We start from the raw sequence: 111,101 nt of genomic DNA on the forward strand, positions 1-111,101 counted from the left end.
AACGGCCAGCCGCTGCTCAACCGCGACGACAACGACGTGGAAATCGCCTACCGCTACGACGCGCTAGGCCGGGTCACCGAAGAAACCGTGGCCCCCAACGATCCGCAGTTCAGCGCCACCCGCCATTACGCCTACGTGCTCAGCGCCCGTGACGACCAGCAGGCCGAACAGACCGTCACCAACGTCAAGGGCATCAAGACCCGCACGCTAATGGACGGCGCCAACCGGGTGATCGAGGAACAGCGCCAGGGTGCCGACGAAAAACAGCCCGAGGCATACCGACACACCTACCGCGCCCGGTACGACAGCCGGGGCCTGCTGATTGAGGACACGGCGTCCGACTGGCTGCCGATGGCCGGAACCCTGCAGGAACTGCCGTTGACCACCACCTACCAATACGATGACTGGGGCGAGCAACGCAGCGTGACCGGGCCGGATGGCATCGAGCACCACAAGGTTGAAGATCCGGTCAAACGCACCACTACCGAGTGGCAGACGGGCATGGGCAAAACGGTCACCCGCAATAACCTGTTCGGCAAACCGGAGTCCATCGAGCGGCTGGATCTGAGTGGTACGCGCATCAGTCTGGAAACCAACGTTTACGATGGCCTTGGTCGCACGTTTGGGCAGGTGGACGCCCTGGGGAATTCTCGCGAGTTCGGCTACGACGGGTTTGATCGGCTCATAGCCAATCGCCTGCCCGACGACGCGCAGATCGAACGAGCCTACGTTACCCACAGTCGGGAAGATTTGCCGGTCTCCATCAGCGTCGATGGCGTGCTGTTGGGTGAGCAACGCTTTGACGGGCTGGACCGTATGATCGGCTCGACCGTTGGCGGCAGGGTGACGCGCTTTGAGTTCATCGAAGGCCGTCTGCAACCGGACAAGGTGTACACGGCGAGCGGGGAGGCCATCGAATATCTGTACCAGCCGCAACTGGGCGAACAACCCATCCAGCGCAAACTTCCGGGCAGCACCGCCGATTACACCTACGACCCGAAAAATGCGCGTCTGTTGAGCGGCAAGGAGCAGGGTGAGACGCTGGAGCGCGACTATTTTGTCAGTGGCGAACTCAAGGAGGAGCGTCGGGTGCAGGGCGGCGAGGCGTACGCCATGCGCTATCAATACAGCCTTGATGGCCTGCTGCTCAGTTATACCGATGTGATGGGCGCCACTCAGACCTGGGCCTACGACACGAGCGGTCGCCTGGAAAGAACCGGTGCCGGCACGCTGACTTCGACCTTCAGTTACAACGCCTTGGGGCAGACCGAACGTATCGAGACGGTTGACAGCGCCCAAGGTCAGAGCCTGCGTGTCACTCTGGAATACGACGACATCGGACGCGAAGTGCTGCGAAGTTTTGTTCTGCCGGGTGGAGTCGAGCAGCAACTGGCTCAAGCCTATGACGCTGCCGACCACCTGCAACAACGTACCTTGCGCGAAGGCGGCACGCTGCTGCGTGACGAGACGTTCAAGTATGACCCTCGGGGTCGGCTGGAGCTGTACACCGCAACCGGACCGCTTGCGCCGGTGGACCCCGCGGACAAACAGATCCAGAGCCAGGCATTCAAGTTTGATGCGCTGGACAACCTCACCGAGGTGACGACGGTATTCGCCGGGGGCAGCAATACCGCCCTGTACGAATACAACGGCGAGGATCCTGTGCAGCTCAGTGCCATCAGCAACAGCCATGGGGATTATCCTCCGCGCATCGAACTCGTCTACGACGAGAATGGAAATCTGACGGTCGATGAAGCAGGACGGTCGCTGGAATACGATGCGTTGGGACGCTTGCTCAGTGTCAGTGCAATGGACGACACCACTGCGGCGGATTACGGCTACGACGCTCTGGACAACTTGATCAACAGCCAAAGCCCCGATGGCCAGGAACAGCGTTTTTATCGGGACGGGCAACTCGCCAGTCAGTTACGGAGTGATGAGCAACGCAGTTTTATCAGGGCGGGTGAGCATCTGTTGGCCGAACAACAAAGCGGCGCTAATGCCAGTACGCAACTGTTGGTGACCGACGCAAAAAAGACGGTGCTGGCTGAGGTCAGCCAGGATGGTTCAAACGATCTGACTTACAACGCATACGGCCACCAAAGCTCGGCCGACCCTGCGGCCAGTGGCTCGGGCTTCAATGGCGAACTGCGCGAGTCCGCCACGGGCTGGTATCTGCTGGGGCAGGGCTATCGTGCCTACAACCCGGTACTGATGCGCTTTCACAGCCCCGACAGCTTGAGTCCGTTTGATGACGGCGGCTTGAATGCCTATGCGTATTGCGTGGGGGATCCGGTGAATTATCTGGATCCGGATGGGCATATGCCTTGGTGGGTCGGCTTGGTGGCTGGCGTTGCCGCGACTGTGTTGACGGCGGGAATTGCGGCACCTGTGACGGCAGCTTTGGGCGTCAGCGCGGCTACTGCCGGTGCGGTGGCGGCTGTTGCGACTAAAGTCTCGATCGCTGCAACTGTGATTTCCGTTGGAAGTGGGGCTGGCAGCGCTATGACAGAAGGGGGGTTAAGTGAAGGGTTGGCGTGGTTGAGTCTGGGGTCGGGGATTGTTGCAGGTGCGGCAGGTGGCGTTGCTATTGGGGCGAAGATTGGAGCACGGGTCGCGGTCGCTTCTAGTGCTCGATCTTCTCAAGGTGATTCGGCAACAACACTAGCGAGTTATAGCGCACCTGACCCTGGCTATTTACCGGTTGGGAGGGACCTTGATCCAGAGACTTCCCTTGAACTGAATCACTATCTGCATGGGCGCCGTATGGAGCGACCGTATACAGGCGGGCGCCTCGGTTTTCAGGGTGGGCCATCGGGTGAAGACACCCTCACTAGACGCATGAGAATTGACTTTGAGGACAATCACGCGAGCAGTCTTGATTACCGAAATCCAATAGCAAAAAGGCTACGCGATATGGGGGGTAGAACTCATAGGGTTACCAAAATCGAAGAGATCCCAATGGAAAGTATCCGTCGCGGTTCCTATTCGGTATAACTCGGCCCATCAGGCAGGTTATGGCTGATCAGTCGCCACATGCCCAAAAACCTCCTGCGCAAACCGCACCCGCGCTTCGGGCGTCTCAATCGTGCCATCCAGCGCCAGTTGCTCCAGCCGCGCCTCTACCGCATGGGTGCGGTGAGTCAGCCCGCAGTCATTGGCGATCTGGATATTCAGGCCGGGGCGGGCATTGAGTTCCAGGATCAGCGGGCCTTTTTCCTGGTCCAGGACCATGTCCACGCCGATATAGCCCAGGCCGCATAGCTCATAGCATTCGGCAGCGAGCTTCATGAAGCCGTCCCAGTTGGGCAACTGCACACCGTCCACCGCGTGGGTGGTGTCCGGGTGTTTGGTGATGATGTTGTTGAGCCAGGTGCCCTTGAGGGTAATGCCGGTGGCCAGATCAACGCCGACGCCGATGGCGCCTTGGTGCAGGTTGGCCTTGCCGCCGGACTGACGCGTGGGCAAACGCAACATCGCCATCACCGGATAGCCCATCAGCACGATGATGCGAATGTCCGGCACACCTTCGTAGCTGATGCTCTTGAAGATCTGATCCGGGGTGACGCGGTATTCGATCAGCGCTCTGTCCCGATGGCCGCCCAGTGAATACAGGCCGGTCAGAATGCTGGAGATCTGATGCTCGATCTCCGAATGGCTGATGATCCGGCCGGAAACCGTGCGATAGCGGTCTTCAAAGCGGTCGGCAATGACCAGGATGCCATCGCCGCCCGCGCCCTGAGCAGGCTTGACCACGAAATCACGGCGTCCGCCGATGATCTCGTCCAGCTTGTCGATTTCCTTTTCGGTGGAGATCACCCCGTACATTTCCGGCACGTGAATGCCTGCCGCAATCGCCCGTTCCTTGGTGATGATCTTGTCATCGACGACAGGGTAGAGGCTGCGCTTGTTGTACTTGAGCACGTAGTCGGCGTTACGCCGGTTGATGCCCATGATCCCCTTGGCCTCCAGCGCCTTCCAGGTTTTCCACCAGCCGATCATTTGTTGTCTTCCTTGAGGAAGGCCTTGAAGCGCACCAGCTCGGTCAGGCGATAACCGCGATAGCGACCCATGGCCAGCATGAAGCCCACCAGAATCAACAGCACGGCCGGGAAGGTGAACACGAAGTAGGTCAGCTCGGGCACGCTCATGATGATGTGGGCCAGCGACGCCGCGAACAGCGTGCCGATGGCGACTTTCATGGCGTGTCCGCCGCCGCGTTCTTCCCAGGTGATCGACAGGCGTTCGATGGTCATGGTCAGAATCACCATCGGGAACAGCGCCACGGAAAGGCCGCGTTCAAGCCCGAGCTTGTGGCTGAACAGGCTGATGGCTGCGATCAGCACCACGACGAAGGTCAGCACCACCGACAGCCTCGGCAGCATTTGCAGCTTCAGGTGTTCCAGGTACGAACGCAGGGACAACCCGAGCGCTGTGATGACCGTAAACAGGATGATGCCAAACCCCAGCTGGGTTTCCCGGAACGCGAGGGCGATCAGCACCGGGGTAAAGGTACCCAGGGTTTGCAGGCCGATCAGGTTGCGCAGGATCAGGATCACCAGCACACCGATGGGGATCATCACCATGATCATGAACGTTTGCTGGGTTTGCAGGGGCAAGCCATACAGCGAGTATTCAAGGAAGTCGGCGTCGGTGTTGGCGTCGGTCAGCTTGGCCAGGCGGATGGCGTTCATTTCACTGTTATTGAGGCTGAAGCTGACGGTGGCCTTCTTGCCACCGTCGACGGTGATCAGGTTTTCTTCACCGGTCCACCACTGCAGGCGGTCCTCCGGCAAGCCTTGCTCGCCGGTGTCCGGGTTGAAATACAGCCAGTCCTTGCCGTTGAAACTGCGCAGCCACAGTTCAGGGCTTTGTGGCTGATCGGCCACCAGGCGAATGGTATGGACCTTTTCCAGTGGCACGTGAGCGATGGACAACAGTAACTCGGTCACCCGCGCCTTGTTGGCGCTTGAAGTGTCGCCCGCCAGCAGCAACTTGACGTTATCGTCGGCCAGGTTGTTGACCCGTTTGATCGCTTCGGTAATGAACGTCTCGACATCCGCCGAGTGCTGGCGGATAGGGGCGAGCAAGGCTTCGGCTGCGATTTTTTCCGGGCCTTCGACAACAATGCTGTCGCGGAAGATGGGCCCTTTGACCTTGGCCTTTTCGGTGCCGTAGCGTTTGGTCAGCACCAGCCGGTAGTAAAGCGTCTGGTTGCCGGACACGCGCCGGGCCGACCAGGTGACTTTGCGATTGCCGTCGACGCGGTTGACGCTCACCCCGTAATTATTGGAAATGAAACTCTCATTGAGGCTGATGTAGTCCCGGGCCAGAGGCGGCACGAACATCTGGATCTTGACCGGCTCCTTGGCGTTGGCAACGAACTCCACCTTGGCGTCGATATTCCACAGGTCGTCGGTTTCGTCCTCGGTCACTGGAATACCCAGCACCAGAATCTGATAGGCCGTAATCGCTATGCCCAGGGTGACGAGGATACCGATCAGGATTTTCAGATGGAGTGTAAGAGAGCGCATTGAGTTACTCGGTGATTTGAGCGGTTATTGCACAGGCGGGGCGGCCTGCTGCGTATTTAAGACTGGGATCGACCAGCGCATCGAAGCGCTTCAATGCCTCGGAGCCAATCAAAAGTGGATATTGGAAAGCACTTCGGTCGGTCAAGTTCACTTCTATGCTGCGTAAAGCTGCGCCCATGCACACATCCAGGCTGATCACCGGGCGGGCGGTGTACTTTTGTTCGTCGTCAGGATCAAGATCGTCGGCGCGACGCTTGATCTTGCTGACCCTGGCCAACGGCCTTTCGATGGGGTGCGCGTGGGCAGCATCGATGGCCAGATAAAAACGGACCCAGCTTTCGCCATTACGCTTGAAGTGCTTGATGTCCCGTGCACTCAGGGAGGCGGTCTTGGCGCCGGTGTCGAGTTTGGCGGCGACTTGCAGGTCGATGCCGGTGAGCTCGGCATATTCGTTCAAACCGTAGACCGTTTTGTCGCCAGCGACAACGGAACCGGCGAACAGGCACAGGCAGAGGGTAAGAAAAGGCTTGGAATTCATAAATCCTGGTGCGTTGGGAGCGATCCTCGGAGCCGTGCCTGCACAAAGGATGCAGGCAGGATCGTCAATCTGGGGAGGAAAATTCGCTGGCATCGTGCCACTAACGGCCATCAGGCGCGGGCGGCATTCTAGCACGAAGGGTTTTAGCCTTAGCGTCCGGATTGGAATCCAATTGCGCTGAAGCGAGTGGGCGGCGTTCCGACTTGCCCGCGAGTGGTTGTGCCAGACGACCGCTTTTCCCTTGGGCTGGAGCGTTGGCGGGCCAGCGTCGCTCCCACCGTCCTGGCAGGGTTTAAAAAATACGGCGTATTAGACGATTGTCGACAATTGACGTTTTTTGTTTGACCTGCTCGCCATATCTGGCTAGTTTTGGCGTCAGTTACTCTTTAGGTGTCGACAATATGTTGGACTCTGCTGGCCTGACCTCTCCTGCTACGGACGATTCGGAAACCCTGTCCGAAAACGTTTTTCGCCGCATTCAGGCGGCGATCGTCAAAGGCGAGATTGCGCCTGGCAGCAAGATTTCCGAGCCGGAGCTGGCGCGTACGTACGGCATCAGTCGTGGTCCGCTGCGTGAGGCTATCCATCGTCTGGAAGGGCAGCGGCTCCTGGTGCGTATTCCCCATGTGGGTGCGCGGGTGGTTTCCCTGAGCCATGCCGAGCTGATCGAACTCTATGAGATCCGTGAATCCCTGGAAGGCATGGCCTGTCGCCTGGCGGCCGAGCGCATGACGGCTCAGGAAATTGATGAGCTGCGGCGGGTGCTGGATACCCACGAATGCGACGCGGCGTTTCAGGCGGGTGTCGGCTATTACCAGCAGGAAGGCGATTTCGACTTTCATTATCGAATCATCCAGGGCAGCGGCAACCGCACGTTGACCCAGATGCTCTGCGGCGATCTTTATCAGCTGGTGCGTATGTACCGTATTCAGTTTTCCGCAACGCCCAACCGTCCGCGTCAGGCCTTTGCCGAACACCATCGCATTCTCGACGCCATTGCCGAGCGTGATGGCGAGCTGGCCGAACTGCTGATGCGCCGTCATATCGGCGCGTCCAAACGCAATATCGAGCGTCATATGCTTGAACAGACAGCCCAAGAGCAGGGCGCCGTCCAATCCCCCATCCGAGGTGAAAAATGAACTCCGACAAGCGCACTCCCGGTCAGCGTTTTCGTGACGCTGTGGCCAGTGAACATCCATTGCAGGTGGTGGGCGCGATCAACGCCAATCATGCCTTGCTGGCCAAACGGGCGGGTTTCAAGGCGATCTACCTGTCGGGCGGCGGCGTGGCGGCCGGCTCCCTGGGTGTGCCTGACTTAGGTATCACCGGGCTGGATGACGTACTGACCGATGTGCGACGTATCACGGATGTTTGCGATCTGCCGCTGCTGGTGGATGTGGATACAGGCTTCGGCTCGTCGGCTTTCAACGTGGCGCGCACCGTGCGCTCGATGATCAAGTTCGGCGCGGCGGCGATCCATATCGAAGATCAGGTGGGCGCCAAGCGCTGCGGCCATCGCCCGAACAAGGAAATCGTTTCCCAACAGGAGATGGTCGATCGCATCAAGGCCGCCGTTGATGCGCGTACCGATGACAGCTTTGTGATCATGGCGCGCACTGACGCACTGGCGGTGGAAGGGCTGGAATCGGCGCTGGAACGGGCGGCCGCTTGTATCGAAGCCGGCGCCGACATGGTGTTCCCGGAAGCCATCACCGAACTGGACATGTACAAGTTGTTTGCTGCGCGGGTGAAAGCGCCGATCCTGGCCAACATCACCGAATTCGGCGCAACCCCTCTGTTTACGGTCGATGAGCTGCGCGGCGCCGATGTTTCCCTGGTGCTCTATCCTTTGTCTGCATTCCGCGCCATGAACAAGGCGGCGCAGAACGTCTACGGCGCGATCCGTCGCGACGGCACCCAGAAAAACGTGGTCGACACCATGCAGACACGCATGGAGCTGTACGACGCCATTGATTACCACGTCTTCGAGCAGAAGCTGGACGCGTTGTTTGCGCAGAAGAAAGGCTGATTGTTGGCGCGAGCGGGCAGCGTTCCGACTTGCCCGCGAAAGGGCCTGTCAGATCGCGGAGTGGCCTTGAATCCATTGGGTTCTTCGCGGGCAAGCCTTGCTTCGACGAACACACCGACTGAATTGCCCATTCCCGAACAAATTCAAAATTGGAGAAAGCAATGGCTGAAGCAAAAGTATTGAGCGGCGCTGGCCTGCGTGGTCAGGTTGCCGGACAGACGGCCCTGTCTACTGTCGGTCAGGCCGGGGCCGGTTTGACGTACCGGGGTTACGATGTCCGTGAACTGGCCGCCGAGGCGCAGTTCGAAGAAGTCGCTTACCTGCTGCTGTATGGCGAGCTGCCAACCCAGGCCCAGCTGGACGGCTATCTGGCGAAGCTGAAAAAACTGCGGGACTTGCCCCAGGCGTTGAAGGAAGTGCTGGAGCGCATTCCAGCCGACACCCATCCGATGGATGTGATGCGCACCGGCGCGTCGATGCTCGGCACCCTTGAGCCTGAATTGAGTTTCGATCAGCAACACGATGCCACGGATCGCCTGCTGGCCGCGTTTCCCGCGATCATGTGCTACTGGTATCGCTTCAGTCATGAAGGCGAGCGCATCGACTGTGTCACGGACCAACCTTCCCTGGGCGCTCACTTCCTGCAGTTGCTGCTGGGCAAGTCACCCAGTGAGCTGCACGTCAAGGTGATGAACGTTTCCCTGATCCTCTACGCCGAGCACGAATTCAACGCGTCGACGTTTACCGCCCGGGTGTGTGCTTCTACGTTGTCGGATCTGTATTCCTGCGTCACAGCCGCCATCGGCACCTTGCGCGGCCCTTTGCATGGCGGCGCCAATGAGGCGGCCATGGCCATGATCGAGCGCTTTGCCTCGGCTGAAGACGCCGTCAGCGGCACACTGGCCATGCTTGAGCGCAAGGACAAGATCATGGGGTTTGGCCATGCCATCTATAAAGAGTCGGATCCGCGCAATGAAGTGATCAAGGGCTGGGCGAAAAAACTGGCCGATGAAGCTGGGGACACTGTGCTGTATGCGGTTTCCGAAGCCATCGACAAGACCATGTGGGAACAGAAGAAGCTCTTTCCCAACGCCGATTTCTACCACGCCTCGGCGTACCACTTCATGAGCATCCCCACCCAGCTGTTCACCCCGATTTTTGTCTGTTCGCGTCTGACCGGTTGGGCTGCGCATGTGTTCGAGCAGCGCGCCAACAACCGGATTATCCGACCCAGCGCCGAGTACACCGGCGTGGAGCAGCGCACTTTCGTGCCCATCGAGCAGCGCTGAAAGGGCTGCAATGACTGGGACAGGGGCGCCGCCGATGAGCGCTCCATCCCATCCTTAGAACCCCGTGATCGAGTCCCCCGCATGAACACTGAATACCGCAAGTCGCTGCCCGGCACCTCTCTGGATTACTTCGACGCCCGTGCGGCGGTCGACGCGATCAAGCCCGGTGCTTACGACACACTGCCGTATACCTCTCGGGTATTTGCCGAAAATCTGGTGCGCCGTTGTGATCCGGCAACGCTGACGGCGTCGCTGACCCAGTTGATCGAACGTCGTCGCGACCTGGATTTTCCGTGGTTCCCGGCGCGGGTGGTCTGTCACGATATTCTCGGCCAGACCGCGCTGGTGGACCTTGCCGGCCTGCGCGACGCCATTGCCTTGCAAGGCGGTGATCCGGCACTGGTCAACCCCGTGGTGCCCACTCAGCTGATCGTCGATCACTCTTTGGCGGTGGAACATGGCGGTTTTGAAAAAGATGCCTTCGAGCTTAACCGGGCTATCGAAGACCGTCGCAATGAAGACCGTTTTCACTTCATCAACTGGACCAAAAAGGCGTTCAAGAACGTTGATGTGATCCCGCCCGGCAACGGCATCATGCACCAGATCAATCTGGAGCGGATGTCACCGGTGGTGCATGCGCTCAATGGTGTGGCCTTCCCGGACACACTGGTCGGCACCGACAGCCATACGCCACACGTGGATGCGCTGGGTGTCATCGCCATCGGCGTCGGCGGCCTGGAAGCCGAAAGCGTGATGCTGGGCCGTGCGTCCTGGATGCGCCTTCCGGATATCATCGGCGTCGAACTGGTGGGCAAGCGTCAACCGGGCATCACGGCCACTGACATTGTGCTGGCCGTAACCGAATTCTTGCGCAGCGAAAAAGTGGTCTCGTCGTATCTGGAGTTCTTCGGTGAAGGTGCCAACGCCCTGACCTTGGGGGATCGGGCGACCATCTCCAACATGACCCCGGAGTTTGGCGCGACGGCGGCGATGTTCTACATCGACCAACAAACCCTGGACTACCTGACCCTGACGGGCCGAGAGCCCGAGCAGGTCAAACTGGTGGAGCGTTATGCCAGACAGACTGGCCTGTGGGCTGACAGCCTGAAGACCGCGCAATACGAGCGGGTGCTGACGTTCGACCTGTCCAGTGTGGTGCGCAACATCGCCGGGCCGTCCAACCCTCATCGCCGGGTGCCGACCTCGGAGTTGGCGTCCCGTGGGATTTCCGGCGTCGTCGAGAACGAGCCGGGCCTGATGCCGGATGGCGCAGTCATCATTGCCGCCATTACCAGTTGCACCAACACCAGCAACCCGCGCAACGTGATCGCCGCCGCTTTGCTCGCCCGCAACGCCAATGCGGCCGGTCTGATGCGCAAGCCATGGGTCAAGACGTCATTGGCGCCGGGCTCCAAGGCAGTTCAACTGTATCTGGAAGAAGCCAATCTGTTGCCCGAGCTTGAAAAACTCGGTTTCGGGATAGTCGGCTTTGCCTGCACCACCTGTAACGGCATGAGTGGCGCACTGGACCCGAAAATCCAGCAGGAAGTCATCGACCGCGATTTGTATGCCACGGCCGTGTTGTCGGGTAACCGTAACTTCGACGGGCGCATTCACCCTTACGCCAAGCAGGCATTCCTGGCCTCGCCGCCGTTGGTGGTCGCCTATGCCATTGCCGGTACCATCCGTTTTGATATCGAGAAGGACGTACTGGGCACTGACCTCAACGGCAATCCGCTCACCCTGAAAGACATCTGGCCGAGCGACGAGGAAATCGATGCCGTGGTCAAGGCCAGCGTCAAGCCTGACCAGTTTCGCAAGGTCTACATTCCGATGTTCGAGATCAAGGCCGATGACGGCGAAAAGGTCTCGCCGCTCTACGACTGGCGCGCGCAAAGCACCTACATCCGACGTCCGCCGTACTGGGAAGGCGCGCTGGCCGGGGCTCGACCGCTCAAGGGGATGCGCCCTCTGGCTGTGCTGGGCGACAACATCACCACCGACCACTTGTCGCCTTCCAACGCCATCATGCTCGACAGCGCGGCAGGGGAGTACCTGGCGAAAATGGGCTTGCCGGAAGAGGACTTCAACTCCTATGCCACCCACCGCGGCGATCACCTGACGGCTCAGCGCGCGACCTTTGCCAACCCGAAACTGCTCAACGAAATGGTCCAGGTGGACGGCAAGGTCAAGCAAGGTTCACTGGCGCGTATTGAACCCGAAGGCAAAGTCACCCGTATGTGGGAAGCTATCGAAACCTACATGGAGCGCAAACAGCCGCTGATTATCATTGCCGGCGCCGATTACGGTCAGGGTTCGTCCCGTGACTGGGCCGCCAAAGGTGTACGCCTGGCCGGCGTCGAAGCCATTGCCGCCGAAGGTTTCGAGCGGATTCACCGCACCAATCTGGTGGGCATGGGCGTGTTACCGCTGGAGTTCAAACCCGGGGTTGATCGTCATACGCTCGCTATTGATGGGAGCGAAACCTTTGATGTGATCGGCGAACGTATTCCGCTGAGCACCCTGACACTGGTCATTCACCGCCAAAGTGGCGAGCGTGTAGACGTGCCGGTGACGTGCCGACTGGACACCGCCGAAGAAGTCTCGATCTACGAGGCGGGCGGGGTGCTGCAGCGCTTTGCCCAGGACTTCCTGGCTTCGACTTCAGCAGTCTGATCCGGGTCGCACATTGGCTGTGTTGCTCTGTAGGAGCGAGCTTGCTCGCGATAGCGTCAGTTCATCAGCGCGCAGGTCGCCGGAGAAATTGAATCGCGAGCAAGCTCGCTCCTACAGGTTTTCGTTCATATAAGTCACATCGTCCAGACGCAGCCGGCTTCCGACTCTTTGTTACTGATTCGGGGTTCACATTGGCTGTGGTGTTGCTCTGTAGGAGCGAGCTTGCTCGCGATAGCGTCAGTTCATCAGCGCGCAGGTCGCCGGAGAAATTGAATCGCGAGCAAGCTCGCTCTACAGGTTTTGTTTCATATAAGTCACATCGTCCAGACGTACCCGGCTTCCGATTCTTTGTTACAAGGACACTGATCCGATGACTCACTCAGCGCAGATCAAAATTCCCGCCACCTACATGCGTGGCGGCACCAGCAAGGGTGTTTTCTTTCAACTGCAGGATTTACCCCTCAATGCGCAGGTTCCGGGTGCGGTCCGTGACGCTTTGCTGCTGCGGGTGATTGGCAGCCCCGATCCTTACCAGAAGCAGATCGACGGCATGGGCGGCGCAACGTCCAGTACCAGCAAAACGGTGATCGTGTCCAAAAGCACCAAGGCTGATCACGATGTGGACTACCTGTTCGGTCAGGTCTCCATCGACAAACCGTTCGTGGACTGGAGCGGTAATTGCGGCAACTTGTCGGCAGCGGTTGGCCCATTTGCCATCAGCAGCGGCCTGATGGATGCCGCCCGTGTTCCTCACAACGGTGTCGCCGTGGTGCGCATCTGGCAGGCCAATATCGGCAAGACCATCATTGCCCATGTGCCCATTACTGAGGGCGCTGTGCAGGAAACCGGTGATTTCGAGCTGGACGGCGTGACGTTCCCGGCCGCCGAAGTCCAGCTGGAGTTCCTCGACCCGGCAGCAGACGAGGAGGGCGCGGGTGGCTCGATGTTCCCCACCGGCAATCTGGTGGACGATCTCGAGGTGCCGGGCGTCGGCACGTTCAAGGCGACCATGATCAACGCCGGAATTGCGACCATCTTTGTCAATGCCAGCGACCTCGGCTACACCGGCAGCGAATTACAGGACGACATCAACGGCGACCCCAAGGCACTGGCGATGTTCGAGACGATCCGTGCCTACGGCGCTTTGCGCATGGGGTTGATCCAGCATCTGGACGAAGCCGCCCAACGTCAGCACACGCCCAAGGTGGCCTTTGTTGCGCCACCTGCCGGCTACGTGGCTTCCAGCGGTAAACCGGTGGCCGCCGACAGTATTGATCTGCGGGTACGCGCCTTGTCGATGGGCAAACTGCACCACGCCATGATGGGCACGGCCGCCGTCGCTGTCGGCACCGCTGCGGCCATCCCCGGCACGCTGGTGAACCTGGCGGCCGGTGGCGTGAACCGGGACGCGGTTCGTTTCGGTCATCCCTCCGGCACCTTGCGGGTGGGTGCCGAAGCGGTGCAGAGCGGCGGTGAATGGAAAGTCACCAAGGCCATCATGAGTCGCAGTGCGCGGGTGTTGATGGAAGGTTGGGTGCGGGTTCCGGGAACCTGATGAACCATGGCAGGTGCGGCGGCGCCAACCCTACTTGAAACGCCGCTCCACGCCTTTTTCGACCAGTACCTTGGCCGAGATTTCCTCCACCGAAAAGTGCGTGGAATTGATGTTCGGGATGTTTTCGCGGCGAAACAGGTTCTCCACTTCCCGGACTTCGAATTCGCACTGTGCGTAGCTGGCGTAGCGGCTGTTGGGTTTGCGTTCGTGACGAATCGCGGTTAAACGATCTGGGTCAATGGTCAGGCCGAATAACTTGTTACGGTGTTCCTTGAGCGCCGTAGGCAGTTGCAGGCGCTCCATGTCGTCTTCGGTGAGCGGGTAGTTGGCCGCGCGGATGCCAAATTGCATGGCCATGTACAGGCAGGTGGGCGTTTTGCCGCAGCGGGAAACGCCGACCAGGATGATATCGGCCTTGTCGTAGTAGTGCGTGCGCGCCCCGTCGTCGTTGTCCAGGGCGAAGTTGACGGCCTCGATGCGCTCCATGTAGTTGGAGTTGTGCCCGATAGAGTGGGATTTGCCCACCGAATAGGAAGAGTGTGAACTAAGCTCTTGTTCCAGAGGTGCGAGAAAGGTCGAGAAAATGTCGATCATGAATCCGTTGGACGTCGCCAGGATCTCACGGATTTCCTGGTTGACGATGGTATCGAAGATGATCGGGCGTACATCGTCTCTTTCGGCGGCGTTGTTGATTTGTTGTACCATCGCCCGCGCTTTCTCGACGCTGTCGATGTACGGCCTCGTGAACTTGTTGAACGTAATGGTCTCAAATTGGGCGAGCAGGCTCTGGCCAAGTGTTTCGGCCGTGATGCCGGTGCCGTCGGAGATAAAGAAAGCAGATCGTTTCATTTGCGCCTTGGGCCTTAAGCTGGTGACGATTCTTGGATATCATAGGCGCGCTTGCGGGCCTGGGTGGTCCGCATTCTCACTTATTTTAATGCCCCAGGCCACAAACGCCCGCCAGCGCACTACAGGCTCCGGGTGCATGAGCTTTTCCCAACAACAAACACAGTTAGTGGAGAGATCACCTTGGTAGAGTACGTAGTTTCCCTCGATAAGCTCGGCGTCCATGATGTGGAGCATGTGGGAGGCAAGAACGCATCCCTCGGCGAAATGATCAGCAACCTCGCAGGTGCTGGCGTTTCGGTGCCCGGTGGCTTCGCCACTACGGCTCAGGCCTACCGTGATTTCCTTGAGCTCAGTGGTCTGAACGATCAGATCCACGCAGCCCTGGACGCTCTTGATGTCGACGACGTCAACGCCCTGGCCAAGACCGGCGCGCAGATTCGTCAGTGGATCATGGAAGCCGAGTTTCCCGAGAAGCTCAATGCCGAAATTCGCACTGCCTTCGCGACGCTGTCGGCGGGCAATCCGAATCTGGCTGTAGCCGTGCGTTCTTCCGCCACTGCCGAAGACCTTCCCGACGCGTCTTTCGCTGGCCAGCAAGAAACCTTCCTGAACATCCGCGGCGTCGAGAATGTCATCCGTGCGGCCAAGGAAGTGTTCGCTTCGCTGTTCAACGACCGCGCCATTTCCTACCGCGTTCACCAAGGGTTCGACCACAAGCTGGTGGCGCTCTCCGCGGGCGTGCAACGCATGGTTCGTTCCGAAACCGGCACGGCGGGCGTGATGTTTACGCTGGACACCGAATCAGGTTTCCGTGACGTCGTGTTCATCACCGGTGCCTATGGCCTGGGCGAAACCGTGGTGCAAGGCGCCGTCAACCCCGACGAGTTCTATGTTCACAAGGGCACCCTTGAAGCCGGTCGTCCTGCGATCCTGCGCCGCAATCTGGGCAGCAAAGCGATCAAGATGATCTACGGCGACGAAGCCAAGGCCGGGAAATCGGTCAAGGTCATCGATGTCGAGCCTGCCGACCGCATGCGTTTCTGCCTGACCGACGCGGAAGTGTCCGAGTTGGCCAAGCAGGCGATGATCATCGAGAAGCATTACAAGTGCCCGATGGACATCGAGTGGGCCAAGGACGGCGACGACGGCAAGCTGTACATCGTTCAGGCGCGCCCTGAAACCGTGAAGAGCCGCTCCCAGGCTAATGTCATGGAGCGTTATCTGCTCAAGGAAACCGGCACTGTGCTGGTAGAGGGTCGGGCCATTGGCCAGCGCATCGGCGCTGGCAAGGTGCGGATCATCAAGGACGTGTCCGAGATGGACAAAGTCCAGGCCGGCGACGTGCTGGTCTCCGACATGACCGACCCGGACTGGGAACCGGTCATGAAGCGCGCCAGTGCCATCGTCACCAACCGTGGCGGCCGTACCTGCCACGCGGCAATCATTGCCCGTGAACTGGGCATTCCGGCAGTCGTGGGCTGCGGCAACGCGACCCAGGTCCTGCAGGATGGCCAGGGCGTGACCGTGTCCTGTGCCGAAGGCGACACCGGTTACATTTTCGAAGGTGAGTTGGGTTTCGATATCAAGACCAACTCGGTCGACGCCATGCCGGATCTGCCGTTCAAGATCATGATGAACGTTGGCAACCCGGATCGGGCGTTCGACTTCGCCCAGTTGCCCAATGCCGGTGTCGGCCTGGCGCGTCTGGAATTCATCATTAACCGCATGATCGGCGTGCACCCCAAGGCGCTGCTCAACTACGACGGTCTGCCTGCGGACATCAAGGACAGCGTCGACAAGCGTATTGCCGGTTACAGCGATCCGGTTGGCTTCTACGTCGAGAAGCTGGTGGAAGGCATCAGCACCCTGGCTGCGGCCTTCACCCCGAAAAAGGTCATCGTGCGCCTGTCGGACTTCAAGTCCAACGAGTACGCCAACCTGATCGGCGGCAAGATGTACGAGCCGGAAGAAGAAAACCCGATGCTGGGTTTCCGTGGCGCCTCCCGCTACATCAGCGAGAATTTCCGCGATTGCTTCGAACTCGAATGCCGGGCGCTCAAGCGTGTGCGCAACGAAATGGGCCTGACCAACGTTGAAATCATGGTGCCGTTCGTGCGCACTCTGGGCGAAGCGAGCCAGGTCATTGACCTGCTGGCGGAAAACGGTCTGAAGCGCGGTGAGAACGGTCTGCGCGTCATCATGATGTGCGAACTGCCGTCCAACGCGATTCTGGCGGATGAGTTCCTTGAGTACTTCGACGGCTTCTCCATTGGCTCCAACGACCTTACCCAGCTGACCCTGGGCCTGGATCGTGACTCCGGGGTTATCGCGCATCTGTTCGATGAGCGTAATCCGGCGGTCAAGAAGCTGCTGTCCAACGCGATCCAGGCCTGTAACAAAGCCGGCAAATACATCGGTATCTGCGGTCAGGGCCCTTCGGACCACCCGGATCTGGCGCGCTGGTTGATGGATCAAGGCATTGAAAGCGTCTCGTTGAACCCCGATTCGGTACTGGAAACCTGGTTCTTCCTGGCCGAGGCTCAGGCTCCGGTCTGATCCCACTGAGTTAAGCCCCGATTCGCTGACGCGGCTCGGGGCTTTTTTATGTCAATCAGGTCGTGCGTGCAAAAGACGGCCTTTTCTTGTTCAGAGCAATATGCAAAGCAGCAGCACTCTTTTTCCTGTGGCCTTGATCAGCGCTGAACGACGCGGTGACTTGATCGAGGACGTTTATCGCCTGAAACCCGCCAACAGTCCCGACGCCAGCGTCGAAATCGCAGTGACCCGCCTGGGTCTGGTGACCCAGCCCGATGTCCGCGGCGTGCCGGTGATTCTGTTGCACGGTAGCTTTTCCAATCGCCGTTTCTGGTACTCGCCCAAGGGCATTGGCCTCGGGGCGTATCTGGCGCGGGCGGGATTCGATGTCTGGATTCCGGAAATGCGCGGTCATGGTTTATCGGCCCGCAATCAGACTTATCGCTACAACCGGGTTGCCGATTACGCGCGGTATGATTTACCCGCCATCGCGGCCTTTGTGACCGAGCAGAGCGGGCAGGCGGCTCACTGGATTGGCCACTCACTGGGCGGCACAACGCTCGCGGCCGCCTTGGGCGGTCAGTCCCTGGGGCCGGACAGCGTCGCATCGGTGGCGCTGTTCGGTAGTCAGGTCAGCCGAACGTACTGGCCGCTGAAGTTTCCTCCTGTGGAATGGTCCAGTCGCCTGTTGCTCAAGTCCTTCGATCACATTTCCGGTACGCGATTCAAGCGCGGACCCGAAGATGAACCTGTGGGGCTGGCGCTGGAGAGCTTACGCTGGCACGGTCTGTTCGGGCGTTTCGGTGACAAGGACAGCCACTGGTGGGCGGGCTTGAGGGACGTGACGGTGCCGGTACTGGTCGTGGCCGGGGCGGGCGATCATCAGGATCCGGTCTGGGCGTGCCGCAAGCTTTATGACCAGATCGGCTCGCAGCAGCGTAAATTCATCTGCCTGGGCCGAGAGCAGGGCTTCGCCGAGAACTTCGGCCATGTGCAGATGCTGGTCAGCAAGCCTGCGCAGCACGAGGTCTGGCCGCTGGTGAAAGATTGGCTGCACGAGCGCTGCGCGCCTGTACAGGAGCTGTCCGATTTGCCGATTGGTGCAATGCAGTAACCCAGATCATTTCGTTGTCGCCCTGTTGCGGCTAAGCTACGACGCAGCAGGCTCATTTGCCCTTGATGAATCATCACTGACAGGAGTTACCTCATGCATTACCTCACGCCCGACTTGTGCGACGCCTATCCGGAGCTGGTCCAGGTTGTAGAGCCGATGTTCAGTAATTTTGGCGGTCGTGATTCCTTCGGTGGTCAAATCGTTACGATCAAGTGCTTCGAAGACAATTCCCTGGTACGCGAACAGGTCGATCAGGACGGCAAGGGCAAGGTATTGGTCATTGATGGCGGCGGTTCCCTGCGTCGTGCCCTGCTGGGTGACATGCTGGCCGAAAAAGCGGCCAGAAGCGGCTGGGAAGGCATGGTGATCTACGGTTGTATCCGCGACGTGGACGTCATTGCCCAGACCGATCTGGGTGTCCAGGCGCTGGCCAGCCATCCGATGAAGACCGACAAGCGTGGCATCGGTGACCTCAACGTGGCAGTCACCTTCGCGGGCGTGACCTTTCGTCCGGGCGAATATGTGTATGCCGACAATAATGGCGTGATTGTTTCTCCTTCTCCTTTGAAAATGCCGGAATAAGCGAAGTACGAATGTTCGATGAGCAAAACGCGCAGTGGGGGCTGGTGCATGCCCTGGTACTGGATGGTTGTGGCGGGGCGCGTTTCATCGCTCGGACCGAGCTGGAGGGGCTTGAGCTGCAGCCCCACGAGAGTGTCTGGCTGCACTGGGACCGCAGTCATCCGCAAACCCAGGCCTGGTTGCGAACGGCCAGTGGCTTGAGTCAGTTTGCCTGCGATCTGCTGCTGGAGGAGAACACCCGGCCACGTTTGTTGCCGCTGCCCGACAACAACCTGTTGCTGTTTCTGCGGGGCGTCAATCTTAATCCGGGCGCGGAACCGGAAGACATGGTTTCGGTGCGCATCTTCGCAGCCGCCCAGCAAGTCATCTCCCTGCGCCTGCGTCCGTTGCGGGCGACCGAGGAGCTGATCGAGGAATTGAATGAGGGCAGGGGGCCCAAAACGGCTTCCGAACTCATGCTGTATCTGGCGCAACACCTCACCGATAAAGTCCAGGCACTGGTCAGCGACCTGACGGAATCGGTCGATGAAGAGGAAGAAAAAATAGATGCCGACGAGCGGTACACGCCTGACCATGGAACGCTGTTGCATATTCGCCGGCGAGCCGCCGGGCTGCGTCGTTTTCTCGGTCCGCAGAGAGACATCTACGCGCAGTTGACCCGCAGCAAGTTGCCCTGGTTTGTCGAAGACGACGCCGACTACTGGAATGAGCTGAATAACAGCCTTACCCGTTATCTGGAAGAGCTGGAATTGACCCGTGAACGCGTGGGGCTGGTACTCGAGTCCGAAGATCGACGCCTGAGAGAGCGGATGAACAGGACCATGTACCGTTTCGGGATTATCACCGGGATCTTCCTGCCCATGAGCTTTCTCACGGGTCTGTTAGGGATCAACGTTGGCGGAATTCCAGGCTCCGCCAGCCCTTATGGTTTTCTGGTGGCCTGCGCGTTGATATTTGCGGTCGCGGTGGGCCAATGGTGGCTGTATAGACGCCTGCGCTGGGTATAAAAAGGGTGTTTTTTTGTCAAAATCCGATCGCGCGGTTGTGACTCATGCAAATCGGGTTGCGTCTTTTAGTGACGTTACGCGAGGTGCCTGATGCACGATCCGTTTGAAGAATCGTTACGCGACATGCTCAATTCATCTTCCCCGAGTCGGGATGACGATGCGTGCCTGGGGCGAGTGTTGAAAACCGCCAACCGTCAGGTGGGCGCAGGTGTGCTGTTCGGTTTGTTGGGGCGTTGGTCGCAGGCCCTGATGATTGCCTTGAATAACGGTTCGGCCCACGTTTCACCGGTGTCGCGCCGCTCCACCATTAAAGTTAACGCTCGCGCCGTCGATAAGGCTGATTGAACATGGAATTGAACCCCTGGACCCAAAGCCTGCTGGCCGCAATGACTGCATTGTGGACTAAAGTTGCAAATTTCATCCCTAATCTGTTCGGTGCTCTGTTTGTTGTTTTGCTGGGGTTTGTCGTCGCAAAGCTGTTGGATACGCTGCTTTCCAAACTGTTGGCCAAGTTGGGTCTGGATCGCCTGATGGGTGGTACCGGTTTGACCAAACTGATCAGCCGTGCGGGTGTTCAGGTGCCGATTTCCACCCTGATCGGCAAGATCGTTTACTGGTTCGTGTTGTTGATTTTTCTGGTATCGGCCGCAGAGTCGCTGGGCCTGGGGCGGATTTCTGCCACGCTGGACATGCTTGCTCTCTACCTGCCGAAGGTTTTCGGCGCAGCATTGGTGTTGCTCGTGGGGGTACTGTTGGCACAATTGGTCAACGGGCTGGTACGCGGAGCCGCCGAAGGCGTCGGGCTGGATTACTCGGCTGGCCTGGGAAGAATTGCCCAGGGCCTGGTTATCATTATCAGTATTTCGGTTGCAATCAGTCAGTTGGAGGTCAAGACTGACCTGCTCAACCACGTCATTGTGATCGGTTTGATTACCGTTGGTCTGGCAGTTGCGCTGGCCATGGGGCTTGGAAGTCGCGAAATTGCAGGCCAGATACTGGCAGGAATTTATGTGCGGGAGTTGTATCAGGTAGGGCAACAAGTGCGTGTGGGCGAGGTCGAAGGCCAGATTGAAGAAATTGGCACGGTGAAAACAATCCTGCTGACCGATGAGGGGGAGTTGATTTCACTGTCCAACCGAAACCTCCTTGATCAGCAAGTGAGCAGCCGTTAGGCCGCTAACCTGCTAATGTATGCCGCCACGAATCGCCGGAATCCGGACAGTGGCGGACATTGACCTGACTGTCGGCACGACTTGTTTTGAATAAACCCCAACCGCTATTGATGCGCTACGACCCCCGCGAGCTCTCTGATGAGGAGTTGGTCGCGCACGCGCACGTCGAGCTGTTTAACGTGACGCGGGCGTACGAAGAGTTGATGCGGCGCTACCAGCGGACACTTTTTAACGTCTGTGCACGTTATTTGGGGAACGATCGGGATGCTGATGATGTCTGTCAGGAAGTGATGCTCAAGGTGCTGTACGGCCTGAAGAATTTCGAGGGAAAATCGAAATTCAAGACCTGGCTCTACAGCATCACTTACAACGAATGTATTACGCAGTACAGAAAGGAACGGCGTAAGCGTCGCTTGATGGACGCTTTGAGTCTGGACCCACTTGAGGAAGCGTGCGAAGAAAAGGCGCCTAAACCTGAAGAACGGGGTGGACTTGATCGCTGGCTGGTGCATGTGAACCCGATTGACCGGGAAATTCTGGTGCTTCGATTTGTCGCAGAACTTGAATTTCAGGAGATCGCTGACATCATGCACATGGGCTTGAGCGCAACGAAAATGCGCTACAAGCGGGCGCTTGATAAATTACGTGAGAAATTTGCAGGCGTTACCGAAACTTAACTCGGTGCAAATATCTCTAACGAGCAGGCAAGTTCTGATACACTTGCCGACGAGTTGTCCCTTACATGGGGGACTGCTTTACAATCACCAGATGGGGATTTAACGGATGAAACTGAAAAACACCTTGGGCTTGGCCATTGGTACTATTGTTGCCGCTGCATCGTTCGGCGCTCTGGCACAAGGCCAAGGCGCAGTCGAAATCGAAGGCTTCGCCAAGAAAGAAATGTACGACAGCGCCCGCGATTTCAAAAACAACGGCAATCTGTTCGGCGGCTCTGTTGGCTACTTCCTGACTGACGATGTTGAATTGCGTCTGGGCTACGACGAAGTGCACAACGTTCGTAGCGATGACGGCAAGAACATCAAAGGCGCTGATACCGCTCTTGACGCTCTGTACCACTTCAACAACCCGGGCGACATGCTGCGCCCATACGTCTCGGCTGGTTTCTCCGATCAGAGCATCGGTCAGAACGGCCGCAGCGGTCGTAACGGTTCCACTTTCGCCAACGTTGGCGGCGGTGCGAAGCTTTACTTCACTGAAAACTTCTATGCCCGTGCAGGCGTTGAAGCTCAATACAACATCGACCAAGGTGACACCGAGTGGGCGCCTAGCGTCGGTATCGGCGTAAACTTCGGCGGCGGCTCGAAGAAAGTTGAAGCAGCACCAGCTCCAGTAGCTGAAGTGTGCTCCGACAGCGACAACGACGGCGTGTGCGACAACGTCGACAAGTGCCCGGACACCCCAGCCAACGTAACTGTTGACGCTGATGGCTGCCCAGCAGTTGCCGAAGTGGTTCGTGTTGAGCTGGACGTGAAGTTCGATTTCGACAAATCCGTAGTCAAGCCTAACAGCTACGGCGACATCAAGAACCTCGCTGACTTCATGCAGCAGTACCCATCTACCACCACTACTGTTGAAGGTCACACTGACTCCGTCGGTCCTGACGCTTACAACCAAAAACTGTCCGAGCGTCGTGCAAACGCCGTTAAACAGGTTCTGGTTAACCAGTACGGTGTTGGCGCTAACCGCGTAAATTCGGTTGGTTATGGCGAATCCCGTCCAGTTGCTGACAACGCAACTGACGCTGGCCGCGCTGTAAACCGTCGCGTAGAAGCTGAAGTTGAAGCCCAAGCTAAGTAATTAGCCCGCTTTAACTCGCTTCAATAGAAAAGCCCGGCTTAGGCCGGGCTTTTCTTTGCCTGCGATTTGGTCAGTCTGCTTCAGGCTTCAGGCTCCAGTCGCTGTGGTGGGCGCCAGCTCACGTTTTTAGAATGGCAGGCATTGGGTTGGTGCAGAGTCAGGGCATTCGCGGCATGGGATACCGGTCAGCCGACGCGGGTGTTTGCTCCGAGCCAGCCTGTTATTTCGGCGGAATCCGCGGCGGCCACTGCGCCAATCACCAGGATGGCCGGGCTTTTCAATTCAAATCTTGCTGCGTCTCGCTGCATGTCGGCCAGTGAGCTGCGGCATTCGCGCTGTTGGGGTAGCGAAGCGTTTTCGATCATTGCCACCGGCGTCTGCGCGGCAAGGCCGCCTGCAAGCAGGCTTTCGCGTATTTCGGACAGCTTCGCCACGCCCATGTACACCACCAATGTGGTACCCGTCTGGGCGAGCGCCCGCCAGTTCAGACTGCTGTCATCCTGAGTGTGAGCGGTGACCAGAGTCACGCCACGGCTGATGCCACGCAGTGTCAGCGATATACCGCATTGAGTGGCCCCGGCCAGTCCCGCAGTGATGCCATTGACCAGTTCGACGTCAACATCACGCGCGCGTAACCAGTCGGCTTCTTCGCCGCCGCGCCCGAAGATGCACGGGTCGCCACCCTTGAGACGAACCACGCATTTGCCTTGGCGCACATAGCGCAGCATCAAACGATGGATGAACGCCTGAGGGGTCGAGCGACAACCGCCACGTTTGCCTACCGGGATGACACGTGCCTCAGGGCAATGCTCAAGGACAGCGGTATTGACCAGATCGTCGATCAGTACCACGTCGGCTTCACGCAACGCTCGCACGGCCTTGAGGGTAAGCAATTCCGGGTCACCGGGCCCTGCGCCCACCAGCCAGACTTTTGCACTCATGTCGCTCACCTCTTAGTTGATCGCGGCTGCCGTCAGCAGTCTTTTGATTTCTGGCACGCAGGAGCCGCACATGCTGCCGCAACCCAGTTGTGTTTTCAGTTGAGCCAGATCCATGCCCTGAGCAATGCCTGCATGGATTGCGCCTTCACTGACGTTCATGCAGTTGCACAAGGTTCTGGTCGTGCAGGAGGGGGTGGAGCCTGAGCCCGGTGGCGCGCTCAGTGGTGCCAGTAACCAGCGCCGAAGGGATTCATGGGTGCTCCCTTCGACCCATTGTTGCTGCAACCAGTGGCGAGCGAGGGTTTCTCCCGCCAATCGTACGGCGGTAATCCGACCCCCTTCGAAGCGTATCCGCTTGCCGATGGCGCGTGTGGGATCGTCATAGGCCATGACCGGTCCGTCGTTGAGGCCCAGAATGTGATCAATCCGCGCCAGCAGATCGGCGCTCGGTGCCTCGGCGTTGGCCGCATTGATCACCAGTCCAGGGCGTTCGCGACCGGCAAGGCCGAGACTGACGTAGCTCAACGCCTCGCACAGCGGGCGTAATGCTGTCAGTAGCGTCTGCACATCGCCCTCCACCAGCACAAAGAGCCGCCAGGGCAGGTGAATCTTGTCGACGCGCACCCCGGAGTGCTTCAGCTCCGGTTGTTTGGACAGCGGATCGTAGGCGGGCTGGGTCAGCAGATTGACCCCGCCTTTGAGAAAGCGATCTCCCCAATGCATGGGCAAAAATGCCTGGCCTGCGCGCAGGTTGTCGTCGCTGCCAACCGGCACAACAAGGGTACCGCGCCGACTGGTGACGCTGACCAGATCGCCGGGCTGCAACCGATGCCGCTCCAGTTCTTCGGGGTGCAACCCCAAAATGGCTTCGCTGACATGGCCGAAGAGCCGGGCGGCCGTACCGGTACGGCTCATGCCGTGCCATTGATCGCGCAGTCGTCCGGTATTCAGGGTCAGTGGATAGCGCGCATCCCGCAGTTCTCTGGGGGCGCAATAGGCATCGGCAACGAATCGGGCGCGGCCGGAAGGCGCGGGGAATATGCCGTCTGCGTAAAGTCTCGCCGTGCCCGCTGTCGCCCCTTGGGGGAACGGCCATTGCTGTGGGCCTTGTTGATCGAGGATGGCGTAGCTGATGCCGGACAAGTCCAGATCGCGGCCTTGGGTCAGCACTTTGTATTCGTCAAACAGCGCTTGCGGACGGGCAAAGTCAAACAGCGCAGGTGCTGTTGGTTTCAGCCGGGCTTGCAGGCGCTGGGCAAAATCCACCGTGATCGCCCAATCGGCCCGTGCTTCACCGGGTGCAGGTACAGCCCGGCGAACATGGGAAATTCGCCGTTCGGAGTTGGTGACCGTGCCTTCCTTTTCGCCCCAACTGGCGGCTGGCAGCAGGAGGTCGGCAAAACGAGCCGTTTCGGTGGTGCGAAATGCTTCCTGCAAGACCACGAACGGGCAGGTGGTCAATGCTTGCTGAACCTTGTGCTGATCCGGCAAGGATTGCGCGGGGTTGGTGCAGGCGATCCACAAGGCTTTGATTTTTCCGGCTTGCACTTGCTCAAACAGCTCAATGGCTGACAGCCCCGGTGTTTCCGGCAGGCGATCGACGCCCCAGTACTCGGCGATTTCCGCGCGGTGCTCAGGATCGGCAGCTTCCCGGTGGCCGGGCAACAGGTTAGAAAGGCTGCCGGTTTCCCGGCCGCCCATGGCATTAGGCTGGCCGGTCAACGAGAAAGGTCCGGCACCGGGGCGGCCTATTTGCCCGGTCGCCAAATGCAGATTGATCAGGGCGCTGTTTTTTGCGCTTCCGCTGGTGGATTGATTCAAACCCATGCACCACAGCGACAGAAAGCTCGGTGCCTGGCCGATCCACTGGGCGCAGTTCTGCAATTGCTCCACTGAGATTCCGCAAATCTCGGCAACCCGCTGGGGGGGATAGTCGTGCACCAGGGTTTTGAGTTCGGCGTAGCCTTCGGTGTGGTCGTCGATGAAGTTGTGGTCAATCCAGCCTTCCCAAAGCAGCAGGTGCAGGATGCCGTGAAACAAAGCGACATCGGTGCCTGACTGGATCGGCAAATGCAGATCAGCCAGCTCGCAGGTATCGGTGCGACGGGGATCGATGACAACTATTTTCATGTCCGGACGACGGCTTTTTGCTGCTTCAAGCCGACGAAACAGGATCGGGTGCGCGTAGGCCATGTTGCTGCCGACGATCATCACGCAATCGCTGAGTTCGATGTCTTCGTAACTGCATGGCGGTGAATCCGCACCCAGGCTGCGCTTGTAGCCCACCACGGCCGAGGACATGCACAGCCGCGAATTACTGTCGATGTTGTGGGTGCCGATCAGGGCGCGGGCCAGTTTGTTGAAGGCGTAATAATCTTCGGTCAGCAGTTGCCCGGACAGGTAGAAGGCGACGCTGTCCGGGCCATGTTCGGCAATGGTGCTGGCGAATACGGTGGCGGCGTGGTCCAGGGCGGTGTCCCAGTCGGTCACGCTGCGGGCCAGGGATTTGCCCAGGCGCAGTTCTGGATACAGGGCCCTGGCGCTGAGGTCGCCCGTCAGATGAAGGCTTGAACCCTTGCTGCACAGTTTGCCGAAATTGGCCGGGTGTTGCGGATCGCCGCTGACACCGAGGATGGTGTCTTCGTCATGTTCAATCAGCACGCCGCAGCCCACGCCGCAATAGCAGCAGGTGGAGGCGGTGACCTGCGTCGTGTTGTCGTTCAGGCGCATAGGGCGGTACCGGTTTCGCTCAGGCTGTTTTCACCGAACATCAGGTGATCGCGGCTGTTGCCGATTTTTCGGTGCTCGCGAATCTGCTGCAAGTACCAGCCGCCGTCCGTTGTGTCGCCGTACAGGCAGGCCCCCACGAGCACGTCATTCTTGATCACCAGTTTCTTGTAGCTGCCGTTGATAGGGTCGCGCAGGGTAATGCTTTCAGTGCCTTCGCCGCCCATGAAGTCCCCGGCGGAGAACAGGTCTATGCCAGTGACTTTCAGTTTGGTCGAGGTCACGGTGCCCTTGTAGCTGGCAAAGCCCAGTTGCGCGAGATGGTTGGCGCAGACCTTGGCTTGTTCGAACAGGGGAGCGACCAGTCCGTAGGCCGTGCCTCGGTGACTGGCGCATTCGCCAATGGCGTAGATTCGCGGGTCGTAGGTCTGCAACGTGTCGTTGACCAGGATCCCTCGGCCGCACGCAATCCCGGCCTGTTCCGCCAACTCGATAGCGGGGCGAACCCCGGCAGCCATCACCACCAGATCGGCAGGAATAACGTCGCCGTTGGAAAACTGCACCGCATTGACTCGCCCTTGGCCGTTGTCGAGCAATGCCTTGGTTTGCTCGCCCAGCCGGAATATCAGGCCGCGTGCTTGCAGCGCCTGTTGCAGCAGGTGTGCTGAAGCCTGGTCCAGCTGGCGCTCCAGCAGCCATTGGCCGATGTGCACCACCGTCACCTCCATGCCCCGCAGTCTCAGGCCGTTGGCGGCTTCAAGCCCCAGCAGTCCGCCGCCGATGACCACGGCATGTGTGTGGGTGCGTGCGGTGTGAATCATGACTTGGGTATCGGCGATGTCGCGATAGCCGATCACGCCTTCCAGTGTGTTACCGGGAATCGGCGGGATGAACGGTTTAGAGCCGGTGGCGATCAGCAGGCGGTCGTAATGAGCCTGCGTGCCATCGTCTGCGGTGACGATTCTGTTCGTGCGGTCGATTTTCACCACGCTGCGATTAAGCAGCAGTTTGATGTTATTGCTCAGGTACCAGTCCAGATCGTTAAGCACGATCTCGTCGAATTTCTGCTCGCCCGCCAGCACCGGCGACAGCAGGATGCGATTGTAGTTGGGGTGCGGCTCGGCCCCGAAAACCGTGATGTCGTACAGTTCGTCGCTCAGCTTGAGCAGTTCTTCAAGGGTACGGACCCCAGCCATGCCATTGCCGATCATCACCAGTTTGAGTTTTTTCATGCTGCCTCCGAGTCCACCATGGGCGCGCTCGACAAAATCTGTGCAAACAAAAAAGGCGTCCCGCTAGTTACCTAGCGAGGACGCCTTTGTCCGGTCCCGTTCTCTCGGGATGCCCCGTCCTTCGTCGTTGAAGGCTGAAGCTATATGTAAATTGTATAAGAGGGGTATGCATGGGTTGTGCCAGCGGACATGAAACAAGGCAGTTGCGGAGCGGGCCCGGACGCAAACCGCTGTCGGCGGGCGGCTTGCCCGGGAAACGCTTTGCCGGCCGCCGCCTTTCTTCAGACTGAGCCGCCGCTTTCTCGGGCAAGCCTGGCTCCAGCAGTGTGGTGTGCAACGGCAACGTGTCGGTTCAGGTTCCCGCTTTGGTGCGCGTTGCACCGAAGCAGGGCGGTTGCTCAGTGGCGCAGCAGCCAGATGATCATCACCAGATTGATCAGTAGCGAGACCATCGCCAGGGTGCGCCAGACCTTCAAAGGCTCTCTTTCCAGCAGGGGGCGTGGCTGTTGCACCAGGGGCCGGTATTCGGCTTGTTCCAGTTGCAGCAACCACTGCTCCGCCGTTTCATAGCGCGAAGCAGGTTCCGCATGAAGTGCCTGTTGCAGGCTGTGGTCCAGCCAGTCCGGCACATCCGGGCGATAACGGCTGGCCGGAATTGGCACGCCGAACCGTCGATGTTGAAACGCCTCTATTTCGCCGTAGGGATAGTGCCCCGTCAGCAGGTAATAGAGGGTGACACCGGCGGCGTACAAATCTTGTTGGGGAGCGGGTTCAGTACCGTCGAACGCTTCGGGGGCAATGAAGCTTGGCGTGCCGGGCAGCTCTTCAGTCACCGCGGACAGGCCGGGGCAATAGGCCAGACCGAAATCCAGTAACCGCAATTCACCGTCGTCGTCCAGTAGCAGGTTTTCCGGTTTGATGTCGCGATGAATGATATTGCGCCGGTGCAGCAAACCCACTGCGCGCAACAGACGTGTTGCCAGGTCCTGCCACTGCGCCACGGAGACAGGCCCCGTGAGATCGAATACTTGGGCCAGCGTCCGACCGGGGTATTCGCGCATCAGGTAATACAGATGCTGGCGTTCCGGGGCAGGGTGGAGCTCGGGAAAATAGCGTCCAGCGACACGTCGCAGAAACCATTCTTCCAGCAACAGGCTCTGACCGGCGTGAGCCTCGTCCTGTCGGTTGGCGGGCAGTGTCTTCAACAGCCAGCACTGGGCCTGTTGATCGCGGACGCGATATAGCAATGACTGGCGCGACTGCGCTAGCAAATTGACTATTTCGAAGCCCTCGAACCGTTGACCCGGTTTAAGTGCTGGCGGCAGTGGCCATTGTTGAAGCTGAAGCAGCGCATCTCCCAGATCGTCCTGACCCAGCGTGTCGACATTGATCAGCAGCGCGCTGGCATTGTCCTGACTGCCCGCCAGATGCGCGGCATTGACCAGTGTCTGCACGGCACTGTCGAGGTCGTCCTGTTCGGCCAGAATCGAGTGGATGCTGGCGTCGCCCAAGGTGACCCAGATCCCGTCGCTGACCAGCAGCAGCCGTTCGCCTTCGCGCAGCTCGCCGTCCAGATAATCCATGACCACGTATTGATCCAGCCCCAGCGCACGTTTGAGCACATGTTGCATGTCCGGTTGTTCCCAGACGTGATCCTCGCTGATGCGCTGCAATTGGCCCTGATGCCAGCGATAGACCCGGCAATCGCCCACATGGGCCAGCGTAAACCGACGGCCGCGCAGGACCACCACGCTCAAGGTCGTCATCAGGCCATTGGCTAACAACCAGCGGTTCTGCGCCAGCAGCAGGCGATCCAGCGACTGGGCGATCCCCCAGGTTTCCGGCGTCGAGTAGTAATCCAGCGCCAGTGCCTGCAACGTGGATTGCGCAGCCAGCGCTCCATCGGCGCACTGGCTGACGCCATCGGCCAAGGCAAACAGATAGCCCTTGCTGGCAGCAAGGGCCGGGGCCGGAGTGACCAGACGCAGGGCGTCCTGGTTTTCCGGTCGCGGCCCACTGGCGCTGCACTGGGCGAAACTCAGTTGCAGACTCATCGACGACCTCAGACGCGGGCAGCCGTAACCGCTGCCGAGCCCCAGGTGGTTCTCCAGCGACGCTTGACGTTCAGCAAGCCGAACCAGGCCAGCACGCCCAGGAAGGCGAACAGCCACAGGCCGAGCTGATAATCACCGGTGTGCTGCTTGATCGAGCCCAGGCCCGCTGCCAGCAGGAATCCACCGATGCCACCGGCCATGCCGATCAGCCCGGTCATGACACCGATTTCCTTGCGAAAGCGTTGGGGGACCAGTTGGAATACCGCGCCGTTACCTGCGCCCAGGCCGAGCATGGCGGCCACAAACAGCGCCAGTGCGGCCCACGAACTGGGCAGGTTGAAGCCCACGGCCGCGATGCAGATGGCAGCCACGGCGTACATGCCGGACAGGGTGCGGATCCCGCCGAATCGATCGGCAAGGGCGCCGCCCAGCGGACGCATCAGGCTGCCCCCGAAGACGCAGGCCGCTGTGTAATAACCGGCGGTGACAGGGCTCAGGCCATATTGGTCGTTAAAGTAACCCGGCAAGGCACTGGCCAGGCCGATGAAACCGCCAAAGGTGACGCTGTAGAAAAACATGAACCACCAGCTGTCACGATCACCCAGGGCCTTGAGGTAATCCGCCATGGACTTGGGCTTGGCGCGTTCCGGTGCGTTGCGGGCCATCAGGCAGAAGGCAATCAGCGTCAGGACCAAGGGGATTAGGGCGAAGCCGAACACATTGCTCCAACCGAACGCCACCGCCAGGACCGGCGCAATCAATGCCGCCAGAACCGTACCGGAGTTGCCCGCACCGGCAATGCCCATGGCCTTGCCTTGATGTTCGGCGGGATACCATTGCGAAGCCAGCGGCAAGGCGACGGCGAATGACGCGCCGGCCATGCCGAGGAACAGCCCCAGAATCAAGGCTTGCTCATAGGTATGGATGCCCAGTTTCCAGGCCCCGAACAACGCGCAAATGACGATCACTTGCCCGATGATGCCCGCGGTTTTGGGTGACAGTTGGTCAGCCAGCAGGCCCATTACAAAGCGCAGCACGGCGCCGGCCAGAATCGGCGTGGCCACCATCAGCCCGCGTTCTTGAGTGGTCAGGTGCAGATCGGCAGCAATTTGTACGGCCATGGGGCCAAGCAGGTACCAGACCATGAAGCTCAGGTCGAAATACAGGAAGGCAGCAAACAGAGTCGGTTTGTGGCCGGCTTTCCAGAAACTTGTATTCATTGAACACCTCATCTGCAAAAGGAAGTCTGTCGGTTCATGAACCGCAGCGGGCGAAGACCAGCAGGTGGAGCATCCATAACCTCGGCGGCTCCACCGGCCCCGTTCACTGGGGCCAAAACGCAAAAAACGCCGCAACCTGATTCGCGTTGGCGAAGAAGGTGTGCGACGTCTTTGTCGTAAGTGGGGCAACCGCCGTTGGCTACCTGTGTGATTACCTAAGCAAAAGCCGGGCCAGAGACGCGAAGAACGGCTTTTCGTTGGAGCGAACGGGGTGGCGATCCACCTTGCCCGCAGAGGCGTCAACTCAGCGAGTCATGATGCCAGCCCGGAAGTCGATTCGCGGGCAAGCCTCGCTCCAACAGGCCCAGCATCGCTCTCCTCACCCCAGCATCTCGCTCATGGCAATGATTTGCTCGGCCACCTGGATCAGCTTCTGTTGTCTGCTCATGGCCTGGCGTCGCATCAGGGTATAGGCCTCTTCTTCCTTGCAATCCTTCATTTTCATCAGCAGTCCCTTGGCCAGTTCAATGCGTTTGCGCTCGGCCAATTGCTGGTCGCGTGCCTGAAGTTGGGCACGCAGGGCCTGATCGCTCTCAAATCGTGCCATGGCGACATCAAGGATGGGTTGCAGGCGCTGGGCATGAATGCCTTCAACGATATAGGCGCTTACGCCGGATTTGATGGCCTGGCGCATGACGCCGGGGTCATGTTCATCGGTGAACATCACGATCGGGCGCGGCTGATCACGGCTGACCAGCACCACTTGCTCCATGACGTCCCGGCCCGGAGATTCGGTATCGATCAGGATCACATCGGGGCGAATCGCTTCAACCCGTGCGGGCAGGTCGATGATCAGCCCGGACTCATCGATGACGTCGAAGCCCGCTTCGCTGAGCGCCGCTTTCAGGCGCCCGACTTTTTTCGGCGTGTCGTTGATTAACAGGATACGTAGCATGATGGCGGCCTCAGCGACTGACAGCGGCGAGGGGGGCGTCAGCCAGTGCATGCAGTTTGAAACTGCGCGCGTAACCTGCGGGATTGCTGCCGTCCCAGACCTTGCCGTCGATCAGTTGACTGCTGCGCATGGCAGAAGCGGGCACCTTGATGCCCAGCGCTTCGGCAGCCTGACGATACAGCTTCAGTTGCTGAACGCTGTTGGCCACCTCAAGGTAGTCCGGGTCTTCGCGCAGCAACCCCCAGCGCCGAAATTGAGTCATGAACCACATGCCGTCGGACAGGTACGGCAGGTTCACCTCACCACCGCCATGAAAGCGCAGGGCGTGATGATCCTGCCATTCGTTGCCCAGCCCATCGCTGTATTCGCCCAGCAGGCGTGGTTCGATGCAGGTGGCGGGGGCGTCGAGGTACTCTTTGCCACTGAGCAACTGCGCGGTGCTGCGGCGGTTTTCCTGGTTTTGCTCGATGAAACGGCTGGCCTCCAGAACGGCCATCATCAGTGCGCGCGCCGTGTTGGGGTTTTGCTCGACGAACTCGCGGGTGCAGCCCAGGACTTTCTCCGGATGGTCCGGCCAGATCGCCTGCGTGGTGGCAAGGGTAAAGCCCAGCTGTTGCTGCACGGCGCTGGCCCCCCAGGGTTCGCCCACGCAGAACCCGTCGATGCGTCCGGCCTGCAGGTGCGCAACCATCTGGGGCGGCGGCACAACAACGCTGGTGACGTCGTGCAGTGGGTGAATGCCCTGGCTGGCGAGCCAGTAATACAGCCACATCGCATGATTACCGGTGGGGAAGGTCTGGGCGAAGGTCAGCTTTGAGCCGCTTTGGTGCGCGCGGCGGTCCAGTGCTTCAGGAGTGCTCACGCCGGCGTCCTGAAGGGAGCGGGACAGATTAATGCTCTGGCCATTCTGGTTCAGGCCCATCAGCACCGCCATGTCAGTGGTGGGGCCGCCGCCGATGCCCAGTTGCACGGCATAAATCAGGCCGTAGAGGCTGTGAGCCGCATGGAGTTCGCCACTGACCAGTTTGTCCCGCAGGCTGGCCCAGGAAGGCTGGCGTTTGAGATTGAGGGAAAGGCCGTAAGGCTGCGCAAAACCCTGAGTCGCGGCGACCACCAATGACGCGCTGTCAGACAACGCCATGAAGCCCAGGTCCAGGCTGTTCATCTCTGGCGCATCGCTGCCGGCCACCCAGGCGAGCGGGTCGTTCATTGAGTCATTCATAAGCGTTTTCGTCCTTTGCGGGAAATGCCGCTTCCGGCGCTAATACGCGGCGCTTAAAGGGAATAATCCAAAAAAAAGCGTCGTTCAGGTCGTTGCGTAAGCAAAGACGAAAACGACGCCATTGTCTGTGACCCGATCCGCCGTTGGAGCGGGCGCTGATGCCGTTTCCAAGCAAGCGATATGCCAGCGTGACCGCCCGCGATGATACCGACCTTTTAAAAGCTGTTCGCATGCCTCGCGCGCGGCGGTCCAGACGTCTATAATCGCGGACCTGAATTCAGCTTCGCACGAGTCGCGCCCGCCCATGTATAACCTGGCCCGCCAGTTACTGTTCAAACTTTCCCCGGAAACCTCTCACGACCTCTCGCTGGACCTGATTGGTGCCGGCGGACGGTTGGGCCTCAACAGTCTGCTCTGCAAGGCACCTGCGCGTTTGTCGATGACGGTCATGGGGCTGGAGTTTCCCAACCCGGTCGGCCTGGCAGCGGGGCTGGACAAGAACGGCGCGGCTATCGACGGTTTCGCTCAGTTGGGGTTCGGTTTTGTCGAAATCGGTACGGTGACGCCTCGCGCGCAACCGGGCAACCCCAAGCCGCGGATTTTCCGCCTGCCCCAGGCCGAGGCGATCATCAATCGCATGGGCTTCAACAATCTGGGCGTCGATCATCTGGTCAGCCGGGTTCAGGCTGCCAAGTACACCGGCATTCTGGGCATCAACATCGGCAAGAATTTCGATACACCGGTCGAGCGTGCCGTGGACGATTACCTGATCTGCCTGGACAAGGTTTATGCCCATGCCAGCTACGTCACGGTCAACGTCAGTTCGCCCAACACACCAGGGCTGCGCAGCCTGCAGTTTGGCGATTCGTTAAAGCAACTGCTGGAAGCCTTGAGCCTCCGGCAACAGGCGCTGACCCAGCTGCATGGCCGACGCGTGCCGTTAGCGATCAAGATCGCGCCGGACATGACCGATGAAGAAACCGTTCTGGTGGCGACCGCTCTTATGGAGTCCGGCATGGATGCGGTCATCGCCACCAACACCACGCTCAGTCGCCAGGGCGTCGAAGGTCTGCCTTACGGGGACGAGGCGGGCGGGCTGTCAGGTTCGCCAGTGCGCGAGAAGAGCACCCATACCGTCAAGGTTCTGGCCGGTGAGCTGGCGGGTCGTATGCCGATCATTGCTGCCGGGGGCATCACCGAGGGCAGGCACGCCGCCGAGAAAATCGCTGCGGGCGCCAGTCTGGTGCAGATCTATTCCGGCTTCATTTACAAAGGTCCGGCGCTGATTCGCCAGTCGGTGGATGCCATCGCTGCGATGCCCGGTACCTGGGGGTAAAAAAAGGGGCTCCTGAGGAGCCCCTGGGCTTTTGCCCCGCGCCCGGATGGGACGCGCCTGGTTAGGTCATTTTTTCAAAGATTTTCTGGACTGGTCGGAAGTTACCTGATTACCCGACCGCGTGAAGTTCGTTGAGTCTGTGGATTCCCGCAGTGCCGGTCATACCGTCCCAGTTGTCGCCGCGTCCTTCTCGCCAACCATTGATCCATGCCTGGCGTACTGACGGTAGAGTAAAAGGGCAAAGCTCACGGGATTTTCCATGAACGCCAAATTGATATCCGCGTAAAAATGCTCTTTCCAACGGATCACGCTTAAGTCTTCTCATAGGGTGTTGCCCTCGTTTGTTGACTGTAATGTCCCTGGGACCTCGAGATGAGGTCGGGCAGAAATTTTCTGCCGTTGGTACCCGCTGCCGGCGTCGCGGGCTTGGTGCTGTCTCCGTTGCGGTGACAACCTGAGATGAGTTCTAACCAATGGATTGGGCGCTGTGAATGATCGTTTTGTCATAAGCACGTCACATTTGTGCTAACGAAAACATAAGCGCTGACGTGTTTCAAAGTTGATACTTTGTAGAAGCCCGCAATGTCGAGGCTTTCAGCGCAAAACGAGACAGGTTCGCAAGCGCGGGTGATGGCTGAATGCATTCAAGGGCTTTTCGACGAAGGGTCGCGATGTGACTTTTTATTGCGACGTTTGTCGTGCTGAATGAGCTCCTTTTCATGAACCCTGTCCTTTTGCCCAAGGGTTCAAGGATCAACTGCCGCATTGATGTCATTAACTCATGCGGCGGACCGGCACAATGTGTGTGCCACGCAGGTGTTCTCCACGAAAGACGCCTGTTTTAAATCTGGTAGGGCAATGCGTTGCCTACCGCTTATGGCTACGGCCCTGGAAGATTCATGTCCGAACGTTACGAACTTTTCCTCACTTGCCCCAAAGGCCTTGAAGGTCTGCTTTCCGAGGAAGCCACCGCGCTTGGCCTTGAGGAGACCCGGGAACACACCTCGGCCATCCGTGGTATGGCCAGCATGGAAACCGCCTACCGGCTTTGCCTGTGGTCGCGCCTGGCCAACCGTGTCCTTCTGGTGCTCAAGCGCTTCCCGATGAAAGACGCCGAAGACCTTTACCACGGCGTGCTGGACATCGACTGGCAGGATCATCTTGAAGCCGATGGCTCGCTGGCGGTGGAATTCAGTGGTAATGGTTCGGGCATTGATAACACCCATTTCGGCGCCCTGAAGGTCAAGGACGCCATTGTCGACAAACTGCGGACCCCCGATGGTTCGCGGCCTTCGGTCGACAAGCTTAATCCTGATCTGCGGGTGCACCTGCGTCTGGACCGGGGTGAAGCGATTCTGTCTCTGGATTTGTCCGGTCATAGCCTGCACCAGCGCGGCTACCGTTTGCAGCAGGGCGCTGCGCCCCTCAAGGAAAACCTGGCGGCCGCCATCCTGGTTCGTGCCGGCTGGCCACGCATTGCGGCGCAAGGCGGCGCACTGGCCGACCCGATGTGCGGTGTGGGCACTTTTCTGGTGGAGGCAGCCATGATGGCTGCGGACATCGCGCCTAACCTCAAACGTGAACGCTGGGGTTTCTCGGCGTGGCTGGGCCACGTCCCGGCGCTGTGGAACAAGCTGCATGATGAGGCCGTGGCCCGTGCCCAGGCAGGCCTGGCCAAGCCGCCACTGTGGATTCGCGGTTATGAAGCGGACCCGCGCCTGATTCAGCCGGGTCGTAACAACATCGAGCGTGCCGGCTTGAGTGACTGGATCAAGGTCTATCAAGGCGAAGTCGCGACCTTCGAGCCGCGCCCGGATCAGAACCAGAAAGGTCTGGTGATCTGCAACCCGCCTTACGGCGAGCGTCTGGGTGATGAAGCGAGCCTGCTGTATCTCTATCAAAACCTCGGCGAACGTCTGCGTCAGGCCTGTCTGAACTGGGAGGCTGCGGTGTTTACCGGTGCCCCGGATCTGGGCAAGCGCATGGGCATTCGCAGTCACAAGCAGTACGCATTCTGGAACGGCGCGTTGCCGTGCAAGCTGCTGTTGATCAACGTCGTTCCCGATCAGTTCGTCACCGGTGAGCGGCGCACGGCCGAACAGCGCCAGATCGAACGCGAACAGGTCGACACCGAGGATTCCGGTGCGCTGGAAGCGCCCGGCAAGTACGAGAAGTACAACAAGAACGGCAATCCGATCAAGCCCGTGCCGGTGGTTGTCGAGCAGCCGCGCCTGAGCGAAGGCGGGCAGATGTTCGCCAACCGCTTGCAGAAGAACCTCAAGCTGCTGGGTAAATGGGTACGCCGCGAAGGGATTGACTGCTATCGAGTCTATGATGCCGACATGCCGGAATATTCCCTGGCCATCGACCTGTATCACGACTGGGTTCACGTTCAGGAATACGCCGCGCCCAAATCCATCGATCCGGAGAAAGCCTCGGCGCGTCTGTTCGATGCGCTGGCGGCGATTCCTCAGGCGCTGAACATTGACAAGAGTCGCGTGGTGATCAAACGCCGCGAGCGTCAAAGCGGCACCAAACAGTACGAGCGCCAGAGTGCCCAAGGGCAGTTCCGGGAGGTCAGCGAAGGCGGCGTCAAGCTGCTGGTGAACCTGACCGATTACCTGGACACCGGCCTGTTCCTGGATCATCGCCCGATGCGCATGCGTATCCAGCGCGAAGCGGCGGGCAAGCGTTTCCTTAACCTGTACGCTTACACCGCCACTGCCAGCGTGCATGCGGCCAAGGGCGGCGCGCGCAGCACCACCAGCGTCGATTTATCCAAGACCTACCTGGACTGGGCGCGGCGCAACCTGTCGCTGAACGGTTTTTCTGACAAGAACCGTCTGGAGCAGGGCGATGTCATGGCCTGGCTGGAAGCGTGCCGTGAGGAATACGACTTGATCTTCATTGATCCGCCGACGTTCTCCAACTCCAAGCGCATGGAAGGCATCTTCGACGTGCAGCGTGATCAGGTGCAATTGATCGACCTGGCCATGGCCCGTCTTGCGCCTGGCGGTGTGCTGTATTTCTCCAACAACTTCCGCAAGTTTGTGCTCGATGAGAACCTCGGCGAGCGTTACGCGGTGGAGGAAATTACCGCACAGACCATCGATCCGGACTTTGCTCGCAACAGCAAGATCCATCGTGCCTGGAAAATCATGGCTCGCTGATTGCTCTTCATGTGCATTGCGTAACGAGGTCATCGTGCGCAATCGCACATCACCCAGAACAGATGGGCGATGTGAGAGCTGCGTCGGCAGGCATTATGGCTGGCGCATCCGGTGCTTGAATTGTTACATCGTGTTGCTATAGGATCTTGTCAGGAGATGGCATTCCTCCTTGAACCGCCTTGTGCTGATGATGCCTACGTGAACCCTGGACAGGGTGCGTAGGTTCGTCTGCGCCCTGTCCCTAACCCAGGACAGGATCATGATTTTACTTCCCCCATCGCCCCCTTCTCGTTGTGCTTGCCTGCAGTCGCTCTGGCCACACAGGTCTGACGAGGTGCGAACGCCGTGCTGAAATCACTCTTGGTTATCGCCATTGGCGCGTCCCTAGGTGCCTGGCTGCGCTGGCTTCTGGGTATGAAGCTGAATGCACTGTTCCCGACAATTCCCCCAGGCACCGTGGTCGCGAACATGGTGGGGGGCTACATCATTGGCTTTGCTATCGCATTTCTGGCCGCATCCCCCAACCTTAGCCCTGAATGGCGCCTGCTGATCATCACGGGGTTCTGTGGAGGGCTTACCACCTTTTCGACGTTCTCGGCCGAAACGGTCGTCCTGATCCAGGAGGGCAGGCTGCTCTGGGCCCTCGGCTCGGTTTCGTTGCATGTCCTGGGTTCGCTGGCAATGACCGCTGCCGGGCTTCTGTCCTACCAAATGATCGGCACCCGCTGAGGAGATAGAGATGAAAGGTGTTTTAGTGGTGTTCTTTACTCAACAAAACCGCCGCTATCAGGGAAAGATGCTGGGCGACTGGATCGTCGATTTAGCCAAAGAGATGGGGTTGCGTGGCGCGACGCTGTGTACCGGCATCGAGGGCTTCGGGCACACCGGGCAATTGCACTCGGCGCACTTTTTCGAGCTGGCGGATCAGCCGACGGAGATACGTCTGGCCATCACGGAGGAGGAATCAGAACGGTTGTTCGAGCGGCTGGAGACAGAGGACATCTCCGTGTTTTTCACCAAGACCCCAATCGAAATGGGCACCCTGGGCAAAAATACCGGGGGCGCAAGCGCTTGAGGCGTTGAAAGTCCGGACCGCAAACAGTGTGTACCACTGATGAGCAAACAACAGGGGCCTGCTAGTCACAGGCCCCGCGCTGTCCAAGGGGCTAGGGCTGCTGGATGGAAACCGTGTTGTTGATCAGTTTTGGTTGGCGGTACAGATCCACCAGCACCTGATCAAGCACAGACGATGCACCCCATGGGCGCGGGTCATTGAGAATCGCGACAACGGCCCACGTATTGCCATTGCTGTCTCGGCTGAAGCCGGCAATGGCCCGAACAGTGTTCAACGTCCCGGTCTTGATATGCGCTTCGCCAAGCAGTGGCGTGCGCTTGAGGCGCTTGCGCATGGTGCCATCCATGCCGGCCAGCGGCATCGAGCTCATGAACTCTGCGGCATAAGGACTCCGCCATGCGGCTTGCAGAATGATCGCCATCTCGCGAGCGCTGATGCGCTCGGCACGAGACAAACCTGAACCGTTCTCCATCACCAGATGCGGCGCCGTAATGCCTTTTTTCGCCAGCCATTGGCGGATTACCCGTTGCGCAGCCTTGCCGTCGTCGCCATCGGCGTCGTTGCGATACTCAGCACCAAGGCTGAGGAACAATTGCTGCGCCATGGTGTTGTTGCTGAATTTATTGATATCCCGAATGATTTCCGTAAGGTCTGGCGAGAACGCCTTGGCCAACAGTTTTGCATTGCTCGGCACCACATCGACTCGATCCTTGCCCTGGATGGTACCGCCCAGTTCCTGCCAGATAGCGCGCACAGCCCCCGCTGCATAGGTGGGGTGATCAAGCAGTGACAGATACGTCTGGGAATTGCAGCCATCCCCCAGTTGTCCGCTGACGGTGACTACAACCGAGCCGTCGGCCTGCGGCGCCGGGTTGTAACGTACGTCCCCGGTGCACTGTTTCGAGGCAACGGCTTTGACCTGGTTGTCCACGTGAATGCTGGCAATAGGGGGTTCAACCGACACCAGAATCTTGCCGCCATCGTTGCGTGTGACGAAGCGCAGGGCCTTGAGGTTGATCATCAACGAGTCGGGTTTGACCAGGAACGGTTTGTTCCTGTCATTGCCGTCGTCATCGAACACCGGCAGGCGCGGTTGCACGAAATGACTGCGGTCCAGCACCAGATCACCGGTGACCTGCTGCACACCGTTGGCACGCAAGTCGCGCATCAACAGCCAGAGTTTTTCCATGTTGAGCTTTGGGTCGCCGCCGCCTTTGAGGTACAGATTGCCGCGCAGTACGCCATTGCTCAGGGTGCCGTCGGTAAAAAATTCGGTTTTCCACTGATGGGTAGGGCCAAGCATTTCCAACGCGGCGTAAGTGGTGATCAGTTTCATGGTCGACGCAGGGTTGACCGAAACATCGGCGTTGAAAACGGTCGGTGTGCCGGGGCCGTTAAGCGGCAGCATCACCAGCGACAGTGCATCGTCGCCCAGCTTGCTGGCCTTGAGGGCTTGTTCGACCTTGGGCGGCAACGTGGTGTTGATGGGCGCGGCCTGGGCCGGCAGCCCCAGCGGCAGCAGAACTGCGAAAAAAAACAGGGGACGCAGAGACTTGATCATTCAATAAAACCCTACCGCAAAGAGGGGAAAAAAGAGGGCATGGATGAATTCCCTCGAGAAAATAAGTAGCGGGCGCGGACGGTCGTATGAAAAGGCCGTCTCGCGGTCGAATAGACCGCATTATGCCCCAACCCGCAGTGACTTGCGCTCAGGTACAGGCGTCTCGCACGGTATTTTTTATCAGAAGGCTGACGGGGGCGGTTGGGCCTTTTTATCGGCAATACCCGAACGGGGGCGCGTTAGTGAGGCAATTGGTTGCCCAAACTGATAAAGTGCCGCCCGATATTACTTATGAGGATTGTTCAATGGCCACTAACCGTTCCCGCCGTCTGCGCAAAAAACTCTGCGTGGATGAATTCCAGGAGCTGGGTTTTGAGCTGAACCTTGACTTCAAACCCGAGTTGGATGACCAGGCAATCGATGCTTTCCTCGACGCGTTCCTCAAGGACGCCATGGAAGCCAATGGTCTGGGTTACGTCGGCGGCGATGACTTCGGTCTGGTTTGTCTCAGCAAGCGTGGCTCGGTCAGCGAAGAGCAGCGCGCTGCTGTGGAAGCGTGGCTTAAAGGCCGCAGCGAACTGACTGAAATGTCTGTCAGCCCGCTGATCGACGTTTGGTACCCGGAAAAAGAAATCAATCCGGTCGCCTGATGTATCCAGGAAGCAGGCCTTGCGCCTGCTTCCTCGTTCTGCCCCGCCGTATTCTGGCGACTCCGCTCTTCGTTTAACCTCCCGTTTCCCCATTGCGATTGTCCGCCTCGTCTGTCTGATGAAGGGCGATGCGCAAGGCCGCCTCCAGCGTGCTCATGGCGGTTCCAAGGGTTATCTGACACGCCTCGATAATCTCCACGGGTTCTGCTTCGCTGCAGGCATCCTCCAGCGCTTCGCACCTGTCGATGACCTGGGTTGCCCGAATGATCCGTGCTGCGCCCTTGATCTTGTGCGCCATTAGACGCATATCGGCCTGACCGGTCGATGCCGAAAGCCCCGTGAGTTCTTCTCTATCCTGCTCGCAGCTCTCCAACAGTTGCGCCAGCAATCGCTGGACCATTTCGGGGCGGTTGCCGGTCAGCTGGCCGACGCTCCCCATGTCGAACACCTCGCAGGCCGATATCGCCGGGTGTTGACGGATTCGAGGAACGATCTTATCGAGCTGCTCGTTCAGGGTCTTGAGGCTGATGGGTTTGAACAGGCATTCGTCCATCCCTGCATCGCGGCAGCGCTGTTTCTCCTCAGGCTGGGCATTGGCGGTGAAGCCCCAGATCGTGCAGCGCTGACGTTTTTCGTCCATCTCATGATTGCGGATGGATCGGGTCAGATCGTAGCCGTTCATCACGGGCATGTTGCAGTCGGCGATGACCAGGTCGAATTGCCCCTGCAACCATTGCTCAAGCCCCTCGGCACCCTGTTCTGCGGTTGAGCAGTGATGGCCGAGAAACTCGAGTTGCTGACACAGCAGCATGCAGTTGGCCGGATGATCGTCAACGATCAGGATATCCAGCGCCGCACTTTCCCGAGGTTCTTCTTCCTTTGGAGACAAGGCGATTTCCAATGGCTCAAGCGTCGTGAGATCAAACGTCATGTGGATTTGCGTGCCGTTTCCGGGCTCGCTGCTGAGCGCCAGTGTTCCGCCCATCATTTCGCACAGGCTGCGGCAGATCACCAGTCCCAGACCCGCGCCGGTGCGCGCCAGTTGGCCGGTGTTGTCGGCTTGTGCAAACGGCGCGAACAACCGTTGTTGATCTGCCTGACTGATGCCGATGCCGCTGTCCTGGATGAGAACGTGCAGACGCAATTGCTGTGGAGCCGGGCTTGCGTCGGTTTGCAGGCTGATCCTGACCTGGCCCTGCTCGGTGAATTTGATTGCGTTGCTGATCAGATTGGAAAGGATCTGCTTGAAGCGCAACGGGTCGATCAGCACATCGGTATTGACCCTGGGGTCCAGATCCAGCACCAGCCCTAAACTTTTTTGCCGAGCCAACCCATCGAAGACGCGAATCACCGACTCGACCAGTTGCCGCAGGTTTGCTCGCTCGGGGCTGAGGGTCAGGCGCCCTGACTCGATGCGTGCGATGTCCAGGATGTCACCAATCAGCTCAAGCAGATCCTTGGCGGAGCTGTAGGCCACTTCGATGGCCGGCCGGTCGAGCTGGCCCTGGTCGGCTTTGCGCAGGGCCAGTTCCAGCATGCCGATCACCGCGTTCATGGGGGTGCGTATTTCATGGCTCATGGTGGCCAGAAAGGTGCTCTTGGCCCGGTTGGCATCATCGGCCTGATCCTTGGCGGCGCGAAGTTCTTCAATCAACTGGCGACGCTCGCTGATGTCGATCCAGCCGCCGATGATGCCCTGAACTTCTCCCAGCGAATCACGGAAGGGCAGGATCCAGTGGTAGATCGTCAAGTCGCGGTCACCGATGTGCAGCGTGCGATCGAGAATGAGCGGGGTGCTATTGGCCATTACCCGCTGATAGTCCGCCGCATACTCCCGCGCTTCACCCACGTTGCTCAATACGCCCTCTGTGACGGTTCTATTGATGATGTCTTCGCGCTGCGCCGAGAATGCTTTCAGATAGCTGTCGTTGCACATCCGCAACAGTCCTTCGCGATCGCGCACATAGATCGGATGCGGGGTGCCGTTGACAAGGGCGCTCATGAATTCGAATTGGTCGCTCAAGGCGCGCTCGGCGCGTTCGCGCTGTTTGATCTGGCGCCGCATGTTGGCGTTCCAGGCCAGTGAGCCCAGCAGCAAAAGGCCGGCCCCGATGAGGATCTGGTAAATCTGGCGCTGGTAATCGTGCCAGTTGGCCCCGGCAGGGGTGTAGGAGCGCCAGCGGTTATTGATCACCGCCAGGTCCTGCGGGGCGATACTGGACAGTGCCTTGTCCAGAATGGCGCTCAGTTCAGTGGCTTTGCGGGAGGTGGCCATGGAGATGAGCGCCGGTTCATTGCCAACCGTGGCCGTCATTTGCAGACGGTCTTCGAAGGTGCCCGAAGAGATGTAGTAGTTGGCGAGTAACAGGGACGTGATGGCGCCTTCAACCCGGCCTTGGGCAAGCATGTCCATCGCCTGCAGCGGGGTGTCCACTTCGATCGGCACGATGTCCGGGAAGTTTTCACGCAGGTAGGGCATGAGCGGGCTTCCGAGATTGATCGCCACGCGCTTGCCTTTGAGTTGCTCCAGGCGTTGAGGGTTTTCCGGCCATTTACGCGTCACCAGAACAAACGAATTGGCGATGTAGGGACGGCTGAAACTGAATTGGTCTTCACGTTCCTCGCTGGGGATCAGCGCGCCGATCATGTCGGCCTGGCCCTGAATGACCCGGTTCTGCATGTCGACCAGGCTTTGTGCCCGGGTCACTTCGAAGCGAAGCCCTGTACGCAGGCGTACCAGCTCCAGCAGATCCGCGGTGATGCCTCGAAAGTTGCCGTTGGCATCAAAGAAGGTCAGCGGTGCATAAGATTCATTAATGACAAGCCGAACGACCGGGTGTTGCGCGATCCAGCGTTCTTCACGCGGGGTCAATTGCAGCTTCTGATCGGTCAGCATCAGGTCGTCGGCTCCCCAGCGTCGGGAAATTCCCACGCGCTCGTCGATACTGATGGCCTTCAGCGTCTGGTTGAGAATAGGCAGCAAGGGTGTGTCGTCATCCCGGACGGCAAATCCGAAACCATAGGCTTCGTGCTTGCCGAAATTGGCCATTTGCACGTTGTTGAGATAGCCCTTGTTGATCAGGTACTGGGTGGAAATGGTATCGCCCAGGAATACATCGGCCTGGTTGAAGGCGACGGCGTTGATTGCGCTCTGAAACGAGGGGTAGGTCGTTATCGAGGCGCCTGGATAGAGCGCCTTGACGCTGGCCTTGGGCAGGTAGTGGTAGACCATGCTCAGTTTCATGCCGTTCAGGCCTTCGTCAAGTGCGCGCGTCTCGCCGACGCGCGTCACCAGTACCGGCTGGTCCACGGCATAAGGTGCCGACAGCTTGAGGCTGGCATCCACCGCCTCAAAGCCGTTGGCGCTGCCCAGCATGTCGATCCGTCCCTCCTTGAGGGCGGAAATGGCGGCGGCTCTTGATTCGAAGCGCTGGACCTTGACCGGCAGGTCCAGCGCCTTGGAAATGATGCCGGCGTAGTCGGCGGTGAACCCTTCATACTCTCGACCTGACAGCGTCAGGTCGAAAGGGGGATAGTCGGGTGCCGACGTGCCCAGGATCAATTCGCGTTTGTCATGTATCCACTGCCATTGCGCCTTGTCCAGCTTCACGTCCATGTGGCCGGGATTGGAGCGACTCAGGAGGCTGTAATATTCGCCTGCATCCGGGGCCGCCAGGGTACTCCAACTTACGCAGGCGCAAGTTGCCAGTATCAAATAGTGTCTAATGCGCTTGGACATCCGGTCCCTCATACGAGCGCGTTGCGTTTTGCCATCTCGATAAGTTCTACCAGGGACTTGACCCTGAGCTTTTGCATCAGCCGTGTTTTGTAAGTGCTGACGGTTTTATTGCTGAGAAACATACCTTTGGCGATTTCTTTATTCGTTCGGCCTTGAGCGAACAGTTGCAATACCATCAATTCGCGATCATTCACCAGTTTGAACAGTTCGATTTCGCTGGGTTGACCATTGATGCCGCTCGGCGTAGTCAATGCCTGACTTGGAAAGTAATTGTAGCCGGATAATACCGCTTTTACCGAACTGAGCAGTTCGCTGAGGTCTTCCTGCTTGCAGACATAACCGGCGGCACCCGATTGCATGCACCGGATGGCGAACAGGCTGGGGGTCTGCGAGGTCAGGACCAGGATTTTCGAATGCAGGCCCATGGCGTTGAAGCGGGCCAGTACCTCCAGGCCATCGAGCTTGGGGATGCTGATGTCGAGGATGATCAGGTCCGGCATGCATTCGCGGACCATTTGCATCGCATCCACGCCGTTATCGGTTTCGCCCACCACTTGGTAGTTTTCGTTTTCCAGAAGCATTCGAACGGCAAGACGAATAACCGGGTGATCGTCGATGATAAAAACTGAGTTCATGATTTAATCCATACGAGCTGCGAAGAAAGCGCGCACCTTAGCTCAGATGTTCAAGCAGGCACATGAACAGACCCTGCCATAGGGTGTATATAGGAAAAGTCCTACAATAATTAGAGTATCGGAGTACGTAAATGGCCATTTTTCGTGGGGTGAGCGTTTAAATTATCAACACTGTAAGTCCGAAAATTTGGCGATTACAAACCCGTCTGTTTATTTCGTTTAGGAATTTTCCTTCATCTAAAAAGGGCATCTTTCCTGTTGCGCGGTATTTAATTGTAACCATTTAGGCGGCATCTAATGCGCAGTGTTACACATAAAGCATTTGTCGGCTGGCGGCTTCAGTAGTCGTCAGGTGTCAGGTGGCGAGGACTGGAGCATGCGGCTTAGATCCGGCCCATGCAGCGGTTTGCTCAGGCAGCCCAGCAGGGGGAGGCCGCGTTTGAGGGCTGTTTGTTCAAGCGCCTGTAGTTGCGCAGTTCCCAGGCCGCTCAGAAGAATGGCGCGGCGGACGTAGCCCCGCTTGTAGGCCAGTTCGATCAGGTCGAAACCTTGTACGTCCGGCAGGCATTGATCGCACAGCAGCAGGTCGTAAGGCTCCGGGGTGCGTGTCATGGCCTCCAGCGCCTCGGCGGCGTTGAGCACGGGGGTGAGTAGAAAATACCCCTGATTGTTCAGCAGGATCTGTGTGGCGATCAGTTGAAACGGATGATCCTCCACCAGCAGGATGCGTAAGTTGTGTTTAAACATTAGGGTCTTCCAGCGAAGTTCTGGTGCAGGGTGGGGCGCTGTTCGTGGCGAATCCGCAGCCGTCGAATGGCGCCGACGGTGGCCAGTGGGCAAATAGAAGATGTGCCGGTCGCGGCAATCAAAGTGGCGGGATTATTGGGGAGGGCTTGCACTCAGGCGATAGGACGTTTCTTTGATCTTTGTAGGGAAAATCCGAAGTTTCGATGCGTATCCATCTCATCCCGGCTCGGAAAGGACTGAAGTTGATGCCATCCCAATGCCTGCCGAAGGCGTGGGATGGCCGTTCCGGCGCCTACATGTGGCTTGAGCGTCCGGTCATCTCCCTCGCCATTTCGCTGGCATAGCTGTCGGTCATCCCGGCGATGAAGTCGATCATGCGCAGGAACGATGCATGCAGCGGCGCATGCGGGTCGGGGGCGCTGTTGCCCAGCAGGTCCAGGATGCGTCGATGCTTGAACGAAGGTGTGCGCCCGCCGAACTGTTCGAGCGCTGCGCCGCAGAACGCGTTGAGGAGAATCTCCAGGGTGGTGTATGCGCCGATCTCATGCAGGGTCTTGCGCTTGTCCTGAAATATTTTCTTGCGCGCCATGTCCTTGGCGCTGAGGACGCAGCGCTTGGCCGGGCCGTGCATGTGTTCGACCAGATCGCCCGTGAGCGTGCCTGCCAGCAAGGCATCCTGTTGCTCGACAAATGCCCGCGCTGCAGCGTTGGTGAGGTGTTCGATGGCCTTGCCGCGCAGGATGGCCAGTTTACGTCGCCTTGAGTCATCCGGGCCTAGCTGCCGATAGGTGTCGGGCAGGTCATCACCCACCAGCCCCAGCAGCAATGCCTCGACTTCGGCGTAGTCCAGCAGGTCCATTTCCAGCCCGTCCTCCAGGTCGATGAGGGCGTAGCAAATGTCGTCGGCGGCCTCCATCAGGTACACCAGTGGATGGCGTGCCCAACGTTGTTCCTCGAGCTGTGGCAACCCGAGCTTGTGTGCGATTTGCTCCAGAATCGGCAGTTCGCTCTGGTAGCAGCCGAATTTGTGTTTCTTGTAGCCCAGGGAGTCCGCGTGACGCGCGGTCCACGGGTATTTCAGGTAGGTGCCCAGCGTTGCAAAGGTCAGGCGTGTGCCGCCGTCGAACTGGTGATATTCCAATTGCGTCAGGACCCGAAAACCCTGCGCGTTACCCTCGAAGTTGAGAAAGTCATCACGCTCAACCTCGCTCATTGCATCGAGCCAGCCGCGACCTGCGGCCTGATTGAACCAGTTGCGAATCGCGTCTTCGCCAGAATGACCAAACGGCGGGTTGCCAATGTCGTGGGCCAGACAAGCCGACTGGATGACCATCCCCAGGTCGCCCGGGTCGCACCAGTCGGGCAGGGCGCTGCGCAGGGTTTCACCGACCCGCATGCCCAGGGATCGTCCCACGCAACTGACTTCCAGTGAATGGGTCAGGCGGGTATGAATGTGATCGTTGCTGGACACGGGATGCACCTGGGTCTTGCGTCCCAGGCGACGAAATGCGCCGGAGAAGATGATCCGGTCGTGATCCTTGTGAAAAGGGCTACGGCCCAGTTCTTCGGGGCTGTGCAGGGTTTTGCCAAGTCGCTCGCGGTTGAGCAGGGTTTGCCAGTCCAAGGCGTTCACTCCGTCGATTAAGTGCGTCTAGCTTCCCGTGTCAGCTGCCTGACGGCAAGGGCTGCAAGCATATCCGGGCTACATTCCTGCGGCGTCCACATCAATGAGCAGCAATCGCTGACCATTGTCGAAAAATTGCCCCGCGGTCAGGCAATACTGATTGCTGGTGGCGTCGCGATAGGTGTTGGACAGGCTCAGGCGTCGCTCATGCCAGCCTTCAGCCAGCAAGTGGTAGAAGTAGGGGCGCCATGACCAGTTATGCCCCAGGTATCTGGCGTCGGAGTGCCAGGCTCCGTTGCGCCATTCCAGATTGGGCGTGAGTTGGGTGCCATGCCGATCGCATTGATAGAAACGCAGCAGCCATGGGTAATCATGCAGTCGCGGTAGATCACTGATGGGGCTCTTGTTTTCGTCCCAGCGCTGCAAGGTCGCCATCAGTTTGGTCAACTGCTGGCGCAGGGTCATGAGTCTTGCGCGTTCGGCAACTTTGCGCAGGACGTAGCGATCACGCAGCTCGGCGAACTGGGCGACAAACGCATCTGTCGGGAAAAAATCCAGTTGGCCCTGGGCAAAGAGAAAGCCTTGTACGTAGCGCGAACCGCATTCCAGTGCAAAATGCAGTTCAGCTTCAGTCTCGACGCCTTCGGCAATGATCCAGCAACCGGTTTTCTCCGCCATTTGCGCCAGCGCTTTGACCACATCGCTGCTGGGGCCGCCCCGGGCGGCAGCCTGGAAGAGGCGCATATCAAGCTTGAGGATGTCCGGCTGCAAAGCCAGTACGCGATCGAGTTGTGAATAGCCCGCGCCGAAATCATCAATCGCAATCCTGGCCCCTGCGTCACGATAGCGGTTGACGACTTCCCCGAGGCGTTGAGTGTTGCCACCCAATTCGGTGATTTCGAACACGATTCTCTGCGGCGCGATGCCATGGTTTTTCAACTGTTTGAGGCTGGGCAGTGGCTGGTCAGGACGTAGACGGCTGATCCACCGGGGTGAAATGTTCAGGCTGAGAAACCAGTCATCCGGAGCTTCATGGAGTCGGCTCAAGGCATTGTCGCGGATGATCCTGTCCAGCCGTCGCAGTGCGGCGCCGGGCACCTTGGGGTCGGCAAACAAGGGGCCGACAGACTTCAATTGATTGTCGTGCTGACGCAGACGACCCAATGCTTCAACACCCGCAATACGGCCAGTAGCGGTATCGATGAACGGTTGAAAGCAGGCAAGTGGTTGCCCATCGATCACATGGCCTCCTAAGTAGAACTGAAATGGATGAATTTGTGCCGGACACGCGAAAGCGTCCACTCAAGGCAGGGCCTGAAGTGGACGCTTTATTTGCTACTGCAAGAATGCAGCCAAAGAGTTGCGCGATTGCACTCGAATGACCGCTTCAGCGCTTGCGAGGAGGGCCCTGCAACGCCAGACGAATAACCGGGAGAAGGCTGACGCCCAGTTTCAGGATACGACCGAAACCGCCGCTACCACCGCTTCTGGCACCTTTGCCGCTGAGAAAACCCAGCAGCGTAACGACACCCATACCCCAGAGAGGCGCGTGCTTGATGCCCAAGGCACCTTGCCAGTTCTGGCTCATGCCGCGCATGCGATACAGCGGTTGCATCAACTGGCTCGATTCCTGACGAATCTCCTGGCGATGCATTTCCATGCGCAAGCGGATTAACGCTTTGCGCAAGTCACGACGATTTTGCTTCTGGTGAGATTCGGGCACGCTCATGGCATCAGTCGCTCACGGTCATTGGCCAGTTCTTCGAGCGTCGCATTGAAGGGCGACGATTCGTCGAATATGGCGGCTTTCAAACGCATCGCACAAAACAACGCGGCCAGCGTGTAGAACACGCACAAGCCGATGATGCCGGCCAGACGATAACTGTCCCACAACACGATCAACAGCAGTGCCGAGAGCCCGGTCAATAGCAACAGCGCGAAAACCAGTGCAAGCCCGGCGAACAACAGCAGACTCAGGGTGCGTGCTTTTTGCTCCTGAAGTTCGATGCCAAACAGCTCGACGTGGCTGTGCAGCAAACCCAGGAATGCGGCGCCCAACCGCCGTGGCGATGAGCCTTGGTCCTGTCCAGGACCGGATTCCGTTCCCAAAGCCATAGCCGTTAGCGCCTTGTGGCCAGCAGGCCGATCAGGAAACCGACGCCGGCAGCGATGCCGACCGATTGCCATGGATTGGTCTGGACGTAATCTTCGGTTGCCACTACGGCAGCTTTACTGCGCTCACGCAAAGATTCTTCCGTGACTTTCAGCGTCTCGCGAGCCCGTGACAGGCTTTCCTGAATCTGCCCTCGCAACTCATCTGCCTGTTCGCCAGCCAAAGAGGCGGTATGGCTGAGCAGTTTTTCCGTGTCTGCGACCAGTACCTGAAAATCGGCCATCAAAATTTCCTGGGCATTCTGTGCTGTTTGGCGGGACATGGTGTTCTCCGTTTAGTGGCGTATGGATGTTTCGAGTCTGGCGGATTGCTGAAGGTTCATTTCAATTGCGGCGCAGCCTGCACGATGCGATAAGTGCTGATTTTGCTCATCAATGGTGCGTCATTTGAGCTATTGCGCCAATGATGAGCGTTGCAGGCGTGAAGATGCCCGAAATACGCGCTTTATGCTCCGAAATCCCCCGGCGGTCTCCCTAAGTTGCGTACCCGATGTGGCCATCATGCGCCAAAGCAGGTCGCAAAACCGCCGGACTTACGGTGCCATTGACGCGAGTCAACGGGTGATCGGGTCGACCGCGCCGTTTTGGTGCTCTGGCGGTTTTTTGCTGGGCAACACTTTTACAGGTCATGTGATCCCCCACAGCGCGCCTTCTTCGACCCGCGACGCCAGCCAAAGGTATAGCCGAACGTGCGTATTCCGCTTCGCAGTCATGGGGAGCCGGTGACCGTTTCCTTCTGAAGCGATTTTCCATGATTTCGCCCGCGCTGTCGTGGTTTGTGCCATCACCCGCCTACTGCATACGCAATCCGCTTCCGGGTCACCGGGTGACAGCCGACTCGTTGTACCCGAGTCCACGCCATCTGCGGGTGTATGCGTAAGGCTCGACGCTGATAATCGCCCGGGCCTAAAATGGCGGCCCGTCTATCCCTGACCGAGGGTATTGCAATGCCTCCAGAATGCCGATTGTTCGGTACGTTGGGTTGTCATCTCTGCGAAGTCGCCGAAGCTGAATTATTACCGCTGGTGGAGCACGGTCTGCTGGTGGAGCTTGTCGATATAGGTGATGAAGCTGGGCTGATCGAGGAATACGGCCTGCGCATTCCCGTGTTGCGGCGGGTCGATACCGGGGCCGAGCTGGACTGGCCGTTCGACGTCGAGCAGATTGTCGCGTTTCTTCGCAAATAAGCGCTCCTTGCCAAGGTCCTGGCTCTCGTCCCGAGGGCAAATGCTGTCCATCACGCTCGGTCATGGCCATGTAGTGGCGCGAAGTCGACGACACACCTACGGGCACATTTTTAATGTTGCAAGACGTTGTCATTGGACGTTCAGGCTTTGACCTGGTGGTCGCGCTTCCCTAGGCTTCGAGGACTTTTGACGGGTGAGCGCAGGAAGAACCAGGAAGCGCTTTTCATCCCGGAGGCAAAACGCCTGGCGTTTTTTCTGCCTTCCACACGTCTCGAACGAACTGGAGAACCGATGAAATCTTATCTTTGGCTTGGCCTGCTCGGCGCTGCTTCCCTTAACAGCGCTTTTGCCGATACCCGATCGGTGCCCATGAACCTGGTCAGCGCAGACAATGCGCCGGTGCCTATTGGCGAGATCATCGTCAGTGAGACGCCTTATGGCCTGTTACTGACCCCCAATCTGAAATCCCTGCCTGCCGGGGTCCATGGTTTTCACGTCCATGCCAACGCCAGTTGCGACGCCGCCATGAAAGACGGCGTCAAGGTGGCTGCCGAGGCGGCCGGAGGCCATTTTGACCCCGACAAGACCGGCAAGCATCTGGGCCCCTACGCAGAAGGTCATCTCGGGGATCTGCCTGCCATTTACGTCAGCGCCGATGGCATGGCGACTTATCCGGTGCTGGCGCCTCGTTTGAAGAAGATTTCCCAGATCAAAGACCACGCACTCATGATCCACGCAGGGGCTGATAACCATTCGGATGTGCCCAAACCCTTGGGCGGCGGTGACGCGAGGGTGGCTTGCGGCGTTATCTGACGAGCGCTGCTTACTTTTCCCACAGTTTCGATGTTGACACTCGCCTGTGATCCCGATTGAACAGAACCCGGGATCAAGAAGAGGCTCAACGCCATTGGTTAATGTCGAACAACTCAAATCCACGGTGAACCAGTTACCCGTGGAACAGGTGCAGGAGGCAGCGCTGGAGCTGCGCATGGACGGGCTGGTGCTGGAGGGGCGTACGCCGTTTAATCGGCTGCATTTCAATACCTGTTTCGCCGAAATCGAAGCGCTGTTCCAGCGGGCCGGTTACCACCGTCAACTGGACGTTGTCGGGTACCAGGGCGCGCTGTATGCGCTGTACGACCCGGGGCGCTGGGACGCGGTGGAAGTGTTGCACTGTCTGAAACGGCTGGTGGATGCGCAGCGCTGTCCGGCTTGAGTGCAGCCGCACGCTGGGTTCTGCCTCCGCGTTGGGGGATAATGCCGCGCTCGCCCACCCAAGAAGCACCTGTATGTCCGATTCCGATTTTTCTGCCGCCAACAGTCAAGCCAGCACGCTCTATCTGCCTCCCGGTCCATGGTTGACCGTGCTGGATTGCCTGTGTGCGCACTTCAGTGCTATCAGTCGCGAGCAGTGGCTGGACCGCATGGCGCGCGGCCGGGTACTGGATGCCCGGGGCGCACCCATTGGTCCCGACCTTGCCTACCGTGAAGGGCTGCGGGTGCATTACTTTCGTGAAGTCCCCAACGAAACACCCATCCCGGTGGTGGAATCGATTCTGTACGCCGACGAGCATCTGGTGGTCGCGGACAAACCGCATTTTCTGCCTGTGACCCCGGCGGGCGAATACGTGGAGCAAACACTGCTGCGACGCTTGATCCGGCGTCTTGATAACCCGGATCTTGTACCTTTGCACCGTATCGACCGGCATACGGCCGGGCTGGTGCTGTTTTCTGCCGACAAGCTGACGCGTTCGGCTTATCAGTCGCTGTTCCCCACACGTCAGATCGACAAGCGCTATGAGGCCATCGCGGCGGCATTGCCGGGCCTGGATTTCCCTCGGGTGCACAAGACTCGACTGGTGGATGGCGAACCGTTTTTTCGCATGCAGGAAGGGCCGGGCACCCCCAATACCGAAACCCGTATCGAAGTCTGCGAACGCAACGGTGATCTGTGGCGTTACGGGCTTTACCCGGTGACCGGCAAGAAGCATCAGTTGCGTGTCCACATGGCGGCGCTGGGGGCGGGTATTTGCAACGATCCGTTTTATCCCGACGTCATCAAGGATGCCGTGGATGATTACACGCAGCCCCTCAAACTCTTGGCGCAAAGCCTGCGTTTCGTTGATCCACTGAGCGGTGAACCACGATCATTCGAAAGTGAAATCAAGCTGCACTGGTAAGCAACCTGATTTTCAGGCAACAAAAAACCCGCACCAGGCGGGTTTTTCTGCAACCGAGTCACAACGCCATCAAAGGTCTTTGACGGTACGGACCTGATCCTTGTTGACGCGGGTCTCTTTACCATCCAGTTGCTTGAATTCGTAGAAGCCCGAATCTTCGTCATATTTAGGGGTATCGACAGCCTGGATTTCTCGGCCATCCGTCAAGGTGATCACAGTGGGCGAGGCGCAGCCAGCGAGGGAGGCGAGGCTCAGTGCGAGCAGAAAGGCAGCGGGAAGGGTCCGTTGTTTCATTACTGTGTCTCCGAAAGATTCTTTTTGATTAACTGACGTTCAGACGTACGTGTCGCCAGCAAGTTCCATGAAATTAGCCCTTGCGAGCCGTGTGGGATCAAACGATGACCTGGGTCAACAGATCCGGGGTGTTGAGGTTTGCCAGGCGAGGATCGCCCGTCACGCACTGCAGGGCAACCGGTTCAAGCGCTGCCATCGCACGGCGCGGGCTGCGCTCGCCTGCCTGCCAGGCCGCCTCGAGGGCTGCGGCATGGCGGGTGGGAATAATACACAGCAACGGTTGCCAATGCTCTCCCTCGCGGACCATGACCGGCTGATTGGGGTGCGCGGATGAGGTTTTACGCAGATCCTGCAGCAACTCGCCATCGATCATCGGGACATCGCAGGGCAGTACCAACAGAAAGTCGTGGTGCGCCACGGGCAACGCCGCCCGAATACCGGCCAGGGGGCCACTGAATTCGCTATTGCCGTCCTGCACCAGTTGGTCTGCGTAACGGGCGTACTCGTGGGCGTTGCGGTTGCACGAAATGATCAGGTCATCCGTCAACGGCCGCGTCAGGCGCTGGAGGTGTTGGATCAAGGGTTCGCCGCGCCACGGGATCAGGCCTTTGTCGCGCCCGCCCATGCGCTGACCCTGGCCGCCGGCCAGAAGCAGAATCGAGCAAGGCGGGAGAGGAGTGGAACCGGGCATTGGCGGACTCGACGAAGCAGTGAAAAGGAGTGCTGTGATATAACACCGGCCTGTTTTCTCTACAACTGGATTGAGCCTATGAAAGCCAAGGCTGATACACCTTTCGTGCCCTTGAATATTGCTGTCCTGACCGTCAGCGACACGCGTACCCGCGAGACTGATACCTCTGGCCAGATGTTTGTCGACCGCCTTGTGGAAGCGGGTCATAGCCTGATCGAGCGTGTTTTGCTCAAGGACGATCTCTACAAGATCCGTGCGCAGGTGGCGACCTGGATCGCCGACGATGAAGTTCAGGTGGTGTTGATCACCGGCGGCACCGGTTTTACCGGGCGTGACAGCACTCCGGAAGCCGTGGGCTGCCTGTTGGATAAACAGGTTGACGGTTTTGGTGAGCTGTTTCGGCAGATATCCGTTCCCGATATTGGCACGTCGACGATCCAGTCCCGGGCCTTGGCGGGGCTGGCCAATGGTACGTTGGTGTGTTGCCTGCCAGGTTCGACCAATGCCGTGCGCACCGGTTGGGACGGCATTCTCGCCCAGCAGCTGGATTCGCGTTTTCGTCCGTGCAATTTCGTGCCGCACCTCAAGCAGGCCGCGCCCTGCGCCACGCGTGGGTAACGGCTCATGAACAAACCCTTGATGCCGGTCGAAGACGCGCTGGCGCGCTTGCTGGAAATGGCTGCGGCTTCGCCTATTGTCGAGCGTGAGCGCGTGGCCCTGGCGCACGCTGAAGGTCGTGTGCTGGCCGTTGACCTTGTGTCGACGCTGGATCTGCCGCCATGGCCCAACAGCGCCATGGACGGCTATGCGTTGCGCATCGCTGACTGGACCGGGGAACCCTTGCCGGTCAGCCAGCGAATATTCGCGGGGCAGGCCCCCGAGCCGCTAGCCCCCGGCACCTGCGCGCGAATCTTCACCGGCGCTCCGGTTCCCGAGGGTGCCGATTGTGTGGAAATGCAGGAAAACGCCGTGGTGCAGGCCGATGAGCGCGTGGCGTTTATCGAACCCGTTCACGCCGGGCAGAATATCCGTCCCCAAGGCCAGGAAACCCGCATCGGTGACAAGGTGCTGGCGGCCGGAACCCGTCTGGGGCCTATTGAGCTGGCGCTGGCGGCGTCACTGGGCCATCCGTCGCTGGACGTGGTGCGTCGGGTGCGCGTCGCCGTGTTGTCCACTGGAGACGAGTTGGTCGAGCCGGGTCAGCCATTGGAGGCAGGGCAGATCTACAACAGCAATCGCGTGCTGCTGTGCAGCTGGCTCAAGCGCCTGGCGTGCGAAGTCATTGATGCCGGTATCCTGCCGGATAATCTGGAAAAGACCCGAACCGCCCTGGCGGCACTCAATGATGTGGACCTGATTCTCTCCACGGGCGGGGTGTCTGTGGGCGAAGCTGATTTTCTCGGGCATGCGTTGCGAGAAGAAGGGCAGCTTGCCCTCTGGAAGCTCGCGATCAAGCCGGGTAAACCCTTGACGTTCGGCCACTTTCGGGGCGTACCGGTGATCGGCCTGCCGGGCAACCCCGCTTCGACGCTGGTCACCTTCGCCTTGCTCGCCCGGCCCTATCTGCTGCGCCGTCAGGGTGTACAGGACGTCACCCCGTTGCAATTTCCAGTGCCTGCCGGTTTCTCCTGGACGCGCCCCGGTAACCGCCGCGAATACCTGCGTGGGCGTCTGGAGCAAGGCCGCGCCGTGTTCTACAAAAACCAGAGTTCCGGGGTTTTGCGCAGCGCGGCCTGGGCCGATGGGCTGATTGAAGTCCGCGAAGGCCGCACGCTGGTTGAAGGCGAATGGGTCAACTTCATTCCATTGAGTGAAGTGTTGGGCTGAGATTCACCGGGTAGCGGTTCTCCAGCCTCGTCGGCCATGGATGAGCCGACTGCTTCGCCGCAAGCGGTGTGCTGGCGGCGAAGTGTTCTCAGTCCTTGATTGACTCTTCTTCCCTTCGGTCCGCATCGAATAGCTGTTCAAGTTCCTTTCTCGCTTCCCGGGCCGTTTGCAGTACCTTGGCTTCGTCGTCATACACAAGGTGCTGGGCGGCAAGTACCTGTTCGTCATGGCGTTTGAAGCGACTGATGCGTGCGTCGGCCTGTGCCTGACTCAGGCCCAGACCGAGCAGGGTCTGGCGACTCATTTCCAGGCTGGAATAAAAGGTTTCCCGCACGGCATGGGCGCCGACGTCAATAAGCCGGTGCACGTGCTGACGGTTGCGGGCCCTGGCGATGATTTTCATGTTGGGGTACAGCTTGCGCACCAGTTCTGCGGTCTTGATGTTGGTGTCTGGATCGTCAGTGGCGATGATAAAAAACTCAGCCTGTCCGACCTTGGCCGCTCGCAGGATTTCCGGGCGCAGCGGGTCGCCGTAGAACACCGGTACATTGCCGAAGCTGCGGGAAAACTCGATTGACTCCACGGCGGTGTCCAGCGCCACAAACGGGATGTTCTGCGCCCGCAGGATACGCGCCACGATCTGGCCCATGCGGCCCATGCCGGCGATCACCACGCGAGGCGAATCTGTATTGATCGCCCGATACTCGTCCGGCACCTCGACCGCGACTTCCTTGGGTTTGAGCCAGCGGGAGATGGCCAACAGCAGCAAGGGCGCCGTGGCCATGGACAGGGTAATGGTCAACACCAGAATGTCGTAAAGCTGGGCATCGAACAGGCCTTGATCGCTGCCGATCTTGAACACCACGAAAGCGAACTCCCCGCCACCGGCCAGGACGATGCCCAGGCGCAAAGCGCTCTGTCGGCCCAGCCCGCCTGCCAGGCGACCAATCAGGAACAGCAGCGGCAACTTGATGAGGATCAGGAGCAAGGTCAACCCAAGGACAATCACGGGATCGCTCAACAACAGGCTGAGGTTGGCGCCCATGCCGACGCTCATGAAGAACAGACCCAGCAGCAGCCCCTTGAAGGGTTCTATCTGGGACTCCAGTTCGTGGCGGTATTCGGAATCGGCCAGCAGCAGACCTGCGAGGAACGCGCCCAGAGCCATGGACACACCGACCTGATCCATCAGCCAGGCGGTGCCCATGACCACCAGCAGTGCGGTGGCCGTGGACACTTCCTGGATCTTGGCCTTGGCGACGATGCGGAAGACCGGACGCAGCAGGTAGCGCCCGCCGATCACCACAATCGCGATACTGCCCAGTACGCGCAAGCCATGATTGAAACCTTCGATGGCGCTGAGGTCGTGATCAACCCCCGCCAGGAACGGCACCATGGCGATCAGGGGAATGGCCGCGATGTCCTGAAACAGCAGGATTGCGAAGGCCAGTCGGCCATGGGGCTGGTTGAGTTCCTTGCGTTCGGCCAGGCTTTGCAGCCCGAAGGCGGTGGACGACAGCGCCAGACCAAGACCGAGCACCACGGCGGTATTGAGCGATTGGCCGAACGCCAGCAAGGCAACGCCGCCAATGATAAGACCGCTCAACAGCACCTGGGCCATGCCCACGCCGAACACCGACTTGCGCATCACCCACAAGCGTCTGGGCGAAAGCTCGAGACCAATGATGAACAGCAGCAGCACCACGCCCAGTTCGGAGATATGGCTGACACTTTCCGGGTTGGCGATCAGGCCCAGCACCGAAGGGCCGATGAGGACACCTGCGAACAGATAACCAAGTACAGCGCCCAGTTGCAGCCGTTTTGCCAGTGGAACGGTCAAAACAGCGGCGAGCAAAAACACGACTGCGGCCTGTAGCAGGCTGCCTTCATGGGGCATGGTGGACTCCTCGGTAACGTGCGGGCAGGTCAGATGGTCGACCTTGATTAGTCCGCCATTAAACCATGGGCAGACTACCGTTCGTTGTCTGCATGTGCTCTGACATCCATCAAGGAAGGGCCTGCGGCGTGCATCAAAGCATTGGATGCAAGGAGGGGACGATGCCACGCCGCGCTCATGGGCGTAATATGGGCGCGCATTTGGCGACGAATGCTGTCCATGAAGAATTCAGGAAGTCCGTAATGACCAATAAACAGCGTTTGATGTACTCGATTCTGGTCGCATTGGCCGTGCTGGCCATCATGCTTGGCCTGTCGCATTTACAGAACATCGGTGTGATTACCGAAAAGACCTTTCAGTACATTGCCATCACCGTCGCCATTCTGGTGGTGATTATCAATGGCATCATGCGGCGCAAGGTCAAACGCTGACAACGTGTCGTGCCGGGCACACCGCTTATCTGGCGGAGTTGCCCGGCTCGCTCAACCATTGCCTGGCGCGGGGATGCAGGCTGTAGCTTTTGTCCGGGTTGAGGTTGATGACGCCTTCGTCACTGAGGCGTTTGAGCACTTCCCGCACACTCAGAAAAGATAACGGAATATCCAGCTTGAGCAGTTGACTGTGAACGCCTCGCACCCCCAGCGATTGTCCTTCACTTGCTGCGGTCAGCAAGGCATCCAGAACTTTCAGGCGAACCAGGCTGGTGCGCAGGCCGAAGCTTTTGAGTAGCTGACGGATCGGCTCATTCACCGGCCGCTCGGCTTGGGACCCTGGTGACGATGCCTGGGCAGCGATGGCCGATTGGCGAAGCATCGTTCGGGTGGTGGCTGCTTGACGATTGAACATGCACAAATTCCTCCGCAGGCTTTTCTTCTGATCTCTCTCAGTTAACAAGACGAATGAGCCTCGGAAATCCTCAGCCAAAAATGCAAAAAACCTCTTCAATACCGAGGACGTCGCGTTTGGCTCGACGCGGTCCCGTCTAACTTTTTCGGGGTGGCTTCGTTTAATGGAGGCGACAAGCGGCGGCTGCGCTTAGGCGTTTTCCGCCAGGCACTGGGGTGTATCGTCGTTCACGGAGCAACAGATTTCGCAGGCCCCTGAATATCAAGGGCACGCCATCAACGAAGACCTGTGGTAGAGCACCTAGAGGGCGGATCGGGTGTTGATGACCGGGTTGCCTTGCTGATTCCGGGTCAGGAACACCGGCAACACCTTGGGCAGGGAAACTAACAGGTTGGCCATGTCACGGGTGTTGTAACTGCCGCCCAGACGGATCGTGCCGGTGGTGCTGTCTGCCAGCAGGATAGGCTTGGGCAGATAGCGATTGATCAGCGGCAGGGCTTGATTCAGCGGCAGGTTATTGATTACCAGCTTGCCGCTGCGCCAGGCCAGGCTGGTGTCGTTGTCATAGGGTTCGCTGATCAGCGGCTGGAAGTCGCCCGCTTTGTAGCTGGCCTGCATGCCAGGCTCAAGAGGCAGAGCGTTGCCCGGTGGTGAGGCACTGCTGGCAACGTGAACGGACCCGTCAACCAGCATCACTTTCACCTGATCCTGGTACATCCACACGTTGAAGCGCGTACCGGTCACCGTCACGCTGCCAGTGCCTGCCTTCACCACGAACGGGTGTTGCGGGTCATGACTGACCTCGAAGAACGCCTCGCCCTTGTCCAGCGTCACGCTGCGGCGGTCCCTGTAATTGGCGAAGCTGAGCGCTGTGCCCAGGTTCAGTTCCACACGACTGCCGTCGGCCAGGGTGATCAAGCGAGTCGAGTCTTTCGCCTCATACGTGTCAAAGGCATTGGGCAACCAGCCTTGGTTCCAGCCGATATAGCCTGCCGCTGGCAGCGCCAGCAGAGCGACGGCTGCTGCTATGGCATAAGCGCGCCAGCGAGGAGTCGTGTGTTGTTTCGAAACGCTTGAAGTGTCGGGCGAGGGCGCGGAGTTGATCGGCGTGATGTGTTCTGAAACGTCCCAGATTTCCAGTACGGCCTCATACTCGATGGCATGCAGCGGATGGGCATTGAGCCATTGCTCGAACGCCTGGCGTTCCCGGGCGGTGCAGTCACGGGCGTGCAGACGCATGCACCAGTGCGCGGCAGCATCGGTGACAGCATCGTATTCGGCTTCGCTAAAAATGGGATCGCTCATTGGCACTCCGGTAGTGCCTGCATTCTACCTCTGCGCAGGAGTCGACGAGAACAGGCATGGCGTTTGAGTATCAATGTCCTGGGGTGTTTTCCAACAACAGGTTACGATTTTTATTCGTGAGAAGTTCTGTTTACTCCGGCTGCGGAGCCGCCTAGGCTGCTGTCGTCAGCTTTTTTGAAGGAGCAACCGATGAACGTGCGTATCGACACCACTGAAAGCCCCACTGAACAGGAAATCCTGGCCATTCTCACGCCGCTGCGTGCCTATAACGTTTCCAAGGCCGGAGATGCCGGTGCCGAGAAATTCGCGCTATTGGTGCGCGATGACGTCAGCGGTGAAGTGCTCGGCGGGCTTAGCGGCAAACTGCTTTATCGGTGGATGTTCATCGAGCTGCTGGCTGTGCCGGAGCAGGCCCGGGGGCAGGGCCTGGGTTCGCGTCTGATGAACATGGCCGAGGAACTGGCGCTGGAGAAAAACTGCGTGGGGATCTGGCTCGATACCTTCGACTTCCAGGCGCCGGACTTCTATCGCGGTCATGGTTTCACCGAGTTTGGGAAGCTGTCCGACTACCCACCCGGCCATCAGCGGTATTTCTTTCAGAAGCGTCTCGATCAAGGCGCAGAGCCCGACGTGCTGGCCTGAAAGCAAACACCAGCGCTACTCTGAACGTCACCTCTCTACCGCTCGCTCAGCCGACCCTAACAACGGAGCTTCAGATGCCCGCACCCAGCGACAGGACCGCCCTGCAAAACGTCACGTTTACTGAACTGGCGCAGGTGCTGCGTCAGATTTTTTTGCGTCACGGCACATCGCCGGAAGTGGCCCAGGTGTTGTCGCAGAACTGCGCGAGCGCACAGCGCGATGGCTCCCACAGCCACGGGATATTCCGCATTCCTGGCTATCTGTCTTCCCTGGGCAGTGGCTGGGTGGATGGCAAGGCAATCCCCGTGGTCGAGGACGTCGGCGCTGCGTTCATTCGTGTGGACGCGGCCAATGGGTTTGCCCAGCCTGCGTTGGCAGCGGCACAACCCTTGTTGATCGAAAAAGCCCGAAGCGCCGGTATTGCGGTTCTTGCCATTCGCAGCTCTCACCATTTCGCCGCGCTGTGGCCCGATGTCGAGCCGTTCGCCCGGGAAGGTCTGGTGGCGTTGAGCGTGGTTAACAGCATGACGTGCGTTGTGCCTCATGGCGCACGGAAACCTCTGTTCGGTACCAACCCGATTGCATTTGCCGCGCCTCGCGCTGGCGGTGATCCCATTGTGTTCGACCTGGCAACCAGCGCCATCGCCAACGGAGACGTGCAAATCGCTGCAAGAGAAGGGCGTCAGTTACCGGCAGGCATGGGGGTCGATCGCGCCGGCCAGCCGACACAAGACCCCAAGGCAATACTCGATGGCGGTGCACTGCTGCCGTTCGGCGGTTACAAAGGGTCGGCGTTGTCGATGATGGTTGAATTGCTGGCCGCTGCGCTCACCGGAGGGAATTTTTCGTTCGAGTTCGATTGGTCCGGGCATCCTGGTGCTCAGACACCCTGGACGGGCCAGCTATTTATCGTCATTGATCCCGATAAGGGCAGCGGTCGACATTTCGCCGAACGCAGCGAGGAACTGGTCAGGCAGATGCATGAAGTGGGTCAAGAGCGGATGCCCGGTGATCGTCGCTACGCAGAGCGCGCTAAATCCCTGGCCCATGGGATAAAAATACCCTGCGCGGAATGGGCGAAGCTCGAGCAACTCGCCACAGCCTAGACCGTTCTCGGGGCCTGCCCGTCAGGTCAGAACCGTGTGCAGACGCATCGACTGGATAGCGCCAGGGATCGGTTGGTCCCGTTGGTGGCTTTGTCCGCACGGCATCGCCAGAGCGCTTGCGCTCAAGGCGGCGATCAGCAGCGCGACAAAGTAAGTCATCGTGGTTTTCATAAGCGTTACTCCACCCGGGGGCCTTAAGCGGAATCTCAGCTTAAAAGCCCCACGGGTGGGGCGTTAGCTGATTGCTGCCGGGTGATTGCCTGATCCTGCCAAGCGGCGTGTTGGTATTTTCCTTGGATGAAAACCCCGTCAAAAACCCCCACGGGAAACGTTGACCATCGACGTAATACCACCCCTATTTATATTGTTCACCGTTAGGTTCACCTTCTTTATTCGCAAAAGGCTGGACAGGTCACGTGGAGCCTCGCGCTTTAGCATTGCCTGCCAGCCATACCTCCGAAAGCATGACGTGCTGGGTGAGCGGAGCAATCGACGGTCAGTGGCGGCGTTATAAAAGCAGAGGAGGGCAATCTTCCTACGGGGGCGATGGTCAGGGAGATGACCGTTTGTCGTGAGCAGGCTTGCGTTCTGACTCTGTCGCAACTACTGTATATTCAAACAGTATATTGAGAAGAAGAGGTTCGCCATGTCCCTGGAGCAATCTGAAAATATCACGACCGATCATTCCGCTGGATGGACAACTCTCCATGAAATGCAGCGCGAAGATTTCCTTGCCCTGGCCACCGCGTTACGTCAATTCAACGCCTGTCAGTCGCCCGTATCGATGGTTATTGCGAATGCTCAGTATGGGGGCGAGCGTCATGCAAGTCTGGCGATCGAGTAGCCGATGCTGCCGTCGCTGAAGGGGCTTGGGCCTGCGGGTCAACGTCGTCGCGGCGTTCGTGATGACCTCTTTTGCCACTGCGTATCAACTGAAGCGCCAGCAAGGTGCCGAAGATAGAAACAACGCACCAGCCCAGCAAAAAAGTCATCACGATAAAGTCTCCGCCTACATCTGAACGTTGTAGCAAGTGGCGCATTGTACGCCGTACTGATCCAAGGTGATCAGGTTCTGCAATCGATATATCGCCTGACGCCGAATCATCTTGAACTTATACCCACTTGGTGGGACCGGACCCTTTATTAAGGCAATGGCCATTGCCGATGGAGAGTATGGTAATGGATGACATTCCGCTCAAGGTGACCCCAAATGAATAACCTCGGCGCCCGATTGAAAGAGGAGCGGAAGTCTCTTGGGCTTTCGCAACAGCAGTTTGCAGCGATCGGTGGCGTGGAGGCCAACGCCCAGGGAAAGTACGAAAGTGGGGAGCGAGCGCCGCGCTCGGACTATCTTGCCGCCTTGGGTAACAAAGGCGTGGACGTTCTCTATGTGCTTTCCGGCCGGCGTACGCCGTTAAGCACAGAATCGCTCAATGATGCCGAGCGAGAGGTCATTGTTCACTACCGTACTCTGACACTTATGGACCAGGATGCCATTGGTCAATTGGCGCTCTCTCTCTCCGAATGTTTGCCTGTTTCCGATTAGTCCCGCGTCGCCTCCCGTGTTGCCCTCGTATATACGAAACGTATATGCTTCGTATATTCAATCTGAGGTGAATCATGGGTCTCGTCAAAATTTCGGAGCAAATGCACGCCAACATCCGGTCGGCCAGTGCTGCATTAAGCCGTTCCATCAACGCCCAGGCAGAGCACTGGATGCGCGTCGGTATGTTGGCTGAGCTGCATCCAGCGCTTGATTACAGCCAGATCTGCCAAATGCTGATTCGTGCCGAAAACTCGGGTGGCACCGTACTCAATGTTCACGCATTCGATATCGCTGATATGGCCGAACACGCAAAGGTGGCATCGCGATGAGTGGCGCGATCAGCATCAAAACCGAAGACGATCTGGTTCATCTGCGTATTGCCGGAAGGCTGGCTGCGGACGTGCTGGCGATGATCGGCTCTTACGTCAAGGCGGGTGTCAGTACCGAGGCGCTTGATGACATCTGCAATGAGTACATCGTCAAAGAGTTGAAAGTCATTCCGGCCAACGTGGGCTATCACGGTTTCACAAAAACCACCTGCATTTCGCCCAATGCCGTGGTGTGCCACGGCATTCCGTCTGCCTCGGATATTCTGAAGGACGGTGACATCGTCAATATCGACGTTGCGGTTATCAAGGACGGCTGGTTCGGCGACACCAGCCGGATGTACCTGGTGGGTGAGGTCAGCCCGCTTGCGAAGCGACTTGTGGAGACCACCTACGAAGCGACACGTGCCGGTATTCATGCGGTTCGCCCCGGTGCCACGCTGGGCGACATCGGCAATGCCATTCAAACTGTTGCGCACCGTGAGGGTTTTAGCGTTGTTCGGGAATATTGCGGCCACGGTATCGGTCGCAAGTATCACGAAGATCCACAAGTCCTGCACTATGGGGCGCAAGGTAAAGGCATGAAGCTCAAGCCGGGCATGGTCTTCACCATCGAGCCCATGATCAATGCGGGTAAGCCGGGCACCCAGGTGCTGCCCGATGGCTGGACAGTCATGACCCGGGATTTGTCCCTGTCAGCCCAGTGGGAGCACATGGTCGCGGTGACTGACACGGGCTTTGAGTTATTGACCCCATGGCCTGATGGCACGGGCGATTACCCCGCTATTTAATCCCGTAAAAAAAGCCCGGCCTGTAAACAGGTCGGGCTTTTTAGTGAGTCAGATCAGGCCTCCTGGCTCTTGGCGGCGGCCACACCTGCTGAACTGAGCTTGATCGGATAATTGAGGTTGCGTCCGGACTTGCCGACCGCATCCACACTGCCGTCATGGATCAAGCCCGTTTGCTGGAGGTACTCCAGGGTATCCGCAACGGCGTTTTCCCCCCTGTAGTTGTCCAGAATTTCCTTGCCCAAACCGTTTGGGTGAGCGTGCAGTAGGCGGGTCAATACTTCTTTTTCAAGGTCTTTATCAATGGTCATGCTTACCTCGCGTTGCTGGTTTGATGAGCGCTGCTTGGTAATTGGGACCATGCTGAAGACGTTTTGTTTAGGTGGGTGTGCTCGATAACGTTTTTTTCCAGTGCACCGCCGTTACCCCGACGCCTTCGGCCTGAAGAATAGCTAGCCTGATCGGCCCCGCAGCGATGTTGTCGCTGACGGTCCAGACACCGGCGTGCAGTGTTGCGAAATGCAAGGCTTCGCTCTCGCACAGGTGGAATGCCTGGTGGTTGAAATGGCGCGGCTCACCGCGGAACCGGTAATGAATTTCAAAATCCGTCTGGTCAGTCATTGACTCGTCCGCCTGTGGATGTAGTGGCTACATAATCTTAAAAAAATGGGTACTTCCTTTGTACTCGCCACCTTAGAACCGCTGTTGCGTTCTAAATGTGGCCATTTCATTTCAAGATCGATACAGGCTTGCAATAGACTTCAAGCGGCCATGAATCGTACTGCGGAGCGGTCTCCTGACTTCGTAATTCGGGTAGCCCCGAAGGTGAAAACTACACGGATTTTTATGGCTTTGAAGGGTGCTCCGATAAGCGGCAATAGGCCACATCTATGGTCAATACGCTTGGATGGACAACGCCGGGTTAAGCGTTTCAGCTTCTATTCGTTTGGGGTGGCCGCATTCAGGTAACGGTGTGCGTGACCGCAGGTGATACAGTGCTGCTTCAATTTTCACGAGGTCCACGACATGTCATTGCTTGATGATGAACAGGATATTTGGGATATGTTTGCTGCGTCGGCGCTGACCGGGTTGATCACTCGGGGTGAGATTGCACCCGCCGATGCGGCGCAGTCGGCTGCTGACTACGCAACAGAGCTGATGAATCAGCGCGCATTGCGTATCCAGGCGGAAGAGGATGCTGCAGACGGCGCCTGACCGACGCTGCTGCAATGAAAAGGCCCGTCACTGTGCAGTGACGGGCCTTTTTCTGTTTCAGGGTCGGTCGGTGTTCAACCGCAACGTTTGAGGTCCACTTTGCCGACGAACTCATTGCCATGCCCCATGACGCAGGCAACGCGCTGATTACGTTGTTGTTCCCAGCCTTCGACCGGGTAGGTTTTGTTCCACGCCTGGTAAAGCTGCCGGTCCTGACGCGACAGCCGTAGGTTGTAGTGTTTGCTCATGTAAAAATATGTGCGTGCAATCATCCCGCGAATCGCGGGGCGGGGCATGACCTTCTTCGCTTTGAAATCCACTTGGGTCAGGCAAGAACCATACTGCCCGGTTTTAGCGGGCAACCAGCCAAAACTGAAGTTGCTCCGGTCACCGTTGACCTCGCCAATACTCGGCACCAGGTTGTGCAGGTCCGCCTCGGCTTTCTGGTAGATGTCATCGTTTTTTGTGCAGTTCTTGCGTCCACCGTGTTGCCAGCACTGACGCAAATGGCCTATCTGCCAAGCCGGAACGATGTGTTCCCATTCAATGCGCCTGGCGCGCGTGGCGTTCTTGCGCGGCACATAGCCACAGCCAGCGATATCCACTTTATTGCCGGTGTATTTACACCCGCAGTAGAACTCGGTGGATTGAGGGGCGTAGATTCCCCAGGCTATTTTCTTTGCCTGGCTGAACGTGTGCGGTGCTTCGGCGTACGTATTTAAGGGGGCGGTGAGGAGCAGGGTGGTACACAGCAGGGTTAATAGTCGAACCATCATGCCGTCAGTCTTCCTTCGGCACTGTCCAGAATATGTGTACGCCGCCATCGTCCCGCCACGCCAGGGTGACGTTGTCGTTCTCGGCTATTTCTTCCAGCATTTGGTTCCACTCGTCCTCGAGTTCATCAGGCTGGCGAAATACAAGGGCGGCTTTGGCTTTTTGCGCTGTAGGTGAATTGATGATCTTTTGAACCCGCACACCCAGGCGTTCATAGGTGCTGGGGGTCGAAGGTTTTGCTGCGGATGGTTTAGCCACGAAATGGATTCCTGGGTTGCTGTACGGGCATACAGTATTTCAGTGTCGGTTATTTCGCAACCTTATCGTAGGATCAAGCGCTTGAAGACGTATGCCTGCTCGGCAGGGTGCGTCGGAAAGCCGCGAAGAGATGATTGCCTTGGGCTTTCGAACCATCCTTCGTCGGATTAATCTGATGCCCTGGGCAAACGAACGTGTATTGCTCAGTACTAAAAAAATCGAGGAGTGAGCATGAATATCAGGTTATGGGTTTTGCCCGCAGTGATGGCAGGTTGTGTTGTGTTGACCGGCTGTTCGTCACCCACCGTCGTTACGCTCCAGAACGGGACGCAATACATCACCAAGGACGCTCCGAAAACCAAAACCAAAGACGGATTTTATGAGTTCGAAGACATCTCTGGAAAAACGATCAGGGTGCGCGCCGATGAGGTTGCCACGGTCAAGCCAAAAGATTGAGGGCGACGCCAGCGGATTAGCCCGGTGCAGAGCGGGGCTTGATCTCTGCCAGGCGATTGGGGGGTACAGTATTCGACGAGTTGGCCGATGTATCTGACAGAAATTCAGCCTTCAGGAAAGATCATGTCAAGTTCGATCGGTTTTCCAGCATCTTCTCTGTTAATCAATGGCAAGGCCGTCACCGCTCTGGCCTCCTCGGCGGAAGTTGCCCAGACGCCCGCTCAGTCTGACGACGACAGCGATAAGAAGGACGGTACCAGCGTCGACGTGAATGAGGTCGGCGCTTCAGGTGGCAGCTCTTCAAGCGTCAATGCAGCGACCGCAAACCTGCTCAAGCGTCTGGCAGAACTGCAGGAGCAATTGGAGAAAGTTCAGGAGCAAATGCAGGCCGCCGAGAACGCGAGTTATCCAACCCCGGAAGCCAAGACCACTGTGGTAATGGGTTTCCAGAGCCAGGTCTCAACCATCACCGGAGCGATCCAGGCTGTGTCCGCTCAGTTGCTGAAGGAAATGTCCAAATCCGGCGGCCTCAACACTACCGCGTAAAGTAGCCAACCCGTCTTTCATGGAGGTGCGGTCGCTGTTGTTCAGGCGACCCTGCTTTCAGGGTTGACAAACGTAAAGCCGATTCTCATAGTTCGTTTCTCGCAAACGTTTGCGCGGTGGTGTATCCATCCCTTCGCAGCGCTGCCCGACACAATAACCATAAGATCGGAGAAACCCCATGAAGCTGCCATTCGCTGGACGCCTTCTCGCCGTTGCAATGCTGACCGCCGTCACAGCTGTCATGCCTCTTTCTGCAGTCACCGCCCAAGCCGCTGATAACTCCACCGACAAACCCAAAGTCGCGTTGGTCATGAAGTCATTGGCCAACGAATTTTTCCTGACCATGGAAGACGGGGCCAAGGCTTACCAGAAAGAACACGCCAATGAATTCGACCTGGTGTCCAACGGCATCAAGGACGAGTCCGACACCACCAATCAGATTCGTATCGTCGAGCAAATGATTGTCTCGAAGGTCAACGCACTGGTTATCGCCCCTGCCGATTCCAAGGCGTTGGTGCCGGTGATCAAGAAGGCGATGGACGCCGGGATTACCGTGATCAACATCGACAATCAACTCGATCCCGATGTGCTGAAAAGCAAAGGCATTACGGTGCCGTTTGTAGGGCCGGACAATCGCAAAGGCGCACGTCTGGTGGGTGAATACCTCGCCAAACAACTCACCCCTGGGGACGAAGTCGGCATCATCGAAGGCGTGTCGACCACCACCAATGCGCAGCAGCGCACCGCAGGTTTCAAAGACGCCATGGACGCTGCGCAAATGAAGGTGGTTTCCACGCAGTCCGGCAATTGGGAAATCGACAAGGGGAACGCTGTCGCCGCTGCGATGCTCAATGAATACCCGAATCTGAAAGCCTTGCTGGCCGGTAACGACAGCATGGCGTTGGGCGCTGTTTCTGCGGTTCGTGCAGCGGGCAAGGCGGGCAAGGTCAAAGTGGTGGGTTACGACAATATCAACGCCATCAAGCCCATGCTCAAGGACGGTCGAATCCTGGCGACCGCCGACCAGTTCGCTGCCAGGCAAGCCGTGTTTGGTATCGAGACCGCATTGAAGATGCTCAAGGGTGAAAAAATCGACAGCACCCATGGCGTTATCGAAACCCCGGTCGAGTTGGTAACCAAGCCGTAATTTCCTGCCGAACAACTGCACCTGTCCGGCCAGGGCGGGTGCATGGAGAGCATTATGTCGGCATCCCCTCAAGCCGCCGTTCTATCTGTCACGGGCATCGGTAAAACCTACGCCCAGCCTGTCCTTGGCGACATCGACCTGACGCTCATGCGTGGGGAGGTGCTGGCCCTGACCGGCGAAAACGGCGCGGGCAAAAGTACCCTGTCAAAAATCATCGGCGGTCTGGAAATCCCTACCACCGGACACATGCAGTTTCAGGGCCGACCCTATCAACCCATGAGCCGTGCCCAGGCGGAAAAACTTGGCATCCGCATGGTGATGCAAGAGTTGAATCTGCTGCCGACGCTGTCTGTCGCCGAGAACCTGTTTCTCGACAATCTGCCGCGGCGCGCGGGCTGGATCAATCGCAAGCGCTTGCGCGAAGACGCGCTCAAGGCCATGGCGCAAGTGGGGCTCGACGCCATTGATCCGGACACGCTGGTCAGTGAGTTAGGTATCGGCCATCAGCAGATGGTCGAGATTGCCCGCAACCTGATCGGCGACTGTCATGTGCTGATTCTGGATGAACCCACGGCCATGCTCACGGCGCGGGAAGTCGAAATGCTGTTCGAGCAGATCCTTCGCTTGCAGGCCAGGGGCGTATCGATCATTTACATCTCGCATCGTCTTGAGGAATTGGCCAGGGTTGCCCAGCGCATCGCTGTGCTGCGCGATGGCAAGCTGGTCTGCGTCGAGTCCATGTCCAGCTACAACAGCGAACAGCTGGTAACGCTGATGGTGGGGCGCGAACTGGGCGAGCAGATTGATCTGGGGCCGCGACAGATTGGCGATGTGGCCTTGAATGTCAAAGGGCTAAGCCGTGCCGGCAAGGTCCACGATGTCTCGTTTCAGGTTCGAAGTGGCGAGATTTTCGGTATCTCCGGGCTGATCGGTGCCGGTCGTACCGAGCTTTTGCGATTGATTTACGGCGCCGACCCGGCCGATAGCGGCAGCATCGAGCTTGGCAGTCCGCCCCGGCCTGTGATCATTCGTTCGCCGGTCGACGCGGTCAGGCAAGGGATTGCTCTGATTACCGAAGACCGTAAAGGCGAAGGGCTGCTGCTCCCACAATCCATCAGTGCCAACATTGCCCTGGGAAATATGGGCTCGATCTCTCGCGGCGGACTGGTTAATGGGCGCGACGAAACGAACCTCGCCCAACGTCAGATCGACGCCATGCGTATTCGCAGTTCAAGCCCAACGCAGTTGGTCTCGCAGCTGTCTGGCGGCAACCAGCAGAAGGTGGTCATCGGCCGCTGGCTGGAGCGCGATTGCAGCGTGATGTTATTTGATGAGCCCACCCGTGGCATCGATGTGGGTGCCAAGTTCGATATTTACGCCCTGTTGGGCGAGCTGACACGCCAGGGCAGGGCGCTGGTGGTGGTCTCCAGCGATCTGCGCGAGCTGATGCTGATTTGCGATCGCATCGGCGTCATGTCTGCCGGTCGCTTGATCGACACCTTCGACCGTGATGCCTGGACCCAGGATGAACTGCTCGCTGCCGCCTTTGCCGGCTATCAAAAACGTGATGCGCTGCTCACCGAAGCCGCGCCCAGGAACGACTCATGAAAACTTCGACCCCTTCCCAGGCTTTGCCATCGCCCGGCAAGCGCCGCGGCAATTTTTTCGGTTTGGGTGCTTACCTCGGCCTGGCTGGCGCGCTGCTGGCGATGATTGTTTTGTTTTCAATGCTCAGTGATCACTTCTTGTCGTACAGCACCTTCAGCACTCTGGCCAACCAGATTCCGGACTTGATGGTGCTGGCCGTCGGGATGACCTTCATCCTGATCATCGGCGGCATTGACCTGTCCGTCGGCTCGGTACTGGCGCTGGCGGCGTCGGCAGTCAGCGTCGCGATATTGGGCTGGGGCTGGAGCGTGGTCCCTGCCGCCTTGCTGGGCATGGCGTGCGCGACCCTGGCGGGGACGATCACCGGTTCGATCACGGTCGCCTGGCGCATTCCGTCCTTTATCGTGTCGCTGGGTGTGCTGGAGATGGCGCGGGGCGCGGCGTATCAGATGACCAATTCGCGCACCGCTTACATCGGTGACTCGTTCGCCTGGCTGTCCGACCCCATCGCGTTTGGCATTTCGCCATCGTTTATTATTGCCCTGCTGGTGATCTTCGTCGCCCAGGCCGTGCTCACCCGCACAGTCTTTGGTCGATACCTGATCGGGATCGGCACCAATGAAGAGGCGGTACGCCTGGCCGGGATCAATCCCAAGCCCTATAAGATTTTGGTGTTTTCCCTGATGGGGCTGCTGGCCGGCGTTGCCGCGCTGTTTCAGATATCTCGACTGGAAGCGGCTGACCCCAACGCAGGCTCCGGTCTGGAGTTGCAGGTCATTGCTGCGGTGGTGATTGGCGGCACCAGCCTGATGGGTGGCCGCGGCTCGGTCATCAGCACGTTTTTTGGCGTGCTGATCATTTCGGTGCTGGCCGCCGGGCTGGCTCAGATCGGCGCAACCGAACCGACCAAGCGCATTATCACGGGTGCAGTGATCGTGATTGCTGTGGTCCTGGACACTTATCGCAGCAACCGCGCACGGCGGCAGATCTGAAATGGCAACCATCAAGGATGTAGCGGCACTGGCGGGGATTTCCTACACAACGGTTTCCCATGTGCTGAACAAAACCCGGCCCGTCAGCGAGCAAGTGCGGATCAAGGTCGAGGCTGCAATCGCTCAGTTGGATTACGTGCCCAGCGCGGTGGCCCGGTCGCTGAAAGCGAAAACCACCTCGACCATCGGCCTGTTGATACCCAATGGAATAAACCCTTACTTCGCCGAGCTGGCCCGGGGTATCGAGGATTACTGCGAACGCAATGGTTTTTGCGTGATCCTGTGCAACTCCGACGACAACCCGGAAAAGCAGCGGGGCTACCTGCGTGTGCTGTTGGAGAAGCGTGTCGATGGCCTGATCGTCTCGTCGGTCGGTGGTGACACCGGACTGGCTGGAGGCCTTGCCGAAGTCCGTACGCCCATGGTGATCGTGGACCGCGAGCTGGAGAGTATCGTGGCTGATCTGGTGCGTATCGACCATGAGTTGGGCGCGTATCTGGCGACCCGGCATTTGCTCGACCTGGGGCATCGCCATATCGCCTGTATTCGCGGCCCTGGGCAAACCAGTGTGGCTCGACTGCGCCTGGCCGGTTATCAGCGCGCGATGCACGAAGCCGGCATCGAAGTCGCCGGGCATTGGGTCGTTGAAAGCGACTTCACCAGCCCGGGCGGGTATCAGGCCGCGGTGGATTTGCTCGCCCACGATCCGCCCAGCGCGATCTTTGCGGGAAACGACATGATTGGCATCGGCGTACTGCGCGCCGCCGCCGAGCGCAATATTCGCGTACCGAGAGATCTTTCGGTGGTCGGCTTCGATGATATTCAGATGAGCCAGTTCGTCTATCCGGCCCTGACGACCGTGGGGCAGTCGATCCGGCAACTGGGTGAGACGGCCGCTCAACTGCTGTTGCAGCGCATTACCGAGCCTGGCGGCGGCGCAGCACAACAGGTCATCGTGACGCCGAGCATCGTCGTGCGTGAATCCACGGCGCCACCCACGAACGTATTTAATGAATTGCGCTGAATCAGCGTAACAAACGGAAATAAGAGTGCAGACGTCATGTCGGGAAAAGTAGTGGTAGTGGGCAGCTTGAACATGGATCTGGTCACCCGCGCTCACCGATTGCCCAAAGCCGGTGAAACCCTGGCGGGTGAATCGTTTGCAACGGTGCCGGGCGGGAAGGGGGCTAATCAAGCCGTGGCCGCAGCCCGCCTCGGCGCACGCGTGGCGATGATCGGCTGTGTCGGTGATGACGCTTACGGCGAGCAACTGTGTGCCGCGCTGATTGCCGAGCAGATCGACTGTCAGGGTGTGACAAAAGTGGCGGGTGTATCGACCGGGATTGCCTCGATTGTCGTCGACGCCAACAGCCAGAACGCAATCATCATCGTGGCGGGCGGTAACGGGCATCTGACGCCAGAGGTGGTGACTCGATTCGATGCGTTACTGGTTGATGCTGACGTGGTGGTATGCCAGCTCGAAGTGCCGACGCAAACCGTTTTCCACACGCTCAGGCGCGCCCGGGAACTGGGCAAGACGGTTGTTCTCAATCCAGCTCCGGCTTTGGCCGCGTTGCCGGCGCAGTGGTACTCGCTGATCGATTACCTGATCCCCAACGAAAGCGAGGCCACGGCGCTGACCGGTATCGCCGTGGACTCGCTTGCGGGTGCCGAAAGTGCAGCCCGCGCGTTGCTCGCCGCGGGGGCCGCGAAGGTCATTATCACCCTGGGCGAGCAGGGTTCGCTTTTTGCCAGCCTTGAGGGCGTGCGGCATTATCCAGCGCCTCGGGTTGTCCCCGTGGACACCACGGCGGCCGGGGACACTTTTGTGGGCGGCTTCGCTGCGGCGCTGGCCCAGGGCCAAAGTGAAGACAACGCCATGCAGTTCGGTCAAACGGCGGCCGCGCTGTCCGTGACTCGTGCCGGGGCACAACCCTCGATACCCACATTTCTCGACGTTCAGGGGTTCAAGCCCGCATGAAAAAGACCCCATTACTCAATATCGCGCTGTCCCGAGTGATCGCTTCTCTGGGGCACGGCGACATCCTCATGATCGTCGACGCGGGCATGCCGGTGCCTGCAGGCGTTGAGTTGATTGATCTTGCCCTGACTCGGGGTGTTCCTGATTTCGTCAGCGTGCTCGACACGGTGCTTTCGGAGATGCACATAGAAAGTCATGTGCTGGCTGAAGAAATGCTGCACGTGCAACCTCCGGCGTTGTGCGTCATCGAAGGGTTGAGCCTTGATGGCGAGCTGGGCGAGCAGCGGTTGATGAGTCATGACGCGTTGAAAGCGTTAAGCCAGACCGCCCGGGCAATCGTGCGTACCGGTGAGTGTCAGCCTTATAGCAATATCGCATTGGTCGCCGGTGTGGTTTTTTGATCGGCGGCGTCGTTGGAAATCTCGATAAAACGGGAACAGGGAGTTTCTCATGCAGCATCTGCAACGTGTTAAACAGCTGGTTCGGAGTCTTTTGATTGTGTCGTTCCTCAGCGCAACCGCCGTCCAGGCAGCCGAAAAGCGTGATCTGATCATTGATACCGATCCGGGTGCCGATGATGTGGTGGCCTTGTTATTGGCACTGGCATCGCCCGAAGAGTTGAATGTGCTGGCGATCACCACAGTGGCGGGCAATGTCCGTCTGGACAAAACCTCACGCAACGCCCGACTGGCCCGAGAATGGGCGGGGCGCGAAGACGTACCGGTTTATGCCGGCGCGTCCAAGCCCTTGGTACGCACGCCGATCTACGCCGAGAACATCCACGGCCAGGAAGGTTTGCCCGGCGTTCCGGTGCACGAGCCAAAACAGGGATTAGCCAAGGGCAACGCGGTCCAGTACCTGATTGATACCCTGAGCACTGCCAAGCCTCACAGCATCACCGTGGCGATGCTTGGGCCGCAGACCAATCTGGCTCTGGCGTTGGTCCAGGTGCCGGAAATCACCCAAGGCATCAAGGAAGTCGTGGTCATGGGCGGGGCGCATTTCAATGGCGGTAATATCACGCCTGTCGCTGAGTTCAATCTGTTCGCCGATCCCCATGCAGCGCAGGTCGTACTCGCCAGCGGCGTGAAACTGACTTACGTGCCATTGGACGTCACGCACAAGATCCTCACCAGTGAACAGCGCCTGGCGCAAATCGATGCGTTGAATAATCAGGCCGGCAAACTGGTGAGCGGGATTCTCAATGAATACGTCAAGGCGGACATGGTGCATTACGGACTCCCAGGCGGGCCGGTGCATGATGCCAGCGTGATTGCCTGGTTGCTCAAGCCGGAACTGTTCACCGGCAAACAGATCAATGTCGCCGTGGACAGTCGTGAGGGCATCGGTTTCGGTCAGACGGTCGCCGACTGGTATGACACGCTTGGGCATGACAAGAATGTGTTCTGGATCGAAAGCGGCGACGCGCAGGGCTTTTTCGATCTGTTGACCAGTCGGCTATCCCGATTGAAATAAAGGGGCACTGTGCGGCCGGCTAGGGCTGATCCGGATAGCGGGCCAGCACCTGGCCAACGAAAGACTGGGCAGCCTGGTTGCCCAGTTCCTTGACCAGCAAATCAATGGCAATGATTGCCAGTTCTTCCGGGCTGCCTGGGCTGTGTGAACATTGTCCTTGCGGCCATTTGGCCTTGATACATGCATCAATGGAAACGACTGCCATTACTGTCTCACCTTCCTGGAAATTTAGAACGGGAGCGCCGCTCCTCGTCAGCTGTCCCCCACAAGCGTGAGCGCAGTTAACCATTCCCGGTGTTTTTTGGCACTGCTACTTAGGCATGAGGTCAGTGCCGTGGCAAACTCCGGGCAAATAGCCAAGGACATATGCCGTGCCAATCAATCTATCCGATCCCGCCAGCTTCACCCTTGATGCTGTGCGTCAGATGATCGCTTCGGGCGACGACAAGGTGCACAACCAATTGCGCGTAACCAAAGACGGCACTGCCTGGCTTTCGACCGATGCTGTCGGCGGGGTGAGCGTTGAGGGATTGCTGTTTCGACTTGAAACCTGGTCCGCAGGCTCTGGCTGTGTAGGGCCTGTGGCGGCCAGTGATGGCGTCTGGGTCATGCAGATCTATAACGCCCTGAAGGACAACTGGGCAGACCCACGTCTGGATTACATCGACGTCTACTAACGTTTTGTGACGATTTGGCTGCGCCTGCCCCACGAGGCTCGGGCACACTTCGTTTTTTGAGCCATCAGGCCCGTGCCGCGTGCTATCTGACGATGCAACCATCGGGTAGCGATGCTGTCGCAAGGGTTCTGTCTTATGTTTTTTGTCAAAGGAGGCTGTATGCCGTGGAAGTCCGTATCACTGGGTTTGGTTGTCGCAGCATCATTGCTGGCAGGTTGCAGCAGCAATCCTGAATCAAGCTCCACTGAACCAAGTGCTTCCGCGCCGGTTGCCGAGGCGGGTCATACGCGCTGTGATGCCGCTGCGGCTCAATTCGCCGTTGGCCAGCCAGCCTCGGCTGCGTTGCTGGCGCAGGCCAAAAGCAAGGCGGGTGCGCAAGAGGCACGTTTCATTGGCCCTAACGACATGGTCACACTGGAATACCGATCTGACCGGGTGAATCTCAACACCGATGCAGGCGGTAAAGTCACTCGCGTCAACTGCGGCTGATCCTGGTACGCACGCATAAAAAAACCCGTCTATAAAGACGGGTTTTTTTTAGATCAGATGAATCAAGCCACCTGAACTTCTTCTGCTTGCATGCCTTTCTGGCCTTTAGCAGCTACAAAAGTCACGGTCTGGCCTTCTTTCAGGCTTTTGAAACCGTCGCTCTGGATAGCTTTGAAGTGTACGAACAGGTCGTCACCGCCACCCTGTGGAGTGATAAAGCCGAAGCCTTTTTCATCGTTGAACCATTTTACGGTGCCGGTTTGGCGATTAGACATGGTGTATCTCCAAGAACATAATTTTTCAGTAGCGTGCTGCTCAGGCCAACTGGGCACACCGGGCTATCATAGTCGAAATGTAGGAAGGTAGAGTCATTTCGGTAAGAAGATTGAGTGTCAGTGGCAAATATTCATGACCTCAAGCATTCATGGTGTCCATGAAATGCGCCTTTCCAGATGCCTGAATCGTGTTCAAACCAGGCTTGAAGGCCACGGCCCGTGGGCCTTCAAGTGAATCTGAGGTCGTTGAAGACCCAGGCCGTGGTTTGCGCGCTGAGTCTGTAAAAAAAATTTTAATTTTTTGCCTGCACGCAGTGTTCGGCCACGACTTTTTGCAGTCGGGCAGTCAGTTCAGGGTTCGGGGCAGCGCTGGTGTTTTTCAACTGAGCGATCTCAGCGTTGCTGAAGTTTTTGTCGACTTGATCGGCGCCACATTCGCAATGAGCCTTGGCCGACTTGGCATCCAGCTTCTGTCCAGCTGTCGAGGTGCACTCTTTAATGAAAGTGGTGCGCGTGGCCTGATCCATGGCCGCATGGGCGCTGAGGGGGAAAACCAAAGCGGCAGGGATGAGCAGGGCAAAAATACGTAACAGCTTCATGACGTTCTCCTATTAAAGGGCAGCAGAGACTTATGAGGACTCTGCGAGTATCTGACGGTGATCAGGGCCGCCAGTTCAGCGCGGCATCGAAATGCGTCAACGGGCACGTTATTTAATAATTCATTTCGGCGTTCCTGCATCCCATTCTGTCGGGCTGTGTTAGGATGCGCGTCCCGTATCCTAAGGCCGCCGTTGGCAATCAACAATTGCCCGGCTGAGCAGGTGCGTTTTCAACGTTCAATCCAGTCATCTGGTTCAGTTCAAGGTTGCCCGACAGGCTCCTGCCACTGTGAGGCAGGCACACCACTGAATCACTTACTGGCTCATCCCAACCCACGTGACCTTTGGTAGGGGTCACCACTAGGAGAGGAGGCGCCATGCCCACCATTACTCTTCCCGATGGCAGTCAGCGTTCTTTTGATCACCCTGTTTCCGTAGCCGAAGTTGCGCTTTCAATTGGCGCAGGTCTTGCCAAGGCGACCGTCGCCGGCAAGGTTGACGGTCTGCTGGTCGACGCCTGCGATCTGATCGAAAAAGATGCGACGCTGCAAATCATCACGCCCAAGGATCAGGAAGGCCTGGAAATCATCCGCCATTCCTGCGCTCACCTTGTAGGTCATGCAGTCAAGCAACTGTATCCGACTGCCAAAATGGTGATCGGCCCCGTGATTGATGACGGCTTCTATTACGATATCGCCTATGAGCGCCCGTTCACGCCTGACGATATGGCGGCGATCGAGCAGCGCATGCAGCAATTGATCGAAAAAGACTACGACGTTATCAAGAAAGTCACGCCGCGCGCCGAAGTGATCGAGGTGTTCACCTCCCGTCACGAAGATTACAAGCTGCGTTTGGTCGAAGACATGCCCGAGCAACAGACCATGGGCCTGTACTACCACGAAGAATACGTCGACATGTGCCGCGGTCCGCATGTGCCTAACACCCGTTTCCTCAAATCGTTCAAGCTGACGAAGCTGTCGGGTGCCTACTGGCGCGGCGATGCGAAGAACGAGCAGTTGCAGCGTGTCTATGGCACTGCCTGGGCTGACAAGAAGCAATTGGCTGCCTACATCCAGCGGATCGAGGAAGCCGAGAAGCGCGATCACCGCAAGATAGGCAAGCGACTGGGCTTGTTCCACACCCAGGAAGAAGCGCCCGGCATGGTGTTCTGGCATCCTCAGGGCTGGACGTTGTACCAGGTCCTCGAGCAGTACATGCGCAAGGTGCAGCGCGAAAACGGCTATCTGGAGATCAAGACTCCGCAAGTGGTTGACCGCTCGCTGTGGGAGAAATCCGGGCACTGGGCCAACTATGCCGAGAACATGTTCACCACCGAGTCCGAGAATCGCGACTACGCCATCAAGCCGATGAACTGCCCTTGCCATGTGCAAGTGTTCAATCAGGGCCTGAAGAGCTACCGCGAGCTGCCGATGCGTCTGGCCGAGTTCGGTGCCTGTCACCGTAACGAGCCGTCCGGTGCCTTGCACGGGATCATGCGCGTGCGTGCCTTCACCCAGGACGATGCACATATCTTCTGTACTGAAGAGCAAATGCAGGCGGAGTCGGCAGCATTCATCAAGCTGACGCTGGACGTCTACGCGGACTTCGGCTTCAAGGACATTGAGCTCAAGCTCTCGACCCGCCCTGAAAAGCGTGTGGGTTCCGATGATCTTTGGGACCGTGCCGAAAGTGCTCTGGCCGCAGCGTTGGACAGCGCAGGCTTGCCGTACGATTTGCAGCCGGGCGAGGGTGCGTTCTACGGTCCGAAGATCGAGTTTTCGCTGAAAGATTGTCTCGGTCGCGTGTGGCAATGCGGTACATTGCAGCTCGATTTCAATCTGCCCATCCGGTTGAGCGCCGAGTACGTCTCGGAAGACAACAATCGCAAGCATCCGGTGATGTTGCACCGTGCAATTCTCGGTTCCTTCGAGCGTTTCATCGGAATTCTGATCGAGCATTACGAAGGTGCGTTTCCGGCCTGGCTGGCTCCTACTCAAGCAGTGATCATGAATATCACTGATAAACAGGCCGATTTTGCCCTTGAAGTAGAAAAAACTCTGTCTGAAAGCGGGTTTCGTGCCAAGTCCGACTTGAGAAATGAAAAGATCGGCTTTAAAATCCGTGAGCATACTTTGCTCAAGGTTCCCTATCTCTTGGTTATCGGAGATCGGGAAGTGGAAATGCAAACTGTCGCTGTGCGTACACGTGAAGGTGCTGACCTTGGCTCGATGCCGGTCGCCCAATTCGCTGAGTTCCTCGCACAAGCGGTTTCCCGGCGTGGTCGCCATGATTCGGAGTAATTACTATTAAGCGTGAAATGAGACAAGATAAACGAGCTGCACCGAAGGCCCCGATCAACGAGAATATCTCGGCACGTGAGGTTCGTTTAATTGGGGCTGAGGGTGAGCAGCTTGGGATTGTGTCAATTGAAGACGCGCTTCTTAAGGCTGAAGAGGCCAAGCTGGATCTGGTGGAGATTTCCGCCGATGCAGTACCCCCTGTCTGCAAGCTGATGGACTACGGCAAATCGATCTTCGAGAAGAAGAAACAGGTTGCCGCTGCCAAGAAAAACCAGAAGCAGATCCAGGTTAAAGAAATCAAGTTTCGTCCAGGGACGGAGGAAGGGGATTACCAGGTAAAACTGCGCAACCTGGTACGTTTCCTGAGTGACGGGGACAGGGCCAAGGTATCGTTGAGATTCCGCGGTCGTGAGATGGCCCACCAGGAGCTGGGCATGGAGCTGTTGAAGCGGGTTGAGGCTGACCTGCTCGAATACGGCGCCGTTGAACAGCATCCTAAGATGGAAGGACGCCAGCTGATCATGGTCATCGCCCCGAAAAAGAAGAAATAACCACCAGGGCACGGCAGGCCTTGCGGTTATGTTTATCAACTGAATGCGGAGTATCCGAACATGCCAAAGATGAAGACTAAAAGTGGTGCAGCTAAGCGGTTTTTGAAAACTGCTAACGGCATCAAGCACAAACACGCTTTCAAGAGCCACATTCTGACCAAAATGTCGACCAAGCGTAAGCGTCAACTGCGCGGTAGCAGCTTGCTGCATCCGTCTGACGTGGCAAAAGTCGAGCGCATGCTGCGCCTTCGTTAATTTTGATCAAGAATAGAGGAAGTAACTCATGGCTCGTGTAAAGCGTGGCGTCATTGCCCGTAAGCGTCACAAAAAAATTCTGAAACTTGCTAAAGGCTACTACGGCGCGCGTTCACGCGTATTCCGTGTTGCCAAGCAAGCGGTAATCAAGGCAGGCCAGTACGCCTACCGTGACCGTCGTCAGAAAAAACGTCAGTTCCGCGCTTTGTGGATCGCTCGTATCAACGCTGGTGCTCGTATCAACGGTCTGTCCTACAGCCGTTTCATCGCCGGCCTGAAAAAAGCGTCCATCGAGATCGACCGTAAGGTTCTGGCTGATCTGGCAGTGAACGAAAAAGCGGCGTTTGCTGCGATTGTCGAGAAAGCTAAAGCCACCTTGGCCTAAGTCCCCGACAATCACCGGGCCCCAGCTTCTGGGGTTCGGTGTTAAACGTCATAAATAGGGGAAGAGCCTTTTAAGCTCTTCCCCTATTTCGTATCTGGAGTCTGTACATGGAAAACCTGGACGCGCTGGTCTCTCAAGCACTTGAGGCTGTGCATAGCGCCGAAGATATCAATGCCCTGGAGCAAATCCGGGTTCATTACCTTGGCAAAAAAGGTGAATTGACTCAGGTGATGAAGACCCTGGGAAGTCTGCCTGCAGAAGAACGTCCACAAGTGGGCGCGCTGATCAACGTTGCCAAGGAGCGTGTCACAGAGGTCCTCAATGCCCGCAAGGCGTCGTTCGAGGAGGCGGATCTCACTGCCAGACTCGCCGCCGAGTCCATTGACGTGACCCTGCCTGGCCGAGGACAGACCTCCGGTGGTCTGCATCCTGTTACTCGCACTCTGGAACGTATCGAACAATTCTTCACCCACATTGGCTACGGCATTGCCGAAGGCCCTGAGGTGGAAGACGATTACCATAACTTCGAAGCGCTCAATATCCCGGGCCATCACCCGGCGCGCTCGATGCATGACACCTTCTACTTCAATGCGAACATGCTGTTGCGCACCCATACCTCGCCGGTACAGGTCCGCACCATGGAGTCGCAGCAGCCGCCCATCCGCATCGTCTGCCCGGGTCGTGTGTACCGTAGCGACTCGGATATTACCCACTCGCCGATGTTCCATCAGGTGGAAGGCCTGCTGGTTGATCGCGATATCAATTTCGCTGACCTGAAAGGCACTATCGAAGAGTTCCTGCGCGTGTTCTTCGAAAAAGAACTGGCAGTGCGCTTCCGTCCTTCGTACTTTCCGTTCACCGAGCCTTCCGCTGAAGTCGATATGGAATGCGTGATGTGCAGCGGTAAAGGCTGCCGTGTCTGCAAACAGACCGGCTGGCTGGAAGTCATGGGTTGCGGCATGGTTCACCCGAACGTGCTGCGTATGTCCGGCATCGACCCGGAAGAGTTTTCAGGCTTTGCCTTTGGCATGGGCGTTGAGCGTCTGGCCATGCTGCGTTACGGCGTGAACGACTTGCGTCTGTTCTTCGATAACGACTTGCGGTTCCTCGCGCAATTTCGCTAGTCGTAACGAATCTTTAGGAGAGCAGGATGAAATTCAGTGAACAATGGCTGCGTGGCTGGGTAAGCCCGCAAGTTTCCCGTGACGAGCTGGTTGCTCGTCTGTCGATGGCCGGCCTTGAAGTTGACAGCGTCACCCCGGCTGCAGGTGTATTCAGCGGCGTGATCGTCGGCGAAGTGCTGAGCACCGAGCAACACCCCGACGCTGACAAGCTGCGCGTCTGCCAGGTCAGTAACGGCTCGGAAACCTTCCAGGTTGTCTGCGGCGCGCCAAACGTGCGTCCGGGCCTGAAAATTCCTTTTGCCATGATCGGCGCCGAGTTGCCCGGCGACTTCAAGATCAAGAAGGCCAAGCTGCGCGGCGTTGAATCCAACGGCATGCTTTGCTCCCAGTCCGAGCTGCAAGTGGGCGAGGGCAATGATGGCTTGATGGAGCTGCCTGCCGATGCGCCGGTCGGTGAAGATTTCCGAGTCTACCTTGAGCTGGACGATGCCAGTATTGAGGTCGACCTGACCCCCAACCGCGGCGACTGCCTGTCGGTGGCCGGTCTGGCCCGTGAGGTCGGTGCGCTCTACGCCGTTGAAGTGGTGGTTCCTCAAATCGCTCCTGTTGCAGTAGTGCACGACGAAGTGCGTCCGGTGCAGGTGCTGGCAACGGCTGCGTGTCCACGTTATCTGGGGCGAGTGATTCGTAACGTCGATCTGTCGCGTCCGACCCCTTTGTGGATGGTCGAGCGCCTGCGTCGTTCGGATATCCGTAGCATTGATGCCGCAGTGGACGTTACCAACTACGTCATGCTGGAACTCGGCCAACCACTGCATGCGTTCGATCTTGCCGAGATCAATGGCGGCATCCGTGTTCGTATGGCGGAGGAGGGTGAGAAGCTTGTTCTGCTGGACGGCCAGGAAGTCAGCCTTCGTGCAGATACCCTGGTTATTGCCGACCATCAGCGCGCTTTGGCTATCGCCGGAGTAATGGGCGGTGAACACAGCGGTGTTTCCACCAAGACTCGCGACATCTTCCTGGAAAGCGCCTTCTTCGATCAGATCGCTGTCGCTGGCAAAGCGCGTTCCTACGGTCTGCACACCGACGCCTCCCACCGCTACGAGCGCGGTGTGGACTGGCAATTGGCACGCACCGCCATGGAGCGTGCCACTGGCTTGCTGCTGGAAATCACGGGGGGTGAAGCTGGCCCGGTGATCGAAGTTGTCAGCGAGAAAGAACTGCCATCCATTGCTCCTGTGGTGCTGCGCGCTGAGCGCATCGAGCAAATGCTCGGCATGAAGATGGATGATGCGCAAGTAGAGCGCCTGCTGACTGCACTGGGTCTGCAAATCTCTTCTGATGTCGCTGGGCAGTGGCAGGTTGAAGTGCCGAGCCATCGCTTTGACATCTCGCTTGAAGTGGACCTGATTGAAGAGCTTGCGCGTCTTTACGGTTACAACCGGCTGCCGGTTCGTTATCCGCAGGCACGTCTGGCGCCCCAGGCCAAGGCCGAGGCACGCAGCGCGTTGCCTGAGTTGCGTCGCCTGTTGGTGGCGCGTGGTTATCAGGAAGCGATCACTTACAGCTTTATCGATCCGAAACAGTTTGAGCTGTTCAGTCCTGGCGTTGAGCCGCTGTTACTGGCCAATCCGATCTCCAATGACATGGCCGCCATGCGTGCTTCGCTTTGGCCGGGGCTGGTCAAAGCCTTGCAGCACAACCTCAATCGACAGCAGGATCGCGTTCGCTTGTTCGAAAGTGGCCTGCGTTTTGTCGGTCAGCTCGAAGGCCTGAAGCAAGAGCCGATGCTGGCCGGTGTCGTTTGCGGTAGCCGCCTGCCGGAAGGCTGGGCTCAAGGCCGTGAGGTCGTCGATTTCTTTGACGTTAAAGCTGATGTAGAAGCGGTTCTCGGCTTCTCTGGTGCACTGCAAGCGTTCACATTCGTACCGTCCAAACACCCCGCGCTGCATCCGGGGCAAACGGCGAGCATCGAGCGCGATGGCCGCCAGGTTGGCTATGTCGGCGCGATCCATCCGGAACTGTCGAAAACCCTGGGCCTTGATCGTCCGGTCTTCGTTTTCGAGCTCGTTCTGGCTGAAGTTGCCCAAGGAAAAATGCCGAAATTCCAGGAGTTATCGCGCTTTCCTGAAGTGCGGCGTGACCTTGCGTTGATCGCTGACGAGGGGGTTGCAGCCAGCGCAGTGCTTGACGTTATTCGTGAAAATGCAGGCGAATGGCTCACAGACCTCAGGTTATTTGACGTTTACCAAGGTAAAGGCATTGATCCGCATAGAAAAAGCCTTGCAGTCGGCTTGACCTGGCAGCATCCATCGCGCACTCTTAATGACGATGAGGTGAATGCGGCGACGCAAAAAATCCTCAGCTCTCTTGAGGAACGGTTAAACGCCACGTTAAGGAAGTAGCGTATGGGGGCTCTGACGAAAGCTGAGATGGCCGAACGTCTGTACGAAGAGCTGGGCCTGAATAAACGAGAAGCCAAGGAATTGGTCGAGCTGTTCTTTGAGGAGATCAGGCACGCTCTGGAAGATAACGAGCAGGTTAAATTGTCCGGATTCGGCAATTTCGATCTGCGCGATAAACGCCAGCGGCCTGGTCGTAACCCAAAGACCGGGGAAGAAATTCCGATTACGGCTCGCCGTGTGGTTACCTTCCGTCCAGGGCAGAAGTTGAAGGCCCGAGTTGAGGCTTATGCTGGAACCAAGTCATAACGATGAGCTACCGCCCATTCCAGGCAAACGCTACTTCACCATCGGTGAGGTGAGCGAGCTCTGCGCGGTAAAACCGCACGTTTTGCGCTATTGGGAGCAGGAATTCCCTCAACTCAACCCGGTCAAGCGCCGCGGAAACCGCCGTTATTATCAGCGCGAAGATGTGCTGATGATCCGGCAGATCCGCGGACTGCTCTACGAGCAAGGCTTCACCATCGGAGGAGCCCGTCTTCGGATGTCCAACGGTGACACGGAAGACGATGCCCAACAGTACAAGCAGTTGCTTAGGCAGATGATCACTGAGTTGGAAGACGTGCTAGGAGTGCTGGGCAACTAGATTCTTCTGGATACTTCCAAAATTCAAAAGCTTAGGGTATATTTCTCAAAGTTTTCGCAGCATGGGAAACTGATACACGCCTAGTCGGGGCGTAGCGCAGCCCGGTAGCGCACTTGCATGGGGTGCAAGGGGTCGAGTGTTCGAATCACTCCGTCCCGACCATTTAATTCAATGACTTAGCCCAACTTTCGCGAGTTGGGCTTTTTCATGTGCGGGAGATTTTCGGGGCTTCTCGATTTTTCATCCTCTCCTCCGCTTCAAAATTGTCAGCACCGGACCTCTCGGGTCGGTAGCAGAGTGACGGAGCTGCTTCAAAGCGGGCCGCCTGCCGGCAATGCCACAACGCGATCCGCCCCCTGCGCACAGGTCCATTGAACGTTGATTTGACTCAAGCTGATTCGGCCGGGCATGCAAGTCTCACGCCCCTAGATGATTTGAACCAATCGAAGTGCCACCGCGGACGCCTGTTCGGCAGTGGCGATGTTCGTGAAGCCAAGAATCACGCCATACCTGGGCCTGGCTTCGAGGTACCACTGTGACAGCGGTTCGACGGCTATACCCATGTCCCGGGCACGCCTGGCGAACGCCATATCATCACCATCACGCAGGTCTGCGACCAGGTGCATGCCGCCGGCCTGAAGATTGATCAGCAGACGGTCGCCGAATTGTTGGTGCAGCGCATCGACCAGCCATTGGCGGCGGCGTGCGTAGAGGCTTCGCATTTTCTTCAAATGCCGCGCAAAGTGACCTTCGTTGAGGAAAGCGGTGACGGTCGCCTGAAGGATCTGTGGACAATAATTGTGCAGACGATCCGCCTGGCGGGCGAAGGCGTTGCTCTGTTCCGCCGGAACAATGAGATAGGCCAGGCGCAGTCCTGGAAATAGCACCTTGCTGAAGGTCCCGGTGTAGAGCACGCGGCCCTGCTGGTCGAGGCTCTTGAGGGCTGGCAAGGGCTTGCCCTGATAACGGTATTCGCTGTCGTAGTCGTCCTCGATGATCCAGCTACCTCGACGGTTGGCCCAGTCCAGTAGCGCCAGCCGACGCGGCAGTGACAGAGACACGCCCAGCGGGCTCTGGTGGGTCGGCGTCACCACTGCAAAGCGGGCATCCGGCGCGCGGGCAATGCCTTGCTCGACGTCCATACCCTGGTCATCCACCGGAACCGGCACCAATGTCGCGCCAGCCTCTGACAGGGCGTTCCTGGCCATGAAATAGCCGGGTTCCTCCAGCCAGCACGTATCGCCTGGGTGCATCAGCGTGTGGCAAATCAGGTCCAGGCACGCGCGATAGCCGGCGCACACGAAAACCTGCTCCGGGTGACAGGTGATGCCCCGCGAAATCCCCAGATAGGTCGCAATGGCCGTGCGCAAGGGCGCATGGCCTCGCGGGTCCGGGTAGACGAGCCCTTCGAAGCCAGCCTGCCGCAGTTGGCGGCCTGCCAATCTTGTCCAGAGCTTGCGGGGAAAGGCGTCCAGGGCGGGCAGGCCCATCTGCAGCTCTAGCGGTAGCGTCCCGGAATGGGTGGTCTGGTGCGCCGTAGAAGTCACTGGAGCGCGAAGTATGGGCAAGGAAACGGGCACCAGTTGCGGCGTGACAACCGTCCCGGCTGCCCCGCGAGCAGTCAAGTAGCCTTCGCCAATCAGTAACTGGTAGGCCGCCTCCACTGTGCCGCGCGCCAGGTTCAGCTCCGCCGCCAGCGCGCGAACTGCAGGTACCCGGTCTCCCGGCTGCAGGCGACCGTCCGCAATGGATTCACGAAATCGGTGATAGAGCTGACGGTAGATGGGCGCTTTTTGGCTGCGGTCCAGTTGGAAGGGCAGGATCATGGCCTAGTCATTCATGCATTTTTTGGCTCTGTAGCATAAGTCATTGCGGTCTTAAGGTGAGCTATCTCTCTACAGCGAACGACGGACATGACCTACACCCTTCAACACCTGGAAGACAGGGAGGCTTTTCAGGCCAGTTTCGACCTGATGCGCGTCTTGCGGCCGCATGTCGTCAACCCGGCCACTTATGTGGCGCAACTGGTTCGCCAGACTGAGCACGGCTACCGTCTGCTGGCCGCGTGCAGCGGTGAACACATGGTGGCCCTGGCCGGATATCGTGAGTTGGAAAACCTGCTCTATGGGCGTTTTATCTACGTCGATGATCTGGTGGTCAGGCCCGACCTTCAGCGAAGCGGCCTGGGAGGGCGGCTGTTGACCGCTGTTCGAGAAGAGGCTGTGCAGCGCTGTTGCGATCACTTCGTGCTGGATACCGGCCTGCATATGCCGTTGGCCCAGCGCTTCTATTTTCGCCAGGGGCTGCTGGCCCGTGGCATGCACTTCACGCAGAGCCTTTGTGCAGGAGGGCTGGCATGAACACTGTTCTTTTGATCAATGCCAGCCCGCACGGGCAGGTTTCCCATGCGAACCGGTTGGCGCTGGAGTTAGTGGCATGCTTGCGGCATCGGCATCCGGGGCTCGAACTGGTGGAGCGCGACCTAGGCACGGATCCGTTGCCACCGCTCAATATGGACTATGCCCGTGCCCTCACCACTGCCACGCCATTCGACTCGCCCGCGTTTGAGGTCTCCGAAGCGCTCATCGGCGAGCTGGAACACAGCGATATCCTGCTCATTGCCACCCCGATGCACAACTTTTCACTTCCGGCCGCGCTCAAGCTCTGGATCGACTACGTCCTGCGCATTCATCGGACATTCAGCTCAAGCCCCGAGGGCAAGGCCGGTCTCCTGAATGACCGCCCCGTTTATGTATTGGTCGGTTCCGGTGGCTTTCACCGGGGCGAGCGGGCACGGCAACCGGACTTTCTAACGTCTTACCTGCGCCACGCGCTCAACACCGTCGGACTGTTCAACCTGCATTTCACCTACTTGCAAGGCTTGGTGCGCGGTGAAGAGGCTGTCCGTGCAACGGTCGAAGACAGCCGTAACCGACTGTCACTGGAACCGCTGTTCGACAACCTCGTTTGTGCCTGATTCTTTTCCAGATAGGAGTTTCACCATGAGCCAACTCAGACTGCCGTTTCCTTCCCTGTCGCCTGCGGCCTATCAAGGCCTGCTTGCCACCAACACGGCGCTGGCTGCGAGCCCGCTAGGTCTGCCACTGCTTGAACTGGTGTATTTGCGTACTTCGCAGATCAACGGCTGTGCATTCTGCCTGGGCAAGCATTCGCAGACCTTGCGTGAGTGTGAGGTGCCGCAAGAGAAGCTGGACTGCCTGGCAGGCTGGCGAATCAGCGAACTGTTTAATGAGCGCGAGCGCGCGGCCCTGGCTTGGGTCGAGGCGCTGACCTACATCAGTGAGAAGGGCGCGCCGGACGAGTTATATGATCCTTTGAAAGCGTACTTTTCCGATGCCGAAATTTCCGATCTGACTTTGGCAGCGGCCTTGATGAATGCCTTTAACCGACTGGCGGTGGGTATGAAGCTCTAAGCGCGAAGTGACCATGGGCGGCGTAGCGATTACTGCGGTTGCCTCTGGCAGCAAGGGCCTATCTGCGGAGCATGGTTACTGGTCGTGTTGTTGAGGTTCGGTGGAGTCGGGAAATGGCTGGCTTCTCGGGTGGCGCTGTCGTTACGCCACTCGAGAAGCATTGAGGCATCTTCCAGGGTTGCGTTTCTCAGGATCAGGTCAATGCATCAGGTCGCTTCTCGCGTTGCCTCCGGTGTCCTTGAGTCAATCGGCTCATCCTTTTTGATGTCATCGGCAAACTTACGCATAAGCCGCACCAGATCCGTAACGTCTTGTTCGTCCCAGGTGGCAAAAATGGATCGGCCGATCCTCTCCCGTCCCTCATCGACACGGTCCGTCATCGCTTTGCCACGCTCGGTCACGACGGCCTCGCGGACTCGACGATCCGCTGCGCTTTCCTTGCGGTCAACCAGTCCAAGCCCCTCCAGTTTCGCAACTTGACGACTGACCGTGGTGTAGTCGCGGCCTACACGGTCCGCCAGCTCGACAACGCCGATAGGGCCAAGACGCTCCACCAGAACCAGTAACGGGAACAAGGCCCGGTCCAGCGAGATTCCAGCCTCGCGCACCATGGCTTCGTCGCGCTGAGGGCGGTTCATCACGCCGACGATTTCCAGCAGCGCGCCGTGAAGCTCACGAATCTGAGTGCCTATATGTGTATTTTGCACTCTTTTTGTTGACATAAATTCTCCCTCATTCAAATATGTGCATATTGCACTTATTTGGGATCGTTATGAAACAGCAATCAGCTTTTGAGGTTTTGATTTGTGGCGCAGGGGCTGCGGGGTTAACGCTGGCGATTGATCTGGCAAGAAGGGGCATCTCCTTCCGCCTGATCGAGAAAGCCGAATCCGCCTTCCACGGATCCCGAGGCAAAGGTATTCAGCCTAGAACGCAGGAAGTATTCGAGGACCTTGGCATCCTTGATCGCATTGTTGCGGCGGGAGGCGTTTATCCGCCTGAGCGGCGTTATCACGCCGACGGCAGCTACAGCGGGGCTGATGCATCGGAGCAACAGCCCCCGACGCCAGCCGAGCCTTATCGGCAGGCGTTGATGGTGCCGCAGTTTCTGACCGAACGAGTGATGCGCGAACGCTTGCTCGAGTTGGGTCACAAACCGCATTTTGCGTGCGAACTGGTGGATTTCGAGCAGGACGAGGAGGGCGTAACGGTCCGGATGGCGGGTAGGGGCGGTGAAGAAAAGCTCCGCGTTAACTGGCTTGTGGGCGCTGATGGTGGCCGTAGTTTTGTGCGTCGTACGCTTGGTATCGAATTTCCAGGCAAGACTTTGGGTGTCCGTGCCTTGGTGGCGGATGCCGTGATACCGGGGTTGTCACGTGATTATTGGCACCGTTTCAACGATGGGGACATGACGCGGCAGATCTCACTCTGCCCGTTGGCCGGGACTGACCTGTTTCAGATTCAGGGCCCCGTCCCCCTGGACGGCGACATTGATCTATCGGCCGACGGGCTGACCCGTCTAGTGGCTGAACGCACGGGCCGTACCGATATCCACATCCAGTCCGTGTCCTGGTCGTCGGCCTACGCCATGAATGCTCGACTGGCCGATCAGTATCGCGTTGAACGAGTCTTTCTGGTGGGGGATGCTGCGCACATTCATCCGCCCACCGGTGGCCAAGGGCTCAATACCAGCGTTCAGGATGCCTATAACCTTGGCTGGAAACTGGCTGCGGTCATCGACAGTGCGCCCAGGACGCTGCTCGACAGTTATGAACAAGAGCGCCGGCCCATCGCCGCCTCGATGCTCGGTCTGGCGACCAGGCTTCTTGAGGCCCTCAAACAAGGCGATATGCGACGTGGCCGGGAAGTGCATCAACTCGATATCGGTTATCGCGACTCCACGTTGACCTTCGAACAACCGGGCCGAAGCGGTATGTTGTCAGCGGGCGACCGAGCGCCTGATGCGCCAATCCGCGGGGCCGCTGGCCAGGCTTCACGACTGTTCAGCGTGTATCAAGGAGCCCATTGGACGTTGTTGGGCTATGGATTGGAGCGCAGCGTTCTGCAGCCAAGACCGGGGCTGCACATCCATACCTTCGGCCTGCAAGGCGACCTCCATGATGATCGCGGACATTTTCTTGAGGCTTATGGCCCTGCTGTTGGCGAGTGGGTGTTGGTGCGCCCTGATGGCTACGTCGCAGCGATCGTCTCCAATAATGATGTCCAGGCCCTGGAAGATTATCTCGTGCGGGTCGGGATGGGTGCTTCCGACAACTGCGACGGATAACGCGTCCGGCGTTCCTGCAACTGGCGCGGCGGGCTCTGGGCGCTTTTCATTCACTGGGAAAAAAAGCCTGCTGTTGCGTTATCTGCAAGGCCGCTTTTTCCAGGCGCAATAAAAACTCTTTCCTGGGCTTTCCTCCGCCATAGCCCGCAAGGCCGCCATCGGCTGCCACCACTCGGTGGCAGGGAACGACAATCGACAGTCGATTACGCCCATTGGCCATGCCAACGGCCTGGCTCGCACCGGGCTTGCCTATTTGCAGAGCGATGGCTCCATAGGTTGAGGTCTTTCCGTATTCGATTTTCAGTAGCTCGTTCCAGACAAGCGTTTCAAATGCGCTGCCAGGCCTATGCAACGGTACCGAGAATGCGGTGAGTTTTGCTTCAAAGTACAACGTGAGCTGTTCTTCGATGCGCTCAAGGTGCGGATGCTCGCCTGGGGCAATCGAGTACCCGTAACGCGAGCGAAGTTCGTTCAATTCGGCAGTGAGCGCCGGGCGGTCGAGAAACTCAAGGAGCACCAGGCCACGTTCTTCGGCCATCGCAATCATGGGCCCCAGCGGTGTGGTCAGATGCCGGTAGAGCAGGAGTGACGTATCGCTGGCCTGACCTGGGGTTATCTGAAATGTCTTTTTGAACGCCTCTCTGAACCCGCTCAGGGACTCGTACCCAGAGTCAAACGCGGTGTTGTCCAGCGTTTCGCCCACAACAATACGACCCAAAGCCAGCCCCAGCCGGCGAGCACGAAGCCACCCATGAAAGGTCATGCCAAAATGCTGTTTGAACCATCTCCGTAAGCGCAGGGGTTCGATGCCTTGCTTCATGAGCTCCGCATCACTCCACCGGGCATCGGGCGAAACAGCCACCGAGGCCAACAACCCTTTTACCCAGTCCGGCGCAGAGGCCGCCAGATCAAGGGGTTTGCATCGCCTGCAGGGTCGGTAGCCTGCCGCCATCGCTTCGTCCACCAGAGAAAAGAACTCGACGTTTTCGGGCTTGGGTTTACGCGCGCCACACGTAGGGCGGCAGAAAATACCCGTGGTTTTGACGGCGGTAAAAAAAACGCCCTCATACGCACTGTCGCTGTCGAGCATCGCTCTGACCATTTCGGATCTGGGCGGAAGAGGGTTGTTGTAGATACTCATACACATTGAGCCTTGCGCTGCACGGATATCACCCATTCAAAACGTTCTGACGCATCGTTTATCGGTTTCTCTGCCGGTCAATCGAGTTTCCAACCCTGAGGCGCAATGACGACTCAGGCACGCAGAAGGCCGACGGAGTCATCTTAGGCGGCCCGGTAGGGAGGCTCCACCGAGAAATCGACAGTGATGTGCCGGCCAGGGCAGTTTGTAGTCTGCGGGCAATGCACCTTCTTGATACCGTCGTTTGAGGCGATGTTGTGCACCCTGCAGAAAGGGTTTTCGGGCTCATAGAAATGGACGGGAGGACAGTTCGAAACCAAGCACCATCAAGAAGAGTAAAAAGCACTGACGAAATCGCACGGGGCTTATCCGCATCCGCACGCGTTGACCCGCCCACATTCCGATAAGCGCAGGAACGATGGCGATCATGGACGTGCCGAGTTGCGCGACGTGTAACGCATCATGTGTAAACAGCCCTATCGCGAGCGCTACCGTGGAAAGGGTGAAAGACAAGCCCAGGGCTTGCACCCGTTCATCCCGGTTCATAGTCAGCGATGCCAGATAGGGAACTGCTGGCATCACGAATACACCGGTAGCGCCAGTAACAACACCAGTGATCAGCCCCACAACCGGAGACAACCATCGCTCCAGGCGAGTGGGAACGGAAAACGCTGGAGCGAGAAGCGCATACCCGGCGTAAACAATCAGAGCAACACCGAGGCCAAGCCCGGACCAAACGGGATCCACGTGTACCAATAATGCGGAACCTCCGACGGTGCCCACGAGGATGCACAGCATCATTGGCCAGAGTCGGCGTATCAATTGCGCTACCGATGGCCCTGAAAACAGCTGCCAGACATTAGTGACGAAGGAGGGCAGGACAAGAAGGGCCGCAGCACCAGCCGGTGGCATTATTGTGCCAAGTAAACCCATGGCAACGGTAGGCAGCCCCATTCCGGTGACGCCTTTCACCACCCCGGCGGCCAGGAAAGTGCCAATCAGGAGCAGCAGATACGAGATGGATTCGGGCATGGAAGGCTCACATTGCGGAACGACCGGGACCCAAATTGAAGCGGTAGGCATTGCCCGGCACAATGTGGAATGATCAGCTTACCCTTCGGACAGTCCGAAGGGCGGTGCGAGGAATTTCCATGCGGTTCGATCTGGCGGATCTTCATCTGTTTCTCTGTATCGTCGATGCGGGCAGCATTACCGCAGGGGCCAATCGTGCCAATCTGGCTTTGGCGTCAGCCAGCGAGCGGCTTCGAAACATGGAGAGTGCCGCTGGCGTAGTTCTGTTGGAGCGGCGTCCCAGGGGGATTTTGACTACCGAAGCCGGAGAGGCGTTGGCACATCACGCGCGCGTGATCCTTCGGCAACAGGAAATGCTGAAAGGTGAGTTACAGGATTTCGCTGTGGGTGTCCGGGGCACTCTTCATCTGTACACCAACACCGCTGCGCTAACAGAGTTTCTCCCGGGCAGGCTTGCTTCCTGGTTAGCGGATCGTCCGCGATTGCGAATTGAACTCAAGGAGCGCACCAGCGCCGATATCGTTCGGGCTATTGCATCCGGGCTGGCAGAGGCTGGCGTCGTTTCCGACGCCGTTGAGACAGAAGGGCTACAGCTGCAACCCGTCGCTAAAGATCATCTGGCGTTAATCGTGCCTCGGACACATGCCTTGGCCCAGTGCGATAAAGTCTGTCTTGCCCAGGTACTGGATCAGCCGTTCATAGGGCTTTCCCAGGGCAGTGCACTTCAGGATCACATCGACGCCCACGCACGGTCTGCCGGCGGGCTGTTTGATATCCGCATTCGCATGAAGACCTTCGAAGGGGTGTGCGAGATGGTCGCTCATGGGGTAGGCGTTGGCATCGTACCCTTGAGTGTTGCCAGGCGTTGCCGGCGACGGTACCCCTTCCAGACGCTTCTGATGGCCGACGATTGGGCGCGTCGGCAGCTATGTCTGTGCTTCGGCGACTGGAAGCAGCTATCTGCGCCCATGCGAAGCCTGCTGTCCCATCTGGGGGCGAATACCGATGGGTTTTGAATCGTTAGCTTCGGCTTTGCCTGCTGACCCATTCAGGGCGTGAGCGCCGGAATCACCCTGCCCGAAAACCTGCGCAGTAGCCCTATGCCGAGGGGATTCGAGGCGCTGCCGCATAACGCTTGAGCTATTTGACGGCATATACCTTGCGCACATAGCGGGTGCTTTTCCATGCGCAGTGAGCACCCAATGGCACGAACACGCTGTCCCCGGCATTGACGGTTACGCTTGAGCCATCGGACGCGAGCAAGGTCACGCTGCCTTCGATCAGGTGCATCAACTCATTGAGTGGGTGCGCTCGCCCTTGGCGTTCGTAAGGCGTCGAATCCCAAATGCCGACGCGCAGATCGGTGGCCGGGTCTTCGAACGCATTACCTGAGCGGCATTGCGGCGTATGGCCGATCAGTAGTTGGGCGGCGGGCGCCGCGGATGGGGACAATGTCGCCAGCGGATCGAGGAAGGTCAGGCCTGGAGTTGGCGTACCCGTGGCCATGGCACAGAACGCCCATCGCGTGCCAGCACGAGCCTCGATTCTCAGCGACGTCCCGCGACCGATCACGGCGCTGGCGCCGACACCCAGTTCCAGAGTTTGCTCTTGGGTTTTGAGCTGTACATGGCCGGTATGGACGACGATCACTTCGGTGTGCGGGAAGTCGTTGATATCAACTGTTTCGCCCGCATCGACGAGACCGGCCGACACGCCATCAACCCCGGACCACGCGACGTGGCGGCAGTCCCCAAAGGGATCGGCAGCGTTCAATGGTTGAGTGTTTAAAGGCGTGTCAATGCCACTGCCATCGGCGCGAGCCAACAGCATGACGGTAGGTTGGGACATATGGATAACGCTCCTTACGAAGAAAGCGGTTGGGTCGCGATGCTGCCAAGGCTCAGCCGACGGCTTGGGTCGCCAGTGCAAATTGCTGTACGCCATTAGCGGCTTGTGGCGGCGTACCACGGGCCATCTGCGCCACGGTGTCGATTTGCTTGAGGCCGGCCGCTTCCAGCCAGTCGCCCAACCCGGAGTTCGTCGGAGTGTCGATGCGCACAAAGGCATCCGGCACCTGGCCCAGCAACACGGCAATGAGGTGTTGGGCTTGTTCAAGGCTTTCGGCGACCACCGGACCGATGCAACGACCCCGGCCGAAAGGACGCAGCAGCGCGAACGCGCGCAACTCCCCGTCACGGACAATGCCCACCGAATGCTCGACCACCGGGAGCAGATCATTAAGCACGGCGCGCCGGTCCATTCCGCTGCCGGCATTGGCCAGCTCCAGCACTGGAGCCTGATCCTCTGCACGCAACGGACGACATTCTTCACTGTCGGCCAGGGGTGAAGGCACCGGTGCCAGGGCGTGACCCTGATGCTGCTGAATCCGGCCGAACTCGACAAAACCCTGGCTGGCATAAAGCGGTGCCCCGGCCAGGGTTGCGTTCAACATGGGCGTTCGCGCCTGGCAGGCACCCAGGGCGTGTTCCATCAGCTTGCGACCGATGCCCTTGCCTTGGTAATCGTCGCTGACAATCACCAGGCCAATGGTGGCGAAATCGCCTTGTGGGCAAGCGAAGGCTGTACCGATCAGACGCTCGCCATCAAGCACCACAAAGCCGTCGCTGACCCGTTGCAACATCGCCCAGTCTTCGAGCCGGTGGGGCCACTTCAACTGCACGGACAAGGCATGCGCTGCCGGCAGATCGTCGGTGGTCATTGGGCGATAAAGATAAGCAGATGAGTGCGGGGCGGACATGGCGAGTCTCCGATAAACAGTGTGCACGAGTGGCCGGTTTTCCAGCGCAAGGGTGCTTGTATCCCATCTGCATGAAGGGCTGACAAGGGGGCATCGCACATTCGGCAGATTCCATGAGCAAGAGGCACCAGGACCACACTTACTACTTATTTACCCGGCAAGGTCGGCAGCAAATGCTAGGGCTTTTTTTCTACGATGGAGGCCTGAGTCAACGATCCGCCAGCCTTTATATAAGTGCTCCATGGATAGCGTCGACGCTGTGCGCAGCGCTCACTTTACCGACAGCCTTCAGTAACGTGGGTGCCCGGCATCGGTGGCGAGGGATCAGACACTCAGGCCACACATCTTCGACCTGCGACAGGTCATGATCACACCCGGTCGGGCGCTTCCTCAGGGAGGCGCCCGTTTTCATTCAGGCGGGCGCATTTTCTGCGGCCAATGGCGCCGCAAGCGCTTGGCGCAGCGCGATGGAGGTCCATAAAAGCGCACAAATACGGGGTTTGCCCAACGCTGGAGCGGGCCGCAAAGTCTGCTGAGGGGGGCGGCTAAAACGGTGGTTTGTATCGAGTAGAGGTCGCTTTTAACGCCATCTGCTGATTTCACGGTGTTGTAATGAAGGTGTGCTGCAGCGTTGCATCAGCGCTTCAGAACCCAAGCGAACGCTTGTCGCGCCATGACCTCAACGAACTTCAGGACCGCACTCAATGAGCTTTATTCGCCCCAAATTTATTACGTTCGACTGCTACGGCACGCTGACCAATTTCCACATGGGCACGATGACCCGCGAGATTTTCGCTGATCGCGTCCCGGCTGAGCAGATGGATCAGTTCGTCAAGGATTTCTCGGCTTACCGACTCGATCAGGTCATGGGTGACTGGATGCCTTACGACGAAATCCTCAAGACCGCCCTGGCGCGGACCTGCAAGCGTTGGGGCATCGAGTACCGGGACGAAGGCCAGCTGTATTACGACGCCGTACCGACCTGGGGTCCGCACCCGGACGTACCGGCCGGCCTGTCGAAAATCGCCGACAAGATCCCTCTGGTAATTTTCTCCAACGCCAGTGACAGCCAGATCATGTCCAACGTCGACAAGCTCGGCGCGCCGTTTCACAAGGTGTTCACCGCCGAACAGGCCCAGGCCTACAAACCGCGTCTGGCCGCGTTCGAGTACATGCTCGACAACCTCAACTGCGGCCCGGAAGACATCTTGCATGTGTCCTCCAGCTTCCGTTACGACCTGATGCCCGCCCATGACATGAAGATCAAAAACAAGGCCTTCGTTGCCCGTGGTCACGAAGTTCCGGGCAACGCGTTTTACGGCTACCAGCAGATCACCGATATCGGTGGCCTGGCTGCGCTGGTCGGTCTGTAACGGCACTTTTTCTCGCATAGGCGGATAGACAATGGGCAGTGAATCCTACTGGCTCGATACTGCACCGGCTTTCACCGGTGTGCAGCTCGGCGCGTTGCCCGCGCAGGTCGACGTGGCCATCGTAGGGGGTGGTTTCACCGGTCTGGCGGCGGCTCGGGCGTTGGCCTTGAAGGGCGCAAGTGTAGTGGTGCTCGAAGCCGGGCGGGTGATCGGCGAAGCCTCGGGGCGCAATGGTGGCCAATGCAACACCGGGGTGGCTCAGGATTACGCCGGTCTTAGCGCCAGCCTGGGTGCCGACAAGGCGCGGGCCTATTACCTGGCTTATGAAAGCGCGGTGCAGAGCGTGGTATCGCTGGTGGAGCAGGAGCACATTGCCTGTGACCTCGTGCGCAACGGCAAGCTCAAGCTGGCTGCCAAACCGATGCATTACGAAGGGCTGGCGCGGACCTGCGAACTGATTCGCAAGGAAGTCGATGCCGATGTCGAGTTGCTGTCTGCCGAAGAAACCCGCGCCGAAGTGAATTCGGCGCACTTTCACGGTGGTTTGCTGCAGCGCAACGGCGTGCAGATGCATGTCGGACGCTTCGGCGTCGGGTTGGCCGAAGCGGCGGTGCGTCATGGCGCGTTGATCCATCAAGGCACGTCGGTGCTGGACTGGAAAGCCCGGGCGGGCGGCTATCAGGTCAACACCAGCAACGGTTCGCTGCACGCCGGGCAAGTGCTGCTCGCGACCGGCGCCTGTCAGCATGGCGGATTGGCCTGGTATCGGCGGCGGATCGTGCCGGTGGGCAGTTTTGTCATCGCCACCGAAGTGCTCCCGAAACAGTTGATCGATCAACTGCTGCCGGCGCGGCGCGCCTATGTCACCAGCCGCATGATCGGCAACTACTTCCGCCTGACACCGGACAACCGCTTGTTGTTTGGCGGCCGTGCGCGATTTGCGATGTCCGACACCGTGAACGACGCCAAGAGCGGCAAGGTGCTGCAAGCGGCGATGGTGCAGATGTTCCCGCAGTTGGCCAACGTGAAAATCGATTACTGCTGGGGCGGATTGGTCGACATGACCTCCGACCGACTGCCTCGGGCCGGTCAGCACGGCGGGGTTTATCACTCCATGGGTTACAGCGGTCACGGGGTACAGATGTCGGTCCACATGGGGCAGGTCATGGCCGAGGTGATGGCCGGCAAGGTCGAGGCCAACCCCTGGCGCGAACTCGAGTGGCCGGCGATCCCGGGGCACTTCGGCAAACCGTGGTTCCTGCCGTTGGTGGGTGCTTACTACCGCTTTCAGGACTATTTGCATTGAGTTGATGTTGTGGCGTCACCGTCGTTTGCGTTTCAACGGCCCGGATAACCGGAGTCTTTTCCTTTTCGACAGGTACAACTGATATGACTGACAAAAAAATCGACTCCCAACTGATCTCCGGCCAGGAAAGCCTGCGCGTGTTCGAAGGCCTCAATCGCGGCATGTCGCGCCGCAGTGCGCTGCAAATGCTCGGCGTCGCCGGCGTGGCCGCAGCCGGTGCCGGGAGCCTGTTCGGCACCGCGGGCAAGCTGTTCGCCGAAGAAGCAGCGGCACCGGGCAAAGGCAAACCGGGCGGGCGGATTCGCGTCGCGGGCATGTCCAGCTCCACGGCCGACACCCTGGACCCGGCCAGAGGCGCGCTGTCCACCGACTATGTGCGGCACTTCATGTTCTACAACGGGCTGACCCGTTTCGACAAGCACCTGGTGCCGCAACTGGAACTGGCCGAGCGCATCGATAACACCGACGCGACGCTGTGGACCATCACGTTGCGCAAGGACGTGACCTTCCACAATGGCAAGACCCTGAGCGCCGCCGACGTGGTGTTCTCGCTGTTGCGTCACAAGGATCCGCTGACAGGTTCCAAAGTCATGCCACTGATGGAACAGTTCGCCGAGATCAAGGCCACCGGCCCCAACGAAGTGCAGATTCGTCTGAGTGCGCCCAACGCCGAGCTGCCGTCGATCCTGGCGGTATCCCACCTGCTGATCGTTCCTGAAGGCACCACTGACTTCAACCTGGGCATTGGCACCGGACCGTTCAAGGTCAAGGAATTCAAACCGGGCGTACGCTCGATTGCTGCGCGCAACACCGGCTACTGGAAACCGGGCCTGCCGTACCTTGACGAGATCGAGTTTATTGCGATTGCCGATGAGCCGTCCCGGGTCAATGCGTTGCTTTCCGGCGACGTGCATATCATCAACGAAGTCAACCCGCGTTCCACCACACGTATTCAAGCCAGCACCACGCACCGGGTCGTTGATGCGCCGTCGGGCAATTACACGGACTTGATCATCCGCCAGGATCAGATGCCGGGCAAAAGCGCGGAATTCACCCAGGCCATGAAGCACCTGCTGGACCGCGAACAGATCAAGTCCGCCGTGTTCCGTGGCTTTGCCGTGGTCGGTAACGACCACCCGATTGCCCCCGGTTCGCGCTACTACAACGCCGACCTGCCGCAAACCGTCTACGACCCGGAAAAAGCCAGATTCCTGCTCAAGAAAGCCGGTATGGAGAGCATCAGCATGCCGCTGGTGGCGTCACCCGCCGCAACCGGTTCGGTGGACATTGCGGTGCTGCTGCAACAATCGGCGAAACAGGCCGGGCTCAAGCTGGACGTCAAACGCCTGCCGAGCGACGGCTACTGGTCCAACCACTGGATGAAGCACCCGCTGAGCTTCGGCAACATCAACCCGCGACCGAACGCCGACGTGATGTTCTCGCAGTTCTTTCAATCCAAGGCACCCTGGAATGAATCCGGTTGGCAGAACGACCAGTTCGACCAGTTGCTGATGCTTGCCCGTGGTGAAACCGACGACGCCAAGCGCAGCAAGATGTACGCGGACATGCAGACCCTCGTGCATGGTCACTGCGGCATCGGCGTGCCGGTGTTCATCAGCAACGTCGACGGCGTTGACCAGCGTATCAAGGGCTATAGCAGCAACCCGCTGGGTGGGTTCATGGGCTACATGTTCGCCGAGCAGGTCTGGCTGGACGCTTGAGGGTGGGGCGGGTTGTACGTCAGGGACAGTGCAGGAGGGCAGGCGATGTATAGCAACACACTGTGGTTGATCGGTCGGCGCATGGGCGCCGCGATCGTGACTTTGTTGATTGTGTCCATGGTCGTGTTTGCGATCACGGCGGTCTTGCCGGGGGACGCGGCGCAACAATCGCTCGGGCAGTTCGCCACGCCGGAACAAGTGGCGGCGCTGCGCCTGAAACTGGGGCTCGACCAGCCCGGTGTGCTGCGCTACCTGCACTGGTTGATGAACCTGCTCAGTGGCGATATGGGGTTGTCAGTGTCCAACGCGATGCCGGTCAGCGAGTTGATGGCCGGTCGCGTGCCGAACACCCTGATGCTGGCGGCTGCCACGGCGCTGGTGTCGGTGCCAGTGGCGTTGATTCTGGGCATCGGTTCGGCCATGGGCCGGGGTGGGCGCATCGACAACCTTCTGAGCTTTTTCACCCTGGCCATGGTCGCCGTGCCTGAGTTTCTGGTGGCGACCCTGGCGGTGTTGATTTTCGCGGTGAACCTGGGCTGGTTATCGGCGCTTTCCTATGCCAGCGATATCACCTCACCGTGGCAATTCATTCGTACTTACGCCTTGCCGGTGATGACGCTGTGCTGCGTCATCGTTGCGCAAATGGCGCGCATGACCCGCGCCGCCGTCATCGATCAACTTGACAGCCCTTACGTGGAAATGGCCAGGCTTAAAGGCGTCAGCCCGATACGAATCGTGCTGCGCCATGCCTTGCCCAACGCGATTGGCCCGATCGCCAACGCCGTCGCGCTGAGCCTGTCGTACCTGCTGGGCGGGGTGGTGATTGTCGAGACGATTTTCAATTACCCCGGCATCGCCAGTTTGATGGTCGATGGCGTGACCAACCGTGACATGGCGCTGGTCCAGGCCTGCACGATGCTGTTTTGCGCGGCGTACCTGGGGTTGGTGCTGATTGCCGACCTGTGCGCGATTCTGTCCAACCCAAGGCTGAGAAACCAATGAACAATCTCATTGTGAAATCGACGCCCGCGCCCCCTGACTTGACGGTTGTTATCGACAGGCTGTCGTCCCGACGTCGCCGTTGCACCGGGGGGCATTGAAATGAGTGAATTGATTCGAGTCCAGGACCTGCGTGTCGTCGCCTGCGGCGAGCGCGGTGAAACGGAAATCGTCAAAGGCGTGAGCTTCACCCTGGAAAAAGGTGAAGTGCTGGCGCTGATCGGCGAGTCCGGCTCTGGCAAGACCACCATCGCCCTGGCGCTGCTGGGATATGCAAGACGCGGGTGCCGGTTGTCCGGCGGCGTGGTGCAGATCGGTGAGCACAACATGCTGGCGCTGAGCGAAAAGGAACTGCAAGGGCTGCGCGGCAACCGGGTGTCTTACATTGCCCAAAGTGCTGCAGCGGCGTTTAACCCGGCCAAAAAACTCATCGACCAAGTGGTGGAAGGCGCATTGATTCATGGCCTCGGCACCCGTGCCGTGCTTGAAGCCAAGGCCATTGAGTTGTTTCGCGACCTGTCGCTGCCGGCCCCGGATCACATTGGCCAGCGCTACCCGCATCAAGTGTCGGGTGGGCAATTGCAGCGGGTGATGGCGGCCATGGCGCTGATCAGCGATCCCATCCTGGTGGTGCTCGATGAACCGACTACGGCCCTCGACGTGACCACCCAGATCGACGTGCTCCGCGCCTTCAAACGAGTGGTCCGGGAACGGGGGGCGACAGCGGTTTACGTTTCCCATGACCTGGCGGTTGTCGCGCAAATGGCCGATCAGATCGTCGTGCTCAACAACGGCCAGATCTTCGAACAGAGCGCCACCGCGCCCCTGCTCAAGGCCCCTGCCCACGAATACACCCGCAGCCTGCTGGCCGCCGCGCGGCCGGACACAACGATTCGCCCCCCTTGCGGCATTGCCGAAGACGAACCGCTGCTGACCATTACGGGGCTGACTGCCGGTTACGGCAACAAGAACCTGCAAGGCATGCCGTCGATCCGCGTGCTGGAAGACATCGACCTGACCGTGCGTCGAGGTCAGGCCATCGGCGTGATCGGTGAGTCGGGTTCGGGCAAGTCCACCCTGGCGCGTGTGGTGGCGGGTTTACTGACCCCCGCGCTTGGCGGGCTGACCTTCGACGGTCAGCCCTTGGGCGGCAGCCTCTGCGAACGTACCGACGAGCAGTTCCGCCGTATCCAGATGGTTTTCCAGAACGCCGACACCGCACTCAACCCGATGCACACCGTCAGCACCATTCTGAGCCGGCCGCTCAAAATGTATTTCGGCCTCAAGGGCGCGGCGTTGCGCGAGCGTATCGGCGAGTTGCTGGACCTGGTGCGTCTGCCCAGGATCCTGGCCGAGCGGCGGCCGAATCAGTTGTCCGGCGGACAAAAGCAACGGGTCAACCTGGCCCGGGCATTGGCGGCCAAACCGGACCTGATCCTGTGCGATGAAGTGACCTCGGCGCTGGATACCGTGGTCGGTGCGGCGATTCTCGAACTGCTGCGCGACCTGCGTCAGGAACTGGGGGTTTCCTACCTGTTTATCAGCCACGACATCTCCACGGTGCGGGCGCTGTGCGATGACATTGTGGTGATGTACAGCGGCCACAAAATCCAGGCGGGCACCCGGCAATCCTTTGCCCAGGCACCGTTTCACCCGTACACCGATCTGTTGATCCATTCGGTGCCGGAACTGCGCCAGGGCTGGCTGGAAAACTGCGGCACCACCTGCGGCCCGTTGCCGCCCATTGGTGCCACGTCCAACGTACCGGAACTGTGCACCTTTCTCAGTCGTTGCCCGGTGCGAATCGACGGGCTGTGCAATCGCACGGCGCCGAACCGGCGGACGATCGACGGCGGCAGTGAAATCCTCTGCCACCGCAGCAGCGCCGAGCTGCTGAAAACCCAACAGGATTTGATCACCATGACTCAGGGAGTCTATGCATGAACGGCCGTTTTGTGAGGCTGGCCGAGCAAGGCCGGCCGACCGTCAGTTTGACAGTGGACGGCGCACCCATCGAGGCGTTGCAGGGCGATACGTTGATGGTTGCCGTGCTGACCCAGGGCAAGGCGTTGCGCCAGTCGGAGTTTGATGCTGGTCGCCGTGCCGGTTTTTGCCTGATGGGCGCCTGCCAGGATTGCTGGGTCTGGACCCGCAGTGGCGAACGTCTGCGCGCCTGTTCCAACGAAGTCCGCGAAGGGCTGGATATCGTTACCACACAACCGGAGGCGACATGGCCACTGCACGGATAGTCATTGTCGGCGCCGGGCCGGCCGGTGTTCGCTGTGCCGAAACCCTCACGCAAGCAGGTTTCACACCGATTCTGATCGATGAAAATCGCCGGGATGGCGGGCAGATCTACCGCCGACAGCCCGACGGTTTTACCCGTGATTACGCCACGCTATACGGCACCGAAGCCGACAAGGCCCGGCACCTGCACCAGAGTTTCGACCGCCTGCACGGGCTGATCGACTATCGTCCGGACACACTGGTGTGGAACCTGACGCCGAAGCAGTTGTGGTGCGTCAGCCGGGGTCAGCACTCCACGGTGGATTACGACGCGTTGATCCTGTGTACCGGCGCCACCGACCGCTTGATGCCCATCGACGGCTGGCAGCTGGCCGGCACCTACAGCCTCGGCGGGGCGCAAATTGCGCTCAAGTCCCAGGCGGTTTCCATTGGTCGCAGCGTGGTGTTCATGGGCAGCGGGCCGTTGCTGTATCTGGTCGCGAGCCAGTACGTAAAGGCCGGCGCAACGGTGGCGGCGGTGCTCGACACATCGCCGATGAGCAAGCGCATCCGAGCCTTGCCAAAACTGCTGGCTCGCCCCGGGTTGCTGTTCACCGGCATGAAACTGTTGGCGCAGTTGTATCGGGCGAAGATCCCGGTGCACCTGAGGATCAAGCCTTTGCAAGTGCGCGGCGATGCCCTCAGCGGTGTCAGCGGCGTGCGGGTGCTGACGGCCCGTGGCGAGGACCTGACCGTTGATTGCGATGCCGTGGCCCTGGGTTATCACCTGCGCCCGGAAACCCAACTGGCTGATCTGGCCGGTTGCCAGATGCGCTTCGACGAGGCGTCCGGGCAATGGTGGCTGGCGGTGGATGAAGAAGGCCGGACCTCGGTCAGCGGTGTGTACGCTGCCGGTGACGGTTCGAAGATTCGCGGCGCCGACGCCGCTGAGCACGCCGGACGGCTGGTGGGCATGGCGGTTCTGGAAGACCTGCAACGTCCGGTGAACGCCGGGTTGCGCGATGAGCAACGCCAAGCCCTGGCGGTGATGGACCAGTTTCGCCTCGGCCTGGCCGAGGCGTTTCCCTGGCCTGCTGAACAAGCCAAAACCTTGCCCGACACTGCCATTGTTTGCCGTTGCGAGATGATCAGCGCCGGTGAGCTGCGCCGCACCGTCAGTGAAAAGGGCGCCTGCGAGGTCAACCGGGCCAAGGCGTTCAGCCGGGTCGGCATGGGGCGTTGTCAGGGCCGTTATTGCTCCCAGGCCGGGGCCGAGGTGATCGCGGCCGCAGCAGGCGTCAGCGTGCAACAGGTGGGTCGCCAGCGCGGCCAGGCACCGGTCAAACCCCTTTCGATGCACACCGAGGAGGTGTCGCCATGACGGTACAAAAAGCCGACGTCGTGATCGTCGGCGGCGGCCTGATGGGCTCGGCGGCGGCGTTTTTCCTGCGTCGGCGCGGCCAGTCGGTGATTCTGCTGGAGCGCGATCAGATCGGTCAGTACGCCAGTGGCGTGAACTTCGGCAACGTCCGGCGGCAGGGGCGTTATCTGGGCCAGCTTGAACTGGCCAATCGTTCCTGGGCGTTGTGGAAACGCCTGCCGGAATTGATCGACGATGATCTGGAGTTCATCGCCAGCGGGCACATGCGCGTGTGCTATCGCGAAGACGAAATTGCCGAGCTGGAGGCGTACGCCGCCGCCCCCGAAGCGCAGCAACTGGATCTGAAAATTTATCGTGGTGCGCAATTGCACCAGCGGTTTCCGTTTCTCGGTCCGGAGGTGAAGGGTGGCTCCTACGCGCCTCACGATGGACACGCGAACCCTCGTCTGGCGGCCCCGGCATTTGCCCGGGCGGCAAGGCGTCTGGGGGTACGCATCGAAGAGCAGACGGAAGTGGCCGAGGTGCAGAAAACAGGTGGTGAATTTAGCGTCACCACCACCGACGGCCGTCGGTTCAGCGCCGCCCAATTGTTGATTACCGCCGGGGCCTGGGGTCAGAAGCTGTCCCGGCAATTCGGCGAAGAGGTGCCGCTGGACACCCACGGCCCGCAAATGGCCGTGACTGAACCGGTGCCCTACGCCTTGCCGACGGTGATTGGTGTGTACACCAAAATCCCCGAGGAAGTGATCTACTTCCGGCAGATTCCCCGAGGCAACATTGTCATCGGCGGCGGTTATCGCAGCAAACCGGACATGCTCAATCGCCGGGCTTACGTCGAGCCGCGTAGCCTCCTCAACCAGCTCGGCCAAATGCGACGCCTGCTGCCCGGGGTCGACAACCTGAACATCATCCGGGTCTGGAGCGGTATCGAAGGTTATCTGCCGGACGCTTTGCCGGTGATGGGCCCCAGTGGCACCGTGGATGGTCTGTTCTACGCGTTCGGCTTCTGCGGTCACGGCTTTCAGCTCGGCCCTGGCGTCGGCGACGTCATGGCCGAATTGATCAGCACCGGCAGCACCAGCACGTCGATTGAACCGTTCTCCATTCGCCGGTTCGCCCCTTCAGACGCGCAACGGAGCATGGCCTCATGAAACCCCGTGTACTGGATATCCTCAAACGCCTGATGGCCTTCGACACCGTCTCTTGCGAGTCGAACATGGCCCTGATCGAGTACGTGCGCGATCTGTTGCTCAGCAAAGGCATCAAGTCGCTGATCGTCAAGGATGAAACCGGAAAGAAAGCCAACCTGTTTGCCAGCACCGGCCCTGAGCAAATGCCGGGGATTCTGTTGTCCGGGCACACCGATGTGGTACCGGCGGCGGGGCAGGCCTGGACCTTTCCGGCGTTTCAGGCAACGGTGCAGGACGGCAGGATTTACGGCCGCGGCAGTTGCGATATGAAAGGCTTCATTGCCCTGTCGATTGACGCGATGCTCGATGCCGCGGATCACTCCCTGAGCCGGCCATTGCAATTGGCGTTATCCCATGACGAGGAAATCGGTTGCGTGGGCGTAAGGCGCTTGCTCGATGTATTGCACCTGGCGCCGGTACGGCCGTTCTTGTGCCTGATCGGTGAACCCACCCACATGCAGTTCGTGCTCGGGCACAAGGGCAAGGGGTCGTATCGCACCTATTGCCGGGGCCTGGAAGCGCATTCCTCGCTGGCGCCGCGCTCGGTCAATGCGATTCACGTGGCCTGCGATTTCATCGCCGCGTTGCGTCAGAGCCAGCAGCAACTGCAGGAGCAGGGCGCACAGGACACCGATTACGACGTGCCTTACACCACCGTGCATGTCGGCCAGATCAACGGTGGCCGGGCGCTGAACATTGTGCCGAACCTGTGCACCCTGGATTTCGAAGTGCGCAACTTGCCGGCGGATGATCTGGACCAGTTCCTGGAACAGATGCAGGAGCACGCCGAAGCGATCGTGCGCGAGGCTAAAAAACTCTCCAGCGTCGCGGCCATCGAGATCGAAACCCTCAACGTGTACCCCGGCCTTGATACTCACCCCAGCGTTGAAGCCGTGCGGTTTGTGCAGCGCTTTGCCGCGCCGGGTGCCGGTACGGCAAAGGTGTCCTTTGGCACCGAGGGCGGGTTGTTCAAGCAACGCCTGGATGTGCCCGTGGTGGTGTGCGGTCCGGGTTCGATCGAGCAGGCGCACAAGCCGGACGAGTTTATCGAGATCAGCCAGATGGAAGCGGGAGAGCGGTTTCTGGACGGCCTGCTCGGCTCACTGAAGGTGTAAGACCGGTGTCCAATGGCGCGCCTGATCGGGAAGGAATCTGCCGTTTGGCAGGCTGAAAACAGTTGATCCGGGTTTCTCTGACGCCAACTTCGGCGTAGTCCGTTTTGCGCAAGCCTTAACCTGAACACCATCGCAACCACCTGCCGGTTGCCGGACTCACGATGGGAAATGCCATGAATATCAAAGTCGAAAAAACCCCTCACTTGCTCCGTCAGCGCGAGCAATTCGTGCCGCGAGGTCTGGTGACCGCTCACCCGTTGGTGATTGATCGCGCCCAGGGGGCCGAGTTGTGGGACGTGGACGGCAAGCGTTACCTGGATTTTGTCGGTGGCATCGGTGTGCTGAACATCGGCCACAATCACCCCCAAGTGGTCGCGGCGGTGCAGGCGCAACTGCACAAGGTTTCTCACGCCTGCTTTCAGGTGGTGGCTTATCAACCGTACCTGGATCTGGCCCAGCGCCTGTGTGAAATGATCGGCGGCAAAGAGGCCTATAAGGCGGCGTTCTTCACCTCCGGTGCCGAGGCGGTGGAAAATGCGGTGAAGATCGCCCGGGCCCATACCAATCGTTCGGCGGTGATAGCCTTTCGCGGGGGCTTTCACGGTCGCACCTTGCTGGGCACCACACTCACCGGCATGAGCCAGCCGTACAAACAGAACTTCGGGCCGTTCGCGCCGGAGGTGTTCCATACGCCGTATCCCAATGCCTATCGCGGTGTCACCAGCGACATGGCGCTCAAGGCGCTGGATGAATTGCTCGCCACCCAGGTAGCGCCTGAGCGGGTTGCCGCGATCATCATCGAACCGGTGCAGGGCGACGGCGGTTTCCTCTCGGCACCGGTGGAGTTCCTTCAGGGGTTGCGCGCGTTGACCGAGAAGCACGGCATCGTGCTGATTCTCGATGAAATCCAGACCGGTTTCGGCCGCACCGGCAAGTGGTTCGGCTTCCAGCACGCCGGCATTCAGCCGGACCTGGTGACCGTCGCCAAGAGCCTGGCCGGTGGTTTACCGCTGTCGGGTGTGGTCGGCAAGGCGGCGATCATGGACGCGCCGCTGCCCGGTGGTTTGGGCGGTACCTACGGCGGTAATGCGCTGTCCTGTGCGGCGGCGCTGGCGGTGCTTGATGCCTTCGAGCAAGAACAGTTGTTGGCGCGCAGTGAGGTATTAGGCGAGCGCCTTCGCCAGGGATTGCTGAGCTTGCAGGCACGTCACGCGCAAATCGGTGACGTACGCGGGACCGGGTTCATGCTGGCCATCGAACTCATCAAGAACGACGAGGCCCGCACCCCGGACGCCGACCTCAACCAGCGCCTCATTGATGAAGCCTGTAAGGGTGGCTTGCTGGTCATCAAGTGCGGCGTGTACCGCAACGTGCTGCGCTTTCTCGCGCCGCTGGTGGCCACCGAAGCACAGATCGATGAAGCATTGCAGATTCTGGAAGGCGCCTTGGCGCGTGTCTTGAACTGAGCGCGGTGCGCTGGGCGGCGCTGCAACGGCCCGGCGTCAGCTCGCTGAGCACCAGTCAGCGATCAAGACCCTGACGGTGCCGCTCTCTCGCTTCCAGCAGTTCGACAAAGGCGCGTACCTTTTCAGGGCGAAAGCGTGCAGCGGGGAAGACCGCATGGATGCCGCCTGAAGGTAAGCGCCATTGCGGCAGTACGGGGATAAGACGCCCGGTGGCCAGGTCGTCGGCAATGGCGTAGTCCGGGAGTACTGACAGGCCTGCACCTTCGCGTACGGCCTCGCGCACAGCGAGTGTGGCATCGAGAAAGATGGATGCCTGCAGGTTCACGGTCTGGCGTTCGTTCTCGCTTGACGTGAAAGTCCAGCGAAGGTGTTCCCGCAACGCCGTGTTGGCCACGAAGGGCAGCCTGGCAATTTCGTCCGGGCGCTGAAGCCCTGCCACGTGTTTTGCCAGGCTTGGCGGGGCAACGAGGATCTGCTGGAACGAACCGATCTTTCGCGCCTGTAGCCCCGTTTCGGCCAGCCAGCCCACGCGGATCGCCAGTTCGATATTGCTCGACATCAGGTCCAGCGTCTGGTCGCTCAGCACAGCATCGACCTTGCAGTCGGGGTAGCGTTGCGTGAAGGCCGCGATGGCGGGCACCACCACGCCGACGCCATAATCGAATGGCGCGGTGAGGCGCAGCGTACCGGAAGGCGTCGCGGCGGCCTCGGCCAACTGGTCAAAGGCTTCCTCGGCATCCGCCAGGATCAACGCACAACGCAAATAGAACGCCTGGCCTGCCTCGGTGGTTTTGACGCTACGGGTGGTGCGTACCAGCAGCGATGTCTTGAATTCCCGCTCCAGCCGGGCGACCTGCTGGCTGACCACGGCTTTGGTGATGCCCAGGCGCTCGGCGGCGGCCGTGAAAGAGCCTGTCTCCACCACGGAAACAAAATAGGTGAGCCGCCTGAGGTTGCTGAAACTGCCCAGCCCGGTTTCATGTGGATTGTATGTCTTGTGCATACACTGCATATATCTTGTACGTGTTTAAGAGTCAATGAAGAAAGCCTAGCCTAGGCGCTCGCTAACAAAGGAACGCCCCATGAGTCAGACCCTGACCTACCTCTATGACCCTCTGTGCGGCTGGTGCTATGGCGCGATGCCCGCACTTTCAGCGCTGTTTGCTGTGGGGGACGTAAAGATTGAGCTGATGCCGACCGGTCTGTTTGCCGACCAGGGCGCACGGCCGATGGATGACGACTTCGCCGCATTCGCCTGGGCCAATGACCAGCGTATCGAGGGGATGACCGGCCAACCGTTCACCGAAGCTTATCGCCAAAGCGTACTCGCCGACCGGCAACAGCGCTTTGACAGTGGGCCAGCGACATTGGCGCTCACCGCTGTGGTCGCCACAACCTCCGCCCAAGAGTACACAGCGCTCAAAGCCATCCAGCACGCCCGCTATGTGCAGGGCAGAGACGTGACCTCACCGCGCGTACTCGCCGACCTGTTGCATTCCCTCGGCCTCACTGAGGCGGCCACCTTGGTGAGGCAACCCAGTGACGATATCGCCGCTGTTAACCAGGCACGTATCACCCGTGCCCAAAGCTTGATGCGGGAGTTTGGCGCGCGTGGCGTGCCGACGCTGGTGCTTGAGTCCGGACGCACGCGCTCATTGTTGGTTGCTAACACCGTCTTTTCCGACCCTCATGACCTGATCAATCAGGTCGCCGCAGCGGCAGCGTCTTAAGTCCCGGTCAGCCCTGACCGAGTATGACAACCCTCTAAAAGGAAGATTTTCATGGCTACACGACGTACCGTTATCAAGGCTTTCGCGGCAGCCAGTGCGGCAACGGCCCTGCTAGGCAAAAGCGCTTGGGGCGCGAACAGCGCATTGACATGGCAGGCTTTTCCGGCGGATGAACACGGCTTCTTCCGTGCGCCTGTGCTGATCTCGGGAGCACGAGAGGCGGTGCTGATCGACGGTGGTTTTACGCTGTCCGATGGCCGGGCCGTTGCCGAAGCCATCAAGGCCAGTGGTAAACAACTGACCACGGTTTATATCAGCCAAAGCGACCCTGACTATTACTTCGGCCTTGGCCCGGTCAGGGCGATGTTTCCAGACGCTCAAGTGATCGCCGCGACGGCCACAGTGGAGGCTATCAAGGCCAACGTCGAAAAGAAGCTGGCCACCTGGGGGCCACAGTTAAAAGACAACGGTCCTCAAGCCCTGGCGGACATCGTGATGCCCAAAGCCTTTGACGGTCGCGTCTTGACACTTGAGGGCCATGCCATCGAGATCGTTGATGCCGCTGGCCTGGCTAATCGTCGTTACCTCTGGGTGCCATCGCTGAATGCGGTCATGGGCGGCGTATTGGTTTTTGCCGGTGTGCATGTGTGGACCGCCGATACATCCGGGGCCGAGGGGCGTGTCGCCTGGGTGCGAAACCTTGACGCGATCATTGCCCGTAAACCGTCAGTCGTCGTGCCCGGTCATATGGCGACATCCGAACGTACCGACGTCTCCGCCGTTCAATACACGCGCGACTACCTTCTGGCGTTCGAGCACGAGCTTGGCAGGGCGTCAGATAGCGCCGCCCTGATTGCGGCCATGACTGCACGGTATCCGGACGCAGGCATGGGGATCGCCCTGCAAATTGGTGCCAAAGTGGCAAAAAACGAAATGAAGTGGGGGTGAGCGCCATGACGACTCATCTGGATGTCATCCGCCGCACTTACGAGGGCGCTTCAGAGGAAAACGGCAAGCACCTGCTCAAGGCTCTTGCGCCGGACGCCAAATGGACTGAAGCCGCAGGCTTTCCTTATGCAGGCACCTACATCGGGCCGCAGGACATTATCGTCAACGTCTTCCAGCGTTTGGCGACGGAGTGGCAAGACTACACAGCCACGGTCCATACCTATCTGGCTGACGGCGACCGTGTCGCGGCATTCGGGGTGTACACCGGGATTTACCGCAAGACCGGAAAGGCGATGAGCGCCACCTTCGCCCACCTTTATCAGCTCAAGGACGGCAAGATCGTCAGCATGGAGCAGTACGTGGACAGCGCCCCGGTGCAGGCGGCCATGGTGCAAGCGTAGCCGGGCTTTATGTTCATCCCTGAACATAAAGACTGATGAACATT

Annotated in this window: 110 protein-coding genes, 1 tRNA gene, 1 pseudogene and 1 riboswitch; of the genes and pseudogenes, 71 read left to right on the forward strand and 41 right to left on the reverse strand. The window is 58.9% G+C overall.

Annotation, left to right across the window (positions count from 1 at the left end):
- On the forward strand, positions 1-2,997 hold a 2,997-nt coding region (locus ACP7B0_RS00005), incomplete at its 5' end, for an RHS repeat domain-containing protein (protein ID WP_426138845.1).
- A gap of 18 nt (positions 2,998-3,015) precedes the next feature.
- On the opposite strand, the gene ACP7B0_RS00010 is transcribed toward ACP7B0_RS00005, so the two are convergent.
- Genes ACP7B0_RS00010 through ACP7B0_RS00020 form a run of 3 tightly spaced genes read right to left on the reverse strand, consistent with a single transcriptional unit; the run spans position 3,016 to position 6,072 of the window.
- Positions 3,016-4,002: an alpha-L-glutamate ligase-like protein gene (locus tag ACP7B0_RS00010; RefSeq protein WP_426138846.1), complete on the reverse strand. Its 987-nt coding sequence runs from the start codon at positions 4,000-4,002 to the stop codon at positions 3,016-3,018.
- Positions 3,999-5,534 (reverse strand): inactive transglutaminase family protein, encoded by a 1,536-nt coding sequence (locus ACP7B0_RS00015; protein ID WP_426138847.1) that lies wholly within the window; start codon positions 5,532-5,534, stop codon positions 3,999-4,001. The genes ACP7B0_RS00010 and ACP7B0_RS00015 overlap by 4 nt, the downstream gene beginning before the upstream one ends.
- Before the next feature lie 4 nt (positions 5,535-5,538).
- Positions 5,539-6,072 carry an ATP-dependent zinc protease gene (locus ACP7B0_RS00020; RefSeq protein ID WP_426138848.1) on the reverse strand — a complete coding sequence of 178 codons (534 nt, stop codon included), beginning with the start codon at positions 6,070-6,072 and terminating at the stop codon, positions 5,539-5,541.
- Positions 6,073-6,473: 401 nt separating this feature from the next.
- On the opposite strand from ACP7B0_RS00020, the gene ACP7B0_RS00025 reads away from it, so the two are divergent.
- The 5 genes from ACP7B0_RS00025 (at position 6,474) to prpF (ending at position 13,621) form a co-directional block, all read left to right on the forward strand.
- Positions 6,474-7,211 carry a GntR family transcriptional regulator gene (locus ACP7B0_RS00025; RefSeq protein WP_426138849.1) on the forward strand — a complete coding sequence of 246 codons (738 nt, stop codon included), beginning with the start codon at positions 6,474-6,476 and terminating at the stop codon, positions 7,209-7,211.
- Entirely contained in the window at positions 7,208-8,101 is an 894-nt protein-coding gene (gene prpB / locus ACP7B0_RS00030) for a methylisocitrate lyase (protein WP_426138850.1), read from the forward strand. Before ACP7B0_RS00025 ends, prpB begins: the two co-directional genes overlap by 4 nt.
- 161 nt (positions 8,102-8,262) lie before the next feature.
- On the forward strand, positions 8,263-9,390 hold the full coding sequence (gene prpC, locus ACP7B0_RS00035) for a bifunctional 2-methylcitrate synthase/citrate synthase (RefSeq protein WP_426138851.1): 1,128 nt from the start codon (positions 8,263-8,265) through the stop codon (positions 9,388-9,390).
- 81 nt (positions 9,391-9,471) lie between these two features.
- On the forward strand, positions 9,472-12,066 hold the full coding sequence (gene acnD, locus ACP7B0_RS00040) for a Fe/S-dependent 2-methylisocitrate dehydratase AcnD (protein WP_426138852.1): 2,595 nt from the start codon (positions 9,472-9,474) through the stop codon (positions 12,064-12,066).
- Positions 12,067-12,436: 370 nt separating this feature from the next.
- Complete coding sequence (gene prpF / locus ACP7B0_RS00045) at positions 12,437-13,621, forward strand: 2-methylaconitate cis-trans isomerase PrpF (protein WP_426138853.1); 1,185 nt, start codon at positions 12,437-12,439, stop codon at positions 13,619-13,621.
- A 30-nt stretch (positions 13,622-13,651) separates the two neighbouring features.
- Here prpF and ppsR read toward each other — a convergent pair whose 3' ends face one another.
- Entirely contained in the window at positions 13,652-14,470 is an 819-nt protein-coding gene (gene ppsR, locus ACP7B0_RS00050; RefSeq protein ID WP_426138854.1) for a posphoenolpyruvate synthetase regulatory kinase/phosphorylase PpsR, read from the reverse strand.
- Between the two features lie 180 nt (positions 14,471-14,650).
- Between ppsR and ppsA the strand changes: the two genes are divergently transcribed.
- From ppsA to ACP7B0_RS00090, 8 genes are all read left to right on the forward strand, one after another.
- On the forward strand, positions 14,651-17,026 hold the full coding sequence (gene ppsA, locus ACP7B0_RS00055; protein ID WP_426138855.1) for a phosphoenolpyruvate synthase: 2,376 nt from the start codon (positions 14,651-14,653) through the stop codon (positions 17,024-17,026).
- A 100-nt stretch (positions 17,027-17,126) separates the two neighbouring features.
- Positions 17,127-18,119, forward strand: a complete 993-nt coding sequence (locus ACP7B0_RS00060; RefSeq protein ID WP_426138856.1) for an alpha/beta fold hydrolase — start codon at positions 17,127-17,129, stop codon at positions 18,117-18,119.
- A 93-nt stretch (positions 18,120-18,212) separates the two neighbouring features.
- Positions 18,213-18,701: a ribonuclease E activity regulator RraA gene (gene rraA, locus ACP7B0_RS00065; RefSeq protein WP_426138857.1), complete on the forward strand. Its 489-nt coding sequence runs from the start codon at positions 18,213-18,215 to the stop codon at positions 18,699-18,701.
- Between the two features lie 11 nt (positions 18,702-18,712).
- A complete protein-coding gene (locus ACP7B0_RS00070) occupies positions 18,713-19,708 on the forward strand; it encodes a zinc transporter ZntB (protein WP_426138858.1) in 996 nt (331 codons plus the stop codon).
- Positions 19,709-19,798: 90 nt separating this feature from the next.
- Positions 19,799-20,053, forward strand: a complete 255-nt coding sequence (locus ACP7B0_RS00075; protein ID WP_426138859.1) for a CrfX protein — start codon at positions 19,799-19,801, stop codon at positions 20,051-20,053.
- A gap of 2 nt (positions 20,054-20,055) precedes the next feature.
- Entirely contained in the window at positions 20,056-20,880 is an 825-nt protein-coding gene (locus tag ACP7B0_RS00080; protein WP_426138860.1) for a mechanosensitive ion channel family protein, read from the forward strand.
- An 86-nt stretch (positions 20,881-20,966) separates the two neighbouring features.
- Positions 20,967-21,557, forward strand: coding sequence for an RNA polymerase sigma factor SigX (sigX, locus tag ACP7B0_RS00085; RefSeq protein ID WP_426138861.1), 591 nt, complete (start codon positions 20,967-20,969; stop codon positions 21,555-21,557).
- A 106-nt stretch (positions 21,558-21,663) separates the two neighbouring features.
- Entirely contained in the window at positions 21,664-22,698 is a 1,035-nt protein-coding gene (locus tag ACP7B0_RS00090; protein WP_426138862.1) for an OmpA family protein, read from the forward strand.
- 185 nt (positions 22,699-22,883) lie between these two features.
- Here ACP7B0_RS00090 and cobA read toward each other — a convergent pair whose 3' ends face one another.
- The 7 genes and pseudogenes from cobA to ACP7B0_RS00125 all read right to left on the reverse strand — a co-directional run bounded on the left by cobA (position 22,884) and on the right by ACP7B0_RS00125 (position 33,049).
- The gene (cobA, locus tag ACP7B0_RS00095) at positions 22,884-23,639 is read right to left on the reverse strand and encodes a uroporphyrinogen-III C-methyltransferase (RefSeq protein WP_426138863.1); all 756 of its coding nucleotides are present in this window, start codon (positions 23,637-23,639) and stop codon (positions 22,884-22,886) included.
- A gap of 12 nt (positions 23,640-23,651) precedes the next feature.
- Positions 23,652-26,369, reverse strand: a complete 2,718-nt coding sequence (locus ACP7B0_RS00100) for a molybdopterin-dependent oxidoreductase (protein WP_426138864.1) — start codon at positions 26,367-26,369, stop codon at positions 23,652-23,654.
- Positions 26,370-26,377: 8 nt separating this feature from the next.
- A pseudogene (locus ACP7B0_RS00105) lies at positions 26,378-27,598 on the reverse strand (NAD(P)/FAD-dependent oxidoreductase); the annotation flags it as partial.
- 398 nt (positions 27,599-27,996) lie between these two features.
- Complete coding sequence (locus tag ACP7B0_RS00110; protein WP_426138865.1) at positions 27,997-29,652, reverse strand: protein kinase domain-containing protein; 1,656 nt, start codon at positions 29,650-29,652, stop codon at positions 27,997-27,999.
- Between the two features lie 8 nt (positions 29,653-29,660).
- A complete protein-coding gene (locus ACP7B0_RS00115) occupies positions 29,661-30,872 on the reverse strand; it encodes a nitrate/nitrite transporter (protein WP_426138866.1) in 1,212 nt (403 codons plus the stop codon).
- Positions 30,873-31,251: 379 nt separating this feature from the next.
- Positions 31,252-31,827 (reverse strand): ANTAR domain-containing response regulator, encoded by a 576-nt coding sequence (locus tag ACP7B0_RS00120; RefSeq protein WP_426138867.1) that lies wholly within the window; start codon positions 31,825-31,827, stop codon positions 31,252-31,254.
- A 10-nt stretch (positions 31,828-31,837) separates the two neighbouring features.
- A complete protein-coding gene (locus tag ACP7B0_RS00125; protein ID WP_426138868.1) occupies positions 31,838-33,049 on the reverse strand; it encodes a CmpA/NrtA family ABC transporter substrate-binding protein in 1,212 nt (403 codons plus the stop codon).
- A 304-nt stretch (positions 33,050-33,353) separates the two neighbouring features.
- On the opposite strand from ACP7B0_RS00125, the gene ACP7B0_RS00130 reads away from it, so the two are divergent.
- Positions 33,354-34,385 (forward strand): quinone-dependent dihydroorotate dehydrogenase, encoded by a 1,032-nt coding sequence (locus ACP7B0_RS00130; protein ID WP_426138869.1) that lies wholly within the window; start codon positions 33,354-33,356, stop codon positions 34,383-34,385.
- A 109-nt stretch (positions 34,386-34,494) separates the two neighbouring features.
- Here the strand turns inward: ACP7B0_RS00130 and rmf are convergent, their stop codons facing one another.
- A complete protein-coding gene (gene rmf / locus ACP7B0_RS00135) occupies positions 34,495-34,710 on the reverse strand; it encodes a ribosome modulation factor (protein ID WP_080290409.1) in 216 nt (71 codons plus the stop codon).
- 574 nt (positions 34,711-35,284) lie between these two features.
- Between rmf and rlmKL the strand changes: the two genes are divergently transcribed.
- The 3 genes from rlmKL (at position 35,285) to ACP7B0_RS00150 (ending at position 38,630) form a co-directional block, all read left to right on the forward strand.
- Complete coding sequence (gene rlmKL, locus ACP7B0_RS00140; RefSeq protein ID WP_426138870.1) at positions 35,285-37,555, forward strand: bifunctional 23S rRNA (guanine(2069)-N(7))-methyltransferase RlmK/23S rRNA (guanine(2445)-N(2))-methyltransferase RlmL; 2,271 nt, start codon at positions 35,285-35,287, stop codon at positions 37,553-37,555.
- A gap of 143 nt (positions 37,556-37,698) precedes the next feature.
- Positions 37,699-37,759, forward strand: a riboswitch (Fluoride riboswitch).
- A 141-nt stretch (positions 37,760-37,900) separates the two neighbouring features.
- Entirely contained in the window at positions 37,901-38,284 is a 384-nt protein-coding gene (gene crcB, locus ACP7B0_RS00145; RefSeq protein ID WP_426138871.1) for a fluoride efflux transporter CrcB, read from the forward strand.
- A 10-nt stretch (positions 38,285-38,294) separates the two neighbouring features.
- Complete coding sequence (locus ACP7B0_RS00150; protein WP_426138872.1) at positions 38,295-38,630, forward strand: DUF190 domain-containing protein; 336 nt, start codon at positions 38,295-38,297, stop codon at positions 38,628-38,630.
- A gap of 91 nt (positions 38,631-38,721) precedes the next feature.
- Here ACP7B0_RS00150 and dacB read toward each other — a convergent pair whose 3' ends face one another.
- Complete coding sequence (gene dacB, locus ACP7B0_RS00155) at positions 38,722-40,191, reverse strand: D-alanyl-D-alanine carboxypeptidase/D-alanyl-D-alanine endopeptidase (RefSeq protein WP_426138873.1); 1,470 nt, start codon at positions 40,189-40,191, stop codon at positions 38,722-38,724.
- A gap of 305 nt (positions 40,192-40,496) precedes the next feature.
- Here dacB and ACP7B0_RS00160 point away from each other — a divergent pair, with 305 nt between their 5' ends.
- Positions 40,497-40,841 carry a YggL family protein gene (locus tag ACP7B0_RS00160; RefSeq protein ID WP_426138874.1) on the forward strand — a complete coding sequence of 115 codons (345 nt, stop codon included), beginning with the start codon at positions 40,497-40,499 and terminating at the stop codon, positions 40,839-40,841.
- A gap of 73 nt (positions 40,842-40,914) precedes the next feature.
- Here the strand turns inward: ACP7B0_RS00160 and ACP7B0_RS00165 are convergent, their stop codons facing one another.
- The 8 genes from ACP7B0_RS00165 to ACP7B0_RS00200 form a co-directional block, all read right to left on the reverse strand.
- Positions 40,915-44,580, reverse strand: coding sequence for a transporter substrate-binding domain-containing protein (locus tag ACP7B0_RS00165; protein ID WP_426138875.1), 3,666 nt, complete (start codon positions 44,578-44,580; stop codon positions 40,915-40,917).
- A gap of 8 nt (positions 44,581-44,588) precedes the next feature.
- Positions 44,589-45,215 (reverse strand): response regulator, encoded by a 627-nt coding sequence (locus ACP7B0_RS00170; protein ID WP_426138876.1) that lies wholly within the window; start codon positions 45,213-45,215, stop codon positions 44,589-44,591.
- Between the two features lie 348 nt (positions 45,216-45,563).
- Positions 45,564-45,962, reverse strand: a complete 399-nt coding sequence (locus ACP7B0_RS00175) for a response regulator (protein WP_426138877.1) — start codon at positions 45,960-45,962, stop codon at positions 45,564-45,566.
- Positions 45,963-46,254: 292 nt separating this feature from the next.
- A complete protein-coding gene (locus ACP7B0_RS00180) occupies positions 46,255-47,586 on the reverse strand; it encodes a deoxyguanosinetriphosphate triphosphohydrolase (RefSeq protein ID WP_426138878.1) in 1,332 nt (443 codons plus the stop codon).
- A gap of 78 nt (positions 47,587-47,664) precedes the next feature.
- Entirely contained in the window at positions 47,665-48,828 is a 1,164-nt protein-coding gene (locus ACP7B0_RS00185) for an EAL domain-containing protein (RefSeq protein WP_426138879.1), read from the reverse strand.
- A gap of 145 nt (positions 48,829-48,973) precedes the next feature.
- Positions 48,974-49,315, reverse strand: coding sequence for a hypothetical protein (locus ACP7B0_RS00190; protein WP_426138880.1), 342 nt, complete (start codon positions 49,313-49,315; stop codon positions 48,974-48,976).
- Entirely contained in the window at positions 49,312-49,701 is a 390-nt protein-coding gene (locus ACP7B0_RS00195) for a phage holin family protein (protein WP_426138882.1), read from the reverse strand. Before ACP7B0_RS00195 ends, ACP7B0_RS00190 begins: the two co-directional genes overlap by 4 nt.
- Positions 49,702-49,706: 5 nt before the next feature.
- Positions 49,707-50,021: a DUF883 family protein gene (locus ACP7B0_RS00200; protein ID WP_426138883.1), complete on the reverse strand. Its 315-nt coding sequence runs from the start codon at positions 50,019-50,021 to the stop codon at positions 49,707-49,709.
- 684 nt (positions 50,022-50,705) lie between these two features.
- Between ACP7B0_RS00200 and ACP7B0_RS00205 the strand changes: the two genes are divergently transcribed.
- The 4 genes from ACP7B0_RS00205 to ACP7B0_RS00220 all read left to right on the forward strand — a co-directional run bounded on the left by ACP7B0_RS00205 (position 50,706) and on the right by ACP7B0_RS00220 (position 53,125).
- The gene (locus tag ACP7B0_RS00205) at positions 50,706-50,945 is read left to right on the forward strand and encodes a glutaredoxin family protein (RefSeq protein ID WP_426138884.1); all 240 of its coding nucleotides are present in this window, start codon (positions 50,706-50,708) and stop codon (positions 50,943-50,945) included.
- 291 nt (positions 50,946-51,236) lie between these two features.
- The gene (sodC, locus tag ACP7B0_RS00210) at positions 51,237-51,758 is read left to right on the forward strand and encodes a superoxide dismutase [Cu-Zn] SodC (protein ID WP_426138885.1); all 522 of its coding nucleotides are present in this window, start codon (positions 51,237-51,239) and stop codon (positions 51,756-51,758) included.
- A 94-nt stretch (positions 51,759-51,852) separates the two neighbouring features.
- On the forward strand, positions 51,853-52,161 hold the full coding sequence (locus tag ACP7B0_RS00215) for a transcriptional regulator (RefSeq protein ID WP_426138886.1): 309 nt from the start codon (positions 51,853-51,855) through the stop codon (positions 52,159-52,161).
- 73 nt (positions 52,162-52,234) lie between these two features.
- On the forward strand, positions 52,235-53,125 hold the full coding sequence (locus ACP7B0_RS00220) for a pseudouridine synthase (protein ID WP_426138887.1): 891 nt from the start codon (positions 52,235-52,237) through the stop codon (positions 53,123-53,125).
- A 69-nt stretch (positions 53,126-53,194) separates the two neighbouring features.
- On the opposite strand, the gene ACP7B0_RS00225 is transcribed toward ACP7B0_RS00220, so the two are convergent.
- Together ACP7B0_RS00225 and mobA are read right to left on the reverse strand one after the other, a co-directional pair.
- Positions 53,195-53,419 carry a YgdI/YgdR family lipoprotein gene (locus ACP7B0_RS00225; protein ID WP_426138888.1) on the reverse strand — a complete coding sequence of 75 codons (225 nt, stop codon included), beginning with the start codon at positions 53,417-53,419 and terminating at the stop codon, positions 53,195-53,197.
- Positions 53,420-53,516: 97 nt separating this feature from the next.
- A complete protein-coding gene (gene mobA, locus ACP7B0_RS00230; RefSeq protein ID WP_426138889.1) occupies positions 53,517-54,110 on the reverse strand; it encodes a molybdenum cofactor guanylyltransferase MobA in 594 nt (197 codons plus the stop codon).
- A gap of 78 nt (positions 54,111-54,188) precedes the next feature.
- On the opposite strand from mobA, the gene moaB reads away from it, so the two are divergent.
- Positions 54,189-54,728 carry a molybdenum cofactor biosynthesis protein B gene (gene moaB / locus ACP7B0_RS00235; protein ID WP_426138890.1) on the forward strand — a complete coding sequence of 180 codons (540 nt, stop codon included), beginning with the start codon at positions 54,189-54,191 and terminating at the stop codon, positions 54,726-54,728.
- Positions 54,729-54,734: 6 nt separating this feature from the next.
- Positions 54,735-55,937, forward strand: a complete 1,203-nt coding sequence (glp, locus tag ACP7B0_RS00240; RefSeq protein WP_426138891.1) for a gephyrin-like molybdotransferase Glp — start codon at positions 54,735-54,737, stop codon at positions 55,935-55,937.
- 88 nt (positions 55,938-56,025) lie between these two features.
- Here glp and ACP7B0_RS00245 read toward each other — a convergent pair whose 3' ends face one another.
- Complete coding sequence (locus ACP7B0_RS00245; RefSeq protein ID WP_426138892.1) at positions 56,026-57,834, reverse strand: monovalent cation:proton antiporter-2 (CPA2) family protein; 1,809 nt, start codon at positions 57,832-57,834, stop codon at positions 56,026-56,028.
- Positions 57,835-58,076: 242 nt separating this feature from the next.
- Between ACP7B0_RS00245 and ACP7B0_RS00250 the strand changes: the two genes are divergently transcribed.
- Positions 58,077-58,265 carry a hypothetical protein gene (locus ACP7B0_RS00250; protein WP_426138893.1) on the forward strand — a complete coding sequence of 63 codons (189 nt, stop codon included), beginning with the start codon at positions 58,077-58,079 and terminating at the stop codon, positions 58,263-58,265.
- A 25-nt stretch (positions 58,266-58,290) separates the two neighbouring features.
- Here ACP7B0_RS00250 and ACP7B0_RS00255 read toward each other — a convergent pair whose 3' ends face one another.
- Positions 58,291-58,680, reverse strand: coding sequence for a Fe2+/Zn2+ uptake regulation protein (locus ACP7B0_RS00255; protein ID WP_426138894.1), 390 nt, complete (start codon positions 58,678-58,680; stop codon positions 58,291-58,293).
- Between the two features lie 300 nt (positions 58,681-58,980).
- The gene (locus ACP7B0_RS00260; protein ID WP_426138895.1) at positions 58,981-59,985 is read right to left on the reverse strand and encodes a FecR family protein; all 1,005 of its coding nucleotides are present in this window, start codon (positions 59,983-59,985) and stop codon (positions 58,981-58,983) included.
- A 189-nt stretch (positions 59,986-60,174) separates the two neighbouring features.
- Here ACP7B0_RS00260 and ACP7B0_RS00265 point away from each other — a divergent pair, with 189 nt between their 5' ends.
- Together ACP7B0_RS00265 and ACP7B0_RS00270 are read left to right on the forward strand one after the other, a co-directional pair.
- A complete protein-coding gene (locus ACP7B0_RS00265) occupies positions 60,175-60,627 on the forward strand; it encodes a GNAT family N-acetyltransferase (protein WP_426138896.1) in 453 nt (150 codons plus the stop codon).
- Positions 60,628-60,701: 74 nt separating this feature from the next.
- The gene (locus ACP7B0_RS00270) at positions 60,702-61,733 is read left to right on the forward strand and encodes an Ldh family oxidoreductase (RefSeq protein ID WP_426138897.1); all 1,032 of its coding nucleotides are present in this window, start codon (positions 60,702-60,704) and stop codon (positions 61,731-61,733) included.
- A 21-nt stretch (positions 61,734-61,754) separates the two neighbouring features.
- Here the strand turns inward: ACP7B0_RS00270 and ACP7B0_RS00275 are convergent, their stop codons facing one another.
- On the reverse strand, positions 61,755-61,904 hold the full coding sequence (locus ACP7B0_RS00275) for a hypothetical protein (protein WP_426138898.1): 150 nt from the start codon (positions 61,902-61,904) through the stop codon (positions 61,755-61,757).
- A 475-nt stretch (positions 61,905-62,379) separates the two neighbouring features.
- Between ACP7B0_RS00275 and ACP7B0_RS00280 the strand changes: the two genes are divergently transcribed.
- The 4 genes from ACP7B0_RS00280 (at position 62,380) to map (ending at position 64,396) form a co-directional block, all read left to right on the forward strand.
- On the forward strand, positions 62,380-62,577 hold the full coding sequence (locus ACP7B0_RS00280) for a hypothetical protein (RefSeq protein WP_426138899.1): 198 nt from the start codon (positions 62,380-62,382) through the stop codon (positions 62,575-62,577).
- 366 nt (positions 62,578-62,943) lie between these two features.
- Positions 62,944-63,279: a helix-turn-helix domain-containing protein gene (locus ACP7B0_RS00285; RefSeq protein WP_426138900.1), complete on the forward strand. Its 336-nt coding sequence runs from the start codon at positions 62,944-62,946 to the stop codon at positions 63,277-63,279.
- A gap of 74 nt (positions 63,280-63,353) precedes the next feature.
- Positions 63,354-63,608: a ParD-like family protein gene (locus tag ACP7B0_RS00290; protein WP_426138901.1), complete on the forward strand. Its 255-nt coding sequence runs from the start codon at positions 63,354-63,356 to the stop codon at positions 63,606-63,608.
- Complete coding sequence (gene map / locus ACP7B0_RS00295) at positions 63,605-64,396, forward strand: type I methionyl aminopeptidase (protein WP_426138903.1); 792 nt, start codon at positions 63,605-63,607, stop codon at positions 64,394-64,396. The genes ACP7B0_RS00290 and map overlap by 4 nt, the downstream gene beginning before the upstream one ends.
- A gap of 53 nt (positions 64,397-64,449) precedes the next feature.
- Here map and ACP7B0_RS00300 read toward each other — a convergent pair whose 3' ends face one another.
- Together ACP7B0_RS00300 and ACP7B0_RS00305 are read right to left on the reverse strand one after the other, a co-directional pair.
- Complete coding sequence (locus ACP7B0_RS00300) at positions 64,450-64,704, reverse strand: hypothetical protein (protein ID WP_426138904.1); 255 nt, start codon at positions 64,702-64,704, stop codon at positions 64,450-64,452.
- Between the two features lie 67 nt (positions 64,705-64,771).
- Positions 64,772-65,014 (reverse strand): DUF6555 family protein, encoded by a 243-nt coding sequence (locus ACP7B0_RS00305; RefSeq protein WP_426138905.1) that lies wholly within the window; start codon positions 65,012-65,014, stop codon positions 64,772-64,774.
- Positions 65,015-65,419: 405 nt separating this feature from the next.
- On the opposite strand from ACP7B0_RS00305, the gene ACP7B0_RS00310 reads away from it, so the two are divergent.
- The gene (locus tag ACP7B0_RS00310) at positions 65,420-65,608 is read left to right on the forward strand and encodes a hypothetical protein (protein WP_426138907.1); all 189 of its coding nucleotides are present in this window, start codon (positions 65,420-65,422) and stop codon (positions 65,606-65,608) included.
- Positions 65,609-65,682: 74 nt separating this feature from the next.
- Here the strand turns inward: ACP7B0_RS00310 and ACP7B0_RS00315 are convergent, their stop codons facing one another.
- Both ACP7B0_RS00315 and ACP7B0_RS00320 read right to left on the reverse strand, forming a co-directional pair.
- On the reverse strand, positions 65,683-66,384 hold the full coding sequence (locus ACP7B0_RS00315; RefSeq protein ID WP_426138908.1) for an endonuclease: 702 nt from the start codon (positions 66,382-66,384) through the stop codon (positions 65,683-65,685).
- 4 nt (positions 66,385-66,388) lie between these two features.
- Positions 66,389-66,640, reverse strand: a complete 252-nt coding sequence (locus ACP7B0_RS00320) for a DUF1654 domain-containing protein (protein WP_426138909.1) — start codon at positions 66,638-66,640, stop codon at positions 66,389-66,391.
- A 231-nt stretch (positions 66,641-66,871) separates the two neighbouring features.
- On the opposite strand from ACP7B0_RS00320, the gene ACP7B0_RS00325 reads away from it, so the two are divergent.
- From ACP7B0_RS00325 to ACP7B0_RS00365, 9 genes are all read left to right on the forward strand, one after another.
- Positions 66,872-67,096: a YgdI/YgdR family lipoprotein gene (locus ACP7B0_RS00325; RefSeq protein ID WP_426138910.1), complete on the forward strand. Its 225-nt coding sequence runs from the start codon at positions 66,872-66,874 to the stop codon at positions 67,094-67,096.
- A gap of 87 nt (positions 67,097-67,183) precedes the next feature.
- Entirely contained in the window at positions 67,184-67,642 is a 459-nt protein-coding gene (locus ACP7B0_RS00330; protein WP_426138911.1) for a hypothetical protein, read from the forward strand.
- 178 nt (positions 67,643-67,820) lie between these two features.
- The gene (locus ACP7B0_RS00335) at positions 67,821-68,789 is read left to right on the forward strand and encodes a sugar ABC transporter substrate-binding protein (protein WP_426138912.1); all 969 of its coding nucleotides are present in this window, start codon (positions 67,821-67,823) and stop codon (positions 68,787-68,789) included.
- Between the two features lie 54 nt (positions 68,790-68,843).
- Complete coding sequence (locus ACP7B0_RS00340; protein WP_426138913.1) at positions 68,844-70,397, forward strand: sugar ABC transporter ATP-binding protein; 1,554 nt, start codon at positions 68,844-68,846, stop codon at positions 70,395-70,397.
- Positions 70,394-71,389 (forward strand): ABC transporter permease, encoded by a 996-nt coding sequence (locus tag ACP7B0_RS00345; protein ID WP_426138914.1) that lies wholly within the window; start codon positions 70,394-70,396, stop codon positions 71,387-71,389. The genes ACP7B0_RS00340 and ACP7B0_RS00345 overlap by 4 nt, the downstream gene beginning before the upstream one ends.
- Position 71,390: 1 nt before the next feature.
- Positions 71,391-72,413: a LacI family DNA-binding transcriptional regulator gene (locus ACP7B0_RS00350; RefSeq protein ID WP_426138915.1), complete on the forward strand. Its 1,023-nt coding sequence runs from the start codon at positions 71,391-71,393 to the stop codon at positions 72,411-72,413.
- Positions 72,414-72,449: 36 nt separating this feature from the next.
- Positions 72,450-73,370 (forward strand): ribokinase, encoded by a 921-nt coding sequence (gene rbsK, locus ACP7B0_RS00355; RefSeq protein ID WP_426138916.1) that lies wholly within the window; start codon positions 72,450-72,452, stop codon positions 73,368-73,370.
- Entirely contained in the window at positions 73,367-73,771 is a 405-nt protein-coding gene (rbsD, locus tag ACP7B0_RS00360) for a D-ribose pyranase (protein WP_426138917.1), read from the forward strand. Before rbsK ends, rbsD begins: the two co-directional genes overlap by 4 nt.
- Before the next feature lie 49 nt (positions 73,772-73,820).
- Entirely contained in the window at positions 73,821-74,846 is a 1,026-nt protein-coding gene (locus ACP7B0_RS00365) for a nucleoside hydrolase (protein ID WP_426138918.1), read from the forward strand.
- 19 nt (positions 74,847-74,865) lie between these two features.
- Here ACP7B0_RS00365 and ACP7B0_RS00370 read toward each other — a convergent pair whose 3' ends face one another.
- Complete coding sequence (locus tag ACP7B0_RS00370) at positions 74,866-75,051, reverse strand: hypothetical protein (RefSeq protein WP_426138919.1); 186 nt, start codon at positions 75,049-75,051, stop codon at positions 74,866-74,868.
- 166 nt (positions 75,052-75,217) lie between these two features.
- On the opposite strand from ACP7B0_RS00370, the gene ACP7B0_RS00375 reads away from it, so the two are divergent.
- Together ACP7B0_RS00375 and ACP7B0_RS00380 are read left to right on the forward strand one after the other, a co-directional pair.
- Positions 75,218-75,523: a hypothetical protein gene (locus ACP7B0_RS00375; protein WP_426138920.1), complete on the forward strand. Its 306-nt coding sequence runs from the start codon at positions 75,218-75,220 to the stop codon at positions 75,521-75,523.
- Positions 75,524-75,682: 159 nt separating this feature from the next.
- A complete protein-coding gene (locus tag ACP7B0_RS00380; RefSeq protein WP_426138921.1) occupies positions 75,683-76,012 on the forward strand; it encodes an I78 family peptidase inhibitor in 330 nt (109 codons plus the stop codon).
- 62 nt (positions 76,013-76,074) lie between these two features.
- Here ACP7B0_RS00380 and ACP7B0_RS00385 read toward each other — a convergent pair whose 3' ends face one another.
- Both ACP7B0_RS00385 and ACP7B0_RS00390 read right to left on the reverse strand, forming a co-directional pair.
- A complete protein-coding gene (locus ACP7B0_RS00385; protein WP_003315566.1) occupies positions 76,075-76,287 on the reverse strand; it encodes a cold-shock protein in 213 nt (70 codons plus the stop codon).
- A 293-nt stretch (positions 76,288-76,580) separates the two neighbouring features.
- Positions 76,581-76,886, reverse strand: a complete 306-nt coding sequence (locus ACP7B0_RS00390; protein ID WP_426138922.1) for a hypothetical protein — start codon at positions 76,884-76,886, stop codon at positions 76,581-76,583.
- Between the two features lie 377 nt (positions 76,887-77,263).
- Between ACP7B0_RS00390 and thrS the strand changes: the two genes are divergently transcribed.
- The 9 genes from thrS (at position 77,264) to ACP7B0_RS00435 (ending at position 84,711) form a co-directional block, all read left to right on the forward strand.
- Positions 77,264-79,186: a threonine--tRNA ligase gene (thrS, locus tag ACP7B0_RS00395; RefSeq protein WP_426138923.1), complete on the forward strand. Its 1,923-nt coding sequence runs from the start codon at positions 77,264-77,266 to the stop codon at positions 79,184-79,186.
- On the forward strand, positions 79,186-79,737 hold the full coding sequence (gene infC / locus ACP7B0_RS00400; RefSeq protein ID WP_170826312.1) for a translation initiation factor IF-3: 552 nt from the start codon (positions 79,186-79,188) through the stop codon (positions 79,735-79,737). Before thrS ends, infC begins: the two co-directional genes overlap by 1 nt.
- Positions 79,738-79,797: 60 nt before the next feature.
- Positions 79,798-79,992, forward strand: coding sequence for a 50S ribosomal protein L35 (gene rpmI, locus ACP7B0_RS00405; RefSeq protein WP_002553160.1), 195 nt, complete (start codon positions 79,798-79,800; stop codon positions 79,990-79,992).
- A 28-nt stretch (positions 79,993-80,020) separates the two neighbouring features.
- Positions 80,021-80,377: a 50S ribosomal protein L20 gene (gene rplT, locus ACP7B0_RS00410; protein WP_007905879.1), complete on the forward strand. Its 357-nt coding sequence runs from the start codon at positions 80,021-80,023 to the stop codon at positions 80,375-80,377.
- A 107-nt stretch (positions 80,378-80,484) separates the two neighbouring features.
- The gene (pheS, locus tag ACP7B0_RS00415; RefSeq protein WP_426138924.1) at positions 80,485-81,501 is read left to right on the forward strand and encodes a phenylalanine--tRNA ligase subunit alpha; all 1,017 of its coding nucleotides are present in this window, start codon (positions 80,485-80,487) and stop codon (positions 81,499-81,501) included.
- A 26-nt stretch (positions 81,502-81,527) separates the two neighbouring features.
- Positions 81,528-83,906, forward strand: a complete 2,379-nt coding sequence (gene pheT, locus ACP7B0_RS00420) for a phenylalanine--tRNA ligase subunit beta (RefSeq protein ID WP_426138925.1) — start codon at positions 81,528-81,530, stop codon at positions 83,904-83,906.
- Positions 83,907-83,909: 3 nt separating this feature from the next.
- Entirely contained in the window at positions 83,910-84,212 is a 303-nt protein-coding gene (ihfA, locus tag ACP7B0_RS00425; protein WP_002553164.1) for an integration host factor subunit alpha, read from the forward strand.
- On the forward strand, positions 84,193-84,549 hold the full coding sequence (locus ACP7B0_RS00430; RefSeq protein WP_426138926.1) for a MerR family transcriptional regulator: 357 nt from the start codon (positions 84,193-84,195) through the stop codon (positions 84,547-84,549). The genes ihfA and ACP7B0_RS00430 overlap by 20 nt, the downstream gene beginning before the upstream one ends.
- 85 nt (positions 84,550-84,634) lie before the next feature.
- Positions 84,635-84,711 (forward strand) — tRNA-Pro (locus ACP7B0_RS00435).
- Between the two features lie 263 nt (positions 84,712-84,974).
- Here the strand turns inward: ACP7B0_RS00435 and ACP7B0_RS00440 are convergent.
- Positions 84,975-86,375 carry a PLP-dependent aminotransferase family protein gene (locus tag ACP7B0_RS00440; protein WP_426138927.1) on the reverse strand — a complete coding sequence of 467 codons (1,401 nt, stop codon included), beginning with the start codon at positions 86,373-86,375 and terminating at the stop codon, positions 84,975-84,977.
- Between the two features lie 87 nt (positions 86,376-86,462).
- Here ACP7B0_RS00440 and ACP7B0_RS00445 point away from each other — a divergent pair, with 87 nt between their 5' ends.
- From ACP7B0_RS00445 to ACP7B0_RS00455, 3 genes are read left to right on the forward strand one after another with little or no spacing between them, the layout of a single operon-like run.
- Positions 86,463-86,909 (forward strand): GNAT family N-acetyltransferase, encoded by a 447-nt coding sequence (locus ACP7B0_RS00445; RefSeq protein ID WP_426138928.1) that lies wholly within the window; start codon positions 86,463-86,465, stop codon positions 86,907-86,909.
- Entirely contained in the window at positions 86,906-87,526 is a 621-nt protein-coding gene (locus tag ACP7B0_RS00450; RefSeq protein ID WP_426138929.1) for an FMN-dependent NADH-azoreductase, read from the forward strand. Before ACP7B0_RS00445 ends, ACP7B0_RS00450 begins: the two co-directional genes overlap by 4 nt.
- 25 nt (positions 87,527-87,551) lie before the next feature.
- On the forward strand, positions 87,552-87,983 hold the full coding sequence (locus ACP7B0_RS00455) for a carboxymuconolactone decarboxylase family protein (RefSeq protein ID WP_426138930.1): 432 nt from the start codon (positions 87,552-87,554) through the stop codon (positions 87,981-87,983).
- A gap of 206 nt (positions 87,984-88,189) precedes the next feature.
- Here the strand turns inward: ACP7B0_RS00455 and ACP7B0_RS00460 are convergent, their stop codons facing one another.
- On the reverse strand, positions 88,190-88,705 hold the full coding sequence (locus tag ACP7B0_RS00460) for a MarR family winged helix-turn-helix transcriptional regulator (protein WP_426138931.1): 516 nt from the start codon (positions 88,703-88,705) through the stop codon (positions 88,190-88,192).
- Positions 88,706-88,755: 50 nt separating this feature from the next.
- Between ACP7B0_RS00460 and ACP7B0_RS00465 the strand changes: the two genes are divergently transcribed.
- A complete protein-coding gene (locus ACP7B0_RS00465) occupies positions 88,756-90,270 on the forward strand; it encodes an FAD-dependent oxidoreductase (protein ID WP_426138932.1) in 1,515 nt (504 codons plus the stop codon).
- A 46-nt stretch (positions 90,271-90,316) separates the two neighbouring features.
- On the opposite strand, the gene ACP7B0_RS00470 is transcribed toward ACP7B0_RS00465, so the two are convergent.
- A complete protein-coding gene (locus ACP7B0_RS00470) occupies positions 90,317-91,411 on the reverse strand; it encodes a bifunctional transcriptional activator/DNA repair enzyme AdaA (protein ID WP_426138933.1) in 1,095 nt (364 codons plus the stop codon).
- A gap of 285 nt (positions 91,412-91,696) precedes the next feature.
- The gene (locus ACP7B0_RS00475) at positions 91,697-92,443 is read right to left on the reverse strand and encodes a sulfite exporter TauE/SafE family protein (RefSeq protein ID WP_426138934.1); all 747 of its coding nucleotides are present in this window, start codon (positions 92,441-92,443) and stop codon (positions 91,697-91,699) included.
- Positions 92,444-92,562: 119 nt separating this feature from the next.
- On the opposite strand from ACP7B0_RS00475, the gene ACP7B0_RS00480 reads away from it, so the two are divergent.
- On the forward strand, positions 92,563-93,459 hold the full coding sequence (locus tag ACP7B0_RS00480; RefSeq protein WP_426138935.1) for a LysR substrate-binding domain-containing protein: 897 nt from the start codon (positions 92,563-92,565) through the stop codon (positions 93,457-93,459).
- A 124-nt stretch (positions 93,460-93,583) separates the two neighbouring features.
- Here the strand turns inward: ACP7B0_RS00480 and ACP7B0_RS00485 are convergent, their stop codons facing one another.
- Complete coding sequence (locus tag ACP7B0_RS00485) at positions 93,584-94,291, reverse strand: cupin domain-containing protein (protein WP_426138936.1); 708 nt, start codon at positions 94,289-94,291, stop codon at positions 93,584-93,586.
- A 52-nt stretch (positions 94,292-94,343) separates the two neighbouring features.
- Positions 94,344-95,201, reverse strand: a complete 858-nt coding sequence (locus ACP7B0_RS00490) for a GNAT family N-acetyltransferase (protein WP_426138938.1) — start codon at positions 95,199-95,201, stop codon at positions 94,344-94,346.
- A 704-nt stretch (positions 95,202-95,905) separates the two neighbouring features.
- Between ACP7B0_RS00490 and ACP7B0_RS00495 the strand changes: the two genes are divergently transcribed.
- The 10 genes from ACP7B0_RS00495 to gabT all read left to right on the forward strand — a co-directional run bounded on the left by ACP7B0_RS00495 (position 95,906) and on the right by gabT (position 107,978).
- The gene (locus ACP7B0_RS00495) at positions 95,906-96,574 is read left to right on the forward strand and encodes a haloacid dehalogenase type II (RefSeq protein WP_426138939.1); all 669 of its coding nucleotides are present in this window, start codon (positions 95,906-95,908) and stop codon (positions 96,572-96,574) included.
- A gap of 31 nt (positions 96,575-96,605) precedes the next feature.
- A complete protein-coding gene (locus ACP7B0_RS00500; RefSeq protein WP_426138940.1) occupies positions 96,606-97,880 on the forward strand; it encodes an NAD(P)/FAD-dependent oxidoreductase in 1,275 nt (424 codons plus the stop codon).
- Positions 97,881-97,963: 83 nt separating this feature from the next.
- Positions 97,964-99,601: an ABC transporter substrate-binding protein gene (locus tag ACP7B0_RS00505; RefSeq protein ID WP_426138941.1), complete on the forward strand. Its 1,638-nt coding sequence runs from the start codon at positions 97,964-97,966 to the stop codon at positions 99,599-99,601.
- A gap of 45 nt (positions 99,602-99,646) precedes the next feature.
- A complete protein-coding gene (locus ACP7B0_RS00510) occupies positions 99,647-100,603 on the forward strand; it encodes an ABC transporter permease (protein WP_426138942.1) in 957 nt (318 codons plus the stop codon).
- A 99-nt stretch (positions 100,604-100,702) separates the two neighbouring features.
- The gene (locus ACP7B0_RS00515; RefSeq protein ID WP_426138943.1) at positions 100,703-102,544 is read left to right on the forward strand and encodes an ABC transporter ATP-binding protein; all 1,842 of its coding nucleotides are present in this window, start codon (positions 100,703-100,705) and stop codon (positions 102,542-102,544) included.
- Positions 102,541-102,849, forward strand: coding sequence for a (2Fe-2S)-binding protein (locus ACP7B0_RS00520; protein WP_426138944.1), 309 nt, complete (start codon positions 102,541-102,543; stop codon positions 102,847-102,849). The genes ACP7B0_RS00515 and ACP7B0_RS00520 overlap by 4 nt, the downstream gene beginning before the upstream one ends.
- Positions 102,831-104,207 (forward strand): FAD-dependent oxidoreductase, encoded by a 1,377-nt coding sequence (locus tag ACP7B0_RS00525; protein WP_426138945.1) that lies wholly within the window; start codon positions 102,831-102,833, stop codon positions 104,205-104,207. The genes ACP7B0_RS00520 and ACP7B0_RS00525 overlap by 19 nt, the downstream gene beginning before the upstream one ends.
- Positions 104,204-105,358 (forward strand): NAD(P)/FAD-dependent oxidoreductase, encoded by a 1,155-nt coding sequence (locus ACP7B0_RS00530; protein ID WP_426138946.1) that lies wholly within the window; start codon positions 104,204-104,206, stop codon positions 105,356-105,358. Before ACP7B0_RS00525 ends, ACP7B0_RS00530 begins: the two co-directional genes overlap by 4 nt.
- Positions 105,355-106,512, forward strand: coding sequence for an acetylornithine deacetylase (gene argE / locus ACP7B0_RS00535; RefSeq protein ID WP_426138947.1), 1,158 nt, complete (start codon positions 105,355-105,357; stop codon positions 106,510-106,512). Before ACP7B0_RS00530 ends, argE begins: the two co-directional genes overlap by 4 nt.
- A 173-nt stretch (positions 106,513-106,685) precedes the next feature.
- Positions 106,686-107,978 carry a 4-aminobutyrate--2-oxoglutarate transaminase gene (gabT, locus tag ACP7B0_RS00540; RefSeq protein ID WP_426138948.1) on the forward strand — a complete coding sequence of 431 codons (1,293 nt, stop codon included), beginning with the start codon at positions 106,686-106,688 and terminating at the stop codon, positions 107,976-107,978.
- A 55-nt stretch (positions 107,979-108,033) separates the two neighbouring features.
- On the opposite strand, the gene ACP7B0_RS00545 is transcribed toward gabT, so the two are convergent.
- A complete protein-coding gene (locus tag ACP7B0_RS00545) occupies positions 108,034-108,981 on the reverse strand; it encodes a LysR family transcriptional regulator (RefSeq protein ID WP_426138949.1) in 948 nt (315 codons plus the stop codon).
- Positions 108,982-109,060: 79 nt separating this feature from the next.
- Between ACP7B0_RS00545 and ACP7B0_RS00550 the strand changes: the two genes are divergently transcribed.
- The 3 genes from ACP7B0_RS00550 to ACP7B0_RS00560 are packed head-to-tail and all read left to right on the forward strand — an operon-like array spanning position 109,061 to position 111,057.
- Positions 109,061-109,708 (forward strand): DsbA family protein, encoded by a 648-nt coding sequence (locus ACP7B0_RS00550; protein ID WP_426138950.1) that lies wholly within the window; start codon positions 109,061-109,063, stop codon positions 109,706-109,708.
- A 51-nt stretch (positions 109,709-109,759) separates the two neighbouring features.
- Entirely contained in the window at positions 109,760-110,656 is an 897-nt protein-coding gene (locus ACP7B0_RS00555) for an MBL fold metallo-hydrolase (RefSeq protein WP_426138951.1), read from the forward strand.
- A gap of 5 nt (positions 110,657-110,661) precedes the next feature.
- On the forward strand, positions 110,662-111,057 hold the full coding sequence (locus ACP7B0_RS00560) for a nuclear transport factor 2 family protein (protein WP_426138953.1): 396 nt from the start codon (positions 110,662-110,664) through the stop codon (positions 111,055-111,057).
- Positions 111,058-111,101 lie beyond the last annotated feature (44 nt).

This window comes from Pseudomonas sp. DWP3-1-2 (assembly GCF_049896285.1).
In the GTDB taxonomy this organism is placed as follows: domain Bacteria; phylum Pseudomonadota; class Gammaproteobacteria; order Pseudomonadales; family Pseudomonadaceae; genus Aquipseudomonas.

What these genes read in the sequence shown, in the direction of transcription:
- rraA (WP_426138857.1), top strand. Translation starts at nt 18,213, where the DNA reads ATGCATTACCTCACGCCCGACTTGTGCGACGCCTATCCGGAGCTGGTC.
- ACP7B0_RS00530 (WP_426138946.1), top strand. Translation starts at nt 104,204, where the DNA reads ATGACGGTACAAAAAGCCGACGTCGTGATCGTCGGCGGCGGCCTGATG.
- ihfA (WP_002553164.1), top strand. Translation starts at nt 83,910, where the DNA reads ATGGGGGCTCTGACGAAAGCTGAGATGGCCGAACGTCTGTACGAAGAG.
- ACP7B0_RS00500 (WP_426138940.1), top strand. Translation starts at nt 96,606, where the DNA reads ATGGGCAGTGAATCCTACTGGCTCGATACTGCACCGGCTTTCACCGGT.
- ACP7B0_RS00280 (WP_426138899.1), top strand. Translation starts at nt 62,380, where the DNA reads ATGTCCCTGGAGCAATCTGAAAATATCACGACCGATCATTCCGCTGGA.
- ppsR (WP_426138854.1), bottom strand. Translation starts at nt 14,470, where the DNA reads ATGAAACGATCTGCTTTCTTTATCTCCGACGGCACCGGCATCACGGCC.
- pheS (WP_426138924.1), top strand. Translation starts at nt 80,485, where the DNA reads ATGGAAAACCTGGACGCGCTGGTCTCTCAAGCACTTGAGGCTGTGCAT.
- ACP7B0_RS00275 (WP_426138898.1), bottom strand. Translation starts at nt 61,904, where the DNA reads ATGAAAACCACGATGACTTACTTTGTCGCGCTGCTGATCGCCGCCTTG.
- ACP7B0_RS00370 (WP_426138919.1), bottom strand. Translation starts at nt 75,051, where the DNA reads ATGGCAGTCGTTTCCATTGATGCATGTATCAAGGCCAAATGGCCGCAA.
- prpB (WP_426138850.1), top strand. Translation starts at nt 7,208, where the DNA reads ATGAACTCCGACAAGCGCACTCCCGGTCAGCGTTTTCGTGACGCTGTG.
- ACP7B0_RS00175 (WP_426138877.1), bottom strand. Translation starts at nt 45,962, where the DNA reads ATGTTTAAACACAACTTACGCATCCTGCTGGTGGAGGATCATCCGTTT.
- ACP7B0_RS00475 (WP_426138934.1), bottom strand. Translation starts at nt 92,443, where the DNA reads ATGCCCGAATCCATCTCGTATCTGCTGCTCCTGATTGGCACTTTCCTG.
- ACP7B0_RS00115 (WP_426138866.1), bottom strand. Translation starts at nt 30,872, where the DNA reads ATGAATACAAGTTTCTGGAAAGCCGGCCACAAACCGACTCTGTTTGCT.
- ACP7B0_RS00485 (WP_426138936.1), bottom strand. Translation starts at nt 94,291, where the DNA reads ATGTCCCAACCTACCGTCATGCTGTTGGCTCGCGCCGATGGCAGTGGC.
- ACP7B0_RS00125 (WP_426138868.1), bottom strand. Translation starts at nt 33,049, where the DNA reads ATGAATGACTCAATGAACGACCCGCTCGCCTGGGTGGCCGGCAGCGAT.
- ACP7B0_RS00025 (WP_426138849.1), top strand. Translation starts at nt 6,474, where the DNA reads ATGTTGGACTCTGCTGGCCTGACCTCTCCTGCTACGGACGATTCGGAA.
- ACP7B0_RS00225 (WP_426138888.1), bottom strand. Translation starts at nt 53,419, where the DNA reads ATGAAACAACGGACCCTTCCCGCTGCCTTTCTGCTCGCACTGAGCCTC.
- ACP7B0_RS00310 (WP_426138907.1), top strand. Translation starts at nt 65,420, where the DNA reads ATGTCATTGCTTGATGATGAACAGGATATTTGGGATATGTTTGCTGCG.
- ACP7B0_RS00495 (WP_426138939.1), top strand. Translation starts at nt 95,906, where the DNA reads ATGAGCTTTATTCGCCCCAAATTTATTACGTTCGACTGCTACGGCACG.
- ACP7B0_RS00270 (WP_426138897.1), top strand. Translation starts at nt 60,702, where the DNA reads ATGCCCGCACCCAGCGACAGGACCGCCCTGCAAAACGTCACGTTTACT.
- acnD (WP_426138852.1), top strand. Translation starts at nt 9,472, where the DNA reads ATGAACACTGAATACCGCAAGTCGCTGCCCGGCACCTCTCTGGATTAC.
- ACP7B0_RS00150 (WP_426138872.1), top strand. Translation starts at nt 38,295, where the DNA reads ATGAAAGGTGTTTTAGTGGTGTTCTTTACTCAACAAAACCGCCGCTAT.
- ACP7B0_RS00080 (WP_426138860.1), top strand. Translation starts at nt 20,056, where the DNA reads ATGGAATTGAACCCCTGGACCCAAAGCCTGCTGGCCGCAATGACTGCA.
- ACP7B0_RS00380 (WP_426138921.1), top strand. Translation starts at nt 75,683, where the DNA reads ATGCCGTGGAAGTCCGTATCACTGGGTTTGGTTGTCGCAGCATCATTG.
- prpF (WP_426138853.1), top strand. Translation starts at nt 12,437, where the DNA reads ATGACTCACTCAGCGCAGATCAAAATTCCCGCCACCTACATGCGTGGC.
- rmf (WP_080290409.1), bottom strand. Translation starts at nt 34,710, where the DNA reads ATGAGAAGACTTAAGCGTGATCCGTTGGAAAGAGCATTTTTACGCGGA.
- ACP7B0_RS00455 (WP_426138930.1), top strand. Translation starts at nt 87,552, where the DNA reads ATGAGCCAACTCAGACTGCCGTTTCCTTCCCTGTCGCCTGCGGCCTAT.
- mobA (WP_426138889.1), bottom strand. Translation starts at nt 54,110, where the DNA reads ATGCCCGGTTCCACTCCTCTCCCGCCTTGCTCGATTCTGCTTCTGGCC.
- ACP7B0_RS00195 (WP_426138882.1), bottom strand. Translation starts at nt 49,701, where the DNA reads ATGGCTTTGGGAACGGAATCCGGTCCTGGACAGGACCAAGGCTCATCG.
- moaB (WP_426138890.1), top strand. Translation starts at nt 54,189, where the DNA reads ATGAAAGCCAAGGCTGATACACCTTTCGTGCCCTTGAATATTGCTGTC.
- rbsK (WP_426138916.1), top strand. Translation starts at nt 72,450, where the DNA reads ATGTCGGGAAAAGTAGTGGTAGTGGGCAGCTTGAACATGGATCTGGTC.
- ACP7B0_RS00220 (WP_426138887.1), top strand. Translation starts at nt 52,235, where the DNA reads ATGTCCGATTCCGATTTTTCTGCCGCCAACAGTCAAGCCAGCACGCTC.
- ACP7B0_RS00350 (WP_426138915.1), top strand. Translation starts at nt 71,391, where the DNA reads ATGGCAACCATCAAGGATGTAGCGGCACTGGCGGGGATTTCCTACACA.
- ACP7B0_RS00285 (WP_426138900.1), top strand. Translation starts at nt 62,944, where the DNA reads ATGAATAACCTCGGCGCCCGATTGAAAGAGGAGCGGAAGTCTCTTGGG.
- ACP7B0_RS00335 (WP_426138912.1), top strand. Translation starts at nt 67,821, where the DNA reads ATGAAGCTGCCATTCGCTGGACGCCTTCTCGCCGTTGCAATGCTGACC.
- gabT (WP_426138948.1), top strand. Translation starts at nt 106,686, where the DNA reads ATGAATATCAAAGTCGAAAAAACCCCTCACTTGCTCCGTCAGCGCGAG.
- ACP7B0_RS00015 (WP_426138847.1), bottom strand. Translation starts at nt 5,534, where the DNA reads ATGCGCTCTCTTACACTCCATCTGAAAATCCTGATCGGTATCCTCGTC.
- ACP7B0_RS00110 (WP_426138865.1), bottom strand. Translation starts at nt 29,652, where the DNA reads ATGAGTCTGCAACTGAGTTTCGCCCAGTGCAGCGCCAGTGGGCCGCGA.
- ACP7B0_RS00325 (WP_426138910.1), top strand. Translation starts at nt 66,872, where the DNA reads ATGAATATCAGGTTATGGGTTTTGCCCGCAGTGATGGCAGGTTGTGTT.
- ACP7B0_RS00245 (WP_426138892.1), bottom strand. Translation starts at nt 57,834, where the DNA reads ATGCCCCATGAAGGCAGCCTGCTACAGGCCGCAGTCGTGTTTTTGCTC.
- ACP7B0_RS00480 (WP_426138935.1), top strand. Translation starts at nt 92,563, where the DNA reads ATGCGGTTCGATCTGGCGGATCTTCATCTGTTTCTCTGTATCGTCGAT.
- ACP7B0_RS00525 (WP_426138945.1), top strand. Translation starts at nt 102,831, where the DNA reads ATGGCCACTGCACGGATAGTCATTGTCGGCGCCGGGCCGGCCGGTGTT.
- ACP7B0_RS00430 (WP_426138926.1), top strand. Translation starts at nt 84,193, where the DNA reads ATGCTGGAACCAAGTCATAACGATGAGCTACCGCCCATTCCAGGCAAA.
- ACP7B0_RS00555 (WP_426138951.1), top strand. Translation starts at nt 109,760, where the DNA reads ATGGCTACACGACGTACCGTTATCAAGGCTTTCGCGGCAGCCAGTGCG.
- ACP7B0_RS00385 (WP_003315566.1), bottom strand. Translation starts at nt 76,287, where the DNA reads ATGTCTAATCGCCAAACCGGCACCGTAAAATGGTTCAACGATGAAAAA.
- ACP7B0_RS00010 (WP_426138846.1), bottom strand. Translation starts at nt 4,002, where the DNA reads ATGATCGGCTGGTGGAAAACCTGGAAGGCGCTGGAGGCCAAGGGGATC.
- ACP7B0_RS00190 (WP_426138880.1), bottom strand. Translation starts at nt 49,315, where the DNA reads ATGAGCGTGCCCGAATCTCACCAGAAGCAAAATCGTCGTGACTTGCGC.
- thrS (WP_426138923.1), top strand. Translation starts at nt 77,264, where the DNA reads ATGCCCACCATTACTCTTCCCGATGGCAGTCAGCGTTCTTTTGATCAC.
- ACP7B0_RS00300 (WP_426138904.1), bottom strand. Translation starts at nt 64,704, where the DNA reads ATGACCATTGATAAAGACCTTGAAAAAGAAGTATTGACCCGCCTACTG.
- ACP7B0_RS00120 (WP_426138867.1), bottom strand. Translation starts at nt 31,827, where the DNA reads ATGCTACGTATCCTGTTAATCAACGACACGCCGAAAAAAGTCGGGCGC.
- pheT (WP_426138925.1), top strand. Translation starts at nt 81,528, where the DNA reads ATGAAATTCAGTGAACAATGGCTGCGTGGCTGGGTAAGCCCGCAAGTT.
- ACP7B0_RS00250 (WP_426138893.1), top strand. Translation starts at nt 58,077, where the DNA reads ATGACCAATAAACAGCGTTTGATGTACTCGATTCTGGTCGCATTGGCC.
- ACP7B0_RS00505 (WP_426138941.1), top strand. Translation starts at nt 97,964, where the DNA reads ATGACTGACAAAAAAATCGACTCCCAACTGATCTCCGGCCAGGAAAGC.
- argE (WP_426138947.1), top strand. Translation starts at nt 105,355, where the DNA reads ATGAAACCCCGTGTACTGGATATCCTCAAACGCCTGATGGCCTTCGAC.
- sodC (WP_426138885.1), top strand. Translation starts at nt 51,237, where the DNA reads ATGAAATCTTATCTTTGGCTTGGCCTGCTCGGCGCTGCTTCCCTTAAC.
- ACP7B0_RS00290 (WP_426138901.1), top strand. Translation starts at nt 63,354, where the DNA reads ATGGGTCTCGTCAAAATTTCGGAGCAAATGCACGCCAACATCCGGTCG.
- ACP7B0_RS00100 (WP_426138864.1), bottom strand. Translation starts at nt 26,369, where the DNA reads ATGCGCCTGAACGACAACACGACGCAGGTCACCGCCTCCACCTGCTGC.
- ACP7B0_RS00090 (WP_426138862.1), top strand. Translation starts at nt 21,664, where the DNA reads ATGAAACTGAAAAACACCTTGGGCTTGGCCATTGGTACTATTGTTGCC.
- rlmKL (WP_426138870.1), top strand. Translation starts at nt 35,285, where the DNA reads ATGTCCGAACGTTACGAACTTTTCCTCACTTGCCCCAAAGGCCTTGAA.
- rpmI (WP_002553160.1), top strand. Translation starts at nt 79,798, where the DNA reads ATGCCAAAGATGAAGACTAAAAGTGGTGCAGCTAAGCGGTTTTTGAAA.
- ACP7B0_RS00345 (WP_426138914.1), top strand. Translation starts at nt 70,394, where the DNA reads ATGAAAACTTCGACCCCTTCCCAGGCTTTGCCATCGCCCGGCAAGCGC.
- glp (WP_426138891.1), top strand. Translation starts at nt 54,735, where the DNA reads ATGAACAAACCCTTGATGCCGGTCGAAGACGCGCTGGCGCGCTTGCTG.
- ACP7B0_RS00020 (WP_426138848.1), bottom strand. Translation starts at nt 6,072, where the DNA reads ATGAATTCCAAGCCTTTTCTTACCCTCTGCCTGTGCCTGTTCGCCGGT.
- ACP7B0_RS00260 (WP_426138895.1), bottom strand. Translation starts at nt 59,985, where the DNA reads ATGAGCGATCCCATTTTTAGCGAAGCCGAATACGATGCTGTCACCGAT.
- rplT (WP_007905879.1), top strand. Translation starts at nt 80,021, where the DNA reads ATGGCTCGTGTAAAGCGTGGCGTCATTGCCCGTAAGCGTCACAAAAAA.
- ACP7B0_RS00130 (WP_426138869.1), top strand. Translation starts at nt 33,354, where the DNA reads ATGTATAACCTGGCCCGCCAGTTACTGTTCAAACTTTCCCCGGAAACC.
- ACP7B0_RS00060 (WP_426138856.1), top strand. Translation starts at nt 17,127, where the DNA reads ATGCAAAGCAGCAGCACTCTTTTTCCTGTGGCCTTGATCAGCGCTGAA.
- ACP7B0_RS00205 (WP_426138884.1), top strand. Translation starts at nt 50,706, where the DNA reads ATGCCTCCAGAATGCCGATTGTTCGGTACGTTGGGTTGTCATCTCTGC.
- ACP7B0_RS00520 (WP_426138944.1), top strand. Translation starts at nt 102,541, where the DNA reads ATGAACGGCCGTTTTGTGAGGCTGGCCGAGCAAGGCCGGCCGACCGTC.
- dacB (WP_426138873.1), bottom strand. Translation starts at nt 40,191, where the DNA reads ATGATCAAGTCTCTGCGTCCCCTGTTTTTTTTCGCAGTTCTGCTGCCG.
- ACP7B0_RS00450 (WP_426138929.1), top strand. Translation starts at nt 86,906, where the DNA reads ATGAACACTGTTCTTTTGATCAATGCCAGCCCGCACGGGCAGGTTTCC.
- ACP7B0_RS00515 (WP_426138943.1), top strand. Translation starts at nt 100,703, where the DNA reads ATGAGTGAATTGATTCGAGTCCAGGACCTGCGTGTCGTCGCCTGCGGC.
- ACP7B0_RS00070 (WP_426138858.1), top strand. Translation starts at nt 18,713, where the DNA reads ATGTTCGATGAGCAAAACGCGCAGTGGGGGCTGGTGCATGCCCTGGTA.
- ACP7B0_RS00545 (WP_426138949.1), bottom strand. Translation starts at nt 108,981, where the DNA reads ATGCACAAGACATACAATCCACATGAAACCGGGCTGGGCAGTTTCAGC.
- ACP7B0_RS00560 (WP_426138953.1), top strand. Translation starts at nt 110,662, where the DNA reads ATGACGACTCATCTGGATGTCATCCGCCGCACTTACGAGGGCGCTTCA.
- ACP7B0_RS00305 (WP_426138905.1), bottom strand. Translation starts at nt 65,014, where the DNA reads ATGACTGACCAGACGGATTTTGAAATTCATTACCGGTTCCGCGGTGAG.
- ACP7B0_RS00465 (WP_426138932.1), top strand. Translation starts at nt 88,756, where the DNA reads ATGAAACAGCAATCAGCTTTTGAGGTTTTGATTTGTGGCGCAGGGGCT.
- ACP7B0_RS00315 (WP_426138908.1), bottom strand. Translation starts at nt 66,384, where the DNA reads ATGATGGTTCGACTATTAACCCTGCTGTGTACCACCCTGCTCCTCACC.
- ACP7B0_RS00550 (WP_426138950.1), top strand. Translation starts at nt 109,061, where the DNA reads ATGAGTCAGACCCTGACCTACCTCTATGACCCTCTGTGCGGCTGGTGC.
- ACP7B0_RS00510 (WP_426138942.1), top strand. Translation starts at nt 99,647, where the DNA reads ATGTATAGCAACACACTGTGGTTGATCGGTCGGCGCATGGGCGCCGCG.
- ACP7B0_RS00390 (WP_426138922.1), bottom strand. Translation starts at nt 76,886, where the DNA reads ATGAAGCTGTTACGTATTTTTGCCCTGCTCATCCCTGCCGCTTTGGTT.
- ACP7B0_RS00330 (WP_426138911.1), top strand. Translation starts at nt 67,184, where the DNA reads ATGTATCTGACAGAAATTCAGCCTTCAGGAAAGATCATGTCAAGTTCG.
- ACP7B0_RS00170 (WP_426138876.1), bottom strand. Translation starts at nt 45,215, where the DNA reads ATGAACTCAGTTTTTATCATCGACGATCACCCGGTTATTCGTCTTGCC.
- ACP7B0_RS00470 (WP_426138933.1), bottom strand. Translation starts at nt 91,411, where the DNA reads ATGAGTATCTACAACAACCCTCTTCCGCCCAGATCCGAAATGGTCAGA.
- ACP7B0_RS00165 (WP_426138875.1), bottom strand. Translation starts at nt 44,580, where the DNA reads ATGTCCAAGCGCATTAGACACTATTTGATACTGGCAACTTGCGCCTGC.
- ACP7B0_RS00490 (WP_426138938.1), bottom strand. Translation starts at nt 95,201, where the DNA reads ATGTCCGCCCCGCACTCATCTGCTTATCTTTATCGCCCAATGACCACC.
- ACP7B0_RS00255 (WP_426138894.1), bottom strand. Translation starts at nt 58,680, where the DNA reads ATGTTCAATCGTCAAGCAGCCACCACCCGAACGATGCTTCGCCAATCG.
- ACP7B0_RS00265 (WP_426138896.1), top strand. Translation starts at nt 60,175, where the DNA reads ATGAACGTGCGTATCGACACCACTGAAAGCCCCACTGAACAGGAAATC.
- ACP7B0_RS00160 (WP_426138874.1), top strand. Translation starts at nt 40,497, where the DNA reads ATGGCCACTAACCGTTCCCGCCGTCTGCGCAAAAAACTCTGCGTGGAT.
- cobA (WP_426138863.1), bottom strand. Translation starts at nt 23,639, where the DNA reads ATGAGTGCAAAAGTCTGGCTGGTGGGCGCAGGGCCCGGTGACCCGGAA.
- prpC (WP_426138851.1), top strand. Translation starts at nt 8,263, where the DNA reads ATGGCTGAAGCAAAAGTATTGAGCGGCGCTGGCCTGCGTGGTCAGGTT.
- ACP7B0_RS00200 (WP_426138883.1), bottom strand. Translation starts at nt 50,021, where the DNA reads ATGTCCCGCCAAACAGCACAGAATGCCCAGGAAATTTTGATGGCCGAT.
- rbsD (WP_426138917.1), top strand. Translation starts at nt 73,367, where the DNA reads ATGAAAAAGACCCCATTACTCAATATCGCGCTGTCCCGAGTGATCGCT.
- ACP7B0_RS00075 (WP_426138859.1), top strand. Translation starts at nt 19,799, where the DNA reads ATGCACGATCCGTTTGAAGAATCGTTACGCGACATGCTCAATTCATCT.
- ACP7B0_RS00445 (WP_426138928.1), top strand. Translation starts at nt 86,463, where the DNA reads ATGACCTACACCCTTCAACACCTGGAAGACAGGGAGGCTTTTCAGGCC.
- ACP7B0_RS00460 (WP_426138931.1), bottom strand. Translation starts at nt 88,705, where the DNA reads ATGTCAACAAAAAGAGTGCAAAATACACATATAGGCACTCAGATTCGT.
- map (WP_426138903.1), top strand. Translation starts at nt 63,605, where the DNA reads ATGAGTGGCGCGATCAGCATCAAAACCGAAGACGATCTGGTTCATCTG.
- ACP7B0_RS00340 (WP_426138913.1), top strand. Translation starts at nt 68,844, where the DNA reads ATGTCGGCATCCCCTCAAGCCGCCGTTCTATCTGTCACGGGCATCGGT.
- ACP7B0_RS00365 (WP_426138918.1), top strand. Translation starts at nt 73,821, where the DNA reads ATGCAGCATCTGCAACGTGTTAAACAGCTGGTTCGGAGTCTTTTGATT.
- ACP7B0_RS00440 (WP_426138927.1), bottom strand. Translation starts at nt 86,375, where the DNA reads ATGATCCTGCCCTTCCAACTGGACCGCAGCCAAAAAGCGCCCATCTAC.